Genomic DNA, 106,301 nt, shown 5'->3' with positions numbered 1-106,301 from the left:
TCCTCTTTTACCTTGTTCAGCCATCCATTCACGCAACGCAGAAATAACTATTTCTCTACTAATAATGACAACAGCAGAAATAGTAATGAAATAATTATCATAATGTGTAGCAAGTATCACTAAAGCAACACTGACCATCACCTTGTCGGCAACAGGATCTAAAAAAGCACCAAATGGCGTTGACTGTTCCAACTTACGCGCAAGATAGCCATCGAGGATATCGGTAACAGAAGCTAACCAGAAAATAAAAGCGGCGGCAAAAAACGCCCATGAATAAGGAAGATAAAAAACGACTGCAAACACGGGAATGAGTAGCAATCTAAATGTTGTGAGCGTATTTGGAATATTCCACATAACTACTTGGTATTGTCTTTTTTTCTATGTTCGCATGATTGCTTAAGCTTTGTCATGCAAATGATTAAATATCTTTTCAGCCATTTCAGGGCTGATCCCAGGAACTTGCTTTAATTGATGTATATTTGCAGATTTAACTCCCTGCATGCCTCCTAAAAACTTAAGTAGTGCCTGACGTCTTTTCTGACCTACGCCTTCAATCTCTTCAAGCACAGATTGCGTTCTTTGTTTTTGTCTTTTATTACGATGCCCTGCAATTGCAAAGCGATGTGATTCGTCGCGGATATGCTGGATAAGGTGTAATGCAGGTGAATCACTTTCGACATTCACCGTTTTACGACCACCATCTATAAGCAATGTTTCTAATCCTGGCTTTCGGCTTGTGCCTTTTGCAACCCCTATCAGTATCGGCATTTTATTGAGTTGCCAATCAGCAAAGAAAGATTCCGCCCTACCTAACTGCCCCTTACCACCATCAATAAAAATAATATCGGGTACTTTCGCTTCATCCGACATTTTGCCGTAGCGCTTATTTAATGCAAAATCCATCGCTGCGTAATCATCCCCTGGGGTGATCCCAGTGACGTTATATCTGCGATACTCTCTATTGTTTGGCCCTTGACCATCGAATACAACACACGATGCAACCGTGTTTTCTCCCATGGTATGGCTGATATCAAAACACTCCATTCTTTGAATATCTGACAGCCCTAGCACTGCTTTTAGTTTGGCATATCGTTTGGTGATTGAGTCTTGTGCACTTTGTTTAACTTCAATACTGTTTTGCGCATTTTTATTTGCCAATGCAAGATATTGGGCTCGCTCCCCACGAACGTTACATTTGAAATTAACTTTGCGCTTCGAAACTTGGGTCAGCGCAGCTTCTAATGCACTTCCCTCTTCTATTTCGAATGGCAATACAATTTCTTTAGCAATTCTAGCGTGGTTACCCGTTGAAATATAATACTGTCCGATGAAAGAAGTTAGCACTTCATCTGCGCCAGAATCTTTTGGTACTTTTGGAAAATGTGTTTTCGTCCCAAGTACCTTATGTTCCCTTATCATCAGTACATGAATGGCCACTAAACCGTTCTTCTGCTCATAACCGATGACATCAAGCTCTGCAAAGTTTCCTGCAATGGACTGCTGTTCTTGCATTTGCCTTAATAAAGCAATTTGATCTCTGTGTTTCGCTGCTTTCTCAAAATCCAAAGACATACTGGCGCTTTCCATTCGTTCCACCAGTGCTGAAATAACGTCCTGAGAGCGTCCCGTCAAAAACTGTCGAACCATGGCTACTTGTTCTTGGTATTCTTCGTCGCTTACCTTGCCAACGCATGGTCCTGAACATCTTTTTAACTGATACTGCAAACAAGGTCGGCTGCGTGCGCGGTAATACGCATCTTCGCATTGCCTAACGGGGAAGATCTTCTGCATTAACCTCAGACTTTCCGATACTGCAGCACTGCTAGGGAAAGGACCAAAATACTCGCCTTTTTGTTTTCTACTACCACGATGAAATGCAAGTCTTGGATGTTGATGGGCGCTCAGGAAAATATATGGATAACTTTTATCATCTCTTAAGAGGATGTTATATCTCGGCTGATATTTCTTAATTAAGTTATTTTCTAAAAGCAGCGCTTCGGTTTCGGTATTCGTTAACGTTACTTCAATATGGTCAATATTACTGACCAATACTCGCGTTTTACTATCTGTGATATTTGAACGGAAGTAGCTAGAAACTCGCTTTTTTAGGTTTTTTGCTTTACCAACATAAATAACCTGGTCGTCCACATCGTACATGCGGTACACACCAGGTTCTGTTGTTAATGTCTTGAGGAAAGGTTTGTAGTCAAATTCAGTCATTTAAAAAGAACTTAATGACTGCTATCTATATCGATCATTTTATGGCGAATCGCCAAGTGGGTTAATTCTACATCACCGCTCACATTGAGCTTTTCAAACATGCGATAGCGATAACTATTTACCGTCTTAGAGCTTAGGTTCAAGCGATCTGCAATATTTTGTGCTTTCTCACCTTTAGTGATCATGAGCATGATCTGCAATTCTCTTTCCGATAGCGATTGGAAAGGGTTTTCGTCATTGCGGCCACTAAATTGCGCAAGGGCAATTTGCTGAGCAATTTCTGGCGCAATATAACGTTGACCAGCATTAACCGCACGTATTGCATTGATCATTTCATCAGGGCCAGCACCTTTTGTTAGGTAACCATGCGCACCAATTTGCATTACCTTGCTTGGAAAAGGATCTTCACAATGCACGGTAAGCACAATAACTTTTATATCAGGACAGTAACGGCAAATCTTTTTGGTCGCTTCCAATCCACCAATACCAAGCATGTTCATGTCCATTAGCACAATGTCAGGCTCACTTTGGCGACAAAAGGTTACGGCTTCCTCACCGGTTTTGGCTTCTCCTACCACTTTAAAGCCACGCACATCATCTAAAATGCGTTTTATGCCAGTCCTGACAAGTTCATGATCATCAACTAAAAGCACATTAATCAATGGCACACCCTCTACATATATATTGGTAAAAGGAGCGAAGCAACCAACAGCCTCGCTTCCAGATGTTTGAGATTACCACATATTTTTTAAAAGCATAACGATAGAAACAAGAGAAAAATACAATTTTGATATGAATTAACCAAATAGTTAATTAATGGAAGAAGCTGGTTGATTATAATTTCACCGCTTTGTGATTTTAAAGGCAGCCGCTACGGCATTTTAGCCATAGCGACTTATAGTAGATTTATTTTTATATGACTCAGCTTTGCTTTGAAAATTGATCGACCCAAAGTGCAATCACACCATCACCAGTTACATTACATGCTGTGCCAAAACTATCTTGCGCTAAATATAAAGCAATCATCAATGCCACTGCGCCCTCATTAAAACCAAGCATACTGGTCAATAGCCCAAGCGCAGACATAACCGCTCCACCCGGCGCACCAGGAGCCGCAATCATTACTACACCAAGCATAAAGATGAATGGCAACATTTCCGACAATGAAGGTACAACCATCTCAGGAGAAAGCAGCATCACAGCCATTGCGCAAGTCACTATGGTAATAGTCGACCCTGACAAATGGATGGTGGCACAAAGTGGTACGGTAAAATTGGCAACCTCTTCGTTAACATTATTAGATTTACTTGCACGAAGAGACACTGGAATAGTTGCCGCGCTCGACATAGTACCAATCGCAGTAAAATACGCAGGTAGCATATTTTTGATTAATTCCAATGGATTTCTACCAAGTAACAGGCCGCTTACCACAAACAAAGTGCTTAGCCATAGCCAATGCATAATAATCGCGGCAAGCAATACCACGCCAAACGTACTCAGGGTGTCGAATACCGTACCTGCTACCGCCATTTCAGCAAAAACACCGGCAATGTAAAGTGGTAATATTGGAATAATGACTTTCGCAAGCAGTGCATCTACCACATCTCTCGCTTCGTCAGTGACGCCTTTAAGTTTAGTTAAACCACACTGACTCATCCCAATACCAAAGATAAATGCAGTTGCAAGTGCCGTCATCACTCCCATCAGCGGAGGGATCTCGATATTAATAAAGCTCTTAAGATGAGATTCTTCCACGGCTTGATAAGCAACACCACCGTCAAAAAATGGAATGAAAGCATTAACTAATAGAAATGCTAACGTGCCAGCAATAATGGTTGACCCATAAGCAAAGCCGACCGTCTTACCAAGCAAGTGGCCCGATCCCTTTGGTAAACCTGCTATACCTGAAGCAATAAAAAGCAGGATTATCAGAGGAATAGTAAAGCTGATAAGTTGCCCTATGATCACCTTGAAGGTGTATAAGAGCTCAACTAACACAGTCGGCAAGTACAGACCCGCCAACATACCAGCGACGATACCCGCCACTAGCTTCAATATAAGAGACATAGTTACTTCCTAGCAGATTTTCAAAGGCGTTGTTGTAACATGTTTTTGACCATCTTTGCTATTAATTCGATGGAGATAAATCGATTTGTACATTTTATGTATACATATTCGCCACCTAACGTAAATAATTGCAACTTGACGAAAATAAATTGTTTCAGCTCATTGCATATTATCTAATACTGACAAAAGTCTCTGTATAATAATTAAATTCATGCTTAAAGCTGTAACCTACTCTTTTGTCGTACTTAGTCTATCTAGCCAAACATGGGCACTAGACCCAAATAAAATCCCATTTATCGATAGCTCTGCAAAAATTGATGGTGTACTTGAAGCCGATATTTGGCAACGTGCATTAGAAATAGATATCAACAACATCACTTGGCCATACGAGAACCAATCAAGTCCAGTACAAACTAAGGCCTACGTATATGAGAATGGTCAATCTTTATTTATTGCTTTTGATGCAAAGGACCCTAATCCTGAGTTGATCCGCGCATTTTATCGTGACCGTGACCGCGCCTGGGAAGATGATCTTGTCGGCATTAAAATTGATTCATTTAACAACGCCCAAAGCGCTTATCAGTTTTTCATCAATCCACTAGGTGTACAACAAGACTCAATTGAAAACGAACTCACTAAAAGTGAGAATGGTTCTTGGAATGGGATCTGGGATAGCGTCGGAAAGATCAATAAAGATGGTTATGTTGTTGAAGTTGAAATCCCACTTCGTGTATTAAATTTTAACGACTCCCTTGAGAGCAAAACCATGGCTTTAGAGTTTCTGCGTTTTTATCCAAGAAATGAAAGGTTGCGTATCTCCAGCATGCAATTGCGACATGCAAATTCTTGCTGGATCTGTCAGATGCCAAAATATCAAGGATTTGCTAAGGCTAAGCAAGGTAGTAACTTTGCCGTTATTCCAACACTTGTCACCAATAGGCAAGAATCTCGCGACATTAATGATGGTATCGCAGAGCCGTGGCAAGCCGACAATAATGTCGAGCCGGGTTTAGACGTAAAGTGGGCTATCACACCAGACACGACGCTAAACGCAACATTAAACCCTGATTTCTCACAAGTTGAAGCTGACACAGGACAATTGAGCGTTAACAATAGCTTTAGCCTATTTTTCCCTGAAAAACGGGCGTTCTTTTTAGATAATTCCGATTACTTTTCTTCTCACCTTAACCTTATTCATACTCGGAACATTTCAGCACCCGATTATGGCGTCAAGCTTACCGGTAATAAAAACGGTCACACTTTTGCAGGATTTATTGCCAACGATGAAAGACTCAATGTCGTTGTTCCTGGAAATTTGGGCTCGAGCGTTGTCTCATTAGAGAGAAATAGCCAAAACATGGCACTGAGATACCGTCATGACATAAACAAAACCTTGTCTGTAGGCGTGACATCGACGACCAGGCAAAGCGACGACTATCGCAACCAAGTTGCGAGTATAGACGCCAAATACAAGCCAACAGATAACGATACCCTACAAGTGCAGTTAATTGGTTCAGATACAAACTATGATAGCGCTTTTGTTGAATCGTTATGTGATAACACGCTCGCTGAGTGCGACCTAAACGAAAGCGTACTCAGAGTGATTGACGAAGATGACCGAGGTGCTGGCTATTACGTTAATTATGAGCACAATCGCAAGTATTGGAAGGCATTTACCAGTTATCAAGCTCGCGATGCCGCACTTAGAACCGATATGGGCTTTATCACTCAGGTCGACTTTAATAAATTTCTTTTTGGCGGTGAGTACCGTTGGTATGGCGATGACAACAACTGGTGGAACCGTGCACGTTGGTACGCCGACTGGGATATTTCCCACAACGAGCAAGGCGAGTTATTAGAAAAAGAAGTGCAAACCAACTTTGCAGTTGACGGCCCATTGCAAAGCTTTCTTGATTTCGGTGTTGAACATAGAAAACGCACTGGACTGCGACATGATGAAACCCGCCTTGCGATTGACGGCAATACCGATCTATTTACCGAGAATTCACAGTGGACCTATATGGAGTTCAAGCCAATGGCCGGCGTTTTCGCAGGCTTGAACTTAAGTAAAGGAAACCGCGTTGATCTTGCAAACAACCGTCTTGGTGATTTGTACTTCGCCCGCCCAGTTATTAACGTCAATCTTGGCAAACATTTTGAAGTTAGATTGCGCCATACATTCGAAAAAATGAAAGCGAATGGCGCAAAAGTTTATACCGCAAATCTGAGCGATATACGCCTGACTTACCAATTTAACATTAATAGCTATCTGAGATTGGCAATCATCAACACGGATATTTCGAGAAACCAGAGCAATTATAATGACGATGTTGATGCGACTTATAAAAGCATCAGTACCCAACTGCTCTATTCCTACAAACTAAACCCACAAACCGTTTTCTTTGCAGGCTATTCCGATCATGGTTATCAAGACGATGATTTGTCAAAGATAACTAAAGACGAAAAGACGGTATTTATGAAGTTCAGTTATGCCTGGTTGATTTAAATATCAACCTTTAAATAACTATTGGCTATAAGCAAATTTGATATATCTTATAGCCAATCTTTCCTTTCGTTTTGCGAAATGCGCAGTAAAGTGATGGAATACAAGCAAACCTAGATTAGGGAACACAAATGACTAAAGTATATGCAGATAACAGTCTAACTATCGGTAATACACCGTTGGTTAAAATCAATCGCGTTTCTGGCGGCAATGTTTACGCAAAAGTGGAAGCGCGTAACCCAAGCTTCAGCGTTAAATGCCGTATTGGTGCGTCTATGATCTGGGAAGCTGAAAAAGCGGGCCTTCTTAGCGAAGGTAAAGAACTTATTGAACCAACTTCAGGTAACACGGGTATTGCATTGGCTTTCGTTGCTGCTTCTCGTGGTTATAAGTTGACACTTACTATGCCAAATACGATGAGCCTTGAGCGTCGTAAACTACTTAAAGCACTTGGCGCAAATTTAGTGCTGACAGAAGGCGCCAAGGGCATGAAAGGCGCGATTGAAAAAGCAAATGAAATCCAAGCAAGTAACCCTGAAAAATACGTGTTACTGCAACAGTTTGAAAACCCAGCAAACCCGAAGATCCACTTTGAAACAACGGGTCCGGAAATTTTTGATGCACTTGAAGGTAATATCGATTACTTCGTTGCGGGCGTTGGTACGGGTGGCACGATCACTGGTGTTTCGCGCTATCTGAAAAATGAAAAAGGCCTAAATGTTAAGTCAATCGCTGTTGAGCCAGTTGACTCACCAGTTATCACGCAAACCCTTGCGGGCGACGAAGTAAAACCGGGTCCACACAAAATTCAAGGGATCGGTGCTGGCTTTATTCCGGGCAACCTAGATCTTGAGCTTATTGATGGCGTTGAGTTGGTCTCTAATGAAGATGCAATTGCAATGGCACACCAGCTGATGAAAGACGAAGGTATTTTAGTAGGTATTTCTTCAGGCGCAGCCCTAGTTGCCGCAAAGCGTATTGCCGAGCAACCTGAAAATGCTGATAAAAACATCGTGGTTATTTTGCCAAGCGCTGCAGAGCGTTACCTAACTAGCCCACTCTTTGCAGACACATTCTCTGAACAAGAATTAGTGCAGTAAGACTAGAGCTTCATATTCTAGACTTCCAAGGGGCATCACTGCCCCTTTGTTTTTTATATTATTCCTTTTAATTTCACCTCCTTTCACTACACTTTATCTATTCGCTACGCTTTTTTGACTTCGATGACTGTAAAGACCTTATTACTCTTGTTTTTTCTCATGTTTAGTATCTTCATCTATGGGGAGAATTTAAACGTCGCCTACTTTAAGGGTGGTGAATTTCGCCTTGTTGCTGGAGAAAAGTATCAAGGGGGCTATCTATACAATAAGAAAGGCAAAAATGCCTTCATTCATATTGTGACGTTAGATTGGCCACCTTATATCGGTGCAAACCTCTGCAATAAAGGCTGGGCCTTTCAGTTTGCCGTCGCACTGCTTACCGATTTAGATTATCAAGTGTATGTTGAATTTTTGCCTTGGGCTCGTGCCGTAAGGGCCGCAGAAACAGGCAAAGCTGATATTTTATTCCCAGAATACTATATTGAGGATTCAGCACCATCTGACAATCACAAGAATAAGACCCGCAGAGAGCTACTTGCCTTATCTAATGCCTTTCCTGGTGGCGAAATCGGCTTTTTGAAGCGAAGAGGTGAAGAAGACCGCTTTGATGGTAATCTAAACTCAGTTAAGAATGAGCTCATTGGCGTCGTGAGAGGCTATCAGAATACCCCCGAGTTTGATGCTATGATGGATAATGGTGAATTTGTTACAGTAGAAGCCGTAAATGATTTACAGCTAGTGAAATTACTCGTCGGTAAGCGCGTAAATTTAGTAATAGGCGATCCAAAAGTACTGCGCTTTACAGTCAATTATTCAGACTTACCTAGAGCTGAGAAAATTGAATTACTGAGAAACATAGAAAACGTGACACCGCCTATAAAGTACAATCACCTCTACTTTGCGCTTAGCAAGCAAAAACCACATTGGCGTGAATTGCTCAAAGACATCAATCGCAATCTCTATCAATTTGAAAATAGCGGTGAAACGCAAAGAATGATCGAAATGGTCAGTAACGAGTGTTATTAACCTCTACAAAGGGCTTAACGCCTAAGCACCGCGTTTGTTCAATACCTCTGCTTAAACACACCGCATTTTTAGCTAAAATACGCTTAGGCAAATCGCTTTAGTTAATCCCTAAATACTTGTGCACTTGAACTGATAAGCGCCAATTTTTCGCTTTGCAATTGTCTATTGCAAGCTTAGTGGCCTTGGCTTTTTGGCTGATTGGCTGAAGATACACTAGCTTTGGTTCAACCCCAGTTTGTGCAAATAACGCCTCTAATTCCTCAATATGCTTTTGCATCGCAACGGGGTGCTTTATCTCATCAGCACGAGCCATTGCACTTGGAAGTACTTTGTAACCCCCACGCATATTAATTTTTGGCGACACGGTAACCCAAGTTTCAGCTGGCGCGAGGATCTCAAATGTACCACTGGTTTCAATCTGTGTGCTGTACCCTTTGCTATGCAATAACTCGCATAACGGGCGAAGATCAAACATACAAGGTTCACCACCAGTGATCACCACATGTTTGGCTTGGTAGCCCCGCGACTCGAAAATCGCCAAGATCTCGTCAGCACTCGCGTTCGCCCACCACTCTGAGTCAGCCTTTTTTTCTACAGTGTTATCCAATGAAACAATAAAAGTGTCGTTGGTTTCCCACGTTTGTTTGGTATCACACCAAGCGCAACCAACTGGACAGCCCTGCAAACGTAAAAAGATTGAAGGCGTACCAGTGAAGCTTGCTTCACCCTGAATTGTTTCAAATATTTCGTTAACCTTGTACAAAATGGCCCCGTGTTTAAGATAAAGTTGTCGAAAAATACCGCGAGAAAATTGTCATTTCTCCAGCGGCCGTGTAGTATATCGCGCCCTGAAGTAAACCTCTATCAAAATCGAGGCAAATCACCTATGAGCGAAAAAGTTGTCGTAATCTATTCCGGCGGAATGGACTCTTACACTGTATTAAACAAGGCTGTCCGCGAGGGCCATGAGGTTTATGCACTGTCTTTTAACTATGGCCAGCGACATGTAAAAGAGCTACAAGTTGCCGCTGACGTATGTGCAAAACTCGGCGTTGCTCATAAGGTCGTTGATATTTCTGCTATCAATCAATTATTGTCAGGCTCTAGCCTAACTGATGACATCGACGTGCCAGAAGGCCACTATGAAGAAGAGAGCATGAAGAGCACGATTGTGCCTAATCGCAATATGATTTTGCTTTCTCTTGCGGTAGGTTACGCTGTCTCTCTAAAAGCAAATAAGGTATTTTACGGTGCTCACTCTGGCGATCATGCAATTTATCCAGATTGCCGCCCAGAGTTCGTTAAAAAGATGGATGATGTTTGTCGCATTGCGAACTACGACGCCGTTGAAATTGTGAGTCCTTACCTTAACAACTCAAAAATTGATATCCTGACTGACGGTCTAAAAATGGGATTAGATTACGCTGACACTTGGACGTGTTACAACGGCCGCGAAAAAGCATGTGGTAAGTGTGGTGCTTGCCAAGAGCGTCTCGAAGCATTTGAACTAAACCACGCAACAGATCCACTCCCGTACGAATAACCGTATCGAAAAAGGCCTCTGTTGAGGCCTCTTCATATGCTGTTCAAGTGCTTCATTTCACAGGAAGCGTCATACCTTCAAACAGCTTGTCAATATCATCTTGATTTCGCAGCAAGCTTGCACGCTCTACCACATCTTTTGTGAGATGCGGTGCAAATCGCTCAATAAAGTCGTACATGTAGCCTCTTAGGAAGCTCCCTTTTCTGAAACCGATTTTCGTCGTACTTGCTTCAAATAGGTGACTTGCATCGATGCAAACTAAGTCGCTATCAGACTTTTCATCAAGTGCCATTGACGCCAATACACCAACACCGAGTCCTAATCTTACATAGGTTTTAATCACATCGGCGTCTGTTGCAGTAAACACGATGTGTGGCTCCAAACCATGAGCATTAAATGCTTTATCCAGTTCTGAGCGGCCAGTAAAACCAAACACATAAGTGATCAACGGATATTTAGCGACGTCTTGCACCGTCAGTGCACTGCCTTTTTGTGCAAGAGGATGGTCTTTGGCGACCACAATACTACGATTCCAGTGATAGCAAGGTAGCATGACAAGATCACTGTACAAATGCAGCGCCTCGGTAGCAATAGCAAAGTCAGCATCACCTCGAGCAGCAGCATCAGAGATTTGCTGTGGCGTACCTTGATGCATGTGTAGAGAAACCGCAGGATATTTTTTCATAAATCCTTGGATCACAGGAGGTAACGCGTAACGAGCTTGTGTATGCGTCGTTGCGATGTTTAGTTTACCTTGATCTGGTAAGGTATGTTCATTTGCAACCGCTTTGATCCCTTCCACTTTAGAGAGGATCTCACGAGCAATATTAATAATTTCATTACCCGCGCCCGTAACATGCGTTAAATGCTTACCGCTACGGCCAAAAATTTGTACTCCCAACTCGTCTTCAAGCATGCGCACTTGCTTTGAAATACCAGGTTGAGAGGTATATAAACTTTCCGCCGTCGCTGACACATTAAGGTTGTGATTCAACACTTCGACGATATATCTCAATTGTTGTAATTTCATATTGCTTTTATTCTTATGATCTCTTGATGTTGAGCATCAGCCCATAGCAAAACCGCTTTTTGTTAGCGAGTTTAGTGCAAAGCGATAAAAACCGCCTGTTACGACCTTATGTAGGCTAGCACATTTGGTAAAAATGAGGTAGCCAAGAGGTACTAAATATCAGCATTTTCACAGACGCTCCGACAGTCACTTGGCCAAATAACGAATATTTTGACACGCATTTGCAAACTCACGAGCTAAATCTAGCGACTATCTTTCACTAAAACTAACCGCTCATTTAGGCATCGACTATACTAAAAAATAATGAATTCTTTATCTTTTTTACAGGTTATTGTCGTAAACCTGTTCAGAATAGTACGAATTCATGTAAGATTAAAAAATTACACTGGTGGTTACATGAAAGAGATTTCAGTATGTTTGTTTCTATTATAATAATGTTGATTGTTGCACTTATCGTCATAGCAGTTTGGGTAAGCGCGATCCAGCAACATAAAGAGAAACAAGAAGCGGAGAGACGCAAAGAACTGGCTAAGCAAAAACGCGTAATAGAAGAAGCGGAAGACGTCATCATGAATGGCAGCAATATTCCGATGTCTGAAGTCATGATCCGTATTATTCAACGCCGCGTGCATGACGCTTTAGCCGCAATGGTGGAGCTGTCTCCGACTTCGAAAGAATTAAAAAGTCGCTTACACGAGTCGCAAGAGCGCTTAAATACTCAGCCTGAAAAAACAGCAGATTCAGACTCGATAGCACTTCCTGACAACGACAAACAAATTATCGCATTAGTTCAAGGCATAAAAAAATTACGCCAACTACTGCGCTCTGAGCATAGTAAAGGTAAAGTAGACACTCAACTGTTCGTTAATGAAGACCGCAGACTAGAGCGATTTCAGCTTAAAATCAATGTAGAGAGCCAGATAAAACGAGGGCTTTCAGCAAGGACTGCAAATATGGTCGGTTCGGCAAGACAATACTTTGAAAAAGCTTACGCTACAATTTGCGCCGTCTCATACAATGATGACTATGTAAAAGAGAAAAAAGCACAGCTGGAAGGTTATTTAGAAGAGATCAGCAGTGAACTTAGAGCGTCCAACGCATCAGCGGTGAAAAAGAAAGCAGAGCAAGAACAAGACGACTTGGACGTCCTGTTTGCACCGAAGAAGAAGTGGTAACACCACAATTTACGTAAAAGGCTGGTCTCCCAGCCTTTTTATTACAAATGAAGTAAACCCGCCAGCTTAACCAAAAGCAAACTTAACGATAAAGAGTACTGTCAGTACCCAAACGCTGATACTGATTTCATTTGCTTTATTACACGCCAACTTAACTGCAGTATAAGAAATAAAACCCAAAGCAATACCATGCGCGATTGAAAACGTGAGTGGTGTCATCAATAACACAACACTGACCGGAATAGCATCGCTCATCTCATCCCAATTAATCAATTTTAGGTTTTGTAGCATTAATACCGACACATACAGTATCGCGCCTGCCGTCGCATATGCAGGAACCATTTGTGCCAATGGCGCAAAGAACATCATGATTAAGAAGCAGATCCCTACGACCACGGCCGTCAATCCTGTGCGACCACCGACAGATACACCCGACACTGATTCGATGTATGAAGTCGTCGTTGAGGTACCGAGCACTGAGCCTGCAATCGTCGCAGTGCTGTCAGCTGACAATGCCCTACCCAGCCTTGGCATACGACCATGTTCGTCAGATAATCCAGCCTTTTGCGTCACCGCAACCAATGTGCCACTGGTATCAAATAAATCGACAAATAAAAATGCAAACACCACACTGAGCATGGAAAGCTCAAAAATTCCGCTCAAATCTAACTGCATATAGGTCGGCGCGATGCTTGGGGGCACATCAACAACCCCGTGATAATCTACAAGGCCAAGTCCCCACGCAATACCCGTTACCATTAAAATGCTGATAAGCACGCCACTTTTGACTTCACGGTACATAAGCGCCGCAATCACAAAAAAGCTCGCAATGGCTAATAGCGGGCCGGGAGAAGTTATATCACCAAGTTGTACTAATGTAGCATCACTTGCAATAACAATTTTCGCGTTTTTTAGCGCGATTAACGCTAAGAATGCGCCAATACCTGCCGCAATCGCACGCTTTAGCACGATAGGTATAGCTTGGATCACCCATTCGCGAACCTTGAATACGCTCAAAAATAGAAATAAACAGCCCGACATAAATACCGCGCCTAATGCACTTTGCCATGTATAGCCCATGCCGAGCACAACACCATAGGTAAAAAAGGCGTTTAAGCCCATTCCAGGTGCAAGCGCTAATGGATAGTTTGCCCATAGCCCCATAATAAAACAGCCGATTGCGGCTGCGATACAAGTTGCCACAAAAGCAGCGCCGTGATCCATACCAGCTTCTGCTAGCATTGCTGGGTTTACGAAAACGATGTAAACCATAGTAACGAATGTCGTCAAGCCAGCAATCACCTCGGTTCTTACATTGGTGTGCATAGCTTGCAGTGAAAATAACCGCTCGAGCATAACTAAAATTACAAATTTGAGGAACAAGTGGTTGGATTTTAACACGAATCACTTTAAAACTCGGACAAAATAGTTAAAATTCAGCTACACTCTGCTTATCAACATTATTGCGAATAAAGATATGGATCAAAATAGCACCGACAACTCAGCAAACCATGACTTAGAACAGCAGCTGCTGAATGTGCTTGAATTTGTAACTTCGCCATTAAAAGCAGACGCAAAATTCCCAGATCTTCATGACAATACCCAAGCTTTGAAAAAAGGTCTCTATTACCTAAAAGAAAAGTCTTTTCCGCTTGCGGCAAAATGGCTAAGACTGGCGGCGATGTCTGGTGATTTGAAGGCACAGTTCTTTTTAGGTTTGTTGTTTATGAAAGGTCAAGGAGTGCCACCCAGTCCTTTTCATGCAGCCGCTTGGTTAAGTTTGGCCAGCAGCCAAGGGCACAAAGGCGCCGAACAGGTACTACTAGATGTACGCCGCTTCCTTACAACTAAGCGCTTTAGAGATGCACAGTGCTATGCTGCAACACTCTACGAGCAAATCCATCAACTACAGCATATTAGCCAATAAATTAAATTTTACTCACCAAAATATAGGCTAGGCGTAGCCAAGCCTCTCTTCAGTAAACGTACGCTTACCCTCTGCAACGATCACAATAGTACAGTAGGAAAACTACTGTATAGCAGCTGAGAAAACTTCCTAATGCTTTACTCATACTGAACTTTCGTCAATTAAGCTCTCATTTCAAAAAACCACAACTATTTGTTTTATATTAAAAATTTAAACTAAATAAAAATTAAGCTTGAATATTGATTAAAAAGCTAGCAATTTTCCTTGCATTCACACACTGTATAAACTACTGTATACAAATACTGTATAGATAACCAGTGAGACAATTATGTTACACAGCAATACACTTCTACAGCCAAATAATTCGACTTATTACACACTTAACGAAATCAATAATGTTATCGTTGAAGATGAGATCGTCGCTAGCTTAGAGTTACTTAAAGTTTTACATAAATGTCAGCATAAACAAGGCTGGACGCTACTCGTTGCGCCCGATAATGTACCAAACAAGTCACTGCTAGAAAGTGCTTCAGTTGATGCAAGTAAGTTGCTCGTCATTAGGCAAAAGCACATATACGACCTTGAGTATGTACTTAAAAGTGCTATCAGCAATGGTAATTTCGCTGCTGTGGTGATTTGGACTGATATTGCATCAGTGCAAACTATCAACAAAATGGAACTGCCAGTATCTGACGTTGCGATCCACTGTTTTCAAAGCGCTTAACCAGCTACAATAACGGGATATAAATTTGTTAAAACAGAAGTTTTTATGTCTTGTTATTGCAATTCATCCCTTCCCTATTCGCAATGTTGTGAGCCGTACCTTAAGGGACAAAAATTCGCAGAGCGTCCACAAATACTCATGCGCTCTCGCTATACTGCATACTGCTTAAAAGATGCAAAGTATATTCATGACACCTACGCCCAGGCTAAACAAGCACAAAACAATATCGACGATATTGCTGCATTTGCTAATTACGCACGCTTTATAAAATTGGAAGTGCTAGAAGAAGTAGCAGAAGCTACTCAGGAGGTTGTTGAGTTTAAGGCGCACTATATCGCAGAAAACACGCACTATATACTCCATGAACGGTCAAATTTTATTACCGAAGCAGGCAGATGGTATTACTTAGATGGTGAATTGTACGATACGCCTACAACCAAAGTAGGCAGAAATGACGTCTGTCCGTGTGACAGTGGTAAAAAGTATAAAAAGTGCCATGGTAGCTAAAATAGTCTGAATTAGAGATTAAATACAAAGCAATAAAAAAGCTTGAAACGAGCTAAGGATGATTAAAGGCCGTTTAGCTTATACCAGTTGTATTAAGTAAATGATCTATCTTGAAGCGGGGAAATAGCTTTAGTAGCAAGGCAAAAATTTTGCTATTTAGTTGTTCTAAATGAGAAATTTTTAACGAAGCTAATATGCTATTTCACCCTTCAAATTGATTAGAGAATTAATTCAATTGGTATTAGACATGAAGCACGATAAGCATGGCGTTTTATGTCAGTCTAGTAACGAAGCAAACAGCTGTAAAACAGCAAGTTTAATACCAGTTTGTCTTAAACTTGCTCAATTTGAAGAAGTAAAAGCAGCTAATGTTGTTACGCCGTCGCGCGTAACATACTCTGCATATCTCCCGTTGCAATTTGATCATAAAAACCAGCTGCATCCATTGCCTTATCAGTAACCAAGGCCAGTTTACCTTGCGCGCTCGCCAAACGCCTTTTAACCGCTGGTTCCAAATTTTCTACAACTTCGAGTGGAATATGCTTTTTATCATTTCGTGCGGCAAAAGGTTCTGGATTTAAATTTTCTTGCAATCGCAAGGTCGCCATCGCCCCCATAGATACCAGCTGCGCGTTTTGCTGGCCAATAAGCATATTGTACTCTTTTGGCGCAAGTGGCTTTTGTGGACCTATTTCAAATTGCTTTTTTAGTGTTTCTTCTGAGTTATCTTTTGCGGCAGCTTCAGATTTTGGTAGATGAAATTGGCTAAAATCTAATGCATCGGTTGATAGCATAGATAATAGCATGGCAAAATCGGCAGAGCGCGTCTCATGAACACTAATGTTCAACGCGGACCCTAATTGCGACTCACTGATTAAAACGCCATCAATTTGCATGTATTCCAACCGATTATTTTGCTAATTATGAATTTATCGGCCTTTTTCCGAAAAACTTTAGTAGTTTTCTTTACTTCGAAAAAAACTTTGTTATTATCACCGCCGTTGTTTAGGAGGGGTTCCCGAGCGGCCAAAGGGATCAGACTGTAAATCTGACGGCTCAGCCTTCGCTGGTTCGAATCCAGCTCCCTCCACCATAAACAACAGTTACAATTTCGGAGGGGTTCCCGAGCGGCCAAAGGGATCAGACTGTAAATCTGACGGCTCAGCCTTCGCTGGTTCGAATCCAGCTCCCTCCACCACTTTCAAATTGTAACGCTTTAAAATGTATGGAGGGGTTCCCGAGCGGCCAAAGGGATCAGACTGTAAATCTGACGGCTCAGCCTTCGCTGGTTCGAATCCAGCTCCCTCCACCACTTTTAAAATAAACGCTCCAAATGATGGAGGGGTTCCCGAGCGGCCAAAGGGATCAGACTGTAAATCTGACGGCTCAGCCTTCGCTGGTTCGAATCCAGCTCCCTCCACCACTTTTAAAATAAACGCTCCAAATGATGGAGGGGTTCCCGAGCGGCCAAAGGGATCAGACTGTAAATCTGACGGCTCAGCCTTCGCTGGTTCGAATCCAGCTCCCTCCACCACTTTTAAAATAAACGCTCCAAATGATGGAGGGGTTCCCGAGCGGCCAAAGGGATCAGACTGTAAATCTGACGGCTCAGCCTTCGCTGGTTCGAATCCAGCTCCCTCCACCACTTTTAAAATAAACGCTCCAAATGATGGAGGGGTTCCCGAGCGGCCAAAGGGATCAGACTGTAAATCTGACGGCTCAGCCTTCGCTGGTTCGAATCCAGCTCCCTCCACCACTTTTAAAATAAACGCTCCAAATGATGGAGGGGTTCCCGAGCGGCCAAAGGGATCAGACTGTAAATCTGACGGCTCAGCCTTCGCTGGTTCGAATCCAGCTCCCTCCACCACTTTCTATTGCTTTATCTCACAATAAGCTTACATATATAAACGAGCTTAAAAACAACCCAAAGCCAAAAATCAAATGTGCTGCCATACTTTTTACCCTTGCCTTAGTCGGCTCTGGTAATTTAGATGCTGCGATCCCTGCACCAAAACAGGGTTGCATAATAAAAAATGGAAAAACACACGTTATGAAGCCAAAAACTAACGCAGTCAAAAGGCTAGGCTCAATCAACCAAGGCTTGCCCACGCTCAGTAGAAACACCAAGGCGAATACAATCCCAATGAAATAATGCATGGACCAGCCAATGACACGTTCACCAGATATTGGTTTACTACGCCCGATACCTTGATGCGTAAGTTGACCTTGACACAAGTGTCCAATCCACCTACCAACTAATGCATAATCTAAGCCCTTTATGGCAAACAAGCGACTGAGCATAAATGCCCACAAATCCATAACAAGCGTTGCACCTACGCCAATCACGACTGCTGGCATTAATATCGAATATAGGTTTTCCACTATTTTTACTCCTCTTTTTTACTGATAGCCGCTATCCTACTAGTTCAAGTTAACTTTAAGTCAAGGGCAAAAATGGATATCAGTGAAGTTGCAAAGAAGTCAGGTTTACCCGCATCCACGCTTAGATATTATGAAGAAAAAGGACTGATCCGATCGATTGGTCGACAAGGGCTCAAACGTGTTTTCCCCCCTTCGATACTTGAACGTCTAGCACTTATTACACTTGGCAGAAACGCAGGCTTTTCGTTAGATGAGATAGCGGACATGTTTACCCCCGAGGGTAAAGCGGATATTGATAGGGTGAAGTTACAATCCAAAGCGGATGAATTAAATGAAACCATTAAGCATTTAACTGCAATGCGAGATGGCCTCTATCACGCTGCAAAATGCCCTGCGCCAAGCCATTTTGAATGTCCGACATTTCAAAAGCTGTTAAAACGAGCGGCAAAGGTGAGGCCCGACAAATAATAGGCATAAACAGGACACTATGCTAATGCTCAATCATCAAGTCACGACCGTGGTCACGTAAGTAACGCCGAGCCATTTTATGGTCGTGGCCATAGTGCTTTGTTACCAAATGCCAAAATGCGCTATTGTGTGCCATGACATGAAAATGGCAAAGTTCGTGCACTACCACATAATCAATTACCCACTGAGGCGCACCAATCAAAAACGTATTAAACGCAAGCACGCCTTTAGATGAAAAACTGCCCCAGCGGCTTTTATAAACGCGTATTTTTAGGGTATCAAAGCGAGCTTGAATATCAGGTTGATAGCGCGCAATAACCATATCTACATAGTCATTTAGCGTTTCGCTTAACAGCGCAACTAATTCACGCCATTCATTTTTGACAGCCTTAAGTAAAACCCTTTTGTTATCAAAATCAATTACAGAGGTCGTACTTTCGCCTCTTTGAATGGTAAAGGTCTCGCCGAATACTTGCACAATACCTGTTTCCAGTGGCCGAGGGCTCTTTGGTATGATTTTTAGAGCAAGCTTTGATCTTATCCAATTGGATTTGCTTTCCACCCAATTATGTAACCAGCGCTCGCAAATTTGCTCTGGCGCATACACAAATACTTGGCCAGCTTTTATTTTTATCGCAACGCTCTTACGCTTTCGGCTTTTCTTCAATTGATATTGCAAGATAACAAATTCTTAGTCACTAAAGCATGCATTATAGTATGAGCAACTTATCAGAGTCACTGCAAACGCCATGTAAGATAATGAATTCGACCAATGATGACAATACACTCATCAATAGTGTGGTTTCTAACACTCTATAAATTAGAAAGATTTTTTCGTTAAATCACCGTATTTATTATTTTTGCTGCTACGCTTAATGAAAAAGGCATTTTGATTTAGGCAAGCTATGGCTGATAAACCCATTTGCCAATATGTGTCACCTGAGGGAAAAAAATGCAGTGAAATCGATATGGGCTCAGGTTACTGCTTTTGGCATGACAATAAATTCGATAAAGGTGGCTTGGAGCTAAGCCAAAAGCTTGAGCGCTACGCCAAGCGCGGCGGTTTGCTACAAGGCTTAGAGTTGAAGCGAGCCAATTTAGAAGGGCTCAATCTTGTTAACTTTGAAAATCATCATGGTTATGATCTATCTTATAGCAACTTCTATCGTGCCAATTTAAAAGGGGCGCACCTATTTAATAATACCATTAAGCATGCGTCGCTAATGAAGGCCGATTTGAGAGAAGCAAGTCTGCACTGCTGTAATTTAGAAAGCACCAATTTGCTCGGCATAAAGCTGGAAAACACCCGTATCGATAATATGGAACTCGGCGAGCAATTACTGCAAGAGCAGCAAGCTTTTGAGGCTCGCAGAAGCCGAGCGAAAGAAGACGCGGAGGACTTGTTTCTACAGTCCGAAGAGATCTATCGTTTACTACGTAAAGGCGCAGAAAACCAAGGACTATTTGAAATGGTTGGGCGCTTTACATACAAAGAGCTGCGCATGCGACATGCCCAGTATCCACGATTTTCAAAACGTCACCTTATTTCCAGCTTTGTCGACTTATTATGTGGGTATGGAGAAAAACCAGAAAATGTCATTCGTTTCAGTCTAGGTATGATAATTACCTGTGCATTTTGCTATTTTCTATTTGGTGTTTCGTTTCAAGATCAGATAATGCAACTGGACTTAGACAACAGTGTATCTGAAAACGTAATGGCGCTGCTGAACAGCTTTTATTTTAGTGTTGTTACCTTCACAACCTTGGGTTACGGGGATATTACGCCTGTGGGGATCTCCCGACTGATCGCAGCGGTAGAGGCTTTTACCGGCAGCTTTTCATTAGCGCTATTTGTGGTGGTCTTTGTGAAGCAAATGACGAGGTGATACTCATCTCGTCATTTTCAATCCGCGATTTCTGATTTCAGTTGTTCTAAAAAATCCAGCATATATTGGGTGCGGGCTTGTGCCTGCTCACGGGCTGCGGTGGTATGCATGTTATCTTTAATATGCAGCAGCTTAATGAAGAAGTGATCTAAGGTATATTTGGTATCGTCAGCTTTTCTGTGCTCACAAAAAGGGTCTTCTACATTGTAGAGATTACGCGCTATCGCCCCACCTACTTTCATACAGCGGCTAACACCTATTGCCCCTAGTGCATCCATTCTGTCTGCATCTTGAACAATTTTGGCTTCTAATGTCGTGGGTGTGACACCGGCGCTAAAGCTGTGTGCAACAATGGCGTGGTGAATCGCCTCAAGTTTATCCGTGTCGTACTTCAACTCTGTTAGGAAGGCAACCGCCTTATCTGCTGCTAATTTCGACGCCAGCGGCCTGTCTGGATGATTTTTTGCTACGGCAACACAATCATGTAACCAAGCGGCAGGGATCACCACCGCAGGATCCGCTCCCTCAGCTTCGCAAAGCACCTTTGCAACTTTAACTACACGCTTGATATGAGACAAATCATGGGCGGTATCTGCACATGGTGTCGACAGCATAAACTCTTCACATGCTTTTTCTAATTCATGCATTTTTAACGTCATTAAGCTCAACTTTTATTAATATCTGACAAATAAACCCACACAAATTCAGCGGGAAAGGCATTACTGATTGTATGTTGCCACACCCTTCACTAAAATGGCAGCTATCAGGAAAGATTAGAGAAAATATATGACTTGCGCGCTATATCTGCAACCAGGCAGAGAAAAATCCCTTAACAGAAAACATCCTTGGGTGTTCTCAAAAGCCATTAAAAAAGTAAAAGGTAAACCTGCCCTTGGCGATACCGTTAAGATTTACAGCAATGAGGGTAAATACCTCGCGACAGCCGCTTACAGTCCAGACTCTCAGATCAGAGCCAGAATTTGGACATTTGATGAATCACAACATATCGATCAAGCGTTCTTTGAGCAAAAACTCGCACGGGCACTAGCAGCCAGAGAATATGTTATCGCTGAAGGTGGTTTAACTGGCTTTAGATTGTGTGCCGCAGAGTCCGATGGTCTGCCAGGTGTAACAATTGATAAGTTTGATAATTACTTGGTTTGTCAGTTGCTAAGCGCTGGTGCCGAGCGCCACAAGGGTGAAATAGTAATGGCATTGCAATCACTATTTCCCGATTGTCATGTTTACGAGCGCTCAGATGTTGATGTGCGCAAAAAAGAAGGCCTTGATAAAATTACCGGACCGCTTGCTGGCGATGCACCAACCGCCCCCGTCCTTATAAGCGAAAATGGTTTAAAGATTGAAGTCGATATCATCGGCGGCCATAAAACCGGCTTTTATCTAGATCAACGCGACAGTAGAGCCGCGTTAGAACGCTTTGTAAAAGACAAAGAAGTGCTTAACTGCTTCTGCTACACCGGTACATTTGGTCTTTATGCACTGCGCGGTGGCTGTAGTAAAGTAATCAACGTTGACGTATCGCAGCCTGCACTCGACACAGCTAAACGCAATGTAGAACATAATGAACTAGACTTATCGAAAGCTGAGTTTGTTAAGCAAGACGTATTCAAACTACTTAGACAATATCGTGATGAGGGCCGTCAATTCGATACTATTGTGATGGATCCACCAAAGTTTGCAGAAAGTAAGGCGCAGCTTAACGGTGCTTGTCGTGGCTACAAAGATATCAATATGATTGCCATGCAGATATTAAAGCCTGGTGGCACGTTACTCACCTTCTCGTGTTCTGGTCTTATGGAACAAAACCTGTTCCAGAAAGTCGTTGCAGACGCTGCGCTCGATGCCGGTAAAGAATTGTTGATTATGGAAAGACTAAATCAAGCAGCCGATCACCCTATTGCGGGCAATTATCCAGAAGGTTTTTACCTGAAAGGCCTTATTTGTAAAGTTTATTGATTTAGCAATTTATAGTGGTATTGGAGGAAGCTTCAATACCACCTTTAGGGCTTAGGTAATCTAATTAAATTTGGTGATTTCAAGCCCTACAATCCACTGCTCATCCTGCTCTTGACTACAACGGATCACGGTTGCATGAGCACTAAGCGGCTGGATCATATCACCACTAGAATCAATGAAAATGTCAACGGTTGAATTTGCTTCAATTGGGTCGCTCACTGTCACTGACAACCCTGTGGCGCTTAAATCGTGACAAACTCCTTGGTGCACTTTACCCGACTCAAGTTCGGTTAATTTTGCTACTGCATCCACCGACATACGCATAAAACGGCGTTTATCTTCATTGATCATATAATGCTCCTACACCATTGATTTTATTTTTTCTAATAGCGATTGCATTGAAAATGGCTTTACCACATAGGCATCGCAGCCGGCATCGAATCCCGCTTTTTGTTCTTTTTCGGACTCTAAACCAGATACCATTAATACAGGAATGTCCTTCGTCTCTGGTGTATTTTTCAACATTCGACAGGTGTCGTAACCGTCAAGGCCCGGCATACATACATCAAGCAAAATAGCATCTGGAGGATCAGCAATCGCATTAGACAAGCAACTCGTGCCCGAGTTTGCATAGCTCAGCTCAAACGCCCCTGACAGCGCCACTTCGAGCATTTCATAGTTAAAATACTCGTCGTCGACCACTAGCAGATGCGGTGCATTTTTCCTTTTCTCTCGTGTGGACATATTCAATGCCGCTTCCTTCTCACAATCCAAAACTTTACTTCCTCATATAATAAAGTAACTGTCGTACTCTAAAATGCAAGTTTATATTTCGCACTCTTTTATCGAATTCAGAACGCGTTTAGCCGAAATCGGATAAGCCGTTCCTAATGTTTGAGCAAACAAAGACACGCGAAGTTCCTGTTGCATCCAAAAAATATTTATAAGCGACTCTGGTACAGGTAATCCAGAAGGAATTTTTGCCAACTTGTCTTGATAGGCCGCAGCAACTTTTTCCAATTCGAGTACACACAGCCTATCTCTGTTTGGGTCTACCGCAAGTTTTTCAAGCCTTTTTTCAATCGCTTTCATGTAGCGTAAAATATCAGAGATTTTGTCAGCACCATGAGCGGTGACAAAGCCTTTAAAGATAAGACCGGATAACTGAGATTTTATGTCGCCGTGCGCGGTGATCATCGTGAGATCCACTCTGCCTTTCATACGCTTGTTAATACTGTGGGCAATACTAAGCACAGCCTCAACTTGCTTCGCAATTTCAACTACAGTGTCACCTAGCTCAGCTCGAATGTGCTCTTTGGCTTTTTCAAACGCGACGTCTTCTCTGATCTCGCCAAATGCACGCAGCAACTTATCAACCCCAGCTTGCGTACAGTCATCAACTAAATCATGCACTTTACCAAAGGGATTAAAGTACAATCCTAACTTAGCCTTATTTGGTAAGTGTTGCTGCAGGTATTTAACAGGCGAAGGAACATTGAGTAGCACAAGACGGCGCAATCCAGCTTGATGTGCTGCTTGGGCTTTTATTTCGTTATCAAACAGTTCTATAGCCGCACTTTGTTTTTTATCGACTAATGCAGGGAAAGCCTTAATCTCATAATTGCCTTGCTTTTTAGTATATTGCTCTGGCAGCTCGCCAAAATCCCACTGCTGAATATCCGTCTGCTCGATCCCTTGCTCTGCCACTTGCGACAGCGTTTCGGTCACTTGCCCTTGCAACTTTGCCTTAAGTGTCAATAAATCAAAGCTATGGGCTATCACCTTGCCTTTGTCATCGACTACCTGAAATTGCATTTTTAAGTGCGGCTCAAGTGAACTAACATCCCAATCTGACTCGGCGACTTTGACACCTGTCATTCTGAGTAAACGGTTGGCCACCGCTTCGATAAATGAGCCTTGCATTACCTCAACGGCGGCAAGCACAGCATCGGCATAATTTGGTGCTGGCACAAAATTACGTCTCAAGGTCTTCGGCAGTGACTTAATAAGCCCACAAACCAGCTCATGTCTGAGCGCAGGGATATGCCAATCAAAACCTTCATCTTGAACTTGGTTTAACAATGCCAGAGGAATATTGACCACCACGCCGTCGAGTGCTTGGCCTGGGTCAAAGTGGTAACTGAGAGGCAAAATCAAATTCCCCTGCTGCCACGTATCAGGGTAATGGATATCCGTGATATGTTCAGCGTCATGCTTCATTAATAGATCGCGCGTCATATGCAAAAAGCGTTTGTCTTTTTGCTTTTGTGAACGCCACCATTTACTAAACGCAGCACGATTATTTACGTCTTGTGGAATTCGATCGTTATAAAACGCAACCACATCTTCTTCGTCGACTAGGATATCGCGACGCCTCGCTTTATCTTCAAGCGCTTGCACTTCTTCAACCAATTTTTGGTTTGCGCTTAAAAAACCTTCGCTCTGGCCAAGTTGACCATTTGCTAACGCTTCACGAATAAATATCTCTCGGCTAACCACAGGATCAATATCGCTATACACCGTGCGTTTGCGGCCAACGATGATCAAGCCGTATAAGGTTTGTTGTTCAAATGCAATAACCGCTCCAGCCTTTTTCTCCCAATGCGGTTCACTATAGCTGCTATTAACTAAATACTTGGCGAGCGGCGCAATCCAATTTACATCGATCTTGGCGTTAACCCGAGCATAAAGTTTACTGGTTTCCACAAGCTCTGCAGACATTAGCCACTTAGGGCTTTTCTTAAACAGTGTTGAACCGGGGAAAATATGAAATTGGCTGTTACGTGCGCCTTTAAAGACTTGCTTTTGCTTTTCGTCCTTTACACCAATATGGCTAAGCATGCCACTTAGCAAAGATTGATGGATAGCTTCATCGCTTGCAGAACTGCTATTTATTTTAAAGCCGAGCTCCTCACACACCGTGGTCAGCTGATATATAATATCTTGCCACTCACGTACGCGCATGTAGGCCAAAAAGTCTTTTTGGCATTGCTTTCTAAACTGGTTACGCGTCAGTGCTTGCTGCTGCGCTTCAATATAGTTCCATAGATTTAGATATGCAACAAAGTCAGAGTGTTCGCACTCAAAGCGATTGTGTTTTTCGTCAGCGGCTGCACGTTTGTCTTGAGGACGCTCTCTTGGGTCTTGAATAGACAATGCCGCGGTGATCACTATCGCTTCCCAAAGCGCATTATTTTGTGCCCCTGACATCACCATTTTGGCAAGCCTTGGGTCTATGGGTAAGCGACTTAGTTTACGACCTGATTCTGTGAGCTTGGCCTTTTCTCTGCGCTGTGCAGGAACTATCGCCTCCAGCTCTTCAAGTAACGACATACCATCTTTGATATTACGGCTATCAGGCGCTTGTACAAATGGGAATTGACTTATATCACCAAGTCCAAGTGCAAGCATTTGCAAAATAACCGAAGCTAAATTGGTTCTTAGAATTTCAGGATCGGTAAACTCAGGGCGCCCTAAAAAGTCGTCTTCAGAATATAAACGAATACAAATACCGGATGCCACACGCCCACATCGACCTTTACGCTGGTTTGCACTGGCTTGTGATACCGCTTCAATCGGTAAGCGTTGCACTTTGGTTCGATAACTGTAGCAGCTTATTCTCGCAGTACCCGGGTCGATAACATAGCGAATACCTGGTACGGTCAATGACGTTTCCGCAACGTTTGTAGACAATACGATGCGCCGTTGGCTATGGGGCGCAAAAATGCGATTTTGTTCGGCATTAGACAGGCGCGCATACAAAGGTAAAATCTCAACGCCTTTTAAATTGCGTTTTGCCAGCGCGTCAGCGGTGTCACGAATTTCACGCTCACCGTTCATAAATACCAAAATATCCCCGGGTCCTTCGGCACAAAGCTCATCAACCGCATCAAAAATGCCCTGCAACTGGTCATTTTCTGCTTCGCCATTTTGTGAGTCTACATCTTCAACTGGACGATATCTCACTTCTACTGGATAAGTTCGTCCTGACACCTCAATAATAGGTGCGTCACTAAAATGTTTGGAAAAACGCTCAGGGTCAATGGTTGCTGAGGTAATAATCACTTTAAGATCTGGACGCTTCGGCAACAGCTGCTTTAAATAACCCAGAATAAAATCAATATTCAGGCTACGCTCGTGCGCTTCATCAATGATGATTGTGTCGTACTGGTTGAGGAATCTGTCTTGTTGAATTTCCGAGAGCAAAATACCGTCGGTCATCAGTTTTACGTATGTATTGTCAGAAACTTGATCTGAGAAGCGAATTTTAAATCCAACTTCTTGCCCCATCTCGCAGCCAATTTCCTCTGCGATACGGGTAGATACGCTTCTTGCCGCTAGTCTTCTAGGCTGTGTATGACCAATATAGCCATCCACGCCTCGACCAAGCTCTAAACAAATTTTAGGTAGCTGCGTGGTCTTCCCCGAGCCTGTTTCACCGGCAACAATGACCACTTGGTTATTCGCGATGGCTGCTTTGATGTCGTCTTTTTTCTGGCTGACGGGTAGTTGCTCAGGATACTCTACTGCTGGAATATTGGCACTTCTTGTTACCTTTAATTCTTGGCTTTTTGCAATCGCAGCCGCTACTTTTGCGACTACCTGCTTTTGCTTTTCTTGATCGGTAATTTTTTTCGCACCATGGAGGCGCTTTTTGAGGATGAAGTGATCCTTTTTAAGACATGAATTTAGCTCTTTGAACAGCGAGTCAACCTGCACTACACGACACCTTGTGATTACATAAAACGCCGTGTAGTTTATCAAATCAGATTAGACGAACCCAACTAAATTTGGTTAGGAATTGAGATTTTTGCTGTTATTCTCAAGGCAACTCCTCATGGGTTACCTTAACAGCTCGTAAATTTCATCGCTTTATACGTAACGGTGACCAGAGACATAAGCATCATGTAAATGCTTATCCAACGCTAATAGCACGTTTGCACGACTGATAACCCCAAGTAAGCGACCTTCATCGTCAACTACCGGGTACACTTTGGGCTTGTTGCAAATCATCAAATCTGCCATTTGCACTATGCTGTCTTCGCGTTTTACACACAGAGGCTCTTTTGTCATCACATCGGACACCACACTATGAGACTCATTTTGATAGGTCGCCTCTAGCATTTTTTTGAGGCAATCCTGCTCAGATAAAAACCCAATAACCCGCCTTGCTTCGTCTATAACCGGCCCGCCCGACTGGCCGCTTTGTAGCAGCTTTTCTACCGCTGATTCTACGCGCATGTCCTGTTTGAATGTTACGGGGCGATGATTTAAGTAGTCTGCGACTTTTATTGATTGCATTGCTCATCTCCATTAAAAACGCCAGCTATCATGATAATAATAGCTGGCGTTTGAAGAACTTGCTTAGTCTCAACGAAATATTGTTTTACTCGCTATAAATACCAACATAGGTCTGTGTTGTTGACGACTTGCTCGCACGATACATCCCCGCGGTATTAAATGGCATGCTAATATTTCCTTTAGGGTCAACAATGATCACCCCACCCGTGCCACCAATTGGATAAAGCGTATCAAAAATCACTTCTTTTCCCGCTTTTTCAATCGACTTGTTTTGATAAGCGACACGAGCACAAATATCAGCTGCGACATTATATCGAATAAAATACTCACCATGTCCCGTTGCTGACACAGCACAAGAGCGGTTATCCGCAAATGTGCCCGCCCCAATCACTGGTGAGTCACCTATCCGTCCAAAGCGTTTAGCCGTCATCCCACCGGTTGACGTTCCAGCCGCTAAATTCCCCTGTTTATCAAGTGCGACAGCCCCCACAGTTCCCATCTTATATTGGCTCTCTAATTGTTGATGTGCCGCCTGATAGTCTTTGGTCGCCGCTTCTTTTATCTGCAATCGCTTTTTCGCCTTTAAGAGTGATTGATAGCGAGCATCGGTGTCAAAGTAGTTGTTTTCCACTAACGTAAAACCGCGTTTCTTAGCAAAGTCTTCTGCACCTTCACCACTTAGCATGACGTGTACTGAGTGCTGCATTACTTCTTTTGCCAGATCGATTGGGTTTTTAATGTGCTTCACCCCCGCCACAGCGCCCGCTTGGCGATTACGACCATCCATGATTGATGCATCTAGCTCATGCCCTTCATCATAAGTGTACACGGCACCCTTACCAGCATTAAAAAAAGGAGAATCTTCAAGAATGTTAATGGCTGCCGTTACCGCATCAAGGCTTTCTCCACCTTGTTCTAGTACCTTATAACCCGCTTCAACGGCTTCTTTTAGCTTAGCTTTGTATTGTTTTTCTTTTTCTGGTGTGAAGTTACTGCGCTCAATCGTACCAGCTCCTCCATGAATGGCGATCGCAAACGGGGTCGCTTTCTCGTCAGCGACGACAGCTGTCGTCGACAAGGCTAATAATGCTGCTAGCAAAGAGTTTTTTTTCATTTTTATACCTTGGTTCGTTATTAAACTTCAGCATGAGGTGAATTTTAGAACGATGCAAGCTTTCGCGTTAAAATTGTCAAGCTAACCGATTTACAGTGTGGTTGAAAGAAACTCATGAGCAGCAAGACACAACAGTAAACTTGAACATTTTTCAATCAACTAACGGTTGTTATTTCGACCACAAAATGGAAACATATTTATTACTTTGAAATAACTCAAAGTAATAAAATAACGAAATTCGACAGGAATCGATATGAAAAACATTCTAAAAATTGCAGCTTTTAGCACACTACTACTTGGAACTGCTCAAGCCACTTCTACTCAAGAGCAAATTAAAGTTGTTGATTACAACACTTTTTATGACACCCAAGTCAACAATGTTGACTGCGGTGGTTACTGGGATGAGCGACGTGTGTGGGTATGTGACTACCGTACAGAGCTCGTTGATGTGAGTTATAAGACTTGCCACTACAAATTAATAGCAGGAGAACCTTACGGTCCCTATACTTTATGGCAAACTAAAACCGTACTCGCGACACAAAGCTGCCCCGGAGGTTGGACTATTCCTCATCCAATTCCAAACTATCAGGTGCCTGGAGGTACCTATGTTCATCAACATGATACTTTTTCAACTCAACAAGAAGAACGCCGAGTAGCGTATAACTGTCGTTGGGAAACACGCTCGGTTTGGATCCCTCGAGGCGGTTCATACTGTCCTATTCCAAACGCTAAGTAATACCAATTTGTCTTAATACTTGCTCAATTTGAAGGTGCAAATTGGTGTAGCACTTATAAAATAGCATCCACAAAAAAGCGCTTCCTCTGGAAGCGCTTCTATCGAATCATTCTATATCTAAACGCGATTAGCTCGCTTCGCGCTGTGCCTTCATTCGAGCAAGGCGCGCTACTTGATGTGTAGAAGTTAAGAATGCGAAGATAGGTGCTAAATAACCACGTTTACGTAGCTCTAGGAAATCTTCGTCACCTAATTCATTTAGCTTACGCTCATCCACAAGGTAAATACCGTTGATGTCTTTTTTCTCACCACGGATTTCTACCGTTAGTGTTTGTTGAACTAGAAGCTCTTTGTCAGCAAGATACTGAGTAAACGCTTCAGTTACGCGAGCAAACTCAACATAGCTAACTAACGCTTCTTTACGACGACCTAGATATTCAGTTTCTTTACCGTCTTCGAAAAGCGCATTGCCTTCTTCTTCACCAACTAGCGGGCTTGCTTCGTCAATCACAATACCAAACTGATCTTGCTCTGGGTGTTTAACCAAGCCAAACGGGTAACGTGCTGCGGCCATTGGCACAAAGCTGCCAGTCCACTTGTCACCGTCTACAAATAAGTTTTCACCTGGCTGAAGACCAAACATAGCAACCGCTTGAAATTGACCTGATTCAGTGTTTTTAACAAACGCCATTGGGAATTCTGTCGCTACGCGCGCGAACTCATGCGCCACTACAGGCATTAAGTGCTGAGTTTTAAGGAAATCAACGTTCACGCCATTTTTTACTTTGATGTTAGCGTGCTTTTCGTTGTGTAAAGGCTGCACTTGTTGTTCCGCCATAATACTGCTCCATTATTTTACGTATTTGTTACTTTATTTATTACCCCTAAGGCTAGCGGTTTTCCGGGCAAATTGGAAGTTAAATATTTATTTAAGCATTACAGATCTTTCATACATTTGAATTGTCTGCTTTATCATTACGATGACATATATTGCTTCAATTGTTTAAGCCACTCTCCATGATCTAAAAGAGCTCCTTTAGCTCGCCTTAGTTGCTCATTGTTCTTATCTAATAATTTAAGCCCAATATCAAACTCTGCTTGAGACGTCGTTTGCGGGTGAGTGTTAAATTTCATTCCATACAGAACATATAAAAAGTTCTTTTCATTAAATAGCTCAAAGCGACTCCAAAAATCCATTTGTTGGGGCGAACGTAGCTTAAATTTTGCAAGCTTCCGCTCTAGAGAGTCTGAGAGCTTTACCTCGCTTCGATACTCTACCCAAAAGTCACTATCAACCCTGTCAGAAAGGATATAATGCAACTGGATGAAATCGATTGTACTTTCCCATGCGCAGTTCACTGCATCATTATAGTGGTCACTGAATACCGATATCTCAGCTCTAGAAAGTGGGAAATTCTTCGACAAGAATTCCGCAGAAAAGTCTGTTAGTAAAATAGATGTTGCTTCCAAAGGCTCGACAAACCCCTGCGCTAGTCCTAGCGCTACACAATTTTTACTCCAGCTTTGATTCCTATAGCCCACTCTCATTTCTATTTTTCTAGGATTCACAGAGTCAACATTCAGCATTCTTGCATACGTTTCTAAAGCCTCTTTATGTGACATATATTTAGACGCATAAACAAAACCAGTTCCAGTACGGGAAGTAAGGGGGATTTCCCACATCCAGCCAGCTTTATGTGCGGTTGCCGTTGTGTAAGGATTCAAGCTGCTTGGATCATCTCTTTCTATCTGCTGTACTAGCGCTGTATCTACCAACAACTGCTCACTTTTATCCTGAAAACTGTCATTAGAAACTGAGCTTATTAGCTTCGCTGAAAAACCAGTACAATCTACGTAAAAGTCAAAATGCAGTATGTCTCCATTTGTCATGCAAAGAGATTCAATATGTCCTGTTTGATCTAGTTTAGATTCATCAACTGTTCCATTTAAAACTCTGACATTAAATCTATCTAGGGCATTGCGTTTGAGTAATTTTGCGAATTTTGCTGCATCGAAATGATATGCGTATGGTAGCACACCTTGATAGTTGCCATCGGTTTTTAGTTTAGGTGCGAGCCCCGATTCACAGACCCTTGATTGTATCCCAACGTAATCGAACGGTATTTTTTTCCCTAAATTTAACCATATATTAGTTATATCCAGTCCTTCGGGATATGGCGCTTCAAATGGGTGATAATAAAAGTTATGTGCTCCATGAACTTTTTCATCAAGCCACGAAACAAATCTTATCCCCTGCTTGAAGGTAGCATCACAGCTCCCCAAAAGCTCCGCTTCAGAAATACCAAATTTTTTTAGGCTTTTAACTATGTAAGGAACTGTACCTTCTCCAACACCAATACTTGGTATATCTAAAGATTCAATTACTGTAATCTCGACATTGCTATTTGAAGAAAGCGCTAAGCCGAGATGATTAGCTGCTAGCCAACCAGCTGTGCCCCCACCAACAATTGCGATCTTGGTTATATTCATCTCGCCCTCTTGAAATAAAAAAGCCCAGTAAAAACTGGGCTATAGCTTACACAATTTATAATTAGAAGTTAAAATTAACACCTAATCTATAAGTTGCTTCGCCACGGAAAGACCATGTTGGGAAACCATCCTGAAGCGCAGGCTTAACATCAACACCAACCTCTGCCGCACCATACTGAACATCATCTTCCTCGGTAACATTTACGACTTCAAATGTCAACGCTGCGTAGTCTGTAACTTGCCAACCGAAAGTTAAATCAAGTGTACCAAAGTCATCGTGCATACGGTTTCCGTAATAGTTACCGTATTCACGAATCATGTATTCAGATCTCCAGTTATACGCTGCTCTCGCCGAGAATTCATCATTTTCCCAATAGCCAACTAGATTTAGCATATGCTCTGATGACTCGGTAAAACGGGATAGATTATCAGTATAAACCTCCGCTGGTGCACCTGCATCTGTGTATGTGTAGTTAGCGTTTATACCAAACCCATTATCCCAAGCATGATTCCACTGGAATTCAACGCCATCAATCTCGCCGCCACCTGCATTTTTATAGCGATTTACGGTCCAATCATCAGCTGGTGTAGTAAGGTCATTATTAATTACACCAATTTGTTGATTAAAATCAGTCGTCGCAACAATAAAATTACTCACATCCTTTATAAAGTAAGTTACGGCAAATAGGCCATCTTCACCATAATAATACTCTAAACTAACATCGGCTTGAGATGATTTCATTGGTTTCAGGTCAGGATTACCGTAAGTAATCTCCTCATTACCAATACGGTCATCAGGATAACCAGTTACTTTTGAAAGTAGTAAGTTGTCGTAGTTTGGACGAGTAATAGCTTGACCAGCTGAAACGCGAAGAATTAAGTCTTCAGATAGGTCAAAGGTAATATTAGCACTTGGCAACACATCATTGTAATCACCATCAACACCTACTGGAGCTTCGCTCCAACCATTGTTATTTGCAAGAATATCAGCTGGGCTATTATCGATGATATGACCTTTTGAAGTCACATCTGTACTGACATATCTTAGCCCGAAGTTACCTCGGAAACCTTCGCCTTCAAAAGACGCCATAGCATACAATGACAGATTGTCTTCTTCTATTTTTCCGTAGCCCGAACGGTTATAAGCAAACTGATCGATTAGAGACAATGTAGCATTTATCATTGCATCTCGGTTTGCACGAGGAATAGTCCAACCATCATAGCCAATTGGCATTGTACCGCTATATAAATCCTGAACACTAAAATAGTTGGCAAAACCTCCTGCATTTTCACCATCTGCAGGGGCTGTTATTTTTGACTGGTCGTATACAGCCGTATATAGCTTTTTCTCAAATTCATGTTCAGTATATCTTACCCCAAACTCAAGTTTGTTGATCGCGCCAAAGTCAACGTAGTAATCAAAATCAACTTGACCATACACTTCCTCATCTTTATTTGGACCCTTTATACCTGTCCAAGTAGACGTTGTACCATATGCAGGTAGCTGTTCAACGGTAAAGCCAAGATCAGCACCATCAAGTTTTATTTGTTTACCAGTTGCATCTACGACTCCCCACCAGTTTACTTGGTCGAAGTTAGCATCGGACGTTTGCTTTAGTCCATTTCCATCAACATAAGCATTTCCCCACCAACCAAAACCAAAGTTAGCACTCATGTCTGTACCACCTTCCGCTTTCGAGTGACCAAGAACACCTGAGATTTCATAAGTATCAGACTGGTACTTCCAGTTAAATTCTAGAGTGTCTGAAGTCATTTCTCCTTGGCGAGCCCAATTTTGGAAAAATACGTTGCTTCCTCTATCTTTTGGCGTATCGCTATATGTACAGACGCCAGCAGCATTGTACGTTTTACATACTGATTCTTCCGGTGTCCAAGCGCCCCAGTTATTATCAGTACCAAAGTACATATTAGCACCAGTGCTGTCAGCGCCGAGCTCTAATGAAAGTGCGTGAATACCCAATTCAAGTTGTTCTGTTGGACGATATTGAAGCGTTACATCTATAGCTGTGCGCTCTTGATCTTGTAAAAAACTTGAAGGTTGTACTGATGAATTTCCACCCCAATCAAGATCGGCTTCGGTGCCTTGACGAAGATATTCACGATCGATGTATGCAGCGGCTACAAGTACACCAAAAGTTTCATCTTTGTTTTTCCAACTGTATAGCCCAGAAACTTCAGGAGATATCTCCTCGTTTAGGGTACCATACTCGCCTTTTAGCGAAAGAAACGATGTATTAGATTCTAAGTCAAGAGGCTTGCGTGTTTTTACGATTACTGTACCACCGATACCACCTTCAACCAGGTTCGCCTGTGTCGCTTTATAAACTTCAATTCCGCCAATCAGCTGTGACGGTAACATAGAATAATTAAATGAACGGTCTAAATTCATTTGATCATACCAGCCGGTTGAAGCCACATTCTGGCCGTTTAACGTAGTCAACGTCATAGAAGGATCGGTACCCCTAATGGATACAGAACTACCTTGACCAAAAGCTCGTCCAACGCTAATACCTGGAATACGCCCTAACGCTTGACCTACGTCTGAGTCAGGAAACTTACCGATATCTTCAGCGCTCACTGCGTCAACAACTGCAGTCGCGAATCTTTTTGTATTAATATTTTCTTTGTTTGATGCTCGCAAGCCACGAACTTCAATGACTTCTACGTTTTCTTGTACTTGATTTTGGCTTTGACTTTCTTCTGCAACTACAACGCCTGAAAAGCCCGCACCTAGTGCGATGCTGACGTTAACTGCAAGTAAGCTTTTTTTGAAATTATTAGCTAACACAGGATTCCCCTTGAATCATTTTGTTGGTTTTTTAAATCACTTCTGCCCAGTGATGATGACAACGCTGTCATCTAATAACAAACCATACACCCTAAATTACATATTCGCTACAATTTTTTTGGCCTGTTATTCAAAAAATATTCATATAGATAGATATCTTATTGATAAATATAAACTTAAATATAGCCAAGATATGGTTTGTTACAAAAACGATTGGAGAATAGCACAAAAAATTTTGCTGCTGTAGGGTTTTAAGATGGAATTGTCTCAATAAAGGGACATTTTAATTATCTGAATACACACAAGGGGGTGTGTATTCAATTCCCTCATCAAGCTTGGGCAGAAGCTAAAGATGAGAATCAATATCAATGACAACGCTGTCATTATAGATTTATCTGTAAGTACTGTCTAGTTCTTTTAAGAGAATTTTTTATGACAAAGGCTTATAAAATCTACGATCAGCGAGTTAGTTATCACTATTTTTTGCACAAATTTAAATACCCCATTACGGGACTTATTGATTTTATAATGATCGTATCTTGAATCAGTAAAATTTATTGCTTTTATTCGTAAGAAGTAAGAAGTAAGAAGTAAGAAGTAAGAAGTAAGAAGTAAGAAGTAAGAAGTAAGAAGTAAGAAGTAAGAAGTAAGAAGTAAGAAGTAAGAAGTAAGAAGTAAGAAGTAAGAAGTAAGAAGTAAGAAGTAAGAAGTAAGAAGTAAGAAGTAAGAAGTAAGAAGTAAGAAGTAAGAAGTAAGAAGTAAGAAGTAAGAAGTAAGAAGTAAGAAGTAAGAAGTAAGAAGTAAGAAGTAAGAAGTAAGAAGTAAGAAGTAAGAAGTAAGAAGTAAGAAGTAAGAAGTAAGAAGTAAGAAGTAAGAAGTAAGAAGTAAGAAGTAAGAAGTAAGAAGTAAGAAGTAAGAAGTAAGAAGTAAGAAGTAAGAAGTAAGAAGTAAGAAGTAAGAAGTAAGAAGTAAGAAGTAAGAAGTAAGAAGTAAGAAGTAAGAAGTAAGAAGTAAGAAGTAAGAAGTAAGAAGTAAGAAGTAAGAAGTAAGAAGTAAGAAGTAAGAAGTAAGAAGTAAGAAGTAAGAAGTAAGAAGTAAGAAGTGTTGTCGCTCCGAGCTGAATGTCCAGAGATATTCAATCAGTTGACCCAAGTAATCAAGGTAAGGCCAGCTATCACGCCAGCCTTACATTTTACTATTTCTAGTAGATGCACTCGGGTTACGGGCACCAAAATACGGTCAAATTAATATCAGGGTGATTTAATACAGCGCGCAGCGGTACTTCATACTCTGAGCCGGGTTGTTTTGCCGCTTCATACACCGCCTTTTTTTCATCACCAGAGATCAATAAAACAGCCGCCTTAGAGTTAGCTATTCCCGCCAAAGACAAACTCATGCGCTCAGTGATCTCACCTGTCACTTCGCTTTGATGAGCATTAATTGCGCATACGGTGTTTGTGGTCGTTAACGCGTGCTCTAGGCCCTTTGCATTTGGAAATAAACTGGCGGTATGACCATCCGGCCCCATTCCCAAAATAGTAACATCGAACGGTTTTTTCAACGCTGCATAAGCAGACTCACATAGAGCAGCGCCCTCTTCTGCTGACACTGCCGCATTCTTCATTGTTACAAATCGAGCATTTGCCGCTTTGTCTTGCAGTAATGTCGACTGTTGTCGCTCCGAGCTGAATGTCCAGAGATATTCAATCAGTTGACCCAAGTAATCAAGGTAAGGCCAGCTATCACGCCAGCCTTACATTTTACTATTTCTAGTAGATGCACTCGGGTTACGGGCACCAAAATACGGTCAAATTAATATCAGGGTGATTTAATACAGCGCGCAGCGGTACTTCATACTCTGAGCCGGGTTGTTTTGCCGCTTCATACACCGCCTTTTTTTCATCACCAGAGATCAATAAAACAGCCGCCTTAGAGTTAGCTATTCCCGCCAAAGACAAACTCATGCGCTCAGTGATCTCACCTGTCACTTCGCTTTGATGAGCATTAATTGCGCATACGGTGTTTGTGGTCGTTAACGCGTGCTCTAGGCCCTTTGCATTTGGAAATAAACTGGCGGTATGACCATCCGGCCCCATTCCCAAAATAGTAACATCGAACGGTTTTTTCAACGCTGCATAAGCAGACTCACATAGAGCAGCGCCCTCTTCTGCTGACACTGCCGCATTCTTCATTGTTACAAATCGAGCATTTGCCGCTTTGTCTTGCAGTAATGTCGACTTGATAAATGCTTCGTTAGACTTTTCGTGTTCCGGTTCGACCCAACGTTCATCAACCATAGCAACCGTAATTTTGTCCCAGCCTAGTTCAACACCAGAAAGGTAACGATACGCTGGAGCCGGTGATGAACCACCAGATACTAACAGCACAGCTTCACCATCTTGTGCAATCCCTTGGCTAAGCCCTGATTGGAGTAGCTCTGCAAGCGCTGCTGTCATCTCGTCTTTGGAGCTGAAATTTCTTTCTGTTAACTGTGCCATTACGCTTGCTCTCCCGCGTTGAACCAAACATGTTTGTTTTCTTCTAGCAGTTCATCGGCGTCTTCAGGACCCCAAGAGCCAGCACGATAAAGTGACGGAGCCCCTTTACTCTGCCAACGCTCAATGATTGGATCAACCCACTGCCACGCTTGGCGCACTTCGTCACGGTGAATAAATAAAGCAGGGTTATTTGCAGCGGCGTCTAGCATTAAGCGCTTATATGCATCTGAATGATAGCCATTGTTATACTTTTCACTCAATGAGATATTTAGCGTCACTGGCTCTAGTTGCATTTCAAGGTTATCTAGACGCTTAGACATTAGCGTTAACTGAATACTTTCTTCAGGCTGTAATCTTATCACCAAACGGTTTGGCTGAATTGGACCCGCCGCATCACCATAAACATTGTGAGAAACAGGCTTGTACTCAACTACAATTTCAGCACAACGCTTTTTCATACGCTTGCCTGTTCTTAAATAGAAAGGCACGCCAGACCAACGCCAGTTATCAATGTGAGCGCGAATAGCAACAAATGTTTCTGTTTTACTCGACCCTTCACCCAACTCTTCTAGGTAGCCAGGTACCAGCTTACCTTCAAGGTCGCCTGGCACATATTGGCCACGCACAACATTATTATCTACATCCGCGTCAATTAGCGGTCTAAGCGCTTCTAATACTTTAAGCTTTTCAGTGCGAATACTGTTGGCATTAAGTTTATGTGGTGACTCCATCGCAACCAAGCAAAGTAGTTGCAATAAGTGATTTTGTACCATATCACGAAGTGCACCCGCTTTGTCGTAGAAGCCAGCTCTGCTTTCAAGACCGACTGTTTCAGAGATACTGATCTGAATATTATCTATGGCTTTAGCATCCCATAAATTCTCGAACAGTGCGTTTGAGAATCTAAGTGCCATCAGGTTTTGAACCGTTTCTTTACCTAGATAATGATCGATACGGAATACTTGCTCTTCCGAGAAGAACTCACCGATTTTGGCATTGATTTCTTCTGCAGATTTACCGCAATAACCAATAGGCTTTTCAACAACTACACGTGATTGCTCAGTGATTAGCCCTTTGATTGACAATAGCTCACAACAACGGCCATAAAGCGCTGGAGGAAGTGACAAGTAGAATACACGAGACTTATCTTCCCCATCAGCCAACATATTCTTTAGCGTATCCCAGTGTTCATCTTCTTCAGTAACGTTGACTACCACAGGCACTAAAAACTGTTCAAATGCGGACCAATCTTTCTTGTTGTATTCGCCTTTGCCAAGGTGAGTTTGTAATGCGATATGTGCCGTTTCGATAAATTCTTGTTGTTTGTTTTGTTCACGAACGGTCGGTAAGATGCGAGTGCCTTCAGGTAAGTTACCTTCTTGATATGCACGATACAAGGCAGGTAGGAGTTTGCGAAGTGCTAAATCGCCTCCCCCACCAAAAATTACGATGTCAAAAGGATTAAGCATAATTCACTCTCATTAGGTTAGGCGTGCACTACAAGCACGCAGTGTTTATTCGATTTGGAGCCACTCCAAAGCCTACCAAACTCATTGTGTAACGGGTGATGATTTCGATTGCAATGCGCTAGTAATATCAATTTGACTTAAGACCTGCTCAATTTGAGGGATTAAGTAAGTTGGTATAAATGAGTCTTAGAAACCTGTATTTCCTCTCACAAAAATACAGGTTCTAAGTACTCCAGCGCTACCCGTTCAAAGGTATTCTGTTTACTTCAAGTTCCACTCGAAGTACTAATTTGTTCTCTTTTGCTTGTAATAAGCGATTAGACCCGCCGTTGAGCTATCATGAGGGTTAGAAACGCCTTCTTGTGTTAACTCGGCTTCAATATTTGATGCCAGTCCTTTACCAAGCTCAACACCCCACTGGTCAAATGAACACACATCCAAAATGATGCCTTGGCAGAAAATTTTGTGTTCATACAAGGCAATTAGTCGGCCCACAGCTTTTGCATCTACCTTATCTAAGATAAATGAAGAGGTTGGACGGTTACCTTGGTGTATTTTATGCGGGATCAACTTATCAATTTCCGCATCCGACTTACCTTTAGCCGTTAAATCTTCACGTACCTGCTGTGCATCTACACCCGTCATCATTGCTTCCGTTTGCGCGAAGAAGTTAGACAGTAAAATATCGTGATGCTGGCCTACTTTGTTTTGCGGTTCAATCGAAGCGATGAAATCGGCCGGTACAATCACATTACCTTGGTGTAAACACTGATAAAAAGCGTGCTGGCCATTTATCCCTGTCATGCCCCAAATAATTGGCACAGTCGTATAGTTTACCTGCTCTCCTGCAAAAGTAACATGCTTACCATTACTTTCCATTTCACCTTGTTGTAAATACGCAGGCAGCATATGAAGCGCCTGATCATAAGGCAAAATCGCTTGTGCTTGATACCCTAAGAAGCTGGTATTCCAAACGCTGAGTAACGCCATCAACAGTGGAATATTGTCTTCGTTGTTTGCCGTTTTAAAGTGCTCATCAATTTCAAACGCACCTTCCAGCACTTCGACAAACTTATCGAAGCCTAAATAAAGTGCGATTGGTAATCCTATCGCGCTCCAAAGCGAGAAACGACCGCCAACCCAGTCCCACATCGTAAACACGTTGTCATCGCTAATACCAAATGCTCTGGTCTTCTCAAGGTTGGTGCTCACCGCAACAAAATGCTTGGCGATTGCCGCTCTATCATTTGCAGCATTCAAAAACCACTCAACGGCAGTCTTTGCATTGGTCATGGTTTCAGAGGTTGTGAAGGTTTTTGATGACACAACAAACAGCGTGGTTTCTGCGTCCAAACCTTTTAGTACTGAAGCAATCTGTACACCATCAACATTCGAAACATAATGCACGTTTAGCGTGTTATCTGCATACGCAGCAAGCGCATCAGTCACCATTTGCGGGCCTAAGTTAGACCCGCCAACGCCAATGGCAACCACATCTTTTACGGCTTTGCCTGTATACCCTTGCCACTCACCTGAACGAACTCGGTTACTAAATGCTTGTAGTTTTTCTAATTCTGCATTGACTTGTTCAGTAACGTTCACCCCATCCACATAAATAGGTGTATTAGCTCGGTTACGCAGCGCTGTATGTAAAACCGCTCGGTCCTCAGTGATATTTATTTTTTCACCTGAGAACATCTTTTCTCGCCAACGCGCAATATCGCTCTCTTTTGCGAGCTGCATCATCTCAGAGAATGTTTGGTCATCAATGCGTTGCTTGGAAAAGTCGAACAATACACCTGAGATTTGACGAGAGAACTTTTCAAACCTATGTGCATCGTTTGCAAACATCGTTTTTAAATGCTGTTGCTCTACTCGCTGCGCAGAACTACTGAGCTTTTGCCAACTATCCAAATCTACACGACCACCCATTACATATTCCCCTAAGACGTAAGTGATTGTTAGTTACCTTACTTTTCAGGTAGTAACAACAAAGAAACATTATTAAACAAGCACATTATGCCAAAATGACAACGCTGTCAAATTGCTTCTTTTCAATTTTACATTGCGAATAATAACCTAAAATAAAATTTTTGACACCGGTATCATTCATTTATTTCTGCGAATTGTAGTGCTAAATTCTGTACTTATTAGATAGACTAAGAAAAACAGATGATCCTTTTATTAAGCCGATGCTCGTCTTAACGGCTTAATATCACAGAAATTGGGCGCTAGCTTCTGCATACATAAAGCGCTACTATTCCTCTGTGCTTAATAATGATCGATACAGACCTGTAAATAGAAGAACAACTACATGAAAGTCACTATTAATGATGTTGCCAAGCTAGCTGGCGTATCTATGAAAACCGTATCGCGGGTAATCAATAAAGAACCTTCGGTTAGAAAAAAAACCTACGATCAAGTAATGCAGGCTGTAAAAGAGCTTAATTATCAGCCTAATATCGCTGCGAGAAACTTAGCTGGTACTTCTTCATTTGCAATTGGCTTGGTCTACGACAATCCCAATGCGTATTATGTAATTGATATGCAAAACGGGGTGTTATCTCGCTGTAGAGATGAAGGATATGAGCTCGTCATCCACCCCTGTGAATCCAATTCGGAAAATATGGCCGAAGAATTCGTCACTATGATCAAACGCTCACGTCTTGCAGGTTTGGTCTTGACTCCTCCTCTATCCGAGCAACAAACCATTATTGATATGCTAGATGAGCTGGGCATTCATTACGTTCGTCTACTTTCAGGTCGAGCGCAAGAAGCGGAAAATAGCGCAAATAACTGTATCTTTGTTGACGACTACGCTGCAGCCTATGAAATTACTGAGCATTTGATCCAACTTGGACATAAAAAAATTGCGTTTGTACTTGGCGATGAAGAGCACAAATCAACGACGGAACGGTTAGCCGGATATCGCGATGCCCTGAAAGCACACGATATAAAACAAGACGATACACTGCTCTATCACGGTACTTACTCATTTGAATCAGGGGTAAAAGGCGCTAAAGCGCTGCTGGCCGATGGCAATCCAAACCAAATCACTGCAATTTTAGGTGGTAACGATGAGGTAGCCGCTGGAGCTTTATTTGCTGCGCGGCTGATGAATATAGAGATCCCGGGTCAATTGTCTATCAGTGGCTTCGAAGACTCTCCATTCTCCCGCCAAACTTGGCCAAAGCTTACGACTGCACATCAGGCTAACAACATTATTTCTGAACATGCTGCGCGTTTATTGTTTTCTAAAACACGGGGACATCGAAAAAATGATAAAGAAGTCTCACATGTGTTCACACCGAGTATGGTGGTTCGTGAAAGCACGGGTAGGATCACACAATAGCTATTTAGTTAGTCGGCTCTTGAGCCGACTAACATCAAAAACTCTCACTATTTCGCCAACAGTTCTTCACTCTTACTCGACCATGCATTGATCAGCGCCTTGACCAGAGATGCAAGTGGAATCGCAAAGAATACCCCCCAAAATCCCCATAAACCACCAAAAAATAACACTGCAACAATGATATAAACAGGGTTGAGATCCACAGCTTCTGAAAACAATAACGGCACTAAAACATTACCATCTAATGCTTGAATAATGCCGTACGCGATGAGAATAGTCCAAAATTCTGGCGCTAGCCCAAATTGAAACAAAGCAACTGCGGCAACGGGTAAGGTAACGAGTGCAGCACCAATAAATGGGATAAGTACAGAGAGCCCAACCAACGTCCCCAGTAGTGCAGCATAACGTAAATCCAAAATAGAAAAGGTCACAAAGCTCACTACACCAACGATGACAATCTCAAAAACTTTACCACGAATATAATTCATGATTTGTTGGTCCATCTCGTGCCACACTTGTGAAATGAGCTTTCTGTCCTTGGGTATAATTTTTGAAATTCCAGATGTAAGCTCTGATTTGTCTTTCAACATGAAAAAAGCAAGCAGCGGCACTAAGACTAAATAAATCATCCAAGCGACAGCGTCTTTTAATGAAGTTAATGAGGCTGAGACAATAACTTCGCCAAGCTCTAACAGTTTGCTTTCCACAGAGCTCACAATTGCCTGTACCTGAGTTGTAGAGATCAGCGTCGGATAGTATTCTGGTAAATGTAACAGGAAGTCCTTACCCTCTTCTACCATAGTTGGACTTTCTTGGAGCAGGTTACTTAACTGTTGCCACAGAACGGGAACGATACCAAATACCAGCCCCAAAGCGACCCCCACAAATACCGCCATTACCACTACTGCTGATAACATCCTACTGCCAGTCACTCGGGTGAGCTTGTTCACTGGCCATTCTAGTAAATAAGCAATGACAATTGCGACCAGTACCGGCATGACATAACTGCCAAAAAAGTACAGCAAAGCAACCGTAGCAACTAGCATCAGCAATAGAGTAACGGAATGTGGATCTGAAAACTTTTTGATATACCACGCTTTTACTAACTCAAACATCCATGATCTCCAAACACACTTCACCGCTTTCAATTTCAATAATTTGGTAACTCACTGAGTTACCATCCAAATATTTTTTTATGTCTAACAAGCTTTGATCCTGACTCATCAGCAACTTTAGTTTGCCTAGAGTATAGTCATGGCGCTTTAACCGCCACTTAAACTGAACAAATAATGCGGGACAGGTAAATTCTCGCAAATCATGTACAAATTTTGTTGTCTTGTCTCCACACAAATCACTCAATGCGGTAGCCCTCAAGGCGTTGATGGTTTATTCTTAATAGCATACTCTACTTCTTGGGAATCTTAATGCCAGGCGTTAATAATAAGGCCCGATTGCCAGCCAATCCAACACTAAAAGAAATAAATTGGTACAAAAAGCAAATTAATTGGGGTGAACTTCCGCCTTTTTATCACCTTGTCGCTTCTGCGGTAAGCGAATGCGAAGGTCTGCTCCATCACGGCTTTGATAATGCAGTAAAACGTTTGCTAGATAAGCGAAACTGGAATATAGAACTGTTAGGTGGTTATGAAGACGACAGTGGCATAATCCACTGTGACAATAAACCTCAAATAGCATTACATCAAGCATTTACTGATAGAGGCTTTGAGCTTTGGGCTTACCCAATAGCCAAAGGCACCAAGATTGATGCCTATGTTAAAGATAATCGTTTTTTAGAATTCCGAGTGTGGGATCCGCACACGATGAAAAACTTACTGCGCATCAACCAGCTCCATAAATTCATTGCGTTTTACTTTGAACGTGGTGATATAGCCGACAAAGCTTTAATACTTCATGCGCACAAAGTGCTACATATGACAGTGACGTTTTTGCAAAAAGAATTGAACATCACCAGCGTTGGCGGGGTCTCAATAAAAGATTTTTACCAACTTTGCGAAAAAGATGCTCGAGCATGCAATGATGAAGTTGACTTAGCTAGGATCATGCTCGGAGAAGACCTTAAAAGGGATTAAAATGCGGTTAAAGCCCCTATTAAATTCAATCGTTTTAACATTTGCGCTCGCTGCATCAAGCAGCGCTATTGCACAAGCAGAGCTGAAATTACCAGATTTAGGCACTTCAGCTCTCCAAGTACTACCTATTGAAAAAGAGCAAGCGATCGGCGAAGTCATGATGATGCAGCTACGCTCGCGCTCCCCTGTGGTTGGCGATCCGGTACTTGAAGAGTACTTAACTAGCCTGGGCAATCGCCTCGTCGCCAATGCTAATGACGTACGCTTTCCATTTACTTTTTTTTGGATAAATAACAAAGATATTAATGCCTTCGCTTTTTACGGGGGCCACGTTGGTGTACATACGGGACTCATTGCGCAATCCGATAACGAGAGTCAATTAGCATCCGTTATTGGCCACGAAATTGCGCACGTTACCCAACGTCATTTAGCACGCCGCGTACAAAACGCAAAAGACAACAGCGCCTTGACCATAGCGGGGCTTATTACTGGTATTTTGGCAACCGTTGTTGCCCCAGATGCAGGTATCGCCATTTTATCCGCAAGCCAAACGCAATCATCGTTGAACCAACTAACGCATAGCCGAAAAGCGGAGCAAGAAGCCGACCGATTTGGTATGAATACATTACATAAAGCAGGCTTTGACCCCTATGCGGCCAGTGAATTTTTAACTAAGCTCTCGGATCAAATTCGCTTTAAAAATAAGCCACCCGCATTTTTGCTTACGCACCCGTTACCCGACAGTCGAGTATCGGACGTTAGACTTAGAGCACAACAATTCGAGAAAAAGCATTACCCCTCAAGCCTTTCCTACGCGTTGGCTAAAAGCCGTGTGCTTGCACGATACTATTATTCAGAAGATGCTGGAGAAGCGTTTTTCAAAAACGCTCTAAAACACTCAGCAGAGCTCGACAAGCGCGCCCTACAATACGGATTAGCAATTACGTTACTCGATCAAAAGAAGTACGAAGAAGCTGGCAAATTATTGGATGAGTTGTTAGAAAAAGATCCAAATAACCTGTTTTATCTTGATGTGTATACCGATTATTTAATTGCGACACAGCACTCAGACAAAGCCGTTGAGATGCTTCAAGCTCAACATCAACTTAGGCCCAATAACCAAGTTATCACACTGAATTATGCTAATGCCGCCATAAAAGCAAAACAGTATGAAGTTGCAGAGCAATTGCTTAAGATCTTTTTGCTTGAGAAACCAGATCATATCCTCGCTCGTGATTTACTCACACAAGCCTACGAAGCCCAAGAAAACAAGGCGGCTTACCATGAGTCAAAAGCGAGTGTCTATGCCCAGTACGGTGCATTTAATAAGGCAGCAGACGAAGTACAACGTGCACTCAATCATGTTGAAGACAAAGAAGATATCAAGCGTACAAGGTTAAAGGCACTACTTAGCCAATACCGTAATATGCAAAAAGAAATCGCTAAGCTGTAGGCTTAGCGATTTCTTACAGCAATAGTAAAAACGTATTTAAGCCAATTTTCTTGCACATCGCTTTTCGTCATCTCTACATTAAGCTATGATCCGTTTACATTACGACTTAGAGCAAAATAGAGCGAAATCATGTCAGTAGAAATCTATCACAACCCGCGCTGTTCAAAATCACGTGAAACCCTAGCTTTACTAGAGTCCAATGGCGTTAATCCTACCGTTATTGAATACCTAAAGACGCCAATTGATAGTGACACTTTGGCTAATTTACTTTCTAAACTTGGATTTAGTTCTGCTCACCAGCTCGTCCGCAGCAAAGAGACGCTCTACAAAGAGCTTGGACTATCGAAAGACTCGGACGAAGCGACACTGCGCACAGCCATGCTTGAAAACCCTAAACTGATTGAGCGTCCTATCGTTGTCAAAGGTGACAAGGCAGCAATTGGTAGACCCCCAGAGTCAGTGCTTGATATCCTGTAATGAGTAAAATTCTTATTTTATACCATTCCAGTCATGGCTCCGTGGCGAATATGGCGCACGAATTTGCAGACACCATAGTTTCACAAGGCGGTGAAGCCATAGTACGCGTTTTTGAGAAACGTCAAGACCATGATGTGGTCGTAACAAAGCAAGATTTAGTAGGGTGCGACGGTTTGGCGTTTGGCACTCCTACACGCTTTGGTATGATGGCAGCTCAAGCGAAAGCGTTTTGGGAAACCACCAGCGATCTGTGGCTTAAAGGCGCGCTTATCGATAAACCAGCCTGCGTATTTTCGTCTTCAAGCAGTATGCACGGTGGCAATGAGGCTACCCTACTTAACCTCTCGTTACCGTTATTACACCACGGCATGATGTTGTTAGGTATCCCCTATGATGTTCCAGAGCTTTTGGCGACCGAAATGGGCGGGACCCCCTACGGTGCAACACACGTTGCAGGCAGCCAAAACAATACTTCACTCACTCAAACAGAAATCAAAATTTGTCGTGCAGCAGCGAGTCGACTGCTACGCGTCGCGGAAAAGTTAACATGAATGAAATTGCAAAAAAGCCCATCACTAGACGCTTTCAACTCTGTGCGCTAGTTGGATATTTTGGTCTGTTGATCCTGATGCCACTGTGGCTCTTTGTGCTTGCACCAAGAGAAGGTTACAGCTTGGGCTTTGTCTTTGTGGTGTACGTTTTACCTTTATTACTCCCGCTTAAAGGTATTTTACAGGATAAGCCATACACTTATGCGTGGGCAAACTTTGTCGTGATGTTTTATTTTATCCACGGCTTTACCCTGTTGTGGACATCTCCTGACGAGCTAGTGTTAGTCCTGCTTGAGATTGGCTTTGCAACCTCCATGTTTATTGGTTGCACTTACTACGCAAGACACAGAGGCCAAGAGTTAGGATTGAAGATCCGCAAGTTAAAAGAAGACCTTGCTGACGAAAAGGCTGCTCACGAACATAAAGAGTCATAATCTCGCTTGCGTAACTCCATTAAAAAAGCGCAGTCTTCAATGAAGTAACTGCGCTTTTTTCGTATTCATGCCTTGGTATTATTTGATATGGTAAGCTACTGCAACGAGAGTACGGCTATCAACACCAATACTGAAAACAATACCTGCACACCAATACTAAGCCAAGCTAACGCATTTACCCCGATAAGTGACCAAGGTGTTGAGCTATTCGGGTATAGAGGGTTACTGCGTTTTCGTCTCGCAAAAACAAAAATTGCGATAGAAGCAGCCGTAGTGACAAGTGTTGCAATGGTTTTTTCATCAACCTCATCAGTAAAAAATAAAAATAACTGAAGTGGTAGCAAAATAGCAGCAAAGGCATAAAGAATATGGACGGTTTTTATTTTTTGATACTTTGCCTCGTTAGAAAGCTCGATAATACCGTGCTGTTCAAATGTTTGCTTAGAAGTAAGCGCCTGATTTTTCATAGCCACACGGTAAGGGGTGTCGCCATGAATATCCGCAAGCGTCGGGTCATCACCATGTTCAAAAATCATTTCGATCATAGCAGCAGAGTTCGATGCCGCCGCATAATGCATTAAGTTCCTGCCCGACTCGTCCAATTCATTTACTTTATGGTGCGGCAACATAGTTTCAACCGCACTCACAAAACCATTTTCAACCGCCAACATAATGGCAGAGCGCCCGCTGCTATCTCTTGCCGTTCCTTTCGCGCCCTGCGTTACTAGCGTAATAATCGCTGATTGCTTCACCTGTTGCTGGGTTAGCTGGAACAATAGCGCTTGTTCCAAAAGACCCGTCACTTCATCTTTGTCACACATAGCGCAAAGGAGCTCAAAAGTCTGCTGTCCATCCAGCAAACTATCCGTTGCTAGTTTAGCAGTAGCTGCTCGGTCAAGCAGACAAGTATCAATATGCGTCAATAGTGCCGTATGTGTTGCCTCCGAGCTGTTGCACCACAGAGCAACAATTTCTTTCGCGCTAAATTTAAGCCCTTTCTCCAATAGCTATATCAGCGTTTTTTCATAATGTTTGTCACAGAGCAGCTCTACAAACGATAAACTTTGCTCTTGTGCCTGAGCTTGAATGTTAGAGTACTGACCAAGACGCTGAATAAGTGTTTTTATTAGCTCATCCTGATCAGTATCATTTTCCTCAATGTGTTGAATTACGCTATTAACGTATTGACGCTGTTTATCGTCATAGTCATCAATATGCTGAAAATAACAGGCTTCGAACGGCTCTAGCGGTCGTAACCAAGCGAGATAAAATAAAGGAGGTAGAACAGTGGTCGTTACGCCCTGCTCATCTTTCATTTGTTGGCAATTCGGCCATGCCTCTATGGCATCTAGAATGTAAGCACCGTTTTGTTCGATTAACCCCTTTAACAGCATGGGATACTGGGCAGGCCAAATTAACACTTGTTCCATGAATGCGCTATTATCCTCAGAATGTAAATATATGCAGCATAATTATCGCGAAATGACTAGGTGGTGAATAATATCAACAGTCGCGCTAAAATGCTCACCTATTTCAGGACAAATTTAAAAAATAGGGCTTTTTTAAGGAGCTAGAATGGGCAATCAATTAGAGACATGGCAAGTGATCTTGATCATTGTTGGCGTGTTAGGGGTGATTTGGAGCAATATTGCGTTGTTAAAGTATTCCGCCAAATTTGAAATGAAAAAGAAGATCGACGAGCAGACGGCGCCTTTTGACAAAGATAAGGCAACGTCCAAAAACAACACGCCTCAAAACAATCCAAAAAAGGATGAAGATTGAAGCATGTTGCGACGTTAAACGTGCTGACTAAGCATTCATCCACATTTGAAGTTTAATCGCACATCATATGGCTTACCGAGCGCACCATCGGCTATTCCTCCACCTATGGTCATTGCAGCCCCTGCATCATCGACACTATTTCGACCAAAAATCCACATCGCCATACCGGCAGCCTCAACGGCGTTAGCTACGCCTTTTTGCGTGATATAAGTACTCTCAGGCGTATCACTGTTATAAATGATATCTAGATTCACAACATACGCGACCATATTAGCTTGTTTGCAATAGTGTCGGGCCTGCTTTAATGCCTCTTTACTCCCCGCATCACGACTGTCGGAAAATAACATAATATTATGCACACCATCAGACGATGGACGCACATCATCATGATGAGCACACCCGGATAACCAAACCGCTAAACCAACACTTAATAGAATTCTTTTCATCACACTCTCCTATTCATTAAGCGCAAGCTTAAGGGTTATTTCGGTTTAGTTCCGTTAGTCATTGTTTAAATTTGTAATAAGCGACACAATTGATCAATCGTTGAGGTCACTTAACTTCCACGTCTACCCAAACTAAACGGTGATCGGAGCTGGCATGACGACTTTCCACTAAACGGAATAATTCGTCTTCTTTGCTTGGCCAGAAAACCCCGCTGCTAAGTACTTGAAAGCCGAACTTGGATGGCAATACGTAATCTACACGCGCTCCCCAATGGGCGGTATAACTACGACTCTCACTTTCCTTGCTATGTTCACTTCCCCCTTTGCTTTTTGGCGTAAAGTTCGAGAATACTTTAGGGTTATCTAATAATTCTTCTATCACACCGGGTCTATGTTTATCCCCTGTATCGGCAGCATTTAAATCACCAACAATGACAAATCGTGTATCATTTTTAAGGCCACCTTTAACGCCATTATCATCATAAATGTACTGGCTACGTTTAGGGTCAATATAATCGGCCATTAAGCGGATCTCATCGTGATTTCTGTTACCATTCCTATCCTCTTCACCATCAAAGACAGGGGGCGTTGGGTGCATCGCCAACAGGTGAAACAATTTACCATTCACTTCAATTGGCAGATCCCAGTGAGATTTTGAGCTTAGTCTCAAGCTTTGCCACTCTTGCTCACTATACCAAGGCTGCCTCGTCGTCGGATCTATTGTCACCATATGGTTTGGCATATCTTTCCAAAGAAATGTCTGCAGTGTTCGGGCCTGTTCTTTTTTAATCGGGTACTTTGACAGTACAACCATCCCATATTGCCCCTCATATAAACCAAACCCTTGGGCATCACCGCCATAGTTAGATTGCTTACCGTCATTATCTAAATCATACGGTGTTGGTAATCCAGTATTGACTGGCGCAATATAAAAATAAGGGTACGATATCGGCTGCTGATCCGCTTGAGGTTCCGCTAGATAGTTATTTACGAATGCCAGTACACCTTTATTTGGTTCAGCGATGTAATCAAATTCATTGAGTAGAATCACATCTGGACGAACACGCTGAATGATTTCTGCAATATTTTTGATTTGTTGATGTTGACCATTCTGTAGTAATTTACTGAGCTTTTGAGAGTCCAGCGCTTGCCCTTTTTGTTGATAGTTCGTTGCTTCCATACTGACATTAAAGGTAGCAACACGTAGTGTTTGTGCACTTACAACCGTTGTCATTAATAAAAAAAGTAGACCTAGGTATTTCATAGACTTGCCTTAAAAACATTGTGATAATTCCCGCGATGACTATTTTATTCATAATCCTTTGAAAAACGGAAATTATCTCGACAGACTCAAACGATTTAATGTTGGCAAGTTAGCAAAGAGCGGTTAAAGTTAAATGATTAACTGCCTTGTACTGCCAATGTGAAATTTGTGAGTATATTAAAACGATTACATCTCATCACCACAAACCAAGACACCACATTTGAAGAAAAAGTGACGGCGCTACTGACTCTTGGCCTCGATGTCTTTGAGCTTGACATTGCAATCGTCAGTGAAATTCAAGCTGATATATACACAGTAAAGCATGTGATCACTCCAGATAATTCTTTGTTAGCAGGTACGGATTTTGAACTGGCAAACACCTATTGCTGGCACACTTTACAAGCTGACAGCGCACTGTCTTTTCATCACGCTGGTACCAGCGAAATTGCCACTCACCCTTGCTACGCAAACTTTGGCCTAGAGAGCTACATTGGTGCGCCGATTATTGTTGATGGTAAACGCTATGGTACCGTCAACTTTTCCGCATCCAGCGCCAAAGCCCAAGCGTTCAGTCAAGAACACTTAGATTATGTGAGTTTATTAGGTCAATGGATTGGTGTTGAAATTTCTCGGCAAAAGGCGTTAAAAAAAATACAACACCGATCACAAGCATTAGCAGCGATGAGCCGTCTTGCTGATATTGGCTCATGGGAAGTCGATTTTAAAAAGAACAAAGTGTATTGGAGCCAACAAACGCGATTCATTCATGGTGTTGATGATAACTTTACACCAACACTCGACAATGCCATCAGCTTCTACAAACCCGGCATTCACCAAGGAAACATTAAACAGGCTATAGACGACGCCATCACCTCTAAAACCAAATGGGACATAGAATCCATTATTATTGATGCCAACGGCAACGAAAAGTGGGTCGCCTCTCACGGTCAAGGTGAATATGAAAATGGCGAATGCGTTCGGGTTTTTGGAGCAATTCAAGATATTGATGAACAAGTCAAAATGCGTATTGCATTAGAGCAAAAGCGCGAAGAAGCGGAGCAACTTCTTAAGACCCGAAGTGAATTTATCGCCAAAATCAGCCATGAATTAAGAACCCCGCTGAATGGCTTAGTCGGCATGCTGCAAGCGTGCCGAAAAGAAACCGACATAAAAGAAATCAAGAGTAACCTGAGCGTCGCAGTCAACAGTGCAGATATGTTGATCACATTGATAAACGACGTATTAGACTTCAGTAAGTTAAATAGTAACAACCTGAAGCTAGACAATACCGCGTTTGATCTTCATCAACTAGTCGAACAAGTTGTAGGCCTGTACAGCCCAGCCTGTCGCGAAAAAGGGCTTTCAATCAATTTCCATATTCATAACCAAGGCACAAATTGGCTCTATTCAGATCCGACTCGAGTTAAACAAATTATTGCAAACCTCGTGAGTAACGCCATCAAATTTACACCAACGGGTAGTATCGATATTTATGCCGACGTACTGGGTAGTGAAACTTCACCAGTTCTACAATTAAGCGTCTCAGACACAGGCATTGGGATTGCCAAGACCAATCAAGTACATCTTTTTCAGCCATTTAGCCAAGGCGATGCCAGTGTAAGTCGGCATTTTGGTGGTACTGGTCTTGGCCTTTCAATCGTATTTGAGCTTTGTAATTTGTTGCAAGGCGAAGTACAGGTAGAAAGTGAGTTGGGTAAAGGAAGTACCTTTATCGTTACCTTCCCTATAGAGTTTGCAGACGAAGCCGACGACGTACAAGAGCAAAAGACTGAAGAGCAGCATATTTCCTTATCAGAATGTAAAATCCTGCTTGTAGATGACAATCAAATCAACGTACTGGTGATGGAAAAGTTACTAAATCAGTTTGGTGCAACGCACATTGACAAAGTTTATAACGGTGAGCAAGCCGTAAAATCATGCCAAGACAAAACCTTTGATATTGTGTTTATGGATTGCGTCATGCCGATTATGGATGGCTTTGAAGCCACTCGCAGTATTCGTAGGCTTGCAAAAGATAAACGCCAAGGGCCGCATATTATTGCGTTGACTGCCAATACTTCTGAGTCCGATAAGGCAGCCTGTTATGAAGCCGGCATGAATAACTTTCTGTCTAAGCCAATTCAGCTTGACGCACTAAGAGGCGCGCTTGAGCCCTTCACGCAATAAAAAAGGAGCTTGACCTCGCTCCTTTCGTGTTGTGACGTAGCGGTATTATTCCGCTGCTTTTTCTTTACTCGCTTTAGTGCCGTTACTGCTCTTCTTCGATTGACCAGTGCGGTTAAAGATCCCTAAGCGAATTCGAATAAAGTGTAAAATCTCTCTCGCCACATCAATGTCTACAGCCTGTTCAAGCCCTTCAAAACCTGGACTTGAGTTTGCTTCACAAATTTTAAAATGCTCTTCATCGAATAATAAGTCGATGCCAGCAACATCTAGATTCAGGATATTAGCGGTTTGTGTTGCTAGCCATTCGATTTCAGGGGTGATCGGGTGTGGGCTACCTTTTGCACCTAAACTGACGTTGGCCTTAAAGTTCTTACCGCCAGAATTGCGCTCCATACAAGCGACAGCACGGCCACCGATGGTCAATACACGTAAGTCTCGACCATGACTCGACTTCACAAAACGCTGCAAAATGATATTCGCTTTTGGATTTGTCGCTTCAATGAGTTGCATCAAATCATCAAATTCACCGCGTGATTTAGACAAAAATACGCCGCTGCCCTGCGAGCCTGATAGCGTTTTAATCACGACCGGGAAGCCTATTTGCTTCTCTACCAGTTCAATATTTACAGGGAACTTAACCAACATAGTTTTTGGTGTTGGTAAATTTTGCTCTGCAAGGATCTGCTGAGCATACAGCTTATCTTTTACGGTTTCGATAGACTGTGAAGAGTTAAAACAATGTACGCCTAAACGTTCAAGGTGACGGATAATCGCAAGCGTAAAGTAAGTCGTGCCTGCACCCATACGCGGCAGTACAAAGTCAGGTAACGCAACCGGCTGACCATCAATCAGAATACTTTCTTCATCTTCTCTGGTTACCAATAGATCGAATTGATCAGGTGAGTAAACTTGAAGATCAATACCTTCTTCCTTTGCCACCGCCATCAATCTATCTATTTCATAAATTTCAGGTTTTAACAAACTGGCAGAGTCTTTGTAAATGATCCAACCGCGCATACGAATTGCCCCTTGAGTAGCGGAATAAGAGGAACGCTGTCGACACGAATCGTTAAGTGAAAACACCTAAGTAGGCTCGTGTATCACCGCCCCCCAAACAAAAGCGCGATTATGTGGACTCACCCGAAAATAGTACAGCAAAAAAAATTTATCGACACAATCTAAAAAACTACTCACGATTTTCAAAGTAAGATTGTGTCCCGTGAGCTTCCAAGGCGCTCTCAATACGTTTTAACGCCAGTTTGTATACAGCATCTCGCATCTCAAGCCCTTCATCACTTCGCAGCTGCCACGCCGCTTCGAACGCACTCGATAAATATTGCGCCAATTTATCTTGCACAGTTTGCTCGTCCCAAGCCTCTCCTTGGCGATTCTGACACCACTCAAAATAGCTTACGATGACGCCGCCGGCATTAGCTAAAATATCAGGGATCACTATCACGCCCTGTTCATGCAAGATTTCGTCGGCGTCCGCCTCAATCGGTCCATTGGCAATTTCGACAATATACTTTGCCGATACTGCTTTGGCGTTATCTCGGGTGATTGCGCCGGATAGCGCTGCGGGCACCAAAATGTCTACCTCCAGCGCGAGCAGCTCTTCATTACTCAGCACTTTATGTTCAACGCTTTCACAGACCGAATCATCACAGTACACGGCTTTAAGCGCTTTGTTGCGTTGCTTTTCTTGATAAATGCTTTCTATATCTAAGCCATCTTTACAGTAAATCCCGCCTTTTGAATCGCTTACTGCAACGACTTTATAGCCCGCTTGCTGCAACAGCCTTGCACAGTGATAGCCACCATTACCAAAGCCTTGAATAGCTACTGTTTGTTCTGCTTTATTCCAATTATTTTTTTCACTAAGCCGCTCTATCATTAAAAATGCACCGCGACCTGTGGCGGACTCTCGCCCTTCACTCCCTCCGAAAATAAGCGGTTTACCAGTGATCACGGCTGGACTTTTTTTACGGACGATTTTCTCGTATTCATCCATCATCCAACCCATGATCCTGGCATTGGTGTACACATCCGGTGCGGGAATATCTTGATCGGGTCCAATAAAATCAGCATTAGCTCTAATATATGCTCGAGCAAGGCGCTCAAGCTCCATCGGACTCAGTGATTTAGGGTCAACGGTTACGGCACCTTTACCACCGCCAAATGGCACTCCAACCGCCGCACACTTTAGTGTCATCCAAAGGGCTAAAGCTTGCACCTCACTCATATCAGATTCTTGGTGAAAGCGTATTCCGCCTTTTGTTGGACCTAGCAAATCATTGTATTGACAACGATATGCCTTAAAATAGTCAAGCTTACCGTCATCACGACGAATTGAGATATTGCTCGACAGCGTTCTTTGAGGCTGGGCTAACGCTTGATAGGTAGACTCGTTAATTCCTGTTTTTTCGACTATATGATTTAATCTTTTCAACGCGTCTTTTAGTAGATCCGTACTCATCCTTTCCTCGCTTATTTTTTAATTCAACAAGTAATTGTATGAGTGCATGGCGCAAAAAGATCAAGTCCATCAACAGGGATTAATAATTATGCGATTTCCTCTAAAAAGTAGGAAGGTGCATCGTTTGGCGCTAGTAAAAAGCATTGTTTCTTCGCTCTGGTTAATGCCACGTAGAATAAGCGCCGCTCTTCTGCGTCAGGAAATGCCCCTTGTGCTGGTAAAAGCGCATCGACAAATGCTGGCGTTTTTACCTGTGACGGAAAGTTTCTATGCTTGAGACCAAATACTATCGTAAAGTCTGCTTCAGTCCCTTTAGCACCGTGAAAGGTGTTATGTGAAATAATAAGCTCGGGATAGAGCTGCTGCCACTGCTCAATCTTTGATTTATCAGGTAATGCTCTGTGATTTCTCGCCAGTAGGGCAACGGAAGCTTTTCCTTCGTTGCGCTGCTCGATAAGATTGAGCAGTTGTTGCGCCTGTGACAATTCGTCATCCACCATAACTTTTACCACACCCTGCCCTGCCACGCCGGTGGTGTGAGAAGTGATATGCTTGGTTATTTGTTCTGGATTGCGGCAAATAAACTCACTCGCCGTGTCTAAAATGGTTTGAGGATAACGGAATGTTTTATCCAAGTATGTGGTCGTCGACTTACCAAAATACCGAGTAAATTCGGTAGTTAGGCGCATATCTCCACCACTAAAGCGATAAATAGCTTGCCAATCATCACCAACGGCGAACAATTGCGATCCGGCTTTTTTATCCAGCAGCACCTGAATGAGCTTTGCCCGCACACGGGAGATGTCTTGAAATTCGTCGACCAAGATGAATTTCCATGGTGGAATAAACTGACCAGACTCGACGTAATAAATAGCCCGCTCCAGCATGTCATCGAAATCGATGCTAGATTCATTGCTTAAATACAACTGATATTCCGCAAGAACAGGCATGACCACACTCATTTGATTGCTAAATTGCGTCAGCAGTTGCTCAACCTCCCCCATGATTTGAGCATGCTTCATCAATGGTAATACCTGACTTATCAGGTCTATCGCCTGTGACGCTTGCTGTGTACTCGAACTTTTCAGAAATAGCGCAAAGTCTCGCTCAAAGTGGCTTTCTTGTCGCAACGACTGCACTGTGTCTGCAATAAATTGTTTAAATAGTTTTTTATCCGTTGCTAGATTTGAAATTGTCGGCTTTGCCCCGGTAACCGCTTCGATGATCTGCATGCCAAGCGAATGAAAGGTAGAGCAATTTAAAGTATTACAGAGAGGCTGACAGCGCTGACGCATCTCCGTCGCAGCATCATTACCATACGCAAGCAATAACAGCTCATTCGCCTGAGCTAATTTGCGATGCAAGAGATACCCAACTTTGGCCTTGATAACGCTTGTCTTACCCGTACCTGCGCCAGCAAGCAGTAATTGCCTGTCATCCTGGATCACACAAGCCTTACGCTGAGCTATTGTAAGGGGATTTGATTCAATGCTGTCAAAATAGTTAGCGTCTTTTGCCAAGTAGTGTTCAACAAAAGCAGACTGAAACTCAGCAATATCACGCTCATTCCAAAGTGCAATTTCTCGTACTGTTGCTACTTGAGGCTTTAACGAACTTGGTACGATATTGTCATCTAGGTGCTGCCAGCTGGACCACAAGGCACTGCAAACATGACGCACTAGACTTTGATTATGATGACTGAGATATCGACGTGTTAATAACTGCTCAATTTTACGAACTTTGACTTGCAAGTGCTTGCCATGGTGTAAAATCCACAGTCGTTGCAACTGTTGCACTAACTCATCTGTACCTTGATTTTTAACACTTAACACATAGGTCTCGTGACCCTGTTTAAACAGGACTTTTTGAGCAAGCCAACCACGCAGAGGTGCTGGCGGGACTGTCATAGCGCTAAAGGGAATGAAACTGTCAGCTGTTTTCGACTTAAGGTGAAGGCCTTCTTTCGTACACTTGGCACCACGTACCCCATAAAACAGCCGACTAAAGAGATGTAATGCTATCAATTGGTAAATCAGACAAAGTAATTCCGTTGCGACCATGCTAGCACGAAACCCAAAAACGCGCTTAATGAAATTTTGTCATCGCTATTTATTTTTTATTAATTTCAATGAACTAATCTAATACCTAGCTAACAGATTGTGCGGCTCAATATTTGAGAAGGCAGGCGAATGAAGCCTGCACATTAACATATCACGCAGCTGTTATTGTAGTTAGCTTTGTCTTAGCCGCTAACGTTGCTTTACCAACCAGCACGAGCACCACTGCACCAATAATCACAGGCGTAAATAAAAAGCTCCAGCCCTCTAGTGCCAACATGATCAGTATTGGATTCGCGCCAGCCGGTGGGTGGGTGGTTTTTGTTACTAACATACTAAATACGCCAAGCCCCGTTGCTAATGCCAAAGTGAATTCGTTAACACCGATATACTGCGCAAAAATAATCCCGATTGTAGCGGTAATGATATGTCCAAAGATGACATTTTTAGGCTGCGCAAGTGGACTTTCAGGCACACCAAATACCAGCACTGCCGTTGCGCCCAAAGGTGCCATTAAAAAAATATGCTCAGCACTTATCGTTTGACTAAACGCCAATATTGCAATTGCGATAAACGCCCCCGCTCCAGCAATTAAAGCAAGTTGTATTTCTCTCATTGTATTCTTTCCCTTTCCAAAAAGTAGACCAACTTGTCTACCCCGCAAATGGTAGACAAGTTGGTCTACTTCTGTCAACCTATAATCACGGTAATAAACATGGCTGACTGATGAGTACAAAAAGACAACAACTGATCGATTGCGCAATGGGACTGTTCTATCAACATGGCATTCATGCCATTGGCATTAACGAAGTATTAAAGTCATCTGGTATTGCTAAAAAAACCCTGTACAACCATTTTGAGAGTAAAGAGGCGCTGGTGCTTGCAACACTTGAGCAGCGCCATCACCTATTTATATCTTGGTTATCTCGTTGCCTCGAAAATGCTCAAACGAATGAACAGCTCACAGAGCAGCTATTTTCAGCACTAGATCAGTGGATTAGTAATAAAGTGGAGGTGCTAGGCGATTTCCGTGGTTGTTACTTTATCAACACGGCGGCAGAATTTGGTGAGCTCACCAGTCCAATTAATCAACTATGCCAGAGGCACAAACTTGCGGTAAAAGCGTTACTTAAACAATCGCTCAACGACGCTGATGATGCCGCTGTCGAGCGCCTGTTTCTATTGAGCGAAGGGATTATTTCAACGGCCTATACCTGTCACGATACGGGCGTGGCCAAGCGGGCACTCAAGAATTAAGATATTTTTCCACCTCTGTAAAGCAAGATGCAAACTTGCTTGGCACAAACTCGATAATGTCATACCGAGCCACTTCGGCGACATAAAAGGGATCTTGACGAACAATGTCAAGTAGCTCAACTTCACTACTCGCCTTTACCAAAATAACCCCACCAGTTCGTGGGATTTTTCTGCCAGAAGCGATAAAAGTACCATTGGCATAAAAACGTTCTAAAAACGCAATGTGAGGGGCAAGCAGCGGCTCTACCTGTTCAATTTCGGTAACATAAGTAAGATTAACAATAAATATTGAAGCTGACATTAAGCTATTTTCCTGTGTGATTATGGTTCTGATTTGGGTGCTTTTTTACGTTGTTCTTGTTTGGCTTTCGCGACATTTTTAAAAACGGGTGGTGGAATAGGAAAAAGAGGAATGAGCGGCATTAAAGCCAAAAATAGATAGGCGCCTTTTGGCATTTTTTTGGCCCATAGCACGACCTTAAAAAGTAAAAAGGACGCGATAAAAATCGCCGCAAATAACAACAATACTTCTGCTATCCCTATATCCATTATTATGCCCTCACCTATTTAGTAAGGTGGATATGGAGATAAAATGGGTAAAAAGCAAGCGACATAAAATAATACCAACTTGCTTAATTAAGTGGTCTATTTTGAGGCGAGAAAATCTTGTCGATAACTAGGCAAAAATTTTGCTATTTAGTTGTTCTAAATGAGGAATTTTTAACGCTGTTAGCGTCAGATTTACTCCTTCAAATTGAGCAAGTATTAAGTCAAATTGGTATAAACTAAGATAAGAACGAAAAAAGGCCCTGTGGGCCTTTGGATTTTAGTTACTTTGGGATAATCTGCGATCAGTACAGCATCGCAGAAACTGTGCTGTGATTATCAATCGCCATCGCGATACTTAGGACTGTGATATTGACTATTGAGAATGCAAATACTTGCCTCGCCCAACCATGTAAATCTAAGTCTCTTTGGTATCCTTTTAGCGCCATAAATAACCACCAAAAACTGGTTGTACAGGCCACCGCCATAAATGCTATGCCGGTATAGCCGCTAAGCGGCAGTAACATCACCACGAGTGCATAAATGGCAATATACAAAACAATATGATGCTTAGCCTTTTCAACACCTTGCGCAACTGGCAACACTGGAATATTCGCGACCCGGTAATCTTCAAAACGGAAAATCGCAATGGCGTAAGAATGTGGCATTTGCCAAAGACAAAACATCAATAATAAAATGGCAGCGCCAGAGTCAAACACCCCGCTTACCGCGCAGTAACCAACCACAGGAGGCACTGCCCCTGACAGGCTACCAACCACCGTGCCATACACTGAGTTTCGTTTCATGTATAAGCTGTAAACACCGACATAAATAAAAAAACCAAATGCGGCAAAACTCAGCGCAATCCAATTGGTGAAATAGGCTAAGAGCCCAAAGCCAGATAATCCGAGTACCAGACTATGTGACAGTGCAGCAACTGAGGAAATTTCCCCAGTTACTGTCACGCGAGTTTTAGTGCGAGCCATTGCCGCATCGATATCCCTGTCGATGACATTGTTAACTACACAACCTGACGCAACGACCAAAGATAGCCCTAGTAGAGTCAAGGCAAATAGCAGCCAATCAACTTCACCTCGAGAGGCCAATAAAAAGCCTCCTGCGACTGAAATCAAGTTTCCCATAATGATCCCAGGTTTTGTCACCTGAAAATAACGACGCAGCATGACTACTCTCCTGTTAATACATCATCATGGCGTTCGATTCGTAGATGATCCAGACCGACAGCCCCACTACCATCACAATAATCAACGCACTAAAGATAAAGGAAAGCGTGCTTGCCTTGCCTTCTTCCGTAACAAAATTCAGGTGTAAAAAGTACTTTAGGTGCACCCAAATTTGCACTAACGCCGTTGTCACTAACGTCCAGAATGTCGTGCTAGATGACAAGCTGCCACTCATCACGGCAGCAAAAGGAATGGCTGTCAAAATGACGGATAACACAAAACCAATTAGATACGACTTCACACTACCGTGGCTGTCGTGTTCATGCTCATGAACATCCATCTGTGCTAACGCTTGAGATTCACTATGGCTCATTACATTGCCCCCATTAAATAAACAACGGTAAATACACAGATCCACACGATATCTAAAAAGTGCCAGAACAAGCTTAAGCAGCTCAAACGCGTTACCGTTTGTGGCTTAAGACCACGACGTGTCACTTCAATCATCATCACTGTCATCCAAATCAAGCCTGCCGTCACGTGCATGCCGTGCAGACCCACCAATGAGAAGAAAGAAGTCAGAAAAGCACTATGCTGCGGTCCATGACCATGTACTATTAAGTGATGGAATTCATACACTTCCATACCAATAAACACCGCACCAAAAGCAAATGTCACCGCAAGCCAAGATAAGGTTTGCGACTTTTTCTGTTTGTTTGCCGCTATCATGGCAAACCCAAAGGTAATACTACTTAACAGTAGGGCCGCGGTTTCAACCGCAACAAAGCCCAGCTCGAATATGTCTTTGCCAGACACGCCACCTGCCGTGTTCATGTACAACACAGCATAAGTGGCAAAGAAAGAAGCAAACAACAAACAGTCCGTCATCAGATATAGCCAAAAACCGAATACGGTATTTGAACCTGTGTCATGCTCTGCATGCTCGTGAGCATCTTCTAATGCATGCAGCGTAGCGGGAGTAATTGCACTCATGAATTAACCCTCCTGTAATGCGCGAGAAAGGTGGGCAGACTCAATCTGCTCAATCTCGTCAACCTGAACATAATAATCAACGTCTCGGGTGTAACAACGCTTAATAAATACCGCGATAGCACTGACAAAACCCACCGCTGCTAACCACCAAATATGCCAAATCATGGCAAAGCAAAACACGGTCAATGACGCGCTGATAAGCACTCCAGCCGGGGTATTTTTTGGCATGTGAATAGGCTGATACTGTGCAGGCTTTTGATATGCCTGTCCCTGCTCTTTCATTTCTGTCCAAGCGTCAATATCGTCAACCACAGGGGTTTTCGCGAAGTTGTAGTACTGCGGTGGAGAGTCCGTTGACCATTCTAACGTATGCCCATTCCACGGATCGCCTGTGGTATCTTGCAATTGCTCGCGGTTTTTGTAACTCACCACTAGCTGTACCACTTGGAAGATGATCCCAAACATAATGATAAAGGCACCAATACACGCGATGTATAGCCAAATGTTCCACTCTGGCGTGTTGGTATGATTTAGGCGACGTGTCATGCCTAAGAAGCCAAGCACATAAAGCGGCATAAAGGCCACAAAAAAACCAACTAGCCAGCACCAGAACGAGGCTTTACCCCAACGCTCATCAAGCTTGTAACCCATTACTTTAGGGAACCAGTAAGCAAAACCCGCTAGATAACCAAACACTGCGCCACCGATAATGGTGTTATGAAAGTGTGCGATCAGAAAAAGACTGTTGTGCAGCACATAGTCCGCGCCAGGAATTGCAAGCAATACGCCGGTCATCCCACCAACGGTAAAGGTCACCATAAACCCTAATGTCCAAAGGACCGGCACCGTGATCCGCAAACGACCGCGATACATGGTAAATAACCAGTTGAAGAGTTTTACTCCCGTCGGCACCGCAATGACCATCGTCATGACCCCAAAGAAAGCATTAACATTGGCGCTTGAACCCATAGTAAAGAAGTGATGTAGCCAAACAATAAAGCCCAAAATAGAAATCGCACCGCTGGCGTACACCATCGACTTATAGCCAAACAGGCGTTTGCCTGTAAAGGTTGAAATAATTTCTGAGAAAATCCCAAACGCAGGCAAGATCAAAATATAAACTTCAGGGTGACCCCATGCCCAGAACAGATTGATATACATCATGGCATTACCACCGGCTTCATTGGTGAAGAAGTGGAAGTCCATATAACGGTCAAGCGTTAGCATCGCTAGCACCGCAGTAAGAATCGGGAAAGACGCCGCAACTAGGATATTTGCCCAAGTACAAGTCCAAGTAAAAATAGGCATTTTCATTAGCGTCATGCCAGGTGCACGCATCTTAAATACGGTTACCAAGAAATTCACGGCGGTGAGCAATGTCCCAAGTCCGGATATTTGCAGCGCCCAAATATAGTAATCAACCCCGACACCTGGACTAAACGACAACTCAGACAATGGCGGGTACGCCACCCAACCAGTTTTTGCAAACTCACCAAATGCCAAGGATAAATTGATCAGAATTGCCCCGCCCGCCGTCAGCCAAAAACTGAGGTTATTCAAAAACGGAAAAGCAACATCTCTAGCACCAATTTGCAGTGGCAAGATGATATTCATCAAACCAATCATAAATGGCATCGCCATAAAGATGATCATGATCACCCCATGTGCGGTGAAGATCTGGTCATAGTGCTCAGGAGGTAAGTAACCAGCAGCGCCGCTTGTAGCCATCGCCAACTGTGTACGCATCATGACGGCGTCGGCAAAACCACGCATTAACATAATTAATGCCAAGATAATGTACATCACGCCTAGGCGTTTATGATCGATTGAAGTGATCCAATCGTGCCACAGCACGCCCCATTTTTTGTGTTTTGTGACCATTGCCGCCACAATTAGACCGACAATCGCCACTACAGCTAACGTCACCATAATGATGGGTTCGTGATAGGGGATTGCCTCGATGGATAATTTACCAAACAACGACATAATTACTCCTCAGCTTTGCCGTGATGTTGATGCGCTGCATGCTCTGGTTTGGCGTAATAACTCATTTCGCCATGGCCCTGCATGTACTTCATAACTATGGTGTGGAATAAGCCCTGCTCTACCGAGCCAAAATATTCAACGGGGTGATATTCCGAAGGCTCAGCCAGCTTCGCATAACGACCAGCGGTTAAGGCTTCACCGTTAGCTCTAATGTCGGCAACCCAGTTATCAAAATCCGCTTTGTCTTTGGTCGCAATGGCATCGAACTTCATTCCCGTAAAGCCTGCTCCGCTGTAATTGGCAGAAAAGCCTTTGAACGTCCCCGGTTCGTTAGCAATCAGGTGAAGCTGCGTTTCCATTCCAGCCATCGAGTAGATTTGGCTACCAAGCTGAGGAATGAAAAAAGAGTTCATGGTGCTTTCAGAAGTGATTTTGTACTCCACCGGTACATTCGCTGGAAACACCAGCTCATTCACGGTGGCAATACCTTGTTCTGGATAGATAAATAACCACTTCCAGTTGAGCGATACCACCTGAATGGTAAGGTGTTCTCCTTTGCCTTCCAACGGCTTGTACGGATCAAGTGATTGTGTAGAGCGCCAAGTGATCACCCCAAGTACAATAATAATCACAATCGGAATGGTCCAAACCACGGCTTCTATTTTGTTAGAGTGAGCCCATTTAGGTGCATAGATCTCGTGGTCACGACCGTCTCGGTACTTCCACGCAAAATATAAGGTAAGAATAATAACTGGTACTACAACGAGTAACATCAGTACAGTGGCAATGATGATCAAGGACTTCTCATCCATGCCAATTTGCCCCTTGGGATCTAAAATGCCACCACTACAGCCGGTGAGCATAAGCCCCAATGAAGCGAACGCATAATTCACAACACTACGTTTATTCAATTGATTACCCTTCAACGATAAGCTGCGGCTTATTTATCAAGCGCGCTGAGTATCTATTTGTGCAAGCTATGCTGCACAAGTTCGAATTGCACTGTATCCATCAGGGAAAATGCATTAGTGAAGGGAAACGCTCCTTTGATACCAGTCACTAACCATTTACCAAATAATCGATACAGTAAACGGACAATCACATTTACCAAGCTTACAATTTGCCCTAAAAGGACTGTAAGTAGCCGATTAATGTAATTGAAACTGAATTGCTGACTGCTGATCCAAATCGCGTAAATCAAACGCACTGGACTCAAATATTGCGATTACGCAAACAGACAGCTGTACCCAAAAGGAGGAGCACGACAACCATGTGCGCTAGGCACCGGTTGAGGTTGAATAGCCTCAGTAGAGGCGAATGCCGTTTTACGCAGGACAACGCCCGCGCGTGTAGGCAAAATAGTATGGAAAACTAACCAATAAAGACCTATCAATAATTGTAATGACAAGATAGGCTGAGCCCAAAACTCTCCAAGCATCACCAAAACAGAGTCAGGTAGTGAATTATCTGCAAAAAGTGCTTCTAATTCAGCTACATCACCTAGCATGCCAGTGAATAATAATGCCGTGTTAAACATCATCAATGCGCTTAGCACACTGAAAATACGACCGAATAACTGCGCACGCGTGACCGTACAACCTTTATAGGTTGTGTCGTCAGTAGTAGCAGTATGTCGAACATAGCTTAACAGTGGCACAGATTATCCTGATGTTTTTATCTTGATAGAATTAATTAGTTCAGAACTTTCAGTCTAAACTGAAAATTCGCAGCGAGTATAACAAAGTCGTTATTCGATTCAAGCGATATCTGCAATGATCTATATCAAATTTTCTTGATCTATCCCTAACCTCCATTCTTCCCTAAGACAAAACCCTTACACTTACTTATTAACAATAGTTCTCATTCACAATCATTTACAAAACGTGAATATTAACATTTCTATTAACTATCAATCAGATAGCCGTCTGCACAGCTTAACACCTTATTCATCTCTTGTTCATGCTATTTATTTTTGGTTCGTTCTAAGTATGATCCCCGCCAATTGACATCGCTGTCATTTTAACTAATTCTTTGTTACTAGAGGAACTCATGAAGCAGCTGAATAAACTCCTAGGTTTGATGAAAGTGCCCAATAAACTCAGACTCAGTCTGCTTTTGTCTGTCGTGATCATTGCCCTTGTGCAGCTCTCATCAGCGCTCGTTTTACGAGACAGCTTAACGTACGAAAGGCGCATTAATGCAAAAAATCTAATGGAAACCACAGTTGCACAACTTAATATGGTTGCCACCGAGACCTCGCTCACTCCACAACAAAGACAAGAAAAAATAAAAAAGCTCATTGATGCTGCACGCTATGGTGATGCAGGCTACTTCTTCTTATTTGACTTAAACGGGAATATGGTAACGCATCCCATTAAGCCACTACTCAACGGCACCTCAATGACTCACCATCATGAACGCTTTATTCGCGAGGCATTCAGCCAGTTCGTCGTCATTGCCAATCAAAATCAACAGGGCTTTGCCCAATATCAATGGCCAAAACCGGGGACAAAGGAGCTTGAGAGCAAGCTCTCTTATATTGTTAACTTAGGGCACTATAACTGGGCAATTGGGACAGGCATTTACCTGCAAGACGTTGAAGAACAGTTTTATGACCGACTCATGTTGATGACTGCTGAAACGCTCGGCTATGCGATCTTACTTATTTTCCTCTCGAGCTTGATCAGCAAAAATATTACCAAGCCACTGGATAAGCTCACCCGCACTATGGGACTCATTTCAGCGCAAAAAGACCTCACCATTGCACTGAAAAGCCACGGTAAAGACGAGCTTGCCCAAATGGCTATCGCATTTAATAAAATGAACTCGCATTTTCGTGATGTACTGCATGATATCAACGAAAACACCCATTCTTTGGCTTCCCAAGCAGAGGAGTTATCCTGTATTACCGAGCAGATCCAAGCTGGTATTGGACAACAAAACAGTGAAACAGAATCAGTGCAAAACCGCATGCAATCGCTTAATCAAGTGGCACAAGCTGTCAATAATGAGTCAAAGCGTGCGCTTGATAAAGTGACAGAGACAACCACACTGACGACCCAAGGGCTGACGCATGTAGACGAAAATGTAGCAGTCATAGCGCATGCCTCTCGTAGCGTCGACTCAGCGCAACAAGCTGTGCTCGAACTACAACGCTCATCAACCGAGATTGGTGCAGTGCTTGATGTCATTAAAAAAGTGGCAGATCAAACTAACTTATTAGCATTGAATGCGGCCATCGAGGCTGCCAGAGCAGGAGAACAAGGTCGCGGTTTTGCCGTGGTGGCCGATGAGGTAAGAACACTAGCTCAGCGTACGCAACAATCTACCGATGACATTCAAGCGATCATTGATAAACTGCACAATGGCGTCGCCACAACCGTTGAAGAAATGGAGAGTTGCCGCGCAGCATCCGAGCAAAGCCTCAAAGTGAGCCAAGAATGTAAGCATGCACTGGAGCAAATCAACCTCTCCATCGCAACTGTGCATGATATTAACGTTAATATCGCCACCTGGAGTGAAAAGCAATCCGAAGATCTTAATGAGATGACTGACAACATCAGTGGTATCGCAACAGTGGCAAACCAAACCGCTCTTGGCGCTGAACACACCAAAGCGTCGAGTCAGCAATTAAGCGAAATGTCACAACGACTCTCACAAATGGTAAATGAATTTAAGGTGTGACCTTGCACCTATTCGCACAGGCGGAAGTGCGTACTTCCGCTGAGAGATGTTGGGTAGCAAATGGATTTAGCGCGCCAGTCACAACCTGCTCGGCGGGTAAACCACCGTTATATCAGACTGGTTTTACTCCAGAGTAGGAGCTGCTTTACGCAGCGATCTTTAAAAGCCATCGTCACACAACCCCACCCAACAAAATCCACAGCGATTAATCAGCATAAGGATAATGGACGTGACGCTGCTCTTGTAATTTCATACCCAAATATTCAAAGGTCCCCACCAGCATCTCAGTAAATGGTGCCGGTGCTTTTTCTTGGCATGAGGTCGACAAGATAGAAAACTGCTTTTCACGTAGTGTTCTAAGCTCAGGCTTTAACGCTTCGATGTCCATAAAGTCGGTTATTCTGTCGATAAATGCCTTCATTCTTGGTGTCACTGCATACCAATAAACGGGGGATGCAAAAATGATGTGCTCAAAACCAAGTACCCATCTAAAAAGGTTAACAAAGTCATCATCACTGTGAGAGTGTTTGTAGCAATACTCACCAATTTTATAACGGTCTAAATAGATGAGCTCAGCTCTTTTTTCTTCTGCTAGTGCCTTTGCAGATTGGTAGGTATTTCCATTGGGGTTTGAGCTTGAGTAAATAACGACTGTTTTCATAATCTTCAATTCCAGTTGCACTAATAATAAATTGGGTGCTACCTTAAAACCTCACCTTAAGTTAAGGTAAAGTACTAATTTATGAAAACTGAAAAATTATTAAGAGACGAGCCAAACCTCAGCGTCGGTAAGGTTGCCCAAAGAGCTGACGTTGCGGTGTCTGCACTGCATTTCTATGAGAACAAAGGGCTTATTCGCAGTTGGCGTAATAACGGTAATCAGCGCCGTTATAAAAAGGATGTGTTGCGCCGAATTGCCATTATTAAAGCTGGTCAAAAAATGGGGATAACCCTAGGGGAGATAAAAGAAACCCTTGATACCCTACCCGATTCAAGAACACCAACCAAAGCGGACTGGGCCAAACTTTCTACAGCCTGGCAAGCAAAGCTGGACGAAAAAATCGCTTACATGCAGCGCTTAAGAGACTATGTCGATGGTTGCATTGGCTGTGGCTGTTTGTCGATGAAATCATGCCCTATCTACAACCCCGATGACATCGTTGCCAAAGAGGCTAACGGTGCAGTGTGGTTGGATGAGCCAGACAAAGCAAATAAAGCAAAATCTTGTTATGATAGCGAAAACCATTAAATAGGACACAATAATGAAAAAGACTGCCTTGTGCATGGCGCTAGCCATGGCAATGGGCCTAACTGGCTGCTCACTTTCTCCTTCGTCTGTCGAGACGACGCCTTCAGCTTCACAGCAAACAGTAGCAACAAATGCACAATTCGCTGACTTTTCTCAGCAATTTATCAATGACTTATGGAAACAGTACCCAGAAGCGTCGCTCTGGGCAGGCTTTGGCAAGTACGACGATATTATCACGGTACCAACCCAAGCGACTCGTGATGCAAGTGTTGCCTTCTCTCAGGCGCAACTGGCTAAGTTACAACAGTTCGACCTTGCTAACTTAAGCAATAGTCAAAAAATCGATTATCACTTGATTGAAAATCGCCTAAAACGCGATATCTGGCATATTGAAACCTTTAAAAGCTGGCAGTGGAATCCGTCAAACTACAATGTTTCTTATGGCTTTGCGACGATACTCAACAGCCGCTTTAAAACGGATGACGAAAAGCTCAAGCTCGTTTTAGCACGTCTTCAATATGTGCCAGCGTATTATGAAGCAGCACAAAACAATATTAACAATCCAACGCTTGAATATACTCAGCTTGCGATTGCACAAAACCAAGGCGCATTTAGTGTATTAAACGACGAGTTGCTTGATAAACTCGCGACTTCATTATTAACAGCCGAGGAAAAAGCCCTATTCAAGCAGCGCTTCGCTGCCGCGAAATCTGCCATCAATGGATATGTATCTTACCTTAGCAACCTTGAAAAAGAGTTAAGCGAAAACGGTAATGCGCGCTCATTTAGAATTGGTGAGAAGCTGTACGAAGAAAAATTTGCCTTTGATATTCAGTCTGGCTACACCGCCAAGCAAATGTATGAAAAGGCAATGGCCGACAAAGCCCGTGTTACTAATGAAATGGTTAAGATTGTTGATCAACTCTGGCCAAAGTATTTTGCTGACAAGCCACGCCCAAAATCTGACATTGATGCGATTGCCACGCTTATCAAGCATCTTTCGGTCAAACACGTAAAGCGTGAAAACTTTGTGAGCGAAATCAAGGCGCAAATTCCAGAGCTTGAAAAATTTGTGATGGAAAAGGATCTCATCACGCTAGACCCTGAAAAGCCGCTAGTTGTTCGCGAAACGCCTGAATATATGCGCGGCTTTGCTGGCGCTTCAATCAGTGCTCCGGGCCCATACGACAAAAAGGAGAACACCTATTATAACGTGTCTCCGCTGGACTCAATGAGCGACGAGCAAGCTGAATCGTATCTACGTGAATACAACCATTGGATCCTGCAGATCCTAAATATTCATGAAGCCGTGCCAGGCCATTACACTCAGTTGGTTTACTCTAACGAATCTCCGTCTTTGGTGAAGAGTATCTTAAGCAATGGCGCGATGATTGAAGGGTGGGCAGTATACACTGAGCGCATGATGCTAGAAGAAGGCTATGGTAACTTTGAGCCTGAAATGTGGTTAATGTACTACAAGTGGAATCTACGTGTGATCTGTAACACCATCCTAGATTACGGTATCCAAGTAAAAGGAATAAGCAAAGAAGAAGGCTTAGATCTGCTGATGAATGGAGCTTTCCAAGAGCGTGCAGAAGCCGAAGGTAAATGGCGCCGTGCAACCTTGAGCCAAGTACAATTAACCAGCTATTACTCTGGTTATCGCGAAATTTACGACTTCCGTGAAACGCAAAAACAAATGCTTGGAAAGGAATTTGACTTAAAAGCATTCCATGAAGAATTCTTAAGCTTTGGTAGTGCTCCGGTGAAGTATATCCGCCAGTTAATGGCGAAGTAACATAATAATGCCAGCCTAATGGCCGGCATTATTTTTTCGAAAAATTGATATCTCCCGTAGGTCGGCCTTTAGGCCGACTAACGTTTTAATCTAGAGGGTACCCTATAAACCTAAAGGCTACCCTTTAAACCTAAAGTCTACCCTTTAAACGTTGGGGGATTGTCGACCTAAAGGTCGACCTACTTTACTATCTTCATTTCATCTAGCAGGTTTTGCGCATTATCAACCTTGTCCATTACCCATAACATGTAACGCGAATCAACATGAATTGAGCGGTTTAGGTTTTTATCGTAATCCCAGTCACCAATAATGCTTTCATATACACCATCAAACAGTAAACCTACTAACTCCGCTTTCCCATTTAAGGTCGGCGAGCCAGAGTTTCCACCTGTGGTGTCCACGTTTGAAAGGAAATTCACCGGTACGGTATTCATGCCCCTGTATATTGACCATATACTTTTTCGCGGATCAATTGCTGCTGCTTTTTCGGCGCGTTAAATGGTTCAGCATCGGTATTTTTAGCCATCAGTCCTTCAAGTGAAGTAAATGGCGTTGCCACTAAGCCATCTTGCGGTGAATAGCCACCTACCGTACCGTAAGTGACGCGGAGTGTGCTGTTAGCATCTGCATAAACTGGCTTATTTTGCGACTTGTTGTAAGCAATAATAGCTTCCATTAAGGCAGGACGTGCAGATTGCTGCTTACCAGCCAATTCTTTTTCTTCATCTTCGATTTGCTTCATCACTGCAAAAATCGCTTTTGCATATTGAATGAATGGATCAGAGCTTTGATTTAACTGCTCAAGCTCTAAGTCTAACATCCAAAGACGGGCTTTTTCATCAGCAAGCTTAGAGTTAGCATACATCTCATCTAGCAGCGCTTGGTGTTTTGCTTTATTGAAGCCGCTTTCAAGTTGCAGCTGCTTATCGACTTCAGCTAAACGCGCTTCTTTTGGCAAGGCTGCATAAAGCTCCATGAAGTAAAGCATAATCGCTTTATCAACTGTTTCATCATAGCGGCGCGTCATACGCTGAAGCCCCGCTTTGATTTTTGGCATATCACGTTCTTGATAGCCACTCTCACGCTCAGCATCAGGCTTTTGTTTTTCAACCGCCAAGCGATAAAGCTTACGCGCAGTAGACATCATTTGTGAGCGATGGATATAGCCAACCATCATATCACGCTCATAATGAGTTTGAGATTGAGCAACCAACTCGCTCAATTCGTTTAGTACAGCACCATACTTTGCTTTACGGTCTGCATCAGCATTAATCCAAGTGCTAAGATCGCGCTCAAATTGCTGCTTGCGGCTATACATACTGCCTTTTTTGAAGCTCTCAATCATAGAGCCAAAGTTTTTGATGTAATTGTTGTAACCTGCGATGGTGCTTTCATAGGCGATACGAGCTTGTGAACCTTCCGGTGCGTTTTCTTCAATCAGTTCCACATACTTAGAGTTATGTTTGCGTACCATGGGGTAAACCGTGTTAAACACATAATCCACTTCAGAAGCAATACGATAGCGGTTGGTACGACCCGGATAACCCGCCACCATTACAAAGTCGCCCTCTTGCACGCCTTTTGCACTCACATTCAAAAACGACTCAGGGTTATAAGGTACGTTATCCTTAGAAAACTCAGCTGGCTTACCATCTTTACCCACATATGCACGGTAAAAAGCAAAGTCGCCAGTGTGACGAGGCCACATCCAGTTATCTATATCGCCGCCATATTTGCCCACGCCCATCGCTGGCGTGTATGCCAGACGGACGTCTTTTATCTCTAGCGATTTAATGAGGTAATATTCCAATCCACCATGAAAGGTGTAAACATTACAGCGATAGCTTTCATCTTGCTCACACTCGGCAACAAGTTGTTTGCGCTTACTGTCAATGGCATCAAAACGTGCTTTACCGGTCAGTGAGTCTGTCCCAACATTAACTTTATCCGTTACGTTCGACACTTCTTTTGTCACAAAAACGCGTGAGCCCGGTGCCGCTGGCAAGTCTTCACTTGGCTGTTTTGCTAAAAAGCCATTCTCAAGAATATTGTTATCTGTTGTTGAATTGTATTGAATAGAGCCGTATGCACAGTGATGATTTGTCACCACCAGACCTTTAGGAGAGACAAATGACGCCGTACAGCCACCTAAGCTAATCACCGCATTCATCGGGAACTCTGTGAGTTTAGAAATTGACTTAGCATCAATCTCTAGTCCTTTAGACTTTAAAATAGATTCAAGTTCAGGTAGTTGATGTGGTTGCCACATGCCTTCATCGGCAGCAACGTACTGAGAAAAGGCCAACACCATGGCCGCGGAGATAGCTTTAATACGCATATTCCAATCCTAAATGTTATATTATTTTAATTGCGGTCAGTAATGTGACCCAAGATAGCGCCAAATAGCAATTTATTTCGGTGGAATTCGATAAACCGATGTAAACAACCATGCAGAAAATACCAAGATAAAACGCCTAGTTTTCACTTTTTTAACGAAACATCTCATCGGTTAATTCAAAGGCCTCCCAAGTCGCCTGTGCTGAACCAATTTCTTCTAAAATGCGCCCTTTAACTCCTGCAAATGCTGAATTAGAAATCCACATTTTTACCTCACCTCCTTCACCAAACCCAAAAATGATGAATGGATTCACAGCATCATCAACACGTCCTGATGCAAATGTAACAGGAGTCAATTCGTCAATTATATGGTAGGCTTTCTTCCGCTGAACTTTGAATGAAGCTCTGTAGAGTTTTGCTTGCTTGTAGTCTCGCCATTCAACATCCACTTTATGTGGGATTTCAGCACCCCAAAACGATCCTTTTTTCTGAGCATTTCCCCAACAACAGCCTATCGCTCCTGCAGGTGGAGAAAATTTATCATCAAACACTATTTTGACCATCAAGTCACTATTTTCATAAGCTGAAATACCTATATCCAACTGTGCTAGCTCGGTATGTGAAGAGCAACTGCAAAGCAGTATTAATGCCAGTAAAACGGTAGAGAGCTTATTGAACATCCTTTTCTCCAATTCGAACATCCCAGTCTCATTCGTTTTAGATATTAACTTTGGATTGTGGGCACTTATCTAATTAAACATTTCATCGGTTAATTCAAAGGGTTCCCAAGTCGCTTGTGCCGAACCAATTTCTTCTAAAATTCGTCCTTCGACGCCATCAAACGGTGCATTAGAAATCCACATTTTTACTTCTCCCTTTTCACCAAACCCAAAGATGATATAAGGATTAACATCGGTCTCCGTTTTGCCTGTGTAATAAGTCACACTCGGTAAATTACCCGCGATTTCGTATGCCTTGTCTCGCTGTACTATAAACACAGCACGATAATGCCTACCTTGCTTATAATCCCACCATTCTGCTTGAACTTTATGTGGGATCTCAGCTCCCCAAAACACACCTTTCTTTTGAGCGTTCCCCCAGCAACAGCCTATAGCACCTGCGGGAGGGGAAAATCTATCGTCAAATATAAGCTTTACCATCAGGTCACTTTTTTCATAAGCGGAAATACCTATATGTAATTTTTCGAGCTCTGTGCGTGAAGAACAACTGCAAAGCAGTATTACTAGCAACAAAATGATGTAGAGTTTATTTGTCATCCTTTTCTCCAAGTCGAACATCCCTAGTCTTATTTGCTTTTGACTTTAACTTTGGATTGTGGGCGCTTATCTAATTAAACATCTCATCGGTTAATTCAAAATGTTCCCAAGTCGCTTGCGCCGAGCCAATTTCCTCTAAAATTCGTCCTTCGACGCCATCAAACGGTGCATTAGAAATCCACATTTTTACTTCACCCTTTTCACCAAAACCAAAGATAATATAGGGCTCAAGATCGGCTTCTGTTTCACCTGTGTAATGGGTAATGCTAGGTAAATTACCCGCGATTTTGTATGCCTTGTCACGCTGCACAGATAGCGTTGCACGATAGTGTTTTCCCTGCTTGTAGTCCCACCACTGCGCTTCTACTTTATGTGGAATCTCAGCTCCCCAAAACGTACTATTTGCATTAGCATTTCCCCAACAACAACCTATTGAGCCAGCTGGGGGTGAAAACCTATCATCAAATATCAGTTTCACCATCAAATCGCTTTTTTCATACGCAGATATAGCTATATTTAATTTTTCTAGCTCGGTATGTGAAGAGCAACTGCACAGCAGTATTACTGCCACTAAAACGGTATAGAGCCTATTAATCATCCTTTTCTCCAAATTGATTTATTTCCATTTTTATACGCTTTCCACACTCGCACCTGCGGTAGCGCTTTTGCATTATTGTAAAACATTTCCCTTTGTCCATTTTCAGTCACGTCCTTTGCTTTTGTTTCCTCACCGTGAGCCAGTTTATCCATAGTTCCCGTAAACCGAGAACTAATATGAATATAATGCTCATATAACTTCTGCCAAGCTTGGCTTGTTGGCCCAGCTTTAAGCGCTTTTGGCACCAAAGTTGCGACCTCGTTGCTAAGTTCATAGGGATAGATACTTTGAAGACGCGCCATTTCGTTTAGTGGAACGCCATGTTGCACCGCCTCGTTATACATTTGGTGCAGTCCAAAATGGGCAAGGGTATTATCTATTTTACGTCTCCAAACAGGTCGGTATGTGGTGTAAAAATCCCTGTCTCTTCCCGAGCGACTAGCACCGTATCCTAGTCTTTTAAAGCGATAGGCCATATCTACGTTAATACCTGGCCACTGATATTTATGTTCAATTGCTAACTTTGCCTGTTGTACTTTTGCTTCATGCTCTGGATTTCCGGGAATACCACGAATGCGCTTTAAAGGATATTCAATATCAATACTGATAGGGGCATACCCGCCCCCAATATCAGAATGAACGCCTGGCAGATAATCTTCTTTATGGTTAACAAACAAGCTACCATCTTTATTTTTTAACGAGCTTAGTGGGAACTTATCACGCCGCTCATCCCAAGCCGTTAAGTGATACACAGCCCCTGCGCTGGCCTGATTGAGATCGAGTCTAGCTGCCTTCTCTAACTCATCTCTAGCATACAGCTCACTATGATCATTATCTCCATCCCCCCCTATCGAAGCGACAGTATCGAAAATTCCAACAAAGCGAAATACCACCTCTTTATTCGCTAATTTAGTATCTTGCTTTTCTCTCATTTCATTGATCAGATTAACAAATGCTCTTGCTGCCGCTGCGCCACGGCTAAAACCAAAACAGTCGAGTAACACAGTGCTACATAACTCAATATATTTACCTTTTAAGAAAAAGCTAAATTTAACAAGAGTGTTTACCAATCTCTCATCAAAAGAGTAGGCAACGGCTAAATCAATTGTACTATTACCTTCTCCTGCCTTAGTGCCTACGCCTTCGACATAGTGTTTAAAATGAAATTTATCATCCATTTCATACAACTCATGAAGCTTAGCGATATTCGTCGGCTCTTTATCATCAAAGGGGTCCAAAATATCGTTGTACTTGTTGTTGCCTGTACCATCAAAGAAGATCCCGATACTCGGTGGCTCGCTAATAAAATATAGGTGTATATTACCCTCACCTGACACTCTGTGTTTAATCAGCTGCACTCCACCATCAGCGCCAATCTTAAGTGCTTTTACTTTTTCTATATCAAGTAGGTCTGCATATGGCACATTGTTAAAAAGCACCTGCTCCGGCACACCTAAGATTTTTGCTTTTAGGCTATAGCGACCATCTTCATTCAACTTGCCGAATATCAGAGACGTTTGTGTTGCCCCTTCAGAGGCTCTGGACAATGTGGGAGTATTAGCACCTTGGATCACAAAACTCACCGCCAACTCCCCTTCCAGCGACACCAATATGCGCTTTTCAGCCACTTCAGGTGATTTATCGACGTTAATCGAGGCCAATACCTGTTCAACCGGTGTTAACGGGTCTAATTGGCTTGCGCCAATGGGCTGATTAGGATCAACCCCACCACTGCTTGTAAAGGCATTGTTTCTAATCTCTGCTTTGAAATAAGACTTGCGTTTAACGATGATTAGCTGCTCTTTAGAACCGGCAGCACTGCCAGACCTTACACTTTGTAAGCCCTTTTTGGTCTTTATAAAAACACGAGTAAATTCGTCACGCTTAACATGGCGCCAATTATGTCTTTGTTGCAATACTATCCAATCACTGGCATGAGGCTTAAGTTGCGTTCTAATTTCTGACGGTAAATGAGCGGTTGCGGTATGGGGTGGTAAGACTTCCAGCTCATCGATTTGTTGGTCAATCAACCAATTATGTTTTTCTTCAACTATTTTCATCCTTGTTCACCAGAGTTAGTTTTTTATACCATCCTTTCGTATTAAAAAAGACTAACATTTAACCACCTAATTGGTAAATAAAATTTAATAAAATCGTAAATAAAACGTCTTATGGCGGTAAGTTTTCAACACCTAGGTCTTTGCTATATCAGCCGCAAAAGTAATGTGTGAGTTAGCCAAACTTTTTACATCATTTGTCACCCATAAATGATAGGATCGCCGCAATTGTCAGTAATGAGTCAAATTTATGCTTTCGTGTAACAACATCACTATGCAGTTTGGTGCAAAACCACTGTTTGAGAATATTTCCGTTAAGTTTGGTGACGGCAACCGCTACGGCCTAATAGGCGCTAACGGCTGCGGTAAATCCACCTTTATGAAAATCCTAAGCAAAGAGCTAGAGCCAAGTGCAGGTAACGTAAACTACGATCCAAACGAGCGTATCGCTAAGCTAAATCAGGATCAATTTGCCTACGAGCAATATACGGTTGTAGACACAGTGATCATGGGTCATAAAGAGCTGTGGGAAATCAAGCAGGAGCGCGATCGCATTTACTCATTACCTGAAATGAGCGAAGAAGACGGCATGCGTGTTGCCGACCTTGAAACGCAATTTGCTGAAATGGATGGCTATTCCGCAGAAGCAAAAGCGGGTGAATTACTCCTCGGTGTGGGTATTCCAACCGAGCAACATTATGGCTTGATGTCAGAAGTTGCTCCGGGCTGGAAACTGCGTGTACTACTTGCACAGGTATTATTTGCAGAGCCAGATATCATGCTCTTAGACGAACCAACCAACAACTTGGATATCTATACTATCAAGTGGTTGGAAGACGTATTGAATCAGCGTGATTGTACTATGATCATCATCTCGCACGACCGCCACTTCTTAAACTCAGTGTGTACACACATGGCGGATATCGACTATGGCGATCTGCGTATTTACTCAGGTAATTACGATGAATACATGTTTGCTGCGACGCAAGCTCGCGAGCGCCTGTTGTCAGACAATGCCAAGAAAAAGGCGCAAATCGCTGAGCTACAGCAGTTCGTTTCGCGCTTCTCTGCAAACGCCTCAAAAGCGAAGCAAGCGACATCTCGTGCTAAGCAAATTGACAAGATCCAACTGGAAGAAGTTAAAGCATCAAGTCGTCAAAATCCATTTATTCGCTTTGAGCAGGAAAAGCCGCTATTCCGTAACGCACTTGAGCTTATCTCGCTATCACAAGGTTATGACGACACCCTATTCTCGGACCTAAATGGCCTTGTTGAAGTTGGCGAGAAAGTTGCCATCATCGGTGAAAATGGTGCCGGTAAAACGACACTACTCAACACCTTAGCAGGCCGTAAAGCGCCGCAAGCAGGTGAGTATAAATGGTCAGAAAACGCCAATATTGGTTACTATGCGCAAGACCATGCTGACGAATTTGAAAAAGATCTGGATCTTTTCCAATGGATGGAACAGTGGCAACAGCCAGGCGATGATGAGCAAGTCGTACGCGGCTTCCTTGGCCGTATGCTGTTCTCTCAAAACGACATCAAAAAGTCAGTTAAGGTGATCTCAGGTGGTGAACAAGGCCGTATGCTATTTGGTAAAATCATGATGCATAAGCCAAATATCCTACTAATGGACGAACCAACGAACCACATGGATATGGAATCAATTGAGTCTCTCAACTTGGCACTTGAACAATACGAAGGCACGTTATTCTTCGTATCGCACGACCGTCAGTTTGTCTCATCACTTGCAACGCGCATTTGGGAAATTAAAGACGGTAAGATCACCGACTTCCATGGTACGTACGACGAGTACCTCGCGAAGAAAGCCGCTGAAGCCGTATAGGATTAGACTGTTAAGGGCCAATGATTGGCCCTTTTTATTTTCTTAAAAACAGCAGATCATTCCCCCCTCACTCACCAGCACAAAAAATAGACAAACCTGCAATTTTGCTGTTAGGATTGTTCTCGCAAAAATTGGAATAATAAAAGGGTCGGCTATGGAACGTTTACAGAATATGTATTCAATAATGTTGCTGTCTAAGCTGAAAGCAAGCTTTCCAGAATCGTGCGATATCAATCACCACACTTTTTCACTCCCACACGCAGATCAACAACTACTTGAAGATGTTGTGACTACTCACCTCAATGAAGGGCTTATCCAAGCGGATGGCCGTGATCAGTATAGTTTGACGACAAAAGCAATTGCACTGTTTGGCGAAGACAAATAACGAAAAAAATAACTTAATAACAAAGAAATAAGCGCACCGAAGTGCGCTTCCAAGTTATTAACCCGAGATCAGGTTAACTAGGGACTGTGATGCTATCGTTAGCATCTGTAACCAAAGTGACTTGGTTACCTATGAAATCTACGTCTAAATCCGACAATACCAGCCAACAACATAAGGCCGGCAAACATTGAACCGCCAGATGAATCAGAGTCAGTTGAAGGCTTATCAGGCACTTGATCAATCAAGGTATTTGCTTTTGGACTTAAGCCTTGAGCTGATTTGGGGTCATCATCCAGCACAGTAATTGCGTTTATGGTTACAAAGTTAGCTGCCCCCGGCTCACTATTGCTATCTTTACACTGTTCATCAGTGAAGTTAACTAATGGCACATTACCACAACGAGGAATTTTTGCTATCGCTGCTAATATTTCCATGCCATCACCAGTCACTTGACCAAAAACTGTGAAGCCACCGTTGTCAACGTCCAAATTTTTACTGTTATCTACCAAATTAAAGAACCATTGACTTGTCGCACTGTCAGGTCTATTTGCTACCTTTGCCATTGCAATGGTGCCTTTTACGTTAGACCACTTTGGTTCATTTTTTACAGCATCGTAAGTAGCAATGGCGTCAAGAGGCACGTCTCCTTCATATTTGAAGCCGCCGCCTTGCACAACAAAATCTGGAATAACGCGGTGAATAACCGTATCAGAATAACGCCCGTTATCTACGTATTTCAAAAAGTTTTCCACGGTTTTAGGCGTGCTTTCATCAAATAGATTGACCTGAAAGCTACCATGAGAAGTTTGAAATTCGACAATCGTTGCATTAGCAGCGAAGCTTCCCAACAAAGTTGAAGCGAGCAATAGAGAGTTTAGCTTGAACATACTTTTCCACTTGGTTATTTTAATTCTCTTTGCAAACTAGAATAAAAATTTATTTATAAGTCGGCTAGCAATTCATTGCCAGTGGTAACAATTAAGAACATTTGCAGACTTAGATTTACAAAAGCTGGTTAGGAACCCACCACACCTTGAGCAAGTTTTAGTCAAAAAAACGAATTTCACCGCATAACTCCTCGGAGTAGACGGTTTATACATGCAACACTTCGTCATTTTTTATATGATGCGCCCGATTATAATTCTAAATCCAGGACAACAAGTATATGAGTAATTCCTCTGAAGCGACGATGGAGATAAATACCATCAGCGATGGGCGCTGGACCCAACACGACACCCATTGGGTGTTAAGTTTATTTGGCACTGCGGTCGGCGCAGGTATTTTATTCTTGCCAATTAACATTGGTATTGGTGGTTTTTGGCCACTACTAATCATGACCGTGCTTGCCTTCCCTATGACCTTTTTAGCACACCGAGGATTGGCCCGGTTCGTCCTTTCATCAAAGCAAAAAGATGCCGACTTTACGGATGTAGTAGAAGAGCACTTCGGCGCAGGTGCTGGCCGTTTAATTTCCTTACTTTACTTTTTCTCTATTTTTCCTATTTTACTTATTTATGGTGTTGGCCTAACCAATACCGTCGACAGCTTTATCGTCAATCAGCTTGGCTTTGAGTCGCCATCTCGTATTTTGCTCTCTGGTTTGCTCGTTGCTGGCATGATTGCCATCATGCTTGGCGGCGAAAAGCTGCTACTGCGAGCTTTTGCTATTTTGGTTTACCCACTGGTTGGGGTATTACTGTTTTTGTCACTCTATTTAGTACCTAACTGGCAAATGCCAGTGGTAAGCACGCCTGATGTTGCGAGCTTAACCGAATTGCTTTGGCTATCCGTTCCTATCGTAGTATTTTCATTTAGCCATGCAGCCGCCATTTCTAGCTTTGCTAACGTGCAGCGTCGTCACTACAAAAGTGAGGCAGTTCAAAAATCAGAAGCGATCCTTCGTACGACCTCCATTATGTTGATAGTGTTTGTTTTGCTATTCGTATTCTCCTGCGTATTCTCTTTAACACCAGAACAAATGGAAGAAGCAAAATCAGCAAACGTGTCTGTTTTATCCTATTTAGCTAACGTGTATAACAATCCATTTATTGAAATGCTTGGCCCTCTTGTGGCATTTATCGCGATTACTTCGTCTTTCCTAGGTCACTTCCTTGGTGCACGTGAAAGCTTTAACGGCCTTGCAACCAAGCAAACGAGCATGAGCTACAAGCTTGCTGACAAGCTAGGCGTGGTATTTATGTTTGTTGCCATTTGGGTATGCGCCGTATTAAACCCAAGTATTTTGGACATGATGGGAGCTATCTCAGGCCCGATCATTGCGATGATCTTGTTTATCATGCCAACCATTGCCGTGTTTAAAGTACCGGCACTACAAAAATACAAAAGCCACATTGGCACTTATTTTGTGCTATTCGTCGGCTTGCTGGCGGTTTCTGCATTACTGTATAACATGCTAGGCTAACCAAAAGGGAGGCATCGCCTCCCTCACCTCTCTTTTTTCTTGTTGCTTATCTTCATGGCAGTTCAGACTAAATAGTACTAGTTTTCAGTGTATTGAATGAACCACCATAACCGAAGAATGAACTTTGACTTTGTTTATCTTCATGGCAGTTCAGACTAAATTATGGTAGTTTTCAGTGTCTTAAATTGAATACTACAACCAAACGATGAATTTTGACTTTCCACCAGCAATGAACGAAGAAATCACAGCCCTAATCAATCAAGTGCATAACCTACCTGTGCATGAGCAAACGCTGTTGAGTGTGCTGGCGGTCGTCTATAAACCAGTTTCAGCAATCAAACTCAAACGCCTAGTTCAAGCGCTCGTGGCAAAAGAGATCATCCCCGAAAATGACTTTGAACAAGGTGTGAGTCATAGCCAAATTATGAAGTGGCGCTCAGACGGGTTAGTGACTTTTAACGAAGATGGAGTGCAAATAAATCTAAAACTCGCGACCAGTTTAAGCCATCGAGTCATGGCTGATGGCCAGTTTTTAGCAATCCTTAACATCGCAGAAGAGTTTATCCCTGTACTGAATGCTTATGAATGGGAACGCCAATTTGCCGATGAACAGCGACTCATTCGAGACTTTTTATTTATCAATCAACTACCACAAGCCCGCAATCATTTAGGACTGGCGAAAGACCCACAGGCGGTGTGCCATAAGACCAATCAAGTGCTATTACCACTGTATTTTTATCCTTTTACAGTTGAAGGATTTTCGGCGCTTGCTGATGACTTACAATATCAAGCTTTTGCAACCTTGCTATATACCTTACTACAAGGTGGTCACAGCATTAGCTATGCACTTGAAATACTCACACAGGTTCAAGCCAAGACACAAAGCCCGCTACTGACCTGTTTATTAGCAGAATATCAAATCTATACCTTGCAATTGGATAAGGCTCAGGCGTTGGTGGCCAATATCCAAACCGCTTATAGTGCACAAATTATGGCAAGCATTGCTTTTTTACAACAACACGACGACCTTATCGTTTGTTTTGAACAAGCACTAAAAGCCAAAGACAAAATCACCAAACGTAAAAAGCAGTACCTAGGTAGAACACTGGGTTTGTTTCATAAGTTGGCGTTATTGCAGCAAGCCAATAGCCATGATGCCGCATTATTTGACACCCTCTCTCAACAGCTTGAGTTTGAAAGCCAAGACAGCAAAGCACCTTATAATAACTTCTTTGCCAATAACGTGCTGTTATACTGCGCAGAGAGCTTGTCGCAAAACAGTAGCTACAGCAGCGCCCATTTAAATTATTCAAGCCTGAAGAAATCTCATGTTTTTGACTATTACTTAGGTCGCTTGCTCGACTGCTTTGCACACTTCTGGTGTAATCAAAGTTTAGATGCCAAAACGCTTGCCAGTCTCGACGACTGCATCGCAACGTTTGAGCGCCTCTCTTTACCTCTTTTTGCTGGGCTTGCAAAGCAGTTGATGCTGGCAATGCACGGTGAGCAATATCCGCTCGCGTTTAATCCCAAGCTTAATGTTAGTCATCTCGTTGCCAAAAAGACGGCGTGGGATCTGGCACTGGACAAGCTTATTGCGCTCAACCCGAACGCAAATACCAACCAAGAAGTTGACGAACAATTTCGCCTGATTTGGCAAATTAGGCAAGGTCGCTTTGATATTGAGTTTTTAGCACGCGAGCAAAAGCGAGGTAAAACAGGCTGGGGAAAAGGTAAGCCAATTTCCTGCAAACAACTGAAACAGCACCCCGAGCAATTTAGTTATATTAGCCAGTCTGATAAAAAGCTGATCGATGCCATCGCACCACAGTCAGGTTATGGCTACAATGGTCGTGCGGACTACGCCCTTGCTGGAATTCCCGCGTTAAAAGCCGCAGTCGGCGCCACCAACCTATACCATGAAGAAGACTTAAAACAAGCCATTACCATTGCCGAGAAATCTCCCGAGTTACACATCCGTCAACATGGCGACGATCTGCTGCTCTCTATTCCTAATTTACCCAGCTATTTTGGTCAACCGCAAACCTACTCATTTATTCAGCAAGCTGAGCATCACTACGAGTTTATTGTGTTTAACCAATCACATATACAGGTCGCTGAGATTATTGGTGAATCTGGATTAACCGTGCCTGCCAGTGCAAAACAAAAAGTGCTGTCGAGTATTAAAGCCATCGCACCTTATCTTAATGTACAGTCTGATTTAGCTGATATAGATACTGGGCTGGATAGCATCGAGGCGCAATCAGCGCTTGTTATTAATATTCAACCTTATCATCAAGGCCTCGATTTTCACTGTGTGGTCATGCCCTTTGGCGAAAAAGGGCCGATTTTTCATCCCGGGCACGGTATTGCTACTGTCAGCGCCGAAATCGATGGTAAACGCTTATCCACCACCCGAAACTTGTTACTTGAGCAGCAAAGATTGGATGAGTTAGATACGCACTGTCCGCTATTTTTGGAGATGACGGATAATCGCTTAAGTTTAGCCGAAGTGGACGCAGCGCTAGAGGTGCTGCAAGAACTTGAGCTGGTGATTAATCAAGAGCCTTGCCCTATAGCACTCAAGCTCAGATGGCCTAAAGGTAAAAAGGTTAAGCTCAGTAGCAAGCTCGAAAGCCAACATTTGCAACTTGCCATGAGCAAGAAAAATGAATGGTTCGACATGACCGGCGAGCTACAAGTAAGTAATGACCAAGTTATCGAACTGAAACAGCTTCTCAAAATGGTTGCCACCAGCAATGGCCGCTTTATTGCGCTGGACGGTGAGCAAGTACTCGCCCTTTCAAGTGACTTAAAAGCGCAACTTGACCAGCTCAATAACGCGACCGAGGGCGGAAAGTTTCACCCGCTAGCCGCGCCGTTAATTGCGGAAGCCACCACTGGAATGCGGATGAAAACCTTGCCAGCCTGGGAAGAGCAAAACGAAAAAATGCAGCAAGCCGTCGGATTGACTCCAACGCTTCCTTCAACATTACAAGCCGAGCTTCGCGACTACCAGCAGGCGGGATTTGACTGGGCTATGCGACTTGCCCATTGGGGGGCAGGTGCGTGCCTTGCCGATGATATGGGATTGGGTAAAACCATCCAAGCGCTGGCGATGATATTGGCCCGTGCCAATGTCGGCCCGACGCTTGTCATCGCGCCAACATCGGTCTGCTTCAACTGGCAACAAGAAATCCAAAAATTCGCTCCAACTTTGTCGGTGAAGCTCTTTTCTGACTATCCACATTCTGATGCCAGAGCTGAGATGCTGAGCAACTTGCAACCACTGGATTGTGTAATTTTAAGCTATGGTCTGCTACAGCGCGAAGTTGATATCTTAAAGCCTATCGCTTTTGAAACCATTGTCGCCGATGAAGCCCAAGCGCTAAAAAATCCTTTAGCAAAGCGTACTCAGGCCGCCTGCGCGCTCAAAGGCAAGTTTAAGCTGATCACCACAGGGACACCAATAGAAAACAACCTCACAGAGCTTTGGTCACTCTTTCGTTTTGTAAACCCAGGATTGCTCGGTAACCTCAAGCGCTTTAGCGAGAAGTTTTCCGCTCCCATTGAAAACGCCAATGAAGATAAACTAGCAGCACACCGTGCCCGTAAAGGCCTCAAACACCTGATCCAGCCTTTTATTCTGCGCCGTATGAAGCATCAGGTATTAACCGAATTGCCACCACGCACTGAGATCAATGTACCAATTCAATTGAGCCAAGAAGAACAAACCTTTTACGAAGCGCTGCGCCAAAATGCCATTGACGAAATTTCACAGTCAACACAGCAAGACAGTGCCAACGAACAACGCTTTAAAATGCTGGCAGCACTAACCCGCTTGCGCCAAGCCTGTTGTCATCCAAAACTGTTAATGGCAGAAAGTCAGATAACCAGCTCGAAATTAGCGGCATTGGATGAGCTTCTGACCGAGCTGCAAGAGAACAATCACAAGGCGCTTATATTCAGTCAGTTTGTAGGCCACTTGCAACTCATTAAAGCTCGCTTGGAAAAACGTGGGATCAGGTTTCAATATTTAGATGGCAGCACCCCAAGCAAAGCACGTCAGCAGGCTGTGAATGCGTTTCAAAAAGGTGAAGGCGAGGTATTTTTAATTAGCCTCAAAGCCGGCGGCTCTGGTTTAAACCTTACCGCGGCAGATTATGTTATTCACATGGATCCTTGGTGGAATCCTGCGGTTGAAGAGCAAGCGTCAGACCGCGCACATAGAATGGGACAAACACGCCCCGTTACTATTTATCGCTTAATTGCCAAAGGCACGATTGAAGAACAAATTGTCGAGCTCCATCATCATAAAAAAGACCTCGCGGATCAATTGCTCGCGAACACCGATAAGGTGATGAAACTAGACGTAAACGATGTACTATCCATGCTCAAGGAGACGCTTTAATACCAATTGAATTAATTCTCCAATCAATTTGAAGGGTGAAATAGCATATTAGCTTCGTTAAAAATTTCTCATTTAGAACAACTAAATAGCAAAATTTTTGCCTAGCTACTAAAGCTATTTCCCCGCTTCAAAATAGCTCATTTACTTAATACAATTGGTATAATACAGATCTCTGGCGCGCGATAAGGTAAATCTAAAAGCGAAAAATAGTTTTGACCTAAGGCGATCCGACGAAAGGCATTGTCGTCAAGTTCGGCGAGAATTCGACTATTGATATCGACTTCTTCTAAGTAATCGAAAAAGCGTTTATTTTTACTGGCGACGAAATCACTGCCTGGCAAAAAGCGCTCAGCATGGGCATTAATAAATTCAACATACTGCGCCTGAATTTTCGGGTCGCTAAAGTAATAGTCGTACAAAATCCGCCATGACAGATCGGCCTTTAGGTTTTTATATTGGGAGAATAACCGCTCCATGGTGTTTATGTGCAGCTCTGGATCAATTTGGTTTAACTCTTTTGAGACTCCCATGTGCATCCAAATGATATCGTTTTCTGGGTAGCGCTTTAGCACTTCCTCAAGCAAAGGCAAGTATTTGAGTGGCGCGGCGTTATCGCCTAAGTCAGCGTGCAGAGCAAGCGGAATACGCTTTTCTTTTAGCACAGCCATAAATGGCTGCCATTTTGCGATAGTCTCTTTATCTACCGCTTGATGGCCATTACCAAAGTGCGCCGCTTTGACTAAATTCACTTCTCCCATCCAACGAAATAAGTCACCAAACTCGTCTTCGAGAAGTGCCATTTTTGGCAAAATAGTCTCTGGTTTATGCAAGTCAGCAAAGGTCATAGACAAAGTAATATGCACGTTATCTGCGCCATATTTAAGATAATTGCTTGCATTTTTAAAGTCATTTTGAATGCTGGGTGAAATCAACTGGCTGTAGCAACCACGCTCACCAAAGCAGTCAGGCCTTCGCTCGTAAGTTTGACCAATGCCATAAACATTGATAAACACCACTCCCGCACGTTCTGCCCAAGTAACGAGCTTATCAAACGGGACCGCATCTCCCCTAAATGGCTGAAAATGGTGATGAGAATCAACGGCAAAATAACTAGGCTGCGTCTTGCGGTCGTAACATTGGGTATTATCTACACTAAAAGTTGCCAGCGTGCGTGTGCTAGTGGCCGAGACACTTTGGCAACCAGCCAATAAAACGGCACAACTCATGGCTATAACACTTTGTTTTACATTCATTTTTATTATCTACTGAGTCTCCTTTACCAAGGTACCCGCTTCAAAATAGCTCATTTACTTAATACAATTGGTATAATACAGATCTCTGGCGCGCGATAAGGTAAATCTAAAAGCGAAAAATAGTTTTGACCTAAGGCGATCCGACGAAAGGCATTGTCGTCAAGTTCGGCGAGAATTCGACTATTGATATCGACTTCTTCTAAGTAATCGAAAAAGCGTTTATTTTTACTGGCGACGAAATCACTGCCTGGCAAAAAGCGCTCAGCATGGGCATTAATAAATTCAACATACTGCGCCTGAATTTTCGGGTCGCTAAAGTAATAGTCGTACAAAATCCGCCATGACAGATCGGCCTTTAGGTTTTTATATTGGGAGAATAACCGCTCCATGGTGTTTATGTGCAGCTCTGGATCAATTTGGTTTAACTCTTTTGAGACTCCCATGTGCATCCAAATGATATCGTTTTCTGGGTAGCGCTTTAGCACTTCCTCAAGCAAAGGCAAGTATTTGAGTGGCGCGGCGTTATCGCCTAAGTCAGCGTGCAGAGCAAGCGGAATACGCTTTTCTTTTAGCACAGCCATAAATGGCTGCCATTTTGCGATAGTCTCTTTATCTACCGCTTGATGGCCATTACCAAAGTGCGCCGCTTTGACTAAATTCACTTCTCCCATCCAACGAAATAAGTCACCAAACTCGTCTTCGAGAAGTGCCATTTTTGGCAAAATAGTCTCTGGTTTATGCAAGTCAGCAAAGGTCATAGACAAAGTAATATGCACGTTATCTGCGCCATATTTAAGATAATTGCTTGCATTTTTAAAGTCATTTTGAATGCTGGGTGAAATCAACTGGCTGTAGCAACCACGCTCACCAAAGCAGTCAGGCCTTCGCTCGTAAGTTTGACCAATGCCATAAACATTGATAAACACCACTCCCGCACGTTCTGCCCAAGTAACGAGCTTATCAAACGGGACCGCATCTCCCCTAAATGGCTGAAAATGGTGATGAGAATCAACGGCAAAATAACTAGGCTGCGTCTTGCGGTCGTAACATTGGGTATTATCTACACTAAAAGTTGCCAGCGTGCGTGTGCTAGTGGCCGAGACACTTTGGCAACCAGCCAATAAAACGGCACAACTCATGGCTATAACACTTTGTTTTACATTCATTTTTATTATCTACTGAGTCTCCTTTACCAAGGTACTTTACCACGGATAATATCCTTGTACATGACCCAGTCACCCATCAAGCTATACAGCGGATATTGAAATGTCGCAGGCTTATTTTTTTCAAAAAAGAAATGCCCCACCCAAGCAAAACCATAACCCGCGATTGGCAACAACCACAGTAAAGACCAATGTGTCGTGACAAGCGCAAAGAGCAAAATCAAGAGCACTAAGGTTGAGCCGATAAAATGCAAGCGACGGCAGGTTTTGTTTTTATGCTCCGCGAGGTAATAGGGGTAAAACGATGCAAAAGAATTGAACTCTTTGTTATTATTTTTGGTCATGAGAGTATGCGATTCGTTATTCGACTGTAATACTCAGCATAGTGCAAAGTATTTACGTTGAAAATAAAAAAGGAATGAGCGTGGCAACAGGCTCAGAAACAGTATGTTGAAACCCCTAATGATGATCACCGCTGCGATGCTGCTTCAAGCTTGCAACGACACCGCCCCAACCACCAAATCAGAGGCAACGATGAATGCACAAAGTAACATTCAATGCAGTGTGAGTAAGGGTTCCGACTCAGGTATGACCTACCCCGTTAATTTCACTTTTACCAACGCAGGCCATAATGATGAAAAGTTTCTAATTTGGCATACCCCTTTTGAAGGCTGGTGGAGCCAATTTTTAGAGGTAACACAAAATGGCAAGCCACTTAATTATCAAGGACCCATGGCGAAACGACTCGCGCCGACAGCCAATGAATTTATGACCCTAAATGCAGGGCAAAGTAAAAGCGTAGAATTAGATTTAGCACTGGCTTATGAGATAAACACCACACAGCCCATTACCATCACCTATCACAATCAGCTCAGTCATGCCAATGCATTAAAAGCGTCATGTAGTACGGTATTAGAATAGAACCGATATCAGCACCGTGTCTCAGCTCGTAGGTCGGCTTTTAAGCCGACAATTTAACCCCACAACCAACAACCAACAACCAACTACAAAACCAAAACCCCAACATCAAGGTCTTGAAATTTGGATCACGACTCGACGGTTCTTACCGCGACCAATAGCATTGTCGTTGGTATCAATATGGCGCTTTTCGCCAAAGCCATCGGTCATAATCTTATTCTCTTCAACCCCTAAGCTCGCCATATATGATTTAATCGCCTCGGCACGTTTCTTTGACAACCTCAGGTTGGTATCACGGCCGCCATAACTATCGCTATAGGCCGAAATATAAATTTGCTCAATTTTCGGGTCATTTTTAAGATATTCGCCGATCATATCCAAGCGTTTACGTGACGATTTTGTCAGTTCGCTGGAGTTTTTCTTGTAATTCATCACCGTAAAAGCAATGTCTTCAAAGCTATATGGCAACAAGTTATCGCGACATTGTAAGAACGCCCAATATGCCTGTTTAAAGTTCACTGACGACAAAGAAACCGAGATTTTATCTACGTCGTTGTGCCAATCTTTATAATAAAAAGTAGGAAAGTAGCCCTTTTCAAGCTCAGTCAGCAACTGCCACGCGACGTCATTTTCAAGTTCACCGTCAAATTTTTTCAGTAATTTCATTTGCCCGATACTTCTTGCCGGTTTGCCGGCTCGCCAAAGCGGTGGCACCGATTCAAGTCCTGCAAAATCGTAACTTTCAGGACGTACCATCATATCTAGGTTAAAGGTTAAGTCTTTATTTTTACTGGCATTACTTGAAAATATAGCTTCACCGTAATACGGGACTTCATGATTAAGCGCACAACTCAAACGATTGTTTTGGTCAACATTCCAATGTGATGAATCAGCTTCGGCAGCGTATTGCCGCATTGCAGCCTCGCTATTAAAGGTGATGGCGCATAACGATATACCAACCCAACCTACTGATTTATATAACTTGATCACCCCACACCTCACAACATCAACCATTAATCTACACTCGCTCAGCACGCCAAAAACTAGAGATTGTCTCTACCAATTCGCGCTATTTAGAGTTAAGCAATAAATGTACCATACTAAGCGCTCTCAAGCTGCTCGCTTCTTGTCGAGGTATCAGTATAATAGGCCGCTAAATTTCACAAACCAAGAAGATTATGTCTGATACCGAGCAAACGCTATTTTCAAAACGCTTTCGCGGCTTCTTTCCTGTAGTTATCGACGTGGAAACCGCTGGCTTTAATAAAGATACTGACGCCCTACTAGAAATTGCCGTCAGTATGTTAAAAATGGACGATGACGGGGTATTAAGCTTAGATCAGACAGTACACTTTCATGTTGCGCCTTTTGAAGGCGCAAATATTGAGCAAGCTGCGATTGACTTTAATGGCATTGATCCATTTTCACCACTCAGAGGCGCGGTTGCAGAAGATGAAGTGCTGAAAGAAATTTGCAAAGCCGTGCGTAAAGCCCAAAAAGCCGCAGGCTGTCAGCGCTCCGTTGTCGTCGCCCATAATGCCGCTTTTGATCACGGCTTTTTAAATGCAGCGATTGAGCGTAACAAGATAAAGCGCACGCCTTTTCACCCGTTTGTCAGTTTTGATACCACATCACTTGCCGGGCTTGCTCTAGGCCAAACGGTGCTTGCAAAGGCATGTCGTGCAGCGGGTATCGAGTTCGATAACAGTCAAGCACACAGCGCACTTTACGATACAGAACGCACCGCAGAGCTCTTTTGCTACATAGTCAACAAGTGGCAAGCATTAGGTGGCTGGCCATTACCAGAGCCTGAAGCCGAGTCAGAACCTGAGTCAACAACCGACACCGAATAATAAAAATGCCAGCAAATCCAGCTGGCATTTTTATAAGTGCTCGTTTTTACGCTATTTCTGCGGTTTTGGCAGTCGTAAACTGTTGCATGATCTTACCTTCATGCAATTTAACGAAATTAGGCGGGTAAATTCGCGAAAACAGCTTAGTGTCTTTCGCTATTTTTACTTCAGTTCCGGGGTGCATTAGCTCATTGACTGTGATTCGACTCAAGCGTGCTAATCGATGTATTTTTTGCTGTATTAAACCGATGTTACGCTGATTACGGCGATAATGCTTGTTTATCTGCGCTTCGCTGTGCCGCAACTTGGCAAGATATGCATCTCGTTTTTGCGATTGCGGCGACGCCTGTGCTTTATTCATAGCTTGTTTAATATCGATGACTTTGGACGCCAGCACCTTTTCCAGCTCCACTAATTCTCGGTGCTTATCGTGCAAACTATCCCAGTCTTGGGCTAGTGAAATACGTGTTCTTGTGCCTGAAGGTGCCCCAAGTTCACCCGTTTCTATACGCATGGCATCCAATACATTTCCGCCAATCAGTTTGCCTCTGGGGGTTTCACCTTTACCTACTTTGATTAAACGCTTGGAAGCCAAGTCACAATGCAAAGCTTGACGTTCAATGAGAATATCTTGTTCACTTTCAATTCGACAGTACTGCGCATAACCTAACGAAACACTGCGCTTTGCTTTAATTGAACATGAAAAAGGTTCACCTTCAGTGCGCTTACGGCCAATTGTGCCAAGCATTATCGTAACAGCGCTACCACTTTCAAGAATAGCCGACTCCACAAAACCAATAACAGTAATATCGCCCGAAGCCTTAACACGCATTCCATCTTTAATATCACCGCTCACAATCACGCTGCCATCAAACTCGACATGCCCTGTCGTCACATCAATGTTTTCATAGCACAGCACATCGTCAACGCGCATGCCTCGAGGAATGGCTACAGGCACCCCCTTTGAATCGGCAATAAGCAGGTTTTTATCGTTGGGGTCGAGCTTGGTGCCTTCTGACACCTCAAGTGGTGCATCTTTGCCTGGTTTTGGATCAATCACATCACCAAACACGGTATAACCCGGCTCGCCTTCAGTTGGCGGAACTTTTTTCATTAATGGACTGCCCGGCTTTACGGTGATGATAGCACCTAAATTGCGCATATCGACCTTACCGCCGCTCGATTCTTGCGGGCTGAGTACTCTGTCCTGCGCTGTCATACACAGGCGCACAAACCGTGCGTCGTTGCCATCTTTGGCTCGTTGACCATGCGCAACAATACCATTGTAAGTGTGTCCAGGAGGGAGTTCTAACTGCTGACCGAGAAGGTTATCGAGGGCTTTGCCACTGACGCCTTTTTTAATACCCGCTTGTTTTAACGCTTGTTTGGCCTTGTTCATACAAACCAGCTTACCACCACGGGCTGTGATCACTCTCGCTTCAGCAAGCATGTTGCCTTCTTCAATACGCACAGAAATAGACGCATCGATGGCACGAGCCACAATCAGCGAGTCCTGCTCGGGCGCCTCACTTGCGGTAAATAATTGGCCGATATTGGCATGAATGATTTCAAAATCCGCATATGGCGACCCCTCTATCATCTCAACTAGCTGAGACGAGCTCGCCGGAAATCCGGATTCCACAGGATGAGAGAGTAAGTAGACATAGCCCTCATCCTCATCAAAACGAAATAATGACATTCATCAACCCTGAAAAGTATGCACGATCTTATTGTTATGTTGTTATTTTTAATGCAGCGAACTCATTTGAGCATAACTTCGCCAAATTGTTAAGCTTAACATCACCTGAACTGCTATAAATTATAAATGAATGTAAATCAATCTGTGCATTTAAAAGACAACTTATTATTTTCCTTGGATTTATCGGCTTTACAGTGCAAAACTTTAGATAAACTTTGGGATTTCACGCCAAATGGCGGCAAATTCATAACTAAGTATTACTCTGTTTTACACTTGCCGCTTTATAGGGTAATTTCATCTTTCATGAAGGACATAACTTTTAGGGACAGTCATGACAAAGCACGTACACCTTAGTTTTATCGACACTAACTTTATTAACACGCTTACGCCTGTACTCGACCACAATATCGACTCGGATGAAATACTCTATTTAATAGAATCTCAACAACAACAAAACCTTGAAGATATTAAAAGAGTGTTGGGGCCAAGAGGGGTAAAAGTACATCACGCCTTTATTCCCACCAGCCGAGATAGTGACACCTTAATCGACAGCTTCCACCAGCTCATTGATACCCTAATTAGTGAACAACCAGATACTCAATTTGTGTTTAATGCCAGTTGCGGCGACCGCCAACACTTACTTGCGATGTATGAGGTGATCCGCGCTTATCCAATAGAATGTTTTATCATTGAACCCGAACGCGACGAACTTCACTGGCTTGTACCAACAGAGCGAGCCAACACCATTCTTGCCGATAAATTAAAGATAAGCGACTTTTTTAACCTCATCGACGGCGATATCACCGAAATTGCCAATGAGGGGGTGGTTGATATTCGCTATCGCCAGCTCGGCGCCAAATGGGCAACCAGTCAAACGGATTATAGCCATGCCCTCGCCCAGCTCAATTACCTCGCTGCCAGCAGCGAAGATAATGCACTTATTAGTGAGCCTTTGAGTCGCAGCCAAATGAATAGCCCAAGTTTGCAAACACTCATTGACGATTTAGAAGATGCTAACATCGCTATAAGGCAAGACGACAAATTAAAGTTTGCTAATGAAGGCGCTCGCTTTTTTGCCAACGGTGGCTGGCTAGAAGAATATGTGTACGCCACCCTCCTCAGCCTAAAAAAAGAACTCACCATTTTACAAGATGTCGCTCAAGGCGTTGCGATTAAACGTCGCGTGGGACAAGGCTATGTCAATAACGAGCTAGATATTGTAGCGCTCGCCAACAATAAGCTTCACCTCATTGAATGCAAAACCAAAAAGTTCAGTAAAGGGGAAGGTAATCAAGTGATTTATAAACTCGACTCACTCAGCGAGCTATTTGGCGGCGTACAAGCAAGGGGTCTACTAGTGAGCTATCAAGGTATTAGAACTTCAGAAAGACTACGCGCCAAAGCGCTAGAAATTGGCCTGATCTGCGAAGACGACCTTGGCCAACTCAAAGATAGACTACGCAACTGGTTGCGCGGAGCGTAAACACAAAAGGCAACATATCCAGCGTTTGTTGGCGCTGCGTTTATCGCCCCTACAAACACATAAAATACAAAGAAATGTGCCTTGTCTGTATGATTGAGCAATTTTTTAAGTTGTTTTTGTAATCGAGTAACCGCTCTCCAATTTTATGCCGTGCACCTTGATTCGTCCATGAAGCGCTAACCGCTTCGGCCGTCCAATTCGTAGCAGATATCTGATTTAAGAGAGTCGCAAGGTAAAGTCATAACCACGCCAGCCCCGTAGCAGCGGGTTTATCCCGCGATAAGAGCATCATCAGCAACATTGTGGCATTAAATTATAAAATAAATCGCGACGTAAAGTCGCTGCTACGGGCTATGTGCCCAACAGCTTCCTCTACGTACATAGATTTAAACTCATAATATTAAACCAAACCAATATCTTAGGTTTGTTCAGCCTCTTTTGGACATAAACCTTGCTGAAGTTGTTATACATATTTCAGAAGGATTTGCTAAATGAAAGTTCAACACCAAGCAATGCTATATAATCAGGCTCAGGTGCGACGCGCGCAATCAATCGAAAATGAAGCGAAGGGAAGCGTTTTGCCAGCATCAGAGGCAACAGATAGCCGTACCAAAGAAGCGCAATTCGACTTTACCCACATCACCAAGAAAGAGCTTTCTCAAGCATCCAAAGCGCTGTATGACGAAGGAATATTGGATTTAGGGCAGCATGCTTCGCTTTCTTTACATTATTTTGCTGTTGAGCAAGGTCTAAGTCAGAGGAGTGGACTCCCCTCTCCTGCCGACATTTCACAAGCCGAGAATGAAAAAATCGACGTTATCGCCATGCAAAAAGCCAGCTTAAGAGAGGCCCGCCGGAGTGGCCGTTCAGAAACAGAAATTCAATTTTCTGAAAAGCTGCTCAATACTTTAGAGAACTATCAATATGGTGGCAAAGGACGATTCTTTGCAAGTGCTTAGTCGCATATATTCAACACTGACGGTCTTGTTCAACAATCGGTGAGTAATTAGTCAAACACGCCTCTGCTTCGTTAAATCATCAGCAAATGGCATGATAAGCCATTGTAATGACATTAATCCTATGTATAATGCGAGACATAGTTAGATGTATAGACACTAACAGTACTGAATTTATTCAGGGGCTGATTAGGATTCGACGGGATTCAAGAAGCCTAAGGTGCATGTCGAGGTGCGGCTGGCCTCGTAAAAAAGCCGTATTTAAAGTAATCGCAAACGACGATAACTACGCTCTAGCGGCATAATAGCCCGCTAGCACTCCTCCATGATATTCTTGTGGATCTGGTTCTGGAGTGTCACCCTACACAAGATCGCTACGGAAACCCTGGCCGGGGTTGAAGGGCTAAAACTAAGCGGCCTCGCCTTTACTTATCGTGTTCGTCCGAGATTTAAAGGTTAACCAAAAGACGATACTAAACATGTAGGACCGAAGGTCGACGCTTTCCGGACGGGGGTTCAAATCCCCCCAGCTCCACCAAATTTTAGCGTTTTAAAACAGCCAGTTAGAGCAGCATGCTTTGACTGGCTTTTTTGTTTCCGGGGCAAATATCCTAAAAAGTGTCCACATCGTGACCACATTTATATAAAGCCCAAACTCCGCATATTTATTTTAGCTTTTAAGGTTACGGGAATTAGCCAGCCTTAATCTACAATTTATCCAAATAGCAATTCATAATATGTCTTTAATGAGCTAATTTAGATATAAATTCAGCATTGTCACTTCACCGTAATCACTATCAATTCAATGCTATCTGGACTAACATATTGGTTAGATTTAAAGCGTAAGGAATATAGCGTGTCGTTAGCGAATGCTCACACAGTTCGCCAAAGCCGATTTTTGCCACTTGTTGCTGCACTACTTGTGTTAGTTGGTAGTATGCTTTACGGACTGGTGTTATATGAGCAAGAAAAGGAGCATCACACTGAAAAAGTCGCCTCGGCACTTGCTTTGCGCCTTGATCATGTGACTGAGGGAGTGAACGAACGTGTTACATTGTACTGGTACGGCATTTTGGGGCTTCGCACTGCAATTTATGCGAACCAACAACATAGCTTTGACTATCAGGCAATGCAGCGATACATCGACTCGTTTGATTTCCAAGCAGAGTATCCAGGCGCACGAGGCGTTGGAATTATTAAGTATGTCCCCATCGATAACGTGAGTAACTTTGTGCGACAAGCACAAGCTGAGCGTACTGACAGAACGTTCTCCATAAAAACGCTAAACCCACATAACACCAGCAAATTTGTTATTCAGTATATCGAGCCCGAAGTAAACAATGATAAAGCGGTGGGCTTGGATATAGGCTCCGAAGCTAGTCGCAGAACAGCAGCAATAGAAGCAGCTACTGCCAATGAGCCGAGGCTTACCGCTCCAATTACCTTAGTGCAAGCCGACAATAAAATTAAATATGGCTTTTTGATCCTCGCCCCAATTTATACCTCTATTGGTATGGCAGCAAATGAAGAAAGTCGCTTAGAAAACTTAGTTGGTTGGACTTATTCCCCGTTACTTATCGATGAGATCCTATCGACCTTGCTGTCTTTTCGACAAGATGTTTCGATTCAAATTTCCGATGTAACCAATAACGATGAAAACACACCATTTTATCAGGCGCTAAAAGAAGATGTTAAGGAGTTGGATAACTCAGTGGCTAAACAGGTCAACTTGTTCGGTCGTACTTGGGAAGTAAAAATTTGGCCAACTCCGCAGTTTATCCGTTCACTCAATCTCGTCTCTCCTAATACCATTTTACAGGTCGCGTTGCTGGTCTCTGCGCTATTGGCAATCATCACTTATATTTTGCTTTTAAGTTTTACCCGTCAGCGTTTAGCTGAAAAGGAAAAGTTAGCAGCCGAAGAAGAAAGAGCACAGTCCCTTGCTAAACTAAACTCTTCATTAGAACAGGAAGTCAAAGCACGAACTAAAGAAATCGTAAAATACAGCCAACTTCATACCAGTATTGTTGAAGGTTCGGGTTATGCCATTGTTGCCACCGATCCAGACGGTATCATTACCCAGTTTAACCCTGCAGCTGAACGTCTATTGGGGTACAAAAAAGATGAACTCATTGGTAAATCATCCCCTGCCATTTTCCATCTTGAGGAAGAGGTCGTAGCAAGAGCAAAAACGTTAACGGAAGAGCTTGGCAGAGTCATTGAACCTGGATTTGAAGTCTTTGTCGCCAAAGCCAAACAAGGTGTGGTAGATACTAGCCGATGGACTTACGTTACTAAGCAAAATCAATACGTGCAAATTAAGCTGAACGTAACGACATTGACCGACGAACGCGGCAACATTGATGGATTTTTGGGTATTGCATTAGATCTCACAGAGCAGCTCAAGCACGAGCGAGAACTCTCGCACGCCAAAGAAGCAGCTGAGCAAGCAGCTAAGGCAAAAGCCGTCTTTTTGGCGAATATGAGTCATGAAATACGAACCCCCATGAACGGCTTATACGGTACATTACAACTCTTAAAGTCGGAACCACTCAACAGCACCGCCACTAACCTGCTTGAGAAAGCCACCTACTCAGTTAAGGCACTTAACACCATCATCAACGATATTTTGGATTTCTCTAAAATCGAAGCCGGCAGAATTGAGCTTGAAGAACGGCCATTTAATATTGAGGTGTTGGTTGAACATCTACGCTCAGACTTCTTAGTGTTGGCAAAAAATAAAGGGTTAAAGCTTAAGATCCACGTTGAACTTGAGCATAAGTTTTGGCTTGGAGATGAGGTCAGAGTCAGGCAAGTGTTGCTTAACCTCTTGTCAAACTCCATTAAGTTTACTGAAACTGGCAGTATTATTACCCATATAAAACCGCTTCAAAATGATTCAGGTATGCTTATTACCGTAGCCGACACTGGCATTGGGATGACAGAAGCCACAATCAACAAACTCTTTTCACGATTTGAGCAGGCAGATAAGTCCACCACTAGAAAATTTGGTGGTACGGGACTTGGTCTTTCTATCACTCGCTCGCTAATTGACCTGATGGGCGGTACGATTAAAGTAGAGAGTACCGTTGGAAAAGGCAGTCTATTTAGCATCGAGTTGCCTATGCAAAAGTCTGAGATAACCTCAGAGCAACCAACAACCGACCAGCTGACCGCAGCTGACTTGAGCGGCACATCCATATTGCTGGCTGAGGATAACCCAGTAAATCAGCTAGTAGTGCGCTCTATGATCAGTAAAGCCAATGGTGATATTGCGATTGCGAATAATGGCAAAGAGTCTATTGAACAATTTGAGCTAAACAAACCCGACTTAATACTTATGGACATCCAAATGCCAGAGATGGATGGCGTTGAGGCTTGCAAACGTCTTAAGAGTAAAGATCCTAATATCCCCATCATCGCATTAACTGCAAATGCTTTTCCGGAAGACAAAGCCTTGTATGAGCGCGTCGGATTTGATGGTTATGTTGCCAAACCCATAGAGCAGCTTGAGCTTATCAATACCATCGCGACCGTACTCGCACATAGCCGAAATATGCAGTAATTTTTACAGATATGAGAACACTCTGCGGTTAGCGGTTAGCGGTTAGCGGTTAGCGGTTAGCGGTTAGCGGTTACAAACTTAATCGTTTAACAAAGCTCGTGTACCTTTTTTGATTTACTGATAAAATAATCACCTCTACTCATCTGCAAGGATCGATCACCATGAAATACGCTAGATCGTTTTTACTCTGTTTATTCATCGCGTTTTTAGCGTTCGAAGCGTCGGCCAAATGCGATAAAACTTTGCGTGTAGGAATGAACGAAACGCAGTGGCCTCCCTATATTTCTCGCAGCGGAGGTAATGTCTCTGGTATAGAAATTAATGCGCTAAATACCTTGTTTAACGATTCATCTTATTGCTTGAAATATGTATTTTATCCCACCTCATCAAGAATGCTAACGGAGCTAAAAACAGGCAAAGTAGATTTAGTGGTGGCCGCGACCAAAACCGCAACGAGAGCTAAGTTTGCGTACTTTACTACACCTTACCGCCAAGAAGTCATGGCATTATTCCAACATAAAGACAAACCAAAAATTGGCGGCGAAGTCGAGTCGTTGATCCTTGCAGGAAACACATTTGCACTGAATGCTGGCAGCTACTACGGTATGGCCTTTGAAAAACTGATCCAAGACCTTTATAACGATCAGCTGGTTCACCTGCCCAATGCCGCTCGTCGCTTTAAAATGTTGAGTAAACAGCGAGTTGACTATGTTGTTGAAGATAAGCTCGCGGGCGAACACTTTATTCAAACCAAAGAGTATACCGATGTTATCTATTCAGGTATCGACGCGAATAAAACACCTGTTAGCTATATGCTTAGCAAAGTCAGTTTAACTACTGAAGATCTTGAAAACATCAATCGGCTAATTGACTTGCACCAAAGCGAACTCAGCAATTTGTTTTCTTTTCATCAAGTTCCCGCTCCCTATTCATAACTAAAGAGGCGACCTCTACATTGTTGCTTATCTTTGTATAATGCTGTTTATCGTAATTGATTTGGAACTATTTGTTACTGCCGACTACAGTCAATAGATGCGCCAAAATGTGGTTGGGGTTTGCTTGGTTCGGTTTTTACTCTTTGTAACTTGTACATTTTATTTTTGCCAACACGCGTTGGCGAAAGACTTTTCATATTTTGAAAGTAAGCTAGACGAGGCCAGCGACTATTTAACAGTTAACCCTGCACAATCACTGATTATTCTCGACGGTTTAGATCAATTGCAAGATGTACCTGTACCTTTATTTATTCAGTGGCATTTGCTGAGCGCTCGAGCCTCTGTACCAACAAATAAAGTAGATAGGCTCTATACCTCAATAAACGCGGCCTTTTTGTATCCAGATGACATGTTTTTTAAAGCAAACCTCCCTACCATTTTGAGCGCACTTGGGATTTGGTTACGCCGACAGGAGTACCTTGATGATGCAGATACTAGCCTCAAGTGTGCCTACAAATATGCAGAAAATGACCGCCAGCGGCTTACGCTGACTAACAGTATGGCATTAGTTGCCCGCAACCAAGATGACTATCAAAAAGCGAGAACATTGTATGCCAAAGCACGCAAACTGGCTGAGGAGTTAAAACAAACCCCAGTACTTGCGATGATCGAAAGCAACTTAGGTAGCCTCGCGCTTGATCAAGGCCGAATATTTGAAGCCGAGCAGTATTTTCGTCATGCCCTGTTGGGTTATCAAGCTGTTGATAAACGCTCGGGTCAAATCTCAGCGGGCATTAACTTGATGTTTGTCTTTCTTATTCAAAAGCAAATCGTCAACTACGAACGTTTACAAGGGCCCACATCTACCCTAACTACAGCCTTTCCAAACGAATCAAAACAAGCTTGGCTACAATGGCTTGAGGCGCGTTATAAACAACTCGAAGGAGAAATGCCCAACCAAAACACTAAGCAAGCGTTACAACTGGCATATACCCAGTTAGAAAGCGATAAAGTAAAACTGCTAGTACATAGATATTTAGCAAAAGAATTAGGCGTCGAAGTCACTGCCCCCCTCCCCATCACAGCCAAGTCTTTTTCCAGTCCTTGGTTTGATAAAGTGAAACAGTGTAGTTGGTAAGCGCATACACTCGTTACTAAACGCAAAAAGCCGCTCAATGAGCGGCTTTTTCAAATTGGATTTGCTTATTCAGCGGCCTTAGACACCATCACCATTGCAGGGCGCAATAGACGGCCGTTTAAGGTATAACCTTTTTGCATCACAGCAAGCACTGTATTTGGTGATACATCATTGCTCGGCTGAATTGACATTGCTTGGTGTAGCTCTGGGTTAAATGTTTCACCCTGTGGATTTACCGCTTCAACACCGAATTTAGCTAAGGCATCGGCAAATGTCTTGATAGTCATATCGATACCTTCAAGCACAGGCTTTAGCGTTTCGTTTTCTTTGTCAGAAAACTCAATCGCACGCTCTAGGTTATCAATTACAGGTAGTAATTCGTTTGAGAACTTTTCTAGTGCGAATTTGTGTGCTTTTTCAACGTCCTGCGCGGCACGGCGACGAACATTTTCAAGCTCAGCAGCGGCGCGAACAACGCTATCTTTTTGTGAGTCGATAGTTTGCTTAGCGGTTTCAAGCTCAGCATACAGACCAGCGATTTCTTCTTCTGGGCTCAACTCACCCGCATTTTCTGCCTGCTCTTCCTGCGTTTGTTGTTCTGCTTGCGCTTCTACAACTTCTGCTTCCGCTTGTGTTTGTTCAAGCTCTTGCTCTGGGGCTTTTGTCTGCTCAGACATGTGATGATTCTCCGATTCTTTACAACTGCGGTAATTATGGGGATTGAAATGAGAGTTTCAACCCTTTATTGCGGCAATTTTTTGAATTCTGACAAGATGGCTTCGATCTTTGAATCCGCAGGACAAATGACGCAAAAGCGACTTTGATATTCTCCTTTGGAGAAATACGGCACACTGAGCACCACTACGCGATGTAAACCGAGCATACTTAGCTCTTCGCCAAGTAACACGGATACGCCGTCTTTAAACGCTAAGCGGTCTTCAACTTGGTCTAAAAATCCGACGCCAAGATTAATCTCTCTATCCAACTCTAAGCGGTTATATAAGTAGCGCTCACCGACCACAATTGCATTATCTGAGCCTAATTGCTGACTTAACTGCTTAGTCCACTGGGCCAAAATATGATGACAACTCGGCGGTGCACTGTGTGCCATGGCGCGCATTCGGTGCAACCCTTCAACTAAAGTTTGTTGACTGAATACAGTATTCATCCAAGCCGCGAACTGGTAACGCAACGCGTCGGAGTCATCTACGGGTTTATCAATACAAATATTGTGTGATTGCCCCGCTCTGTCTAACAGTAGGACCAGCCAATTTTTACGATCAAAATCGAGTACTTCCACACGGAACATTTGTTTGCTGCTAACTTGTGGTAATCCCACGCAGCAACAGACCTGAAAGTTTTGGCTCAATAAATGGGCAAAAGAGACTATTGCGGATTGATCTGGTTGCCAATGAACGGCAACATCAGCCAGAGGAAAAAACTCCTGTAGCCAGAATTTTACACCTTGGTCGGTGGGCACGCGGCCAGCTGACGTGTGCGGCGAATACAATAAGCCTTGATTTTCAAGTCTTGCCATTGCATTGCGTACGGTTGCAGAACAAATAGCAAGGCCGTCCTGCTTTGCTATTTTGCTGGATGCAACAGGCTGCCCTTCACCATTACAATAATGGCGCATGACCGCACACAGAATTTGTTCATCTCTGGGATTTAGTTTCATAATTATTTTAATATGGGTGTCAATTGCCAGTTTCAAGCACTACGCTTTTAATATAATCTTGCAACAAAGATACCAAGGACAAATGACTGAATGACGACCACGTTTAACACCATCGGCTTAATTGGCAAACCCAACCACGAAGGCGCGGGGACGACCTTACAACGACTCTACACATTTTTGCAAGCATTAGGATATGAAGTACTCGTAGAAGATCGCGTTGCGGAGCAAATAAAGTCGTTAGACGAAGACGCTGTTATCGAGTTAGTTGAACTAGGTAAACGTTGCGACCTTGCTATTGTTGTTGGTGGTGACGGTAACATGCTTGGTGCAGCAAGAGTACTTGCTCGTTTTGATGTCGCCGTGATTGGAGTTAACCGCGGTAACTTAGGCTTTTTGACAGATTTGAACCCCGAAGGCTTTGAAGCGCAGCTAGAAGCGGTGTTGAGTGGCCAATTTATTGAAGAATCGAGATTTCTGTTGGAGGTGGCAGTATACCGACATCACCAACTTAAAAGCGCAAATTTAGCAATGAACGAAGCCGTATTACACGCTGATAAAGTTGCGCATATGATTGAATTTGAGGCTTTTATCGATGACGACTTTGTATTTTCTCAGCGCTCAGACGGTTTAATTGTCTCGACACCAACGGGGTCAACCGCTTACTCGCTTTCGGGTGGCGGGCCTATTTTAACCCCGGAACTCGACGCTATTTCACTGGTGCCTATGTTTCCGCATACTTTATCTAGCAGACCTTTAGTGGTGGATGCAGAAAAAGAAGTAAAACTTAAGTTAAGTCTAGAAAACACCGACAGCTTACAAGTGAGTTGTGACAGTCATGTTGTACTGGCAGTGCTACCCGGTGACGAAGTTATCATCAAAAAAGCGGAGAAAAGACTAAGATTGATACATCCCAAATGCTACTCCTACTACAATGTTCTTAGACAGAAATTAAATTGGGGCAGTAGGCTTTACTAAGTCCACAAAGTTACGCAAAATAACCTTGGTTAAATTTTCTAATTTAGGTAAATAACAATAAAATGGCTTACGTTGTATTTTTCACATTGGCGCTGCTTATCACTATACTTTCTGTGTATTTAGTGATTGAAAACAATAGAAGAAAAGCCCGTGAAGCGGAAAAAAAAGCCTTTAATGATCGTTTAAAAGTGATTAGCAGCAACTTTAAACTTAAAGTTGCTGAATTCGTCGAAGCGAAGATTTTAAGGCCAAAATACGCACCGCAGATCAATGCAATTGTTGGCAACTTTTTTGTCGTTCAAACCCACTCGGAAGAGAACTTGGCGCAACTGGAAAAAGTGTCCGAGTTATTTATCTATTCAGTGACAAACGAGCTTAATAAGTGCCGCTCAAATGGCAATATGGATTTGCTTGCTGAGCAATTACAATATTTTGTTGCCGAATTACCTACGGCAGGCATTGCCTATAATCGTGACTTCTATCGCGAGATGCTTCCAGCTCTCATTGCACGCACTCAAACACCTGATACGCCAGCAATACAACAAGATGAAGATGCATTAGACTCACCAGAACTAAGTAGCTCAGAGCCATCCAACCAACAAATGCAAGCAGCAGCTTTAGTAAAAGAGCATGCTGTTGGTTAATCTTGCTATTATTTTTAGTAAAATTTTTTGATTTGAGTTGCTAAACAACAAAATACTGTATAAATTAACAGTAATTCTCTGTTGGGGTGTACAGTATGCTTTTAGCTTTAAATGTTCAAAATTTTGCTATTGTTAGTGCGCTAAATATTGACTGGCATTGCGGCATGACCGCAATTACAGGTGAAACAGGCGCGGGTAAGTCCATTGCAATTGATGCGCTTTCTTTATGTCTCGGTGAGCGTGCTGATCCCTCTGCTATTCGTCCAGGTACCGATAAGGCGGATATCTCTGCTCAGTTTGATGTTTCAAATCTCCCTGCTGCCAAACGCTTTCTAACAGAGCATATGCTAGATAACGAAGAGAATGAATGTATTCTTCGTCGTGTTATTAGTAAAAGTGGGCGTAGTAAAAGCTACATCAATGGCTCCCCTGTTACTGCAGGCCAGCAAAAGGAGCTTGGGCAACATCTTATTGCAATTCATGGGCAGCATGCCCATCAGCTACTGCTAAAGCCAGAGTATCAACTGCACTTGCTTGATGCCTACGCTAGCCACACGACTTTGTTACAAGCAGTTAAGGGACAATACAATCACTACCATAAACTGCAAAAAGAATATGCCGAACTTCAAAAGTCACAACAGGCACAAGCCGCAAAAAAACAACTTCTTGAGTACCAAGTAGCGGAGCTTGACGAGTTTGCCTTACAGGAAGGCGAATATGAAGATATTGAGACCGAACATTCGCGCCTAAGCCATAGTCAAACCATTTTAGAACAATGCCACCGTGAGCTCTCTCGCCTTTATGAAAATGACGAGCAGACTGTGCTATCGCAACTACAACAAAGTGCGCAAGTGTTCTCTGAACTCACCAGTTTTGACAAAACTCTCGAGAATATTGCGCAAGTGCTAGAAGAGGCAGCAGTACAAGTAGAAGAAGCCAGTAGAGAGATCCGCAGTTATTCCGATTCGGTCGAACAAGATCCGATGCGATTACAAGAGCTAGAAGATAGACTCTCTCAAGCTCTAGATTTAGCTAGAAAACATCAAGTTCAGCCTGAATTGCTATATCAGCACCATCAAGCACTGCAACATGAGCTTGAGTCTATTAGCTCAGATTCTGCACGACTGGATGCGTTAGAGGAAGAAATTGCTGAAGCCATCAACGCCTATAATCAAGCTGCACTAGGATTAAGTCAAAGCCGCCAGCAAGCCAGTGCATCTCTTAACGAACGAATTTCTGCAAGTATGAAAGAGCTTGCGATGGGTGATGGTCAATTTGAGATCCAGTTAACGCCTAACCTTGGCGCTAAACCGAGTCCACTTGGGTATGATCACATTGAATTTTACGTCTCTACTAACCCAGGACAACCTTTACAACCGATGGGCAAAGTTGCCTCGGGTGGTGAGCTATCTCGGATAAGCTTAGCCATTCAAGTGATTATCGCAACACGCGTCACAACACCCACTTTGATTTTCGATGAAGTTGATGTTGGGATATCAGGTCCAACGGCTGCAACCGTAGGTAAATTGCTACGCCAGCTTGGTCAGTCCACGCAAGTTATTTGTGTTACCCATTTACCGCAAGTGGCATGCAGTGGTCACAACCAGTTCTTTGTCGCAAAACGGGTAGAACATGGCGAAACCTTTACCAAAATGACCCCAATGGCAGAAAGCCAACGCATTGATGAAATAGCAAGGTTAATTGGTGGAGATAAAATAAGTGACACGACAAGAGCGAGTGCCAAGGAGTTATTACAAGTACAAAGTGCTTAGCCGTTATCAGGCGGATTGCACCTGTTGATTAACGCGCAGCGTTATACCGAATTGCTGCGCGGATCAATGAACAAAAATGGGCTTCATTGATGGTGTCCTGCTGTTTTATATCAATCGCCCGTCTAGTGTTACCAGCAAAGCCACTATTGAATAACTCGTGTTCATCTTCAAACTTTGCGCCATATGCAAAAGTAAGTTTGACCTTATCTTTGTAAACTTCGCCCGTGCAGATCATGCCAGCTTTTGACCAGACGGGCACACCTGTTGGGTTGCTTGGCTTACGCCATTTGATATCTTCTTCTACATCTTCATCAACACTTAGGATCAGACTTCTGATCTGCTGCAATACCACTGCACGCCAATCGTTTACACTCGCTATTTTTGCGGTTACCGTATCAGCGCCTGAGTTTATTGTTTCATTCATGATCTTTCCTTAATACTATTGACAAATATATGTTGAGTGAAATTAAGTTAGCGGCTAACAAGGGTCTGTTGACCTTTGCTGTTTGATTCTTGTTCTTCTGAGTGCGTTTTGGTCGCGACGCTCGACTTGCCGCCTAGTAATCTAGGTAAAAGTTGAGCAACAATGAACAAAGCACACTCAGGTGAACCCAAAGGGCAGCGCTTGATTGGCATTTCTACTGTGTTCTCGCCTGACTCACATAGAACAACTATGCTACGCAGACTCTGCCTTGTATAAACACCAATCAAACTGCTG

At 43.0% G+C, this 106,301-nt stretch carries 91 protein-coding genes, 8 tRNA genes, 1 other RNA gene and 2 pseudogenes (1 of these 102 running past the window's edge); 47 read left to right on the top strand and 55 right to left on the bottom strand.

What is annotated here, in order from left to right:
* The 4 genes from pgsA to PPIS_RS03380 all read right to left on the bottom strand — a co-directional run.
* Positions 1 to 354: the 5' portion of a CDP-diacylglycerol--glycerol-3-phosphate 3-phosphatidyltransferase gene (pgsA, locus tag PPIS_RS03395; protein WP_010375584.1), read on the bottom strand. The gene continues 192 nt to the left of window position 1, outside the view; 354 of the gene's 546 nt are visible here — the first part of the coding sequence; the start codon lies at positions 352 to 354; its stop codon lies off the left edge, out of view.
* 42 nt (positions 355 to 396) lie between these two features.
* The gene (gene uvrC / locus PPIS_RS03390; protein WP_010375583.1) at positions 397 to 2,220 is read right to left on the bottom strand and encodes an excinuclease ABC subunit UvrC; all 1,824 of its coding nucleotides are present in this window, start codon (positions 2,218 to 2,220) and stop codon (positions 397 to 399) included.
* Between the two features lie 11 nt (positions 2,221 to 2,231).
* The gene (uvrY, locus tag PPIS_RS03385; RefSeq protein WP_010375582.1) at positions 2,232 to 2,882 is read right to left on the bottom strand and encodes a UvrY/SirA/GacA family response regulator transcription factor; all 651 of its coding nucleotides are present in this window, start codon (positions 2,880 to 2,882) and stop codon (positions 2,232 to 2,234) included.
* A 259-nt stretch (positions 2,883 to 3,141) separates the two neighbouring features.
* Positions 3,142 to 4,287, bottom strand: a complete 1,146-nt coding sequence (locus tag PPIS_RS03380; RefSeq protein WP_010375580.1) for a dicarboxylate/amino acid:cation symporter — start codon at positions 4,285 to 4,287, stop codon at positions 3,142 to 3,144.
* Positions 4,288 to 4,498: 211 nt separating this feature from the next.
* Here PPIS_RS03380 and PPIS_RS03375 point away from each other — a divergent pair, with 211 nt between their 5' ends.
* The 3 genes from PPIS_RS03375 to PPIS_RS03365 all read left to right on the top strand — a co-directional run bounded on the left by PPIS_RS03375 (position 4,499) and on the right by PPIS_RS03365 (position 8,916).
* On the top strand, positions 4,499 to 6,793 hold the full coding sequence (locus PPIS_RS03375) for a carbohydrate binding family 9 domain-containing protein (protein ID WP_010375576.1): 2,295 nt from the start codon (positions 4,499 to 4,501) through the stop codon (positions 6,791 to 6,793).
* 128 nt (positions 6,794 to 6,921) lie between these two features.
* Positions 6,922 to 7,890, top strand: a complete 969-nt coding sequence (gene cysK, locus PPIS_RS03370) for a cysteine synthase A (RefSeq protein WP_010375573.1) — start codon at positions 6,922 to 6,924, stop codon at positions 7,888 to 7,890.
* A 159-nt stretch (positions 7,891 to 8,049) separates the two neighbouring features.
* Positions 8,050 to 8,916 (top strand): substrate-binding periplasmic protein, encoded by an 867-nt coding sequence (locus PPIS_RS03365; protein WP_010375571.1) that lies wholly within the window; start codon positions 8,050 to 8,052, stop codon positions 8,914 to 8,916.
* A gap of 97 nt (positions 8,917 to 9,013) precedes the next feature.
* Here the strand turns inward: PPIS_RS03365 and queE are convergent, their stop codons facing one another.
* A complete protein-coding gene (queE, locus tag PPIS_RS03360; RefSeq protein WP_010375569.1) occupies positions 9,014 to 9,679 on the bottom strand; it encodes a 7-carboxy-7-deazaguanine synthase QueE in 666 nt (221 codons plus the stop codon).
* A gap of 123 nt (positions 9,680 to 9,802) precedes the next feature.
* Here queE and queC point away from each other — a divergent pair, with 123 nt between their 5' ends.
* Positions 9,803 to 10,459, top strand: coding sequence for a 7-cyano-7-deazaguanine synthase QueC (queC, locus tag PPIS_RS03355; RefSeq protein WP_010375567.1), 657 nt, complete (start codon positions 9,803 to 9,805; stop codon positions 10,457 to 10,459).
* Between the two features lie 52 nt (positions 10,460 to 10,511).
* Here the strand turns inward: queC and cysB are convergent, their stop codons facing one another.
* Entirely contained in the window at positions 10,512 to 11,489 is a 978-nt protein-coding gene (gene cysB, locus PPIS_RS03350; RefSeq protein ID WP_010375565.1) for an HTH-type transcriptional regulator CysB, read from the bottom strand.
* Between the two features lie 413 nt (positions 11,490 to 11,902).
* On the opposite strand from cysB, the gene PPIS_RS03345 reads away from it, so the two are divergent.
* Positions 11,903 to 12,664, top strand: coding sequence for a hypothetical protein (locus PPIS_RS03345; protein ID WP_010375563.1), 762 nt, complete (start codon positions 11,903 to 11,905; stop codon positions 12,662 to 12,664).
* 66 nt (positions 12,665 to 12,730) lie between these two features.
* Here the strand turns inward: PPIS_RS03345 and PPIS_RS03340 are convergent, their stop codons facing one another.
* A complete protein-coding gene (locus PPIS_RS03340) occupies positions 12,731 to 14,020 on the bottom strand; it encodes an NCS2 family permease (RefSeq protein WP_010375561.1) in 1,290 nt (429 codons plus the stop codon).
* 121 nt (positions 14,021 to 14,141) lie between these two features.
* On the opposite strand from PPIS_RS03340, the gene PPIS_RS03335 reads away from it, so the two are divergent.
* The 3 genes from PPIS_RS03335 to PPIS_RS03325 all read left to right on the top strand — a co-directional run bounded on the left by PPIS_RS03335 (position 14,142) and on the right by PPIS_RS03325 (position 15,822).
* Positions 14,142 to 14,591, top strand: a complete 450-nt coding sequence (locus tag PPIS_RS03335) for a tetratricopeptide repeat protein (protein ID WP_010375560.1) — start codon at positions 14,142 to 14,144, stop codon at positions 14,589 to 14,591.
* A gap of 328 nt (positions 14,592 to 14,919) precedes the next feature.
* Positions 14,920 to 15,315 (top strand): SulA-like leucine-rich domain-containing protein, encoded by a 396-nt coding sequence (locus tag PPIS_RS03330; RefSeq protein ID WP_010375559.1) that lies wholly within the window; start codon positions 14,920 to 14,922, stop codon positions 15,313 to 15,315.
* A 45-nt stretch (positions 15,316 to 15,360) separates the two neighbouring features.
* Entirely contained in the window at positions 15,361 to 15,822 is a 462-nt protein-coding gene (locus PPIS_RS03325) for a YchJ family protein (RefSeq protein WP_145957324.1), read from the top strand.
* A 374-nt stretch (positions 15,823 to 16,196) separates the two neighbouring features.
* Here PPIS_RS03325 and PPIS_RS03320 read toward each other — a convergent pair whose 3' ends face one another.
* Entirely contained in the window at positions 16,197 to 16,718 is a 522-nt protein-coding gene (locus PPIS_RS03320; RefSeq protein WP_010375557.1) for a VC2046/SO_2500 family protein, read from the bottom strand.
* A 112-nt stretch (positions 16,719 to 16,830) separates the two neighbouring features.
* Here PPIS_RS03320 and PPIS_RS03315 point away from each other — a divergent pair.
* From PPIS_RS03315 to PPIS_RS03280, 8 genes are all read left to right on the top strand, one after another.
* Positions 16,831 to 16,915, top strand: a tRNA-Tyr gene (locus PPIS_RS03315).
* 20 nt (positions 16,916 to 16,935) lie between these two features.
* Positions 16,936 to 17,020 (top strand) — tRNA-Tyr (locus PPIS_RS03310).
* A gap of 29 nt (positions 17,021 to 17,049) precedes the next feature.
* Positions 17,050 to 17,134: transfer RNA gene (locus PPIS_RS03305), tRNA-Tyr, on the top strand.
* A gap of 26 nt (positions 17,135 to 17,160) precedes the next feature.
* A tRNA-Tyr gene (locus PPIS_RS03300) sits at positions 17,161 to 17,245 on the top strand.
* A gap of 26 nt (positions 17,246 to 17,271) precedes the next feature.
* Positions 17,272 to 17,356: transfer RNA gene (locus PPIS_RS03295), tRNA-Tyr, on the top strand.
* A 26-nt stretch (positions 17,357 to 17,382) separates the two neighbouring features.
* A tRNA-Tyr gene (locus tag PPIS_RS03290) sits at positions 17,383 to 17,467 on the top strand.
* A gap of 26 nt (positions 17,468 to 17,493) precedes the next feature.
* Positions 17,494 to 17,578, top strand: a tRNA-Tyr gene (locus PPIS_RS03285).
* 26 nt (positions 17,579 to 17,604) lie between these two features.
* Positions 17,605 to 17,689, top strand: a tRNA-Tyr gene (locus PPIS_RS03280).
* Positions 17,690 to 17,706: 17 nt separating this feature from the next.
* Here PPIS_RS03280 and PPIS_RS03275 read toward each other — a convergent pair.
* Positions 17,707 to 18,204, bottom strand: a complete 498-nt coding sequence (locus PPIS_RS03275; RefSeq protein ID WP_010375555.1) for a DUF2938 domain-containing protein — start codon at positions 18,202 to 18,204, stop codon at positions 17,707 to 17,709.
* A gap of 72 nt (positions 18,205 to 18,276) precedes the next feature.
* Between PPIS_RS03275 and PPIS_RS03270 the strand changes: the two genes are divergently transcribed.
* Positions 18,277 to 18,672 carry a helix-turn-helix domain-containing protein gene (locus tag PPIS_RS03270; RefSeq protein WP_010375554.1) on the top strand — a complete coding sequence of 132 codons (396 nt, stop codon included), beginning with the start codon at positions 18,277 to 18,279 and terminating at the stop codon, positions 18,670 to 18,672.
* Positions 18,673 to 18,694: 22 nt separating this feature from the next.
* On the opposite strand, the gene PPIS_RS03265 is transcribed toward PPIS_RS03270, so the two are convergent.
* The gene (locus tag PPIS_RS03265) at positions 18,695 to 19,351 is read right to left on the bottom strand and encodes a M48 family metallopeptidase (protein ID WP_010375552.1); all 657 of its coding nucleotides are present in this window, start codon (positions 19,349 to 19,351) and stop codon (positions 18,695 to 18,697) included.
* Between the two features lie 226 nt (positions 19,352 to 19,577).
* Between PPIS_RS03265 and PPIS_RS03260 the strand changes: the two genes are divergently transcribed.
* A complete protein-coding gene (locus PPIS_RS03260; protein WP_010375550.1) occupies positions 19,578 to 20,558 on the top strand; it encodes an ion channel in 981 nt (326 codons plus the stop codon).
* Positions 20,559 to 20,575: 17 nt separating this feature from the next.
* On the opposite strand, the gene PPIS_RS03255 is transcribed toward PPIS_RS03260, so the two are convergent.
* Positions 20,576 to 21,217, bottom strand: a complete 642-nt coding sequence (locus PPIS_RS03255) for an HD domain-containing protein (protein WP_010375547.1) — start codon at positions 21,215 to 21,217, stop codon at positions 20,576 to 20,578.
* 127 nt (positions 21,218 to 21,344) lie between these two features.
* On the opposite strand from PPIS_RS03255, the gene PPIS_RS03250 reads away from it, so the two are divergent.
* Positions 21,345 to 22,535, top strand: a complete 1,191-nt coding sequence (locus tag PPIS_RS03250; RefSeq protein ID WP_010375545.1) for a class I SAM-dependent methyltransferase — start codon at positions 21,345 to 21,347, stop codon at positions 22,533 to 22,535.
* 60 nt (positions 22,536 to 22,595) lie between these two features.
* On the opposite strand, the gene PPIS_RS03245 is transcribed toward PPIS_RS03250, so the two are convergent.
* The 5 genes from PPIS_RS03245 to PPIS_RS03225 form a co-directional block, all read right to left on the bottom strand.
* Positions 22,596 to 22,886, bottom strand: a complete 291-nt coding sequence (locus PPIS_RS03245; protein ID WP_010375543.1) for a PilZ domain-containing protein — start codon at positions 22,884 to 22,886, stop codon at positions 22,596 to 22,598.
* A 9-nt stretch (positions 22,887 to 22,895) separates the two neighbouring features.
* Positions 22,896 to 23,279, bottom strand: coding sequence for a response regulator (locus PPIS_RS03240; RefSeq protein ID WP_010375541.1), 384 nt, complete (start codon positions 23,277 to 23,279; stop codon positions 22,896 to 22,898).
* A gap of 81 nt (positions 23,280 to 23,360) precedes the next feature.
* A complete protein-coding gene (gene hrpA, locus PPIS_RS03235) occupies positions 23,361 to 27,254 on the bottom strand; it encodes an ATP-dependent RNA helicase HrpA (RefSeq protein ID WP_010375539.1) in 3,894 nt (1,297 codons plus the stop codon).
* Positions 27,255 to 27,407: 153 nt separating this feature from the next.
* Complete coding sequence (locus PPIS_RS03230; RefSeq protein WP_010375537.1) at positions 27,408 to 27,836, bottom strand: CBS domain-containing protein; 429 nt, start codon at positions 27,834 to 27,836, stop codon at positions 27,408 to 27,410.
* A gap of 85 nt (positions 27,837 to 27,921) precedes the next feature.
* Entirely contained in the window at positions 27,922 to 28,950 is a 1,029-nt protein-coding gene (locus PPIS_RS03225; RefSeq protein ID WP_010375535.1) for an isoaspartyl peptidase/L-asparaginase family protein, read from the bottom strand.
* A 253-nt stretch (positions 28,951 to 29,203) separates the two neighbouring features.
* Between PPIS_RS03225 and PPIS_RS03220 the strand changes: the two genes are divergently transcribed.
* Positions 29,204 to 29,686 (top strand): hypothetical protein, encoded by a 483-nt coding sequence (locus PPIS_RS03220; RefSeq protein WP_010375533.1) that lies wholly within the window; start codon positions 29,204 to 29,206, stop codon positions 29,684 to 29,686.
* Between the two features lie 127 nt (positions 29,687 to 29,813).
* On the opposite strand, the gene PPIS_RS03215 is transcribed toward PPIS_RS03220, so the two are convergent.
* The 7 genes and pseudogenes from PPIS_RS03215 to pgi all read right to left on the bottom strand — a co-directional run bounded on the left by PPIS_RS03215 (position 29,814) and on the right by pgi (position 40,884).
* Positions 29,814 to 30,524 (bottom strand): SapC family protein, encoded by a 711-nt coding sequence (locus tag PPIS_RS03215; RefSeq protein WP_010375531.1) that lies wholly within the window; start codon positions 30,522 to 30,524, stop codon positions 29,814 to 29,816.
* A gap of 137 nt (positions 30,525 to 30,661) precedes the next feature.
* Positions 30,662 to 32,176: a tryptophan halogenase family protein gene (locus PPIS_RS03210; protein ID WP_010375529.1), complete on the bottom strand. Its 1,515-nt coding sequence runs from the start codon at positions 32,174 to 32,176 to the stop codon at positions 30,662 to 30,664.
* 61 nt (positions 32,177 to 32,237) lie between these two features.
* Positions 32,238 to 34,985, bottom strand: a complete 2,748-nt coding sequence (locus tag PPIS_RS03205; RefSeq protein WP_010375527.1) for a TonB-dependent receptor — start codon at positions 34,983 to 34,985, stop codon at positions 32,238 to 32,240.
* A gap of 1,219 nt (positions 34,986 to 36,204) precedes the next feature.
* Positions 36,205 to 36,657 (bottom strand): annotated as a pseudogene (locus PPIS_RS03190) (6-phosphogluconolactonase); the annotation flags it as partial.
* Between the two features lie 115 nt (positions 36,658 to 36,772).
* Entirely contained in the window at positions 36,773 to 37,483 is a 711-nt protein-coding gene (gene pgl, locus PPIS_RS03185) for a 6-phosphogluconolactonase (RefSeq protein WP_010375525.1), read from the bottom strand.
* Positions 37,483 to 38,952 (bottom strand): glucose-6-phosphate dehydrogenase, encoded by a 1,470-nt coding sequence (gene zwf, locus PPIS_RS03180; RefSeq protein WP_010375523.1) that lies wholly within the window; start codon positions 38,950 to 38,952, stop codon positions 37,483 to 37,485. The genes pgl and zwf overlap by 1 nt, the downstream gene beginning before the upstream one ends.
* A gap of 285 nt (positions 38,953 to 39,237) precedes the next feature.
* Positions 39,238 to 40,884 carry a glucose-6-phosphate isomerase gene (gene pgi / locus PPIS_RS03175; RefSeq protein WP_010375521.1) on the bottom strand — a complete coding sequence of 549 codons (1,647 nt, stop codon included), beginning with the start codon at positions 40,882 to 40,884 and terminating at the stop codon, positions 39,238 to 39,240.
* A gap of 382 nt (positions 40,885 to 41,266) precedes the next feature.
* On the opposite strand from pgi, the gene PPIS_RS03170 reads away from it, so the two are divergent.
* Entirely contained in the window at positions 41,267 to 42,304 is a 1,038-nt protein-coding gene (locus PPIS_RS03170; RefSeq protein ID WP_010375519.1) for a LacI family DNA-binding transcriptional regulator, read from the top strand.
* Between the two features lie 47 nt (positions 42,305 to 42,351).
* Here the strand turns inward: PPIS_RS03170 and PPIS_RS03165 are convergent, their stop codons facing one another.
* Positions 42,352 to 43,419 (bottom strand): AI-2E family transporter, encoded by a 1,068-nt coding sequence (locus tag PPIS_RS03165; protein WP_010375517.1) that lies wholly within the window; start codon positions 43,417 to 43,419, stop codon positions 42,352 to 42,354.
* A 309-nt stretch (positions 43,420 to 43,728) separates the two neighbouring features.
* Here PPIS_RS03165 and PPIS_RS03155 point away from each other — a divergent pair, with 309 nt between their 5' ends.
* The 5 genes from PPIS_RS03155 (at position 43,729) to PPIS_RS03135 (ending at position 47,309) form a co-directional block, all read left to right on the top strand.
* A complete protein-coding gene (locus tag PPIS_RS03155) occupies positions 43,729 to 44,394 on the top strand; it encodes a hypothetical protein (protein WP_010375513.1) in 666 nt (221 codons plus the stop codon).
* A gap of 1 nt (position 44,395) precedes the next feature.
* A complete protein-coding gene (bepA, locus tag PPIS_RS03150) occupies positions 44,396 to 45,847 on the top strand; it encodes a beta-barrel assembly-enhancing protease (protein WP_010375511.1) in 1,452 nt (483 codons plus the stop codon).
* A gap of 129 nt (positions 45,848 to 45,976) precedes the next feature.
* Positions 45,977 to 46,324, top strand: a complete 348-nt coding sequence (gene arsC, locus PPIS_RS03145; protein ID WP_010375508.1) for an arsenate reductase (glutaredoxin) — start codon at positions 45,977 to 45,979, stop codon at positions 46,322 to 46,324.
* The gene (gene wrbA / locus PPIS_RS03140) at positions 46,324 to 46,875 is read left to right on the top strand and encodes an NAD(P)H:quinone oxidoreductase (RefSeq protein ID WP_017218877.1); all 552 of its coding nucleotides are present in this window, start codon (positions 46,324 to 46,326) and stop codon (positions 46,873 to 46,875) included. The genes arsC and wrbA overlap by 1 nt, the downstream gene beginning before the upstream one ends.
* Complete coding sequence (locus PPIS_RS03135) at positions 46,872 to 47,309, top strand: DUF2069 domain-containing protein (protein ID WP_010375505.1); 438 nt, start codon at positions 46,872 to 46,874, stop codon at positions 47,307 to 47,309. Before wrbA ends, PPIS_RS03135 begins: the two co-directional genes overlap by 4 nt.
* Before the next feature lie 95 nt (positions 47,310 to 47,404).
* Here the strand turns inward: PPIS_RS03135 and PPIS_RS03130 are convergent, their stop codons facing one another.
* Positions 47,405 to 48,313, bottom strand: coding sequence for an ankyrin repeat domain-containing protein (locus PPIS_RS03130; RefSeq protein ID WP_019647451.1), 909 nt, complete (start codon positions 48,311 to 48,313; stop codon positions 47,405 to 47,407).
* A gap of 3 nt (positions 48,314 to 48,316) precedes the next feature.
* A complete protein-coding gene (locus tag PPIS_RS25275) occupies positions 48,317 to 48,739 on the bottom strand; it encodes a hypothetical protein (protein WP_019647452.1) in 423 nt (140 codons plus the stop codon).
* Positions 48,740 to 48,884: 145 nt separating this feature from the next.
* Between PPIS_RS25275 and PPIS_RS03125 the strand changes: the two genes are divergently transcribed.
* Entirely contained in the window at positions 48,885 to 49,091 is a 207-nt protein-coding gene (locus PPIS_RS03125) for a DUF2897 family protein (protein WP_010375503.1), read from the top strand.
* Positions 49,092 to 49,126: 35 nt separating this feature from the next.
* Here PPIS_RS03125 and PPIS_RS03120 read toward each other — a convergent pair whose 3' ends face one another.
* On the bottom strand, positions 49,127 to 49,537 hold the full coding sequence (locus PPIS_RS03120) for a hypothetical protein (protein WP_010375501.1): 411 nt from the start codon (positions 49,535 to 49,537) through the stop codon (positions 49,127 to 49,129).
* A 106-nt stretch (positions 49,538 to 49,643) separates the two neighbouring features.
* Entirely contained in the window at positions 49,644 to 50,801 is a 1,158-nt protein-coding gene (locus tag PPIS_RS03115; RefSeq protein ID WP_010375499.1) for an endonuclease/exonuclease/phosphatase family protein, read from the bottom strand.
* Between the two features lie 168 nt (positions 50,802 to 50,969).
* On the opposite strand from PPIS_RS03115, the gene PPIS_RS03110 reads away from it, so the two are divergent.
* Positions 50,970 to 52,988 carry an ATP-binding protein gene (locus PPIS_RS03110; protein ID WP_010375497.1) on the top strand — a complete coding sequence of 673 codons (2,019 nt, stop codon included), beginning with the start codon at positions 50,970 to 50,972 and terminating at the stop codon, positions 52,986 to 52,988.
* A 45-nt stretch (positions 52,989 to 53,033) separates the two neighbouring features.
* Here PPIS_RS03110 and PPIS_RS03105 read toward each other — a convergent pair whose 3' ends face one another.
* The 4 genes from PPIS_RS03105 to PPIS_RS03090 form a co-directional block, all read right to left on the bottom strand.
* A complete protein-coding gene (locus PPIS_RS03105) occupies positions 53,034 to 54,005 on the bottom strand; it encodes an ATP-grasp domain-containing protein (RefSeq protein ID WP_010375495.1) in 972 nt (323 codons plus the stop codon).
* Between the two features lie 169 nt (positions 54,006 to 54,174).
* Complete coding sequence (locus PPIS_RS03100) at positions 54,175 to 55,464, bottom strand: Glu/Leu/Phe/Val family dehydrogenase (RefSeq protein WP_010375493.1); 1,290 nt, start codon at positions 55,462 to 55,464, stop codon at positions 54,175 to 54,177.
* 86 nt (positions 55,465 to 55,550) lie between these two features.
* Positions 55,551 to 57,524, bottom strand: a complete 1,974-nt coding sequence (locus PPIS_RS03095; RefSeq protein ID WP_010375491.1) for a UvrD-helicase domain-containing protein — start codon at positions 57,522 to 57,524, stop codon at positions 55,551 to 55,553.
* Between the two features lie 151 nt (positions 57,525 to 57,675).
* Complete coding sequence (locus PPIS_RS03090) at positions 57,676 to 58,137, bottom strand: HPP family protein (protein WP_010375489.1); 462 nt, start codon at positions 58,135 to 58,137, stop codon at positions 57,676 to 57,678.
* A 110-nt stretch (positions 58,138 to 58,247) separates the two neighbouring features.
* On the opposite strand from PPIS_RS03090, the gene PPIS_RS03085 reads away from it, so the two are divergent.
* Positions 58,248 to 58,778 (top strand): TetR/AcrR family transcriptional regulator, encoded by a 531-nt coding sequence (locus PPIS_RS03085; RefSeq protein WP_010375488.1) that lies wholly within the window; start codon positions 58,248 to 58,250, stop codon positions 58,776 to 58,778.
* On the opposite strand, the gene PPIS_RS03080 is transcribed toward PPIS_RS03085, so the two are convergent.
* The 8 genes from PPIS_RS03080 to PPIS_RS03045 form a co-directional block, all read right to left on the bottom strand.
* Positions 58,768 to 59,079, bottom strand: a complete 312-nt coding sequence (locus PPIS_RS03080) for a YciI family protein (RefSeq protein WP_010375485.1) — start codon at positions 59,077 to 59,079, stop codon at positions 58,768 to 58,770. The genes PPIS_RS03085 and PPIS_RS03080 overlap by 11 nt on opposite strands.
* A gap of 20 nt (positions 59,080 to 59,099) precedes the next feature.
* Entirely contained in the window at positions 59,100 to 59,327 is a 228-nt protein-coding gene (locus PPIS_RS03075; protein WP_010375483.1) for a hypothetical protein, read from the bottom strand.
* Between the two features lie 302 nt (positions 59,328 to 59,629).
* Positions 59,630 to 60,508 carry a heme o synthase gene (gene cyoE / locus PPIS_RS03070; protein WP_010375481.1) on the bottom strand — a complete coding sequence of 293 codons (879 nt, stop codon included), beginning with the start codon at positions 60,506 to 60,508 and terminating at the stop codon, positions 59,630 to 59,632.
* Between the two features lie 13 nt (positions 60,509 to 60,521).
* Positions 60,522 to 60,881 carry a cytochrome o ubiquinol oxidase subunit IV gene (gene cyoD / locus PPIS_RS03065; RefSeq protein ID WP_017218861.1) on the bottom strand — a complete coding sequence of 120 codons (360 nt, stop codon included), beginning with the start codon at positions 60,879 to 60,881 and terminating at the stop codon, positions 60,522 to 60,524.
* Entirely contained in the window at positions 60,881 to 61,501 is a 621-nt protein-coding gene (cyoC, locus tag PPIS_RS03060) for a cytochrome o ubiquinol oxidase subunit III (RefSeq protein ID WP_010375478.1), read from the bottom strand. Before cyoC ends, cyoD begins: the two co-directional genes overlap by 1 nt.
* A 3-nt stretch (positions 61,502 to 61,504) precedes the next feature.
* A complete protein-coding gene (gene cyoB / locus PPIS_RS03055) occupies positions 61,505 to 63,487 on the bottom strand; it encodes a cytochrome o ubiquinol oxidase subunit I (protein WP_019647453.1) in 1,983 nt (660 codons plus the stop codon).
* 2 nt (positions 63,488 to 63,489) lie between these two features.
* Positions 63,490 to 64,398: a ubiquinol oxidase subunit II gene (cyoA, locus tag PPIS_RS03050; protein WP_010375474.1), complete on the bottom strand. Its 909-nt coding sequence runs from the start codon at positions 64,396 to 64,398 to the stop codon at positions 63,490 to 63,492.
* Between the two features lie 314 nt (positions 64,399 to 64,712).
* Complete coding sequence (locus PPIS_RS03045; protein ID WP_010375472.1) at positions 64,713 to 65,144, bottom strand: hypothetical protein; 432 nt, start codon at positions 65,142 to 65,144, stop codon at positions 64,713 to 64,715.
* A gap of 392 nt (positions 65,145 to 65,536) precedes the next feature.
* On the opposite strand from PPIS_RS03045, the gene PPIS_RS03040 reads away from it, so the two are divergent.
* On the top strand, positions 65,537 to 67,171 hold the full coding sequence (locus PPIS_RS03040) for a methyl-accepting chemotaxis protein (RefSeq protein ID WP_010375470.1): 1,635 nt from the start codon (positions 65,537 to 65,539) through the stop codon (positions 67,169 to 67,171).
* Positions 67,172 to 67,376: 205 nt separating this feature from the next.
* Here PPIS_RS03040 and PPIS_RS03035 read toward each other — a convergent pair whose 3' ends face one another.
* On the bottom strand, positions 67,377 to 67,832 hold the full coding sequence (locus PPIS_RS03035) for a flavodoxin family protein (protein ID WP_010375468.1): 456 nt from the start codon (positions 67,830 to 67,832) through the stop codon (positions 67,377 to 67,379).
* Between the two features lie 81 nt (positions 67,833 to 67,913).
* On the opposite strand from PPIS_RS03035, the gene soxR reads away from it, so the two are divergent.
* The gene (soxR, locus tag PPIS_RS03030; RefSeq protein ID WP_010375466.1) at positions 67,914 to 68,420 is read left to right on the top strand and encodes a redox-sensitive transcriptional activator SoxR; all 507 of its coding nucleotides are present in this window, start codon (positions 67,914 to 67,916) and stop codon (positions 68,418 to 68,420) included.
* Positions 68,421 to 68,433: 13 nt separating this feature from the next.
* Entirely contained in the window at positions 68,434 to 70,218 is a 1,785-nt protein-coding gene (locus tag PPIS_RS03025; protein ID WP_010375464.1) for a DUF885 domain-containing protein, read from the top strand.
* Between the two features lie 179 nt (positions 70,219 to 70,397).
* Here PPIS_RS03025 and PPIS_RS03020 read toward each other — a convergent pair.
* The 5 genes and pseudogenes from PPIS_RS03020 to PPIS_RS03000 form a co-directional block, all read right to left on the bottom strand.
* Positions 70,398 to 72,556 (bottom strand): annotated as a pseudogene (locus PPIS_RS03020) (S46 family peptidase).
* A gap of 151 nt (positions 72,557 to 72,707) precedes the next feature.
* Entirely contained in the window at positions 72,708 to 73,235 is a 528-nt protein-coding gene (locus PPIS_RS03015) for a hypothetical protein (protein WP_010375462.1), read from the bottom strand.
* A gap of 69 nt (positions 73,236 to 73,304) precedes the next feature.
* A complete protein-coding gene (locus tag PPIS_RS03010; RefSeq protein ID WP_010375460.1) occupies positions 73,305 to 73,832 on the bottom strand; it encodes a hypothetical protein in 528 nt (175 codons plus the stop codon).
* Positions 73,833 to 73,902: 70 nt separating this feature from the next.
* Complete coding sequence (locus tag PPIS_RS03005) at positions 73,903 to 74,430, bottom strand: hypothetical protein (RefSeq protein ID WP_010375457.1); 528 nt, start codon at positions 74,428 to 74,430, stop codon at positions 73,903 to 73,905.
* Positions 74,427 to 76,490, bottom strand: a complete 2,064-nt coding sequence (locus PPIS_RS03000; protein ID WP_010375455.1) for a T6SS phospholipase effector Tle1-like catalytic domain-containing protein — start codon at positions 76,488 to 76,490, stop codon at positions 74,427 to 74,429. The genes PPIS_RS03005 and PPIS_RS03000 overlap by 4 nt, the downstream gene beginning before the upstream one ends.
* Positions 76,491 to 76,737: 247 nt before the next feature.
* Here PPIS_RS03000 and PPIS_RS02995 point away from each other — a divergent pair, with 247 nt between their 5' ends.
* Positions 76,738 to 78,333 carry an ABC-F family ATPase gene (locus tag PPIS_RS02995; RefSeq protein ID WP_010375453.1) on the top strand — a complete coding sequence of 532 codons (1,596 nt, stop codon included), beginning with the start codon at positions 76,738 to 76,740 and terminating at the stop codon, positions 78,331 to 78,333.
* A 154-nt stretch (positions 78,334 to 78,487) separates the two neighbouring features.
* Positions 78,488 to 78,718: a hypothetical protein gene (locus tag PPIS_RS02990; protein ID WP_010375451.1), complete on the top strand. Its 231-nt coding sequence runs from the start codon at positions 78,488 to 78,490 to the stop codon at positions 78,716 to 78,718.
* Positions 78,719 to 78,843: 125 nt separating this feature from the next.
* Here PPIS_RS02990 and PPIS_RS02985 read toward each other — a convergent pair whose 3' ends face one another.
* A complete protein-coding gene (locus PPIS_RS02985; RefSeq protein ID WP_010375449.1) occupies positions 78,844 to 79,605 on the bottom strand; it encodes a peptidylprolyl isomerase in 762 nt (253 codons plus the stop codon).
* A 278-nt stretch (positions 79,606 to 79,883) separates the two neighbouring features.
* Between PPIS_RS02985 and PPIS_RS02980 the strand changes: the two genes are divergently transcribed.
* Both PPIS_RS02980 and PPIS_RS02975 read left to right on the top strand, forming a co-directional pair.
* Positions 79,884 to 81,140, top strand: a complete 1,257-nt coding sequence (locus PPIS_RS02980; protein WP_010375447.1) for an aromatic amino acid transport family protein — start codon at positions 79,884 to 79,886, stop codon at positions 81,138 to 81,140.
* A gap of 205 nt (positions 81,141 to 81,345) precedes the next feature.
* Positions 81,346 to 85,551 (top strand): DEAD/DEAH box helicase, encoded by a 4,206-nt coding sequence (locus PPIS_RS02975; RefSeq protein WP_010375444.1) that lies wholly within the window; start codon positions 81,346 to 81,348, stop codon positions 85,549 to 85,551.
* 137 nt (positions 85,552 to 85,688) lie between these two features.
* Here the strand turns inward: PPIS_RS02975 and PPIS_RS02970 are convergent, their stop codons facing one another.
* The 3 genes from PPIS_RS02970 to PPIS_RS02960 all read right to left on the bottom strand — a co-directional run bounded on the left by PPIS_RS02970 (position 85,689) and on the right by PPIS_RS02960 (position 88,311).
* Positions 85,689 to 86,777, bottom strand: a complete 1,089-nt coding sequence (locus PPIS_RS02970; RefSeq protein ID WP_248694178.1) for an amidohydrolase family protein — start codon at positions 86,775 to 86,777, stop codon at positions 85,689 to 85,691.
* Positions 86,778 to 86,854: 77 nt separating this feature from the next.
* Positions 86,855 to 87,943 carry an amidohydrolase family protein gene (locus PPIS_RS02965; RefSeq protein ID WP_248694178.1) on the bottom strand — a complete coding sequence of 363 codons (1,089 nt, stop codon included), beginning with the start codon at positions 87,941 to 87,943 and terminating at the stop codon, positions 86,855 to 86,857.
* Positions 87,944 to 87,993: 50 nt separating this feature from the next.
* Positions 87,994 to 88,311 (bottom strand): Mpo1-like protein, encoded by a 318-nt coding sequence (locus PPIS_RS02960; protein WP_010375440.1) that lies wholly within the window; start codon positions 88,309 to 88,311, stop codon positions 87,994 to 87,996.
* Positions 88,312 to 88,414: 103 nt separating this feature from the next.
* Here PPIS_RS02960 and PPIS_RS02955 point away from each other — a divergent pair, with 103 nt between their 5' ends.
* On the top strand, positions 88,415 to 88,888 hold the full coding sequence (locus PPIS_RS02955; protein ID WP_019647456.1) for a DUF4352 domain-containing protein: 474 nt from the start codon (positions 88,415 to 88,417) through the stop codon (positions 88,886 to 88,888).
* Between the two features lie 105 nt (positions 88,889 to 88,993).
* Here PPIS_RS02955 and PPIS_RS02950 read toward each other — a convergent pair whose 3' ends face one another.
* Entirely contained in the window at positions 88,994 to 89,899 is a 906-nt protein-coding gene (locus tag PPIS_RS02950) for a flagellar protein MotY (protein ID WP_010375438.1), read from the bottom strand.
* Positions 89,900 to 90,063: 164 nt separating this feature from the next.
* Here PPIS_RS02950 and rnt point away from each other — a divergent pair, with 164 nt between their 5' ends.
* The gene (rnt, locus tag PPIS_RS02945; protein ID WP_010375437.1) at positions 90,064 to 90,738 is read left to right on the top strand and encodes a ribonuclease T; all 675 of its coding nucleotides are present in this window, start codon (positions 90,064 to 90,066) and stop codon (positions 90,736 to 90,738) included.
* Between the two features lie 46 nt (positions 90,739 to 90,784).
* Here rnt and PPIS_RS02940 read toward each other — a convergent pair whose 3' ends face one another.
* The gene (locus PPIS_RS02940; protein ID WP_010375436.1) at positions 90,785 to 92,437 is read right to left on the bottom strand and encodes a DUF342 domain-containing protein; all 1,653 of its coding nucleotides are present in this window, start codon (positions 92,435 to 92,437) and stop codon (positions 90,785 to 90,787) included.
* 331 nt (positions 92,438 to 92,768) lie between these two features.
* Between PPIS_RS02940 and PPIS_RS02935 the strand changes: the two genes are divergently transcribed.
* From PPIS_RS02935 to PPIS_RS02910, 6 genes are all read left to right on the top strand, one after another.
* A complete protein-coding gene (locus PPIS_RS02935) occupies positions 92,769 to 93,920 on the top strand; it encodes a Card1-like endonuclease domain-containing protein (RefSeq protein WP_010375434.1) in 1,152 nt (383 codons plus the stop codon).
* A gap of 491 nt (positions 93,921 to 94,411) precedes the next feature.
* A complete protein-coding gene (locus tag PPIS_RS02930) occupies positions 94,412 to 94,879 on the top strand; it encodes a hypothetical protein (RefSeq protein WP_010375433.1) in 468 nt (155 codons plus the stop codon).
* A 178-nt stretch (positions 94,880 to 95,057) separates the two neighbouring features.
* Positions 95,058 to 95,414: a transfer-messenger RNA gene (gene ssrA / locus PPIS_RS02925) on the top strand.
* 318 nt (positions 95,415 to 95,732) lie between these two features.
* The gene (locus tag PPIS_RS02920; protein ID WP_010375430.1) at positions 95,733 to 98,441 is read left to right on the top strand and encodes a CHASE domain-containing protein; all 2,709 of its coding nucleotides are present in this window, start codon (positions 95,733 to 95,735) and stop codon (positions 98,439 to 98,441) included.
* A 161-nt stretch (positions 98,442 to 98,602) separates the two neighbouring features.
* Positions 98,603 to 99,376, top strand: coding sequence for a substrate-binding periplasmic protein (locus PPIS_RS02915; protein WP_010375428.1), 774 nt, complete (start codon positions 98,603 to 98,605; stop codon positions 99,374 to 99,376).
* A 97-nt stretch (positions 99,377 to 99,473) separates the two neighbouring features.
* Positions 99,474 to 100,514 carry a tetratricopeptide repeat protein gene (locus tag PPIS_RS02910; protein WP_010375427.1) on the top strand — a complete coding sequence of 347 codons (1,041 nt, stop codon included), beginning with the start codon at positions 99,474 to 99,476 and terminating at the stop codon, positions 100,512 to 100,514.
* 65 nt (positions 100,515 to 100,579) lie between these two features.
* Here PPIS_RS02910 and grpE read toward each other — a convergent pair whose 3' ends face one another.
* Positions 100,580 to 101,191 (bottom strand): nucleotide exchange factor GrpE, encoded by a 612-nt coding sequence (gene grpE, locus PPIS_RS02905; protein WP_010375425.1) that lies wholly within the window; start codon positions 101,189 to 101,191, stop codon positions 100,580 to 100,582.
* Positions 101,192 to 101,256: 65 nt separating this feature from the next.
* On the bottom strand, positions 101,257 to 102,228 hold the full coding sequence (locus PPIS_RS02900) for an HrcA family transcriptional regulator (protein WP_010375423.1): 972 nt from the start codon (positions 102,226 to 102,228) through the stop codon (positions 101,257 to 101,259).
* A gap of 54 nt (positions 102,229 to 102,282) precedes the next feature.
* On the opposite strand from PPIS_RS02900, the gene nadK reads away from it, so the two are divergent.
* The 3 genes from nadK to recN all read left to right on the top strand — a co-directional run bounded on the left by nadK (position 102,283) and on the right by recN (position 105,583).
* The gene (gene nadK, locus PPIS_RS02895; protein WP_010375421.1) at positions 102,283 to 103,167 is read left to right on the top strand and encodes an NAD(+) kinase; all 885 of its coding nucleotides are present in this window, start codon (positions 102,283 to 102,285) and stop codon (positions 103,165 to 103,167) included.
* 62 nt (positions 103,168 to 103,229) lie between these two features.
* Positions 103,230 to 103,811 (top strand): hypothetical protein, encoded by a 582-nt coding sequence (locus tag PPIS_RS02890; protein ID WP_010375419.1) that lies wholly within the window; start codon positions 103,230 to 103,232, stop codon positions 103,809 to 103,811.
* Between the two features lie 95 nt (positions 103,812 to 103,906).
* Complete coding sequence (gene recN, locus PPIS_RS02885) at positions 103,907 to 105,583, top strand: DNA repair protein RecN (protein ID WP_010375416.1); 1,677 nt, start codon at positions 103,907 to 103,909, stop codon at positions 105,581 to 105,583.
* Positions 105,584 to 105,611: 28 nt separating this feature from the next.
* On the opposite strand, the gene PPIS_RS02880 is transcribed toward recN, so the two are convergent.
* The gene (locus tag PPIS_RS02880) at positions 105,612 to 106,007 is read right to left on the bottom strand and encodes a DUF1801 domain-containing protein (RefSeq protein ID WP_010375414.1); all 396 of its coding nucleotides are present in this window, start codon (positions 106,005 to 106,007) and stop codon (positions 105,612 to 105,614) included.
* Between the last annotated feature and the right edge of the window lie 294 nt (positions 106,008 to 106,301).

The organism is Pseudoalteromonas piscicida, from assembly GCF_000238315.3.
Lineage (GTDB): Bacteria > Pseudomonadota > Gammaproteobacteria > Enterobacterales > Alteromonadaceae > Pseudoalteromonas > Pseudoalteromonas piscicida.
The sequence above is the reverse complement of the archived record's forward strand: the minus strand, read 5'-3'. Positions and strand labels throughout refer to the sequence as shown.

Coding starts and splice junctions, on each gene's coding strand:
- PPIS_RS03080 (WP_010375485.1), bottom strand. CDS start 59,079: ATGTCAGCTTCAATATTTATTGTTAATCTTACTTATGTTACCGAAATT.
- PPIS_RS03025 (WP_010375464.1), top strand. CDS start 68,434: ATGAAAAAGACTGCCTTGTGCATGGCGCTAGCCATGGCAATGGGCCTA.
- PPIS_RS03270 (WP_010375554.1), top strand. CDS start 18,277: ATGGATATCAGTGAAGTTGCAAAGAAGTCAGGTTTACCCGCATCCACG.
- PPIS_RS03135 (WP_010375505.1), top strand. CDS start 46,872: ATGAATGAAATTGCAAAAAAGCCCATCACTAGACGCTTTCAACTCTGT.
- arsC (WP_010375508.1), top strand. CDS start 45,977: ATGTCAGTAGAAATCTATCACAACCCGCGCTGTTCAAAATCACGTGAA.
- PPIS_RS03380 (WP_010375580.1), bottom strand. CDS start 4,287: ATGTCTCTTATATTGAAGCTAGTGGCGGGTATCGTCGCTGGTATGTTG.
- cysB (WP_010375565.1), bottom strand. CDS start 11,489: ATGAAATTACAACAATTGAGATATATCGTCGAAGTGTTGAATCACAAC.
- PPIS_RS02950 (WP_010375438.1), bottom strand. CDS start 89,899: ATGGTTGATGTTGTGAGGTGTGGGGTGATCAAGTTATATAAATCAGTA.
- PPIS_RS02930 (WP_010375433.1), top strand. CDS start 94,412: ATGAAAGTTCAACACCAAGCAATGCTATATAATCAGGCTCAGGTGCGA.
- PPIS_RS02995 (WP_010375453.1), top strand. CDS start 76,738: ATGCTTTCGTGTAACAACATCACTATGCAGTTTGGTGCAAAACCACTG.
- PPIS_RS02955 (WP_019647456.1), top strand. CDS start 88,415: ATGTTGAAACCCCTAATGATGATCACCGCTGCGATGCTGCTTCAAGCT.
- cyoE (WP_010375481.1), bottom strand. CDS start 60,508: ATGCTGCGTCGTTATTTTCAGGTGACAAAACCTGGGATCATTATGGGA.
- PPIS_RS03120 (WP_010375501.1), bottom strand. CDS start 49,537: ATGAAAAGAATTCTATTAAGTGTTGGTTTAGCGGTTTGGTTATCCGGG.
- PPIS_RS02980 (WP_010375447.1), top strand. CDS start 79,884: ATGAGTAATTCCTCTGAAGCGACGATGGAGATAAATACCATCAGCGAT.
- PPIS_RS03015 (WP_010375462.1), bottom strand. CDS start 73,235: ATGTTCAATAAGCTCTCTACCGTTTTACTGGCATTAATACTGCTTTGC.
- PPIS_RS03040 (WP_010375470.1), top strand. CDS start 65,537: ATGAAGCAGCTGAATAAACTCCTAGGTTTGATGAAAGTGCCCAATAAA.
- PPIS_RS02975 (WP_010375444.1), top strand. CDS start 81,346: ATGAATTTTGACTTTCCACCAGCAATGAACGAAGAAATCACAGCCCTA.
- PPIS_RS02935 (WP_010375434.1), top strand. CDS start 92,769: ATGACAAAGCACGTACACCTTAGTTTTATCGACACTAACTTTATTAAC.
- PPIS_RS02910 (WP_010375427.1), top strand. CDS start 99,474: ATGCGCCAAAATGTGGTTGGGGTTTGCTTGGTTCGGTTTTTACTCTTT.
- PPIS_RS03320 (WP_010375557.1), bottom strand. CDS start 16,718: ATGCAAATTGATGGCGTTTTAATCAGTGAGTCGCAATTAGGGTCCGCG.
- wrbA (WP_017218877.1), top strand. CDS start 46,324: ATGAGTAAAATTCTTATTTTATACCATTCCAGTCATGGCTCCGTGGCG.
- PPIS_RS03010 (WP_010375460.1), bottom strand. CDS start 73,832: ATGACAAATAAACTCTACATCATTTTGTTGCTAGTAATACTGCTTTGC.
- PPIS_RS03100 (WP_010375493.1), bottom strand. CDS start 55,464: ATGAGTACGGATCTACTAAAAGACGCGTTGAAAAGATTAAATCATATA.
- PPIS_RS03115 (WP_010375499.1), bottom strand. CDS start 50,801: ATGAAATACCTAGGTCTACTTTTTTTATTAATGACAACGGTTGTAAGT.
- PPIS_RS03220 (WP_010375533.1), top strand. CDS start 29,204: ATGAAAAACATTCTAAAAATTGCAGCTTTTAGCACACTACTACTTGGA.
- PPIS_RS03335 (WP_010375560.1), top strand. CDS start 14,142: ATGGATCAAAATAGCACCGACAACTCAGCAAACCATGACTTAGAACAG.
- PPIS_RS03250 (WP_010375545.1), top strand. CDS start 21,345: ATGACTTGCGCGCTATATCTGCAACCAGGCAGAGAAAAATCCCTTAAC.
- PPIS_RS03035 (WP_010375468.1), bottom strand. CDS start 67,832: ATGAAAACAGTCGTTATTTACTCAAGCTCAAACCCCAATGGAAATACC.
- cyoB (WP_019647453.1), bottom strand. CDS start 63,487: ATGTCGTTGTTTGGTAAATTATCCATCGAGGCAATCCCCTATCACGAA.
- PPIS_RS25275 (WP_019647452.1), bottom strand. CDS start 48,739: ATGGAACAAGTGTTAATTTGGCCTGCCCAGTATCCCATGCTGTTAAAG.
- PPIS_RS03230 (WP_010375537.1), bottom strand. CDS start 27,836: ATGCAATCAATAAAAGTCGCAGACTACTTAAATCATCGCCCCGTAACA.
- PPIS_RS03155 (WP_010375513.1), top strand. CDS start 43,729: ATGCCAGGCGTTAATAATAAGGCCCGATTGCCAGCCAATCCAACACTA.
- PPIS_RS03165 (WP_010375517.1), bottom strand. CDS start 43,419: ATGTTTGAGTTAGTAAAAGCGTGGTATATCAAAAAGTTTTCAGATCCA.
- nadK (WP_010375421.1), top strand. CDS start 102,283: ATGACGACCACGTTTAACACCATCGGCTTAATTGGCAAACCCAACCAC.
- PPIS_RS03255 (WP_010375547.1), bottom strand. CDS start 21,217: ATGACGTTAAAAATGCATGAATTAGAAAAAGCATGTGAAGAGTTTATG.
- PPIS_RS03330 (WP_010375559.1), top strand. CDS start 14,920: ATGTTACACAGCAATACACTTCTACAGCCAAATAATTCGACTTATTAC.
- PPIS_RS02970 (WP_248694178.1), bottom strand. CDS start 86,777: ATGAGTTGTGCCGTTTTATTGGCTGGTTGCCAAAGTGTCTCGGCCACT.
- recN (WP_010375416.1), top strand. CDS start 103,907: ATGCTTTTAGCTTTAAATGTTCAAAATTTTGCTATTGTTAGTGCGCTA.
- PPIS_RS03000 (WP_010375455.1), bottom strand. CDS start 76,490: ATGAAAATAGTTGAAGAAAAACATAATTGGTTGATTGACCAACAAATC.
- PPIS_RS03105 (WP_010375495.1), bottom strand. CDS start 54,005: ATGCGCGGTTGGATCATTTACAAAGACTCTGCCAGTTTGTTAAAACCT.
- PPIS_RS03325 (WP_145957324.1), top strand. CDS start 15,361: ATGTCTTGTTATTGCAATTCATCCCTTCCCTATTCGCAATGTTGTGAG.
- PPIS_RS03245 (WP_010375543.1), bottom strand. CDS start 22,886: ATGATCAATGAAGATAAACGCCGTTTTATGCGTATGTCGGTGGATGCA.
- PPIS_RS02915 (WP_010375428.1), top strand. CDS start 98,603: ATGAAATACGCTAGATCGTTTTTACTCTGTTTATTCATCGCGTTTTTA.
- PPIS_RS02890 (WP_010375419.1), top strand. CDS start 103,230: ATGGCTTACGTTGTATTTTTCACATTGGCGCTGCTTATCACTATACTT.
- PPIS_RS03090 (WP_010375489.1), bottom strand. CDS start 58,137: ATGAGAGAAATACAACTTGCTTTAATTGCTGGAGCGGGGGCGTTTATC.
- PPIS_RS03095 (WP_010375491.1), bottom strand. CDS start 57,524: ATGGTCGCAACGGAATTACTTTGTCTGATTTACCAATTGATAGCATTA.
- PPIS_RS03260 (WP_010375550.1), top strand. CDS start 19,578: ATGGCTGATAAACCCATTTGCCAATATGTGTCACCTGAGGGAAAAAAA.
- PPIS_RS03345 (WP_010375563.1), top strand. CDS start 11,903: ATGTTTGTTTCTATTATAATAATGTTGATTGTTGCACTTATCGTCATA.
- PPIS_RS02960 (WP_010375440.1), bottom strand. CDS start 88,311: ATGACCAAAAATAATAACAAAGAGTTCAATTCTTTTGCATCGTTTTAC.
- PPIS_RS03005 (WP_010375457.1), bottom strand. CDS start 74,430: ATGATTAATAGGCTCTATACCGTTTTAGTGGCAGTAATACTGCTGTGC.
- zwf (WP_010375523.1), bottom strand. CDS start 38,952: ATGCTTAATCCTTTTGACATCGTAATTTTTGGTGGGGGAGGCGATTTA.
- PPIS_RS02880 (WP_010375414.1), bottom strand. CDS start 106,007: ATGAATGAAACAATAAACTCAGGCGCTGATACGGTAACCGCAAAAATA.
- cyoD (WP_017218861.1), bottom strand. CDS start 60,881: ATGAGCCATAGTGAATCTCAAGCGTTAGCACAGATGGATGTTCATGAG.
- PPIS_RS03340 (WP_010375561.1), bottom strand. CDS start 14,020: ATGCTCGAGCGGTTATTTTCACTGCAAGCTATGCACACCAATGTAAGA.
- pgi (WP_010375521.1), bottom strand. CDS start 40,884: ATGGGTGGTCGTGTAGATTTGGATAGTTGGCAAAAGCTCAGTAGTTCT.
- queC (WP_010375567.1), top strand. CDS start 9,803: ATGAGCGAAAAAGTTGTCGTAATCTATTCCGGCGGAATGGACTCTTAC.
- cysK (WP_010375573.1), top strand. CDS start 6,922: ATGACTAAAGTATATGCAGATAACAGTCTAACTATCGGTAATACACCG.
- PPIS_RS03375 (WP_010375576.1), top strand. CDS start 4,499: ATGCTTAAAGCTGTAACCTACTCTTTTGTCGTACTTAGTCTATCTAGC.
- pgl (WP_010375525.1), bottom strand. CDS start 37,483: ATGGCACAGTTAACAGAAAGAAATTTCAGCTCCAAAGACGAGATGACA.
- cyoC (WP_010375478.1), bottom strand. CDS start 61,501: ATGAGTGCAATTACTCCCGCTACGCTGCATGCATTAGAAGATGCTCAC.
- PPIS_RS03365 (WP_010375571.1), top strand. CDS start 8,050: ATGTTTAGTATCTTCATCTATGGGGAGAATTTAAACGTCGCCTACTTT.
- soxR (WP_010375466.1), top strand. CDS start 67,914: ATGAAAACTGAAAAATTATTAAGAGACGAGCCAAACCTCAGCGTCGGT.
- PPIS_RS03215 (WP_010375531.1), bottom strand. CDS start 30,524: ATGGCGGAACAACAAGTGCAGCCTTTACACAACGAAAAGCACGCTAAC.
- PPIS_RS03075 (WP_010375483.1), bottom strand. CDS start 59,327: ATGGATATAGGGATAGCAGAAGTATTGTTGTTATTTGCGGCGATTTTT.
- PPIS_RS02940 (WP_010375436.1), bottom strand. CDS start 92,437: ATGTCATTATTTCGTTTTGATGAGGATGAGGGCTATGTCTACTTACTC.
- PPIS_RS03210 (WP_010375529.1), bottom strand. CDS start 32,176: ATGAATATAACCAAGATCGCAATTGTTGGTGGGGGCACAGCTGGTTGG.
- bepA (WP_010375511.1), top strand. CDS start 44,396: ATGCGGTTAAAGCCCCTATTAAATTCAATCGTTTTAACATTTGCGCTC.
- PPIS_RS03170 (WP_010375519.1), top strand. CDS start 41,267: ATGAAAGTCACTATTAATGATGTTGCCAAGCTAGCTGGCGTATCTATG.
- uvrC (WP_010375583.1), bottom strand. CDS start 2,220: ATGACTGAATTTGACTACAAACCTTTCCTCAAGACATTAACAACAGAA.
- PPIS_RS03240 (WP_010375541.1), bottom strand. CDS start 23,279: ATGTCCACACGAGAGAAAAGGAAAAATGCACCGCATCTGCTAGTGGTC.
- grpE (WP_010375425.1), bottom strand. CDS start 101,191: ATGTCTGAGCAGACAAAAGCCCCAGAGCAAGAGCTTGAACAAACACAA.
- PPIS_RS02985 (WP_010375449.1), bottom strand. CDS start 79,605: ATGTTCAAGCTAAACTCTCTATTGCTCGCTTCAACTTTGTTGGGAAGC.
- PPIS_RS03225 (WP_010375535.1), bottom strand. CDS start 28,950: ATGAAAAAAAACTCTTTGCTAGCAGCATTATTAGCCTTGTCGACGACA.
- PPIS_RS03125 (WP_010375503.1), top strand. CDS start 48,885: ATGGGCAATCAATTAGAGACATGGCAAGTGATCTTGATCATTGTTGGC.
- PPIS_RS02990 (WP_010375451.1), top strand. CDS start 78,488: ATGGAACGTTTACAGAATATGTATTCAATAATGTTGCTGTCTAAGCTG.
- PPIS_RS03085 (WP_010375488.1), top strand. CDS start 58,248: ATGAGTACAAAAAGACAACAACTGATCGATTGCGCAATGGGACTGTTC.
- PPIS_RS02965 (WP_248694178.1), bottom strand. CDS start 87,943: ATGAGTTGTGCCGTTTTATTGGCTGGTTGCCAAAGTGTCTCGGCCACT.
- rnt (WP_010375437.1), top strand. CDS start 90,064: ATGTCTGATACCGAGCAAACGCTATTTTCAAAACGCTTTCGCGGCTTC.